This is a genomic window from Adhaeribacter aerolatus (assembly GCF_007991635.1).
GTDB classification, from domain to species: Bacteria; Bacteroidota; Bacteroidia; order Cytophagales; family Hymenobacteraceae; genus Adhaeribacter; species Adhaeribacter aerolatus.
Genome location: NZ_BJYS01000004.1, coordinates 1 through 115,343, shown reverse-complemented (window position 1 = coordinate 115,343; position 115,343 = coordinate 1). Strand labels below are relative to the sequence as shown.

Genomic DNA, 115,343 nt, shown 5'->3' with positions numbered 1-115,343 from the left:
AACCTGCTCTTTACGAACAGTTTTCTCAACATCAAGTAAAATTGCCTGCCTTTCATAAAAGAATTATATATAGAATGTTATCCAGCAGCGTATTTGCTAAGCTAGTAGAACGTGAAAGCTTAAAAAATTTATTATCAGAAAAGTTGCGGTATAAGTTTTATGATATAGTTATCACCTCCCAAATTATTTAGAATTATATTTTAGAGCTTCCTTTTAATTTATTGTTAAAATTTTATGTTAGACCTGTTAAAGAATAAAGCTAAGAAATAAGTTATAAATTAAGTAGAAGTAAAATAAAAGTTTGGAATAGCAGGTTCAAATTTTAAAATGTCTTTTTTGGTTTAGAACTTCATTTTCGGCCTTTGTATGAAAGTTGTAAAACTATTGTGCAGGATAAATAACATAAGTTTTGCTAGAATGTAATTAAACTCGATAATATTTTTACTCTAATAATTAAGTTTATTATTTATATGAATTGTTTATTAGATAATAGCTTCTTTCTAAGCCTATAATGGAAGTTTTTGTTATTAATCTTAAAAGGTCATCAAATCGAAGGCAAAGGATTCAAAGAATGATGAAAAAGTTAAAAATAAATTTTACTTTTTTCGAGGCCTTTGATGGTCATAGCTTTTCCGAGGATGAGTTAAAGAAGCATGTGAAACCTAATCATGGCTATTTAAGAGAATTTACCCCTGGCGAAGTAGGTTGCTTTTTAAGTCATTATAGTGTTTTAAAAAAAATCGTCGATAAGCAAATTCCTTATGCATTAGTACTAGAAGATGATGTTGAACTATCTCCCAGGTTTCCTACCTTACTGAACCAAGTTGAAACGGAAATTAAACAGGGGGATGTAATTTGTTTTTACGTTTCTGTGCCTGAGCCATGTAGGTTTTATAAAGAAGACCAAATTGACAAAGATTATTTTTATATTCGACCTTTCCAGGAAGAATTGGTAGTTGGTGCTGCGGCGTACTTAGTAACCAATGATGCAGCCCAAAAGCTAGTTCAAAATATTGTTCCTATGGATAATGTTATTGATGATTGGAGAGCATGGATACGCAAAAAATTTATAAAAGATTTTAAAATTGTTTTTCCTCATCCGGTTGATTTATCTGACGTATATTCCGATATAAATGAACCATTTGGAGATTTGAAACTTAGGTTAAAAAAAATCATTTTACATTATGAGGTGCCTTTTTTATCTACTTATATTTTGAATAGAAGAAAGCGCAAAAGATTTGAAGATAGATTTAACAAAATTATCATTAACGACGAAAAGCCTGATAAGCTTTTTTTATGATAACTAAAAATTAAAAACACTCACACCTATCCGTAAGCGAAGTAATATCTGTACTTAAACTAATGGTTTTCTAATCTAGATTCTACTTAGCAATTTTGATTAATTTGTATCCTTGACTAATTTGAGAAAATCTGTTGTTTATATTATTTCTGATATTGATAAGGCTTTAGCTTTTGAATGGGTTGCCACTTATTTAGATAAGCAGAAGTTTGATTTGTCTTTTATTTTAATTAGCCCTAAAGAAACTGTTTTAGAAAAATATATTCATGCATTAGGATTAAATGTTTATCGTGTAATTTCTAACGGAAAAAAAGATTGGCCAAAAGCTATCTTTCAGGTTTATGGGTTGTTAAGAAAAATTAATCCTGCCGTTATCCATTGTCATTTAATTCAAGCCAATATTATTGGATTAACAGCTGGTAAACTTGCCGGAGTAAAGAAAAGAATTTATACCCGGCACCATTCATCGTTTCATCATGTGTATTTCCCTAAAGGAGTATTATGGGATAAACTCTCTAATATCCTAGCTACGCATATTGTAGCTATTTCGGGTAATGTAAAAGATGTTTTAATAAATTGGGAGAAAGCAGATGAAAATAAAGTTACGGTAATCCCACATGGATTTTTATTAAATGGCTTTTTGGAAGTACCGGCTGAAGGAGTTATTAGTTTAAAAAAGAGACATAATTTAGAGGATACGGATATAGGTAAAGTAATAGGCGTAATATCAAGGTATACGGAGTTGAAAGGAATTCAATATATTATTCCTGCATTTAAAAACATTTTAAAATTGTATCCTGATAGCGTACTTGTACTAGCAAATGCTACCGGGGATTATAAAAGTGCTATACAGGAGTTGTTAAAAGAAATCCCTGAAAGAAATTACCGCGAAATCACTTTTGAGTCAGACATTATGGCACTCTATAAGCTTTTTGATGTTTTCGTACATGTGCCTATTGATTCCCATTCTGAAGCTTTTGGCCAGACTTACGTAGAAGCTTTAGCTGCTGGTATACCTTCTGTTTTTACCTTATCAGGCATTGCCAATGAATTTATTAAGGACCAGGAAAACGCCCTTGTAGTAGATTATCAGAATGCCGAGGCCATTTATATAGCCATTTTACAAATATTGGAAAATGAAGATTTGCGAAATAAACTTATTCAGAATGGAAGAAAAGAAGTTTTTAATCGGTTTGGTTTAGAAAGGTTTATACAATCGCTGGAAGAATTATATTTATAATATTTAGTAGGAATTTTAAATCTGATCGAATGGTTACCTTTGGCCTCTTTAATTTTTCAAATTAAAAAACGGGGTGGTATTAAGGCATAAAAGTTAATTTTATTTATTCAAAGCAGCGATAAGCAAATTCAAGACATTAAAGGTTGAGGCTAAAGCTTTTTGATGTTATTCTTTATCTTTGCATAAAATAATAAAGCTGCAACTTTGGTCTCCGTAATAATTCCCTGCTATAATGCCCAATATTTTATAGGTGAAACGATACAGTCGTTACTGAACCAATCTTACCAGGAATTTGAAATTATAGTTTTAAACGACGGGTCGAAAGACAATTCGGAAGCCGAAATATTGAATTTTTCAGATTCCCGGATTTCTTACCTTAAGAAGGATAATACCGGGGTATCTGATACCCGCAATAAAGGTTTAGTCTTGGCTAAAGGCGAGTATGTTTTGTTTCTGGACGCGGATGATGTGCTGGATAGATTTTTTTTAGAAAAGCGGGTGGAACAATTAAGAAGAAATCCGGAGGTTTTGTTTAGTTGTGGGAAAGTGGTGAAAATAAATGAAGCGGGGCAGCCTATGCCGGGCTTTTTTAGGGGCACTGCGGATGAAATTTACCGGGACATCCTTTTATACCACCCCGAAGTAATTACCTGTCCTTCTAATTATTTATTCCGGAAGAGTATTCTGGATAGATACCAGCTTACATTTGATAACTCCTTATCCAGTACGGCCGACCGTTTTTTTTTAATAGAACTGGCTGCTTACGGGAATGGGGCTTACGTGGCTGAGGGAGGAGAATTATATTACCGGGTAAGCCAATCGAGTATGTCGCATCGCATTACCATCCCTTTGGTGGATGATAATGAGGTTTTTTATAAAGCTTTGGTTCAAAAGAAGAAAAATATTCCGGAAGCGTTATTCCGGGAATTTGCTTTTAAGATAAACTATATTTTAGGCGCCGCTTATTTAAGTCTGAAAATTTACGATAAAGGATTGCGGTATTTCGTTAATTCATTTTTTTGTAATCCAAAAGATTTTACTAATAATTTGCTCCGGAAAGTAATCTGACATTATTTTTTACTGCTAAGTTTTGTTTTAAATACCTATGTGCGGAATTGCCGGGTTTGTAGATTTTACCCAAAGTTCGTCTCAGAACGATTTGGAAATAATTACTGATTGCATTGCCCACCGGGGGCCCAATGCCGCCGGTTATTTTTTTGACGGTACCATTGGGTTAGGTCACCGGCGGCTCAGCATCCTGGATTTATCGGCCGCGGCCAACCAACCCATGTACGCCGCGAATGAGCGCTACGTTATTATTTTTAATGGCGAGGTTTACAATTTCCAGGAGATAGCCCCGGAACTCGGGGTTCCATTAAAAACCACCTCCGATACCGAAGTGATTCTGGAAAGTTTTGTAAAGTGGGGACCGGATTTTGTGCACCGCTTGAATGGCATGTTTGCCTTTGCCATTTATGACAAGCAGGAACAGCAGTTTTTTCTTTACCGCGACCGGATGGGCATTAAGCCGGTTTATTATTATTACGATGGGCAACGTTTTGCTTTTTCGTCGGAGCTGAAAGTGTTGGTAAAATTACCGTTTTTAAGCGGAAAATTGACGCTGAACAAGGAAGCCATCAGCCAGTTTTTGTATTTAGGTTACATTCCGCGGCCCAACAGCATTTATACCGAAATTAAGAAAATGGATTCGGGGTCCTATATGGTGCTGGATAAGCAGGGCCTGCAAACCGTGTCGTATTGGCAACTGACGGACCAGGTACAAACCGAGATTCTACGGGATGAGCCCGAAGCTAAAAGACAACTGCGGGAACTGGTACTTAGCTCAGTTAAGTACCGCATGATTAGCGATGTGCCTTTTGGCACTTTTCTGAGCGGAGGCATCGATTCGAGTCTGGTAACGGCAGCAGCCCAGCACGTATCGGATAAGCCGGTAAAAACGTTTTCGATTGCGTTTGATAACCCCAAATACAATGAAGCTAAATTTGCGGCCGCCGTAGCCAAGCACCTGGGCACGAATCACCACGAATTTACGGTAACCGAAAAAGAAGCCCTGGCCTGGGTGGACCAGTTAACCGGCATTTACGATGAGCCCTTTGCTGATTCTTCGGCCATCCCGACTTTGCTCGTGTCGGAGCTGGCCCGGAAACACGTTACCATGACCTTATCGGGTGATGGGGGGGATGAATTATTTCTGGGCTACGGCATGTACGGCTGGGCCAACCGGTTGAGCAAGCCTTGGGTAAAAACTTTCCGCAAGCCCATAGCAGCAGTACTGCCCTTTTTGGGCGAACGCTACGAGCGGGCCGCCCAGGTATTCCGTTACCAAGATATTGCCCGCCGCAAAAGTCATATTTTTTCGCAGGAGCAATACCTGTTTAGTGAATCCGAAATAGATAACCTTTTAAGCCCCGGCTACCAGCAGCCACCGTTAATCCGGGAGAACTGGAATATACCCACCAGGGCTTTAACCCCCATGGAAGAGCAGGCCTTTTTTGATATGCAATATTATTTACAGGACGATTTGCTTGTGAAAGTTGACCGGGCCACCATGCGGCATTCGCTGGAAACCCGGGTGCCTTTGCTGGATTACCGGATAGTACAGTTTGCGCTGAACTTAAGCCCGGAATTAAAGGTGAAAAATGGGGTGGCCAAATATTTATTGAAGGAAGTCTTGTACGACTTTGTGCCGAAAGAAATATTTGACCGACCTAAGTGGGGTTTTTCGGTACCGCTGGGGGCCTGGTTGCAGGGGGATTTGAAATACCTGCTGGATGACTACCTGAATGAGCAGATTATAAATACCTACGGCATAGTGCGCTACCCGGAGGTAAAACGTTTAAAGGAAAGCTTTTTAGGCGGTAAAGGCTATTTGTACAACCGGGTGTGGTTGTTAATTGTGCTTCACAAGTGGTTACGGGAAAATATTTAAGGGTATTTGCTCTTATTAAACTTAATGAAAAATACGTTTGTCATTCAGGAGGAACCTTTGTAGCAGGTAGCCCAATAGGTTCCTCCTGAATGACAGGTTTGGGCTCAAGATACCAAAATTCCATCTTTCCCGAATTGTTGCGTAAAATCAGTTATTAAATTTAATACTTCTTATAATACGGTGGTTTTTAAAACTTTATTTTAAAAATAAGTTTGTTATTCCGGGAATCCAAGGATTCCTGGAGGAACCTATTTGGCCTATTCAAGGTAGGTTACTACTATGGTAAAGGGTAATTACTTTGTATATATCATTACCAATCCTAATAAAACGGTATTGTATACAGGTATGACGAATAATTTACAAATAAGGCTTCAACAACATTTGGATAACCGAGGCAATGTGAATTCTTTTGCTGGAAAGTACTTTTGTTATAAATTGGTTTATTATGAACGCTTTTCAGATGTAAAGATGGCTATTGACCGAGAAAAGGAAATTAAAGATATGAGCCGGGAGAAGAAAATGGAATTGATAAAAGCATTGAATCCTTACCTTGACTTCCTGGTAGCTGCCGGCCTTGGATAGGCTAAAAAGGTTCCTCCTGAATGACAGGTTTGGGCATCAAAAGCGTAGAAAAAATGTGTTTATGATTGCCATGTAAATAACCTGATAAAACTTACTACTTAAAACTTAATACTCATTACTCCTTCTGCATGGTTGAAAAATCAGTTTTATTTATTTCGTACGATGGCATGACCGACCCGCTGGGCCAATCGCAGGTACTGCCATACCTGGCCGGGTTGAGTAAATTAGGTTATCGCTTTACCTTGTTGTCGTGTGAAAAACCGGAGCGTTACGCGCAGCATAAAGCCATTATCGAAGAAATAACCCGGGAGCATAATATCCACTGGCAGCCAATCTCTTTTACTGCCAGACCGCCGGTTTTAGCTAAATACTACGACATTTACCGGCTAAAGCAGAAAGCCATTGCCCTGCACCGCCAAAAGAAATTTGCTTTAATTCACGCACGCAGTTACGTGAGTGCGGCTATTGGCATGGAACTGAAACAAAAGTTTGGTATTAAGTTTTTGTTTGATATGCGGGGCTTCTGGGTAGACGAGCGGGTAGACGGTGGTGCCTGGAATTTACAGAATCCGTTCTATCGGTACGCTTACCAGCAATACAAAAAGAAGGAGGCTAATTATATCGCCCAATCTGATGCCATTATTAGTTTAACGGAGGCCGGCAAACGCGAAATGCAAACCTGGCCCAGTTATGGGAAAGCGCCCATTCAGGTAATACCTTGCAGCGCTGATTTTAATTTGTTCGGGTTGGTTACCCCGGCGCAGAAAGCGTTATCACGGACTTCCTTAGGCATTAAATCCGATGCTTTGGTAATTAGTTACCTGGGCTCGGTAGGAGCGTGGTACCTCTTGGATGAAATGCTGGCCTTGTTTAAAGAGGTGAAAAAGGTTTATCCGCAGGCTGTTTTCCTGTTTATTACCCCGGAACCGGCCGAAGAAATTCTGGCACCGGCTCGTAAATTGGGCCTAAACCCGGCTGATTTTATCATTCGTTCTGCTACCCGCAAAGAAGTGCCGGTGTTTACGGCGTCCTCCGATATTAACCTGTTCTTTATCAAACAAAGCTATTCTAAAATTGCCAGCTCTCCGACAAAATTAGGCGAAATACTGGCCATGGGTTTACCGGTAGTTTGCAACTCCAGAGTAGGCGATGTGGCCGAAATTGTGGCTAACACCAACTCAGGGGTAGCGATAGATGATTTTAGCCCGGAAAGCTATAAGAAAGTAGTAGCCAAAATACCCGAATTATTAAAGAAAAACGGTGCTGCCATCCGTAGCCGGGCCATTGATTATTATACCCTGGATAATGCTATTCAGAAGTATGCGCAAGTATACAGCTATTTGCTTCCGGAACCCGGCAAAAAGGTTGATGCGTTTTTGAAAACGGTTGGTTAGGAATGAATATACTTTTTGTGGTACCCTACCCCCAGGACAAAGCGCCTTCTCAGCGGTTTCGCTTCGAACAATATTTGAGATTTCTGGAAGAGAAAAACTGGTCTTATAAATTCGCCTCCTTTCTGGACGAAAATACCTGGCAGATCTTATACAAACCCGGGCATACCCGCCAGAAAGTTTGGGGTATCTTAAAAGGATTTCTAAAACGGTTCTTCCTGCTGTTTTCGGTGCCGGCGTATGACTACGTGTTCATTCACCGGGAAGCGACGCCTATTGGTCCGCCTTGGTTTGAGTGGCTAGTGGCCAAAGTACTCCGGAAAAAAATTATTTACGATTTTGATGATGCCATCTGGATACCCAATACTTCGGAAAATAATAAAATAGTAGCGGGTATTAAATGGCACCACAAGGTAAGCGCTATTTGCCGGTGGGCTTACATAGTAAGCTGCGGCAATAATTATTTAAGAGATTACGCCCGGCAATTTAACCCCAATGCGGTGGTTAACCCTACTACCATTGATACGATAAATCTGCACAACCGGGTGAAAGACCAGCGTACGCCAGCAGTAATTATTGGCTGGACCGGCACCCATTCTACCATGAAGTACCTGGACCAGGTAGTACCCGTGCTGCAAAAATTAGAGGAGCGGTATGCTTTTGAGTTTTGGGTAATATCGAATCAGCAGCCGGACTTGCCGGTAAAATCGCTGGTTTATAAGCCCTGGCGGAAAGAGACGGAAATTAAGGATTTAGGGATGTTTAATGTGGGTTTGATGCCGCTGGAAGATGACCCCTGGGCCAAAGGTAAATGTGCTTTTAAGGCTTTACAATATATGGCATTGGGAATACCGGCCTTGGTTTCGCCGGTAGGCATGAACACCGAAGTAGTGGAATCAGGTGTAAACGGTTATATTTGTAATTCTTCTGATGAATGGTACGGGGCCCTGGAACATTTAATGCAGGACCCGGAAGCCCGAATCAGACTGGGCCGGGCAGCCCGGCAGAAAATAGAAAAAGATTACGCCGTAACCGCTAACCGCGATAATTTCTTAGGCCTTTTTGCGTGAGCCTGCATGATGTATAAACCCGCCATATAAAAGGGCATCAGTGGAATTTTATATCGGACCAGCGTACCAAAATTGCCACTATTGGTACCCACCCCAAAGGCCAGCACCAGGGAAAAAACAAAGCAGAAAATAAGAATGGGTTTAGAACCGATGAATTTAAGTGTTTTTATAAAGCCGGTTCGATAAAAGAAGCGCAAGGTTAAAAATATAAAAATACTTGCCTCTATCGCCGAAAGTAGCATCACCGGGTTCCTTACTTCCCAAATAAATGGCCGGTACAACGATACCACAATGGCTTGCGGGCCTACCGTCAGCATACTACTTAAACTCCCGTCAAAAATGCCAATATCGTACGCTGAACCAGTAGCCACCTGTTTGGTTAAATAAATGGCATTAATTTTAGAACGCTCTCCAATTTTGTCAATGTCGTACCGTGCATCTCCTTCGGTGAGCCGGGTAGCTCCCAGGTAAGCCATCGCTAAACCTGCTATTATAAAAAAAGGCTTAGCCAGCATCCGGATGCCCGGGTTTTTAATTTTTCTTTGATTTTCGAGGAATATCCAGAATAATGCCGGCGGTAGAAATGAAAGTAAGATGTAAACCTTAATGGAATATATCAGGTAAGCGGCTACTAGGATTATTACGGCCGATTTAAAAATATTTCGTTTTTCAATAAGTCCCTGGTAAAAGCCGTAAAACAACCAGCCTAAAAAGCCGATGGTAAGGGAGTCTTTCATTAAGCCGGAACCCCAGAAGAATACCGAGGGTAAAAAGAAAACTGCAATGGCAAACTCTTTGTACAGGGTAGGATAGAGTTTTAAAAAGGTACGATACATTTGCCACATACCGGTAAAACTTAAAAAAGCAAAAAATAAGCCTATAACAGTGTAGGTGTTAAAGCAAAGTAAAGAGAAAAAAGAGCCAAATTTGATAACAATAAACTCCGTGGGGGAGCGGTACCACTCCATCCGGACCGAATACTTGTAAATTTCATTATCAAACTGCCCGGAAGAGAGCATCAGCTTCAGCCACAGGTAAGGCGATTCCTGAAAGGCCGCAAACATGATTTTGATATGGTGAAAGTAATTAAAAGTATCGCCGCCGCCGTAATAAAATTGGTAAATTAAACCCAGCCCAATTGCCCCGATTAGTTTAACCGTTAAAGCCGGTATAAAATACTTCCGCGTAAATTTATTCGTCAATTTTGGGCGCAGCCAGTAAGCCAAACCATAAATGATTATTAAGTATACCGGGGTTAATAAAAGGTCTTTAAATTCCAAAGTTTATATGCTACGTAGTTTGTCAGTTTAAATCAGTTATAAGTAGTAAGTTTTAAGTACTAAGTCTATAAAATAATTATAATATCCCTATTTAGTAGTTCATGTGTTATCTACAGGCGTCCTGTTGAGCTACCATTTCTAGTTGTAAAAAAGGGATACGAGCTACAAGCTCGCACCAGCCATTGTATTTCCCTTTTTCCTATAAGATTAGCTCCAATGAAGGACTTTAGAATAATTTTGCTAAAGTGCTATTTTAATTGTATTCCTAAAACTTATAACGTACTACTTACCACTTTTAACTTGTTACACCTTCCGGTACTTCCTTAAATAAGTCTTCGCCTCTTTCTCTGCCCGTTTATCATCATCGGCCAGGTCTTTTACCATTTCGTAGTATTGTTTGGCTTGTTTAATGTTGTTCTCTTCGTGGCTCATGCGGGCCAGGTTGAGGTAAGCGTGGACGGCATAACCAGATTTGCTTTCGTCGGTTTGTTCGGCAAAGGCGATGGCTTGTTGGTAATATTCTTTGGCTTTGGGTATATTTTTCCGGTTTTGGTTGATGTATCCTAAAAAGTAGGCGGCATAGCGACCGCTGATTGATTCGTAGCCGGGCATTTTGCGGTTGAGCTTGTCCAGGATTTGCAGGGAAGTTCTTTCGGTTTCGGAAAGGTTGCCGATGACAAAAGAGAGCCGGGCGTAAAAACGCTGAAAGTAAGCGTTATCGGGGTACTTGGTGGCCAGGAAGCGGGAAATGGGGTAAGCGCCCATCTGGTTGTTTTCTTCATTCGCCAGTATTTTCATCAGGAAAAATTTGGCTTCGAGGCCGGTATAAAAACCGTTATCGGCCACTTCTTTTAATTGGGTGAGGCCCAGTTGTTTATTCCCATCCGGAAAGAAAAGCAACACGGGGCGCAGCAAAGGATAATTCTGGCCAATCCAGACGGCGTAGTAATTATACAAGGCTTCGCCAAACATAAATTCCGGGCTCAGGCCGTTGGCTTCTTTGGCTTTGTTCATGAAGTTGAGGGCGTGGCGGCTGTGTACGGTAGCTTTGCGCCAGTTTTTCCGTTCGGAATGCAGACGGGCAGCAAAGCCGTGGGCAGCGGCCAGGAAAAAGGCTGCTTCGTAATTATTCTTTTTCTTTACTAATAATCTTTCGCCATAGGTAATGGTGGTGTCCATGTAGGCAAAGAAAGCATTGTCGTACTGCTTCGTTAGAATATTCGTCGGCACTATTTTCCACCACTGGCTCAAACCCAATAAAAAATAAGGCATGGGATGATCGGGGTAGCGGCGGCGCAACGAACGGAACTGCCGCTCGGCCCGGGCGTACTTAAAATTATACAGGTTATCGACGGCCCCGGATAATTCATTTTTGATGCTTTCATCCAATAACAGCCAACCATCCGTGTCGATAACTTCCGGCGTAACATTTACCGAGTCGATGACCATGTGCCGGATAACCGAATCGATGGCCGCCTGTTGTTTGGGATCGGTGGTTTGGGCTTGGGAGAAAACGCCCAGGAAAAGCAAGGGAAAAAGGAATAAAAAAGTTTTTTTCATTTTATAGAATGCCGGGACAAAGTTACAACTTCTTCATTGTTAATTTTTAAGCCCAGGGTACTGGAAAAAGGAGATTCCAAGTTAATTTAAATATTAATATTTTATATATTCCGCTGCAGTATTTTATACCTGACTTTCACAAAGTTGTTGTTTTAATCTTTAAATCCACCTTCCTAACCATCCAAAGAGAGGCTTTTTGATAAATTTGCGAAAGTGACATTAAATATTTCTGAAAGATTAAAAATAGACTTCCTTTATTTTAAACGAGAATTTTAATTTTAAAAGTTCATTGGGCAGCGGCTCTTCCGAACTATTTTTTACAGCTTACCTTGCGTATGATGCCTTATCCCGGTAAAAAAACACTGGTTCTTTTATTTTTGCTCGCTTTTACCCTAAAATTTCTAACGGCCATTTTTCTGCGCTACCTGTTAAGTTGCGAATCGATTGGTTACCACCTGGATGAACTGGTAGTAAGGGGGCACGATTATATCTCGTATCATGCCGCCATGGAAAATTACATCCAGACCGGCAAGTATTATTTTTTTAATGGGAAAGAAAATGTGTATGCCAGCCGCCTGCCCCATTTTAGCTTGTTATACTTGTTTTTCCGGCAATTCTTAAATATCGCCCTGGCCGATTTTATGGTAATGGTGGTACAGCTTGGGCTGGAATGTGTGGCCATCCTGGTTTTGTCGTGGCTGGCCTTACGGCTTACCGGTAACTGGTTCGCTTTTTACCTGACTTTTGCCTTGTGTATCATCAGTTTACCCCTTACTTATTACAGCATCATTGTATTACCCGACAGTCTTTCAGTTAGCCTCTTAATTGTATTTGTTTTTAGCTTTCATAGTTATTTAAAACGCCCATCCGGTTGGCTATTGCTGTTATCCGGTCTTCTTTTAGGCTTGGTGGTGGTGTTAAAACCCTATTTTAGTTTATTGTACCTGGGCGTAGGCTTGTTTTTTCTGCGGGAAACCAGGCAGGTATTTTCGGGCCTGGGCTTGGTAAGGGTAGGCACCAAAACGGTTGTTTTCTCGTTGCCTTTGCTGGTAATGTTACTGCCGTGGGTTATTCGCAATTACCAGATTTACCAGCGGTTTATTCCTTTTCAGGTAGATATGGTGGCCGGCTATGATTACACAAAAGCCGATTTGGCCTGCCGGCAGTACCTGCAGACGTTTGGGGAGGATTTGCTTTACTGGGAGGTAGAGAGTGCGGGCTATTATTTTAGAAACTGCCGGGATAACTGCACCTACGAATTTCCGGATTATATATTTACCCCCAACAACACCAATGCCCGAATGGAGGCCGTACGAGCGGATTATCAAAAATTACAGCAAAATTTCGACACCGAACTGGACCAGCAGGTAGCGGCGGCATTTAATAGTTTAACTCTAAATTTCGCCCGGGAAAGGCCATTTCGTTTTTATATTGGGTCGCGTTTGGCTTCCCTGCAGAACTTTCTGTTGCAGGCGGCCCCTGGTTACCTGCCTATAAATAAAAATGCCGGTTGTTTCCGGCCTTACCACCTGGTTATATATTACGGGCAGGTAGTGCTGTATTGGAGTACCCTCCTGATTGGTTTTACCGGTTTATGGCTGCTCGGCAGAAAAGATGTGCATCATATAATCCTGATAGCGATACCTGTTTATCTTCTGCTTTTATTACCCCTTGCCCTGCAGTTTATTGAAGGCCGGTACTTCCTGCACAGTTATCCTTTTTTGTTAGTAGGGTTGGTTTATATAATAGAACGCATACGCCGGAGGTTTGTAGCTGTTAAAATTTAATAGGAATTTCGCAAAGTTATTAAAAAGTCCCTCTTTGGAGGGGGCTACCATTAGGACACATGTTGTGTAAAAAACTGGTTTTCAATTAGTTATAAAATATTGAAATATTTTGTAAAATGTTGATAATAAGCAGTTTATAAAACAAGTGTCCTAATGGTAGCTTTGGAGGGGGTAGGGGGAGGAAAGATTAAAACAACAACTTTGCAAAAGTCCTGTTTAACTTCGTTATCTCTGCACGGCTACTTTTATTTTGTTTATAACTAAATCCTGGTCGGCCCGGCAGAGTTCATAATAGAGCGGTAATCTTAACAAGGTTTCGGAATACTTATCTGAAAAAGGCAATGTTCGGCCATCATGGTACGGAGCATAAAACGGGCTTTGGTGCAGCGGCAAATAATGAAATACGGCCAGAATATCCGCAGCTTTCAGGGCGGCAATAATTTTATCTCGTTGGTCGGAGTTATGGCAAATCAGGTAAAAAATCTGGGCATTGTTCGTAGCAAAGTCTGGTATAACGGGCAGCCGGAAGTAGCCAGCCGCTTGTAAAGGGCTAAGGTGTTGGTAATAATATTCCCAAATTTCTTTTCGCCGGTTCTGAATATTATTTAATTCCTGGAGCTGAGCCCAGAGAAACGCCGCCGTAATTTCGGAAGGCAGAAAAGAGGAGCCTACATCAACCCAGCCGTATTTATCTACTTCGCCACGGAAATAAGCCGAGCGGTTAGTCCCTTTTTCCCAGATTATTTCAGCCCGTTGGATAAAGTTTTCGTCGTTAATGGCCAGTAAGCCGCCTTCGCCCGAAATAATATTTTTGGTTTCGTGGAAGCTGAAAGCTGCCAAATGACCGATGCTGCCGAGTGGTTTTCTAATTCTATCTGCTCCGGTATAATAACTGTCGATGGCTTGGGCGGCATCTTCTACTACAAACAAGTTATATTTTCGGGCTAGCGCCATTATTTTATCCATATCGCAGGCCACGCCGGCGTAATGCACCGGCACGATAACTTTGGTCCGGTCTGTAATCAGCACTTCTATTTTGTCGGCGTCCAGGTTCGGGTGTTGTGTTTGGCTGTCGGCGAAAACAATTTTAGCGCCCCGCAACACAAAAGCATTCGCCGTGGACACAAACGTATAGGAAGGCATAATTACTTCGTCGCCGGGGCCAATATTTAAAAGCAGGGCAGCCATTTCGAGGGCATCGGTACCGGAGGAAGTAAGCAAAGCTTTTTTGAAGCCGTACTTTTCTTCGAAAAAACGCTGGCATTTTTTGGTAAATTGGCCATCGCCCGAAATTTTACCGGAGGCAACAGCCTGTTGGATGTATTCGAGTTCCCGGCCTACCATATAAGGTTTGTTAAATGGAATCATGTGGGCTAAAGCCAGAGGTGATAAATAAATAATTGGTGGTGCAGGCTTAAACCAGCGCTTTGGTATAAGCTATTTGCCGGCTCGTTAATGCCTTGCGTTCCGACCCGGATGGCACCACAACCCAACGTCGATGCTCGATGGCAGGCCATTTGCAATAATTTTCTACCGTAGCCTTGCCGCTGAAACGCGGGTAATACCGCTAAAAGGCCAATAAATGCTCCGGAGTTATCTTTTCCCAAGGTAATCATGCCGGTAATGGCACCCGCCGAAGTGGTGCTTACCCAAACTTCGGCGGCCATTTCGCCGGTAACCGATTTATTTATCCAGGTGGTATATAGTTTTTCGTATTCCTGGTGCTTAAAATAAGGATCGCGGGCGAAACGGGAATATTTGCCGCTTTCCAACGCTAGTCGGATTAACTCCGGGCTTGCTTCGGGCTTGGTATAACGGACGGTACTTTCGGCCGGGAAATCATCAGCAGTATTGGTTGCCAAGTCTTTCCGGAAAGTTATTTTGTTATCCAGCACGCCAATTTTAAATGGATGGTTCGGCGCGTCAAAAATTGAGATTTTTGTTTCTGATTTCAGGTAAATTAATTTATAGCCGGCCGATTGGGCATTCTTCAGGGCCTTTAATAATTCCGGTTCACGGCCGGTATAATTTAGCTCTCCTACCGGGTAGCCAAAAAAACTGCTGTCCCAGGCCAATTTATTTACCTCAGGCTGGTTCATCGGTTTTCTCCGCAATTATATAAATGGGCCGGGCTTTTACGCCTTCAAAAGTTTTGCCCACGTACAGGCCAATCACTCCCAGGATGCTGATAATCAGGCCAGATAAAAACCAGATAGACACGATAAGGCTGGTATAACCCATTACTGAAATATAACCTAAGAAGTACCGGACCACTGTAAACAGGGCAAACACCAGCGAGAAAAATGAAATAAATAAACCGGCTTTTATAGTCAGGCGGATAGGTTTATCGGAATAGGCTAGGCTAATATCGAGGGCCAGGTTAAAGAGGCGCTTAAAATTATAATTGCTTGGTCCGTGCAACCGGCCGGCGTGCGCTACCGCCACAGTGGTAGCTTTAAATCCAACCCATTGCACCATACTCGGAAAATACCTAACGCTTTCGCGTAGGGAACTAATGGCTCTAATGACCTGGTAATGATAAAGACCAAAGTTAGCTATGGTGCCGTCTTGTTTAATACCGGTTAAATAGCTTAAAATTTTATAGAAAAATAAAGAAAATAGCTTTTTTAAAAACTGATCCTGTCGGTTTTGCCGCCGGGCCTGTACTACCTGGTAACCTTCCTGGGCTTTAGAAAAAAGCTTCGGAATTTCTTCGGGCTGGTCTTGTAAATCGCAGTCCATTACCACTACCCATTCGCCGCGGCAAGCATCCAGGCCGGCTGTAATGGCATAATGCTGCCCGAAATTGCGGCTGAGCTTAATGCCTTTTATTCGCCCGTCTAATCGGGATTCTTTTACAATTGCTTCCCAGGAGCAGTCGCGGCTGCCATCTTCTACGAGTATAATTTCGTAGTCGTCGGATATGGTGGGCAGTGCGGCTTTTAACCGATACACTAACTGGCTCACCATTTTTTCGGCCTGGTATACCGGACTTATCACGGAAAGAAAAGGTGTTTTACTCATTAATAAACAACCGATATTAAGCAATAAAATATTTCTACTTGGTTTAGGAACTCAATTCTGTCATTCAGGAGGAAACTTGTTAGCAGGTCACGAACAAGTTTCCTCCTGAATGACAGAATTGAGCTCAAGGCTGCTGAAATTAGATATCTTTAATTCTCTGCGTAACATAGAGAATAATAAAGTGCAAAATTAGTATTGCGACGCCGCTTTGGAGATAGATTCATTTATTCTTCGGAACAAATAAGAGCCAAAATTAAGAAATATATTACATAGCCTCTAACCAACTTCTAGCCCTTGGGGTATATACCCGAAGTTTAGGAAGTTTTGTTCAGGCTAAGTTATTATCAAACATGAAAAAGGATTTAAACAAAGGTACTTTACAACCTAGTAATTATCGTCTTTATTTACTTCCCTTATCTTTGGCTCTGATTTTCTTAATCAGGATGAATAATTATAAATGAAATTATGAAACTACTCGAAAAATTATGCCGGGTACATGCGCCTTCGGGCAACGAAACCGCAATGACGGCTTTTCTGCTAAACTATATCCGGGAGAACCAGCATACCTGGAAAGTTACGCCCGAGGTAATAACAGGCCGTGAATTTCAGGATTGCATTTTGCTCGTTTTCGGCCAGCCGCGTACCGTTATTTTTGCTCACCTGGATTCCATCGGGTTTATGGTACGCTACGGAAAGCAATTGATTAAAATTGGTGGACCAGATACCGAAACGGGCTACCAGTTAGTGGGGCGCGATGACCAAGGCGAGATTGAATGCACCCTGGAAGTATCGGAAGAAAACGGCCGACTGAGTTACGCCTACCACCGGGAGATTGAGCGGGGCACGGAGCTGGTTTTTAAGTGCGATTTCCGGGAAACAGAAGAAACGGTGCAATCTTGCTACCTAGATAACCGCTTGGGGGTGTGGAATGCTTTGCGGGTAGCGGAAACTTTAGAAAACGGTATCATTGCTTTTAGCTGCTGGGAGGAGCACGGCGGCGGCTCGGTGGCTTATCTGGCCAAATTTATTTACGAAAAATACGGCGTAAACCAGGCACTTATTTCCGACATTACCTGGGTTACCGACGGCGTATTTCCCGGACAGGGACCTGTCATTTCGTTGCGCGACAGCCTGATTCCGCGGCGTAGTTTTGTGATGAAGCTCATCGATATTGCCAAAAAAGCTGGTATTCCTTTTCAACTGGAAGTGGAAAGTGCAGGTGGCAGCGATGCCAAGGAATTACAGCACAGCAGCATTCCGTGGGATTGGTGTTTTGTAGGAGCACCCGAAGATAATGTGCATTCACCGGACGAAATCGTGCATAAAAAAGACATTGAAAATATGGTAGCCTTATACCGGGTGTTGATGAAAGAACTTTAAAAATTCTGTTCAAATATTGCAGATTAGGTTTTGCTGCTCGTTCAAACTTTAATAAAAGAGATTTATTTATGCGGGTTAAGGTATTTAAAAGCTTTTTTGCGGTTACCAGGGCTATTGTTTTTAAGATTTTAATTTGTATGTTACGCCCATTATAGGTTAAAAACGTCCACTATAAAATTTTAAATCCAAAATCATAAAAAGCTTTAAATGGAAAACATTATTTACGCAATTCCTGCTTTCGGAATCGTTGCTTTGCTGTACACCGCCGTGAAGTCTGCCTGGGTAACCAAGCAAGATGCCGGGAGTGAAAAAATGTCAACAATTGCCCGTTATATTGCCGAGGGCGCCATGGCTTTTCTCAAAGCCGAATATAAAGTACTTGCTTATTTTGCGGTTATCGCCTGTTTGTTTTTAGGGTACCTGGGTACTGTAGGCGAAAATTCCCATCCCCTTATTGTTGTTGCTTTTCTAATTGGCGCAATATTTTCAGCTCTGGCCGGTTTTATTGGCATGCGCATCGCTACCAAAGCCAACGTGCGCACGGCCCAAGCGGCCAAAACCAGCTTGTCTAAAGCCCTGGATGTTTCTTTTGGTGGTGGCTCCGTAATGGGTATGGGCGTAGCCGGTTTAGCGGTGTTGGGTTTAGGCAGCTTGTTTATCATTTTTAAAGCCATTTTTGTGGGCGATACCTACAATGCCGAGGATATGGAAATTGCCCTGGAGGTATTAACCGGGTTCTCGTTAGGCGCCGAAAGTATTGCCTTGTTTGCCCGGGTAGGCGGTGGTATTTACACCAAAGCAGCCGATGTAGGCGCCGACCTGGTTGGTAAAGTAGAAGCCGGTATCCCGGAAGATGACCCCCGCAACCCTGCCACCATTGCCGATAACGTAGGCGATAACGTAGGCGACGTGGCCGGTATGGGCGCCGACTTGTTTGGTTCTTACGTAGCTACCATTCTGGCTACCATGGTATTGGGCCGGGAGATTACAGCGCAGGATAATTTTGGCGGCATTTCACCAATATTATTGCCCATGGTAATTGCGGGTATGGGTATTATTTTCTCCATGATTGGTACTTTGTTTGTGCGGGTAAAAGAAGGCGGCGACGTGCAGGCGGCTTTAAACCTGGGCAACTGGTCGTCGGTAGTATTAACCGCTATTGCTTCTTATTTCCTGGTTAACTGGATGCTGCCCGAAACCTTGAGTTTACGTGGCTTCGACTTTACCCGCATGGGTGTTTTCTGGGCAATTATCATCGGGTTAATTGTAGGTACCCTCATGAGTATTATTACCGAATATTATACCGCTATGGGCCGGCGGCCGGTTAACAGCATTGTGCGCCAAAGCAGCACCGGTCACGCTACTACCGTAATTGGCGGGTTAGCCGTGGGTATGGAATCGACGGTGATGCCGATTATTGTGCTGGCTGCCGGTATCATATTTTCTTACGAAGTAGCTGGCTTGTACGGCGTGGCCATTGCGGCGGCCGGTATGATGGCAACCACAGCCATGCAATTAGCTATTGATGCCTTCGGGCCGATTGCCGACAACGCTGGTGGTATTGCCGAAATGAGCGAATTGCCCAAAGAAGTGCGCGAACGGACCGATATTCTGGATGCTGTAGGTAATACCACGGCTGCTACTGGTAAAGGTTTTGCCATTGCTTCAGCGGCGCTTACTTCCCTGGCTTTATTTGCGGCTTTTATGGGTACGGCTAATATTACGGTAATTGATATCAGCAATGCCCGGGTGTTGGCTGGGCTTTTTGTGGGTGGCATGATTCCGTTTATTTTCTCGGCATTGGCTATTTCGGCGGTAGGCCGGGCAGCTATGGCCATGGTAGAAGAAGTGCGCCGGCAGTTTCGCGAAATACCGGGTATTATGGAAGGTACCGGCAAGCCGGAATACGATAAATGCGTAGCTATCTCTACACGCGCCGCTATCCGCGAAATGATGCTGCCGGGCGCTATTGCCTTGATTGTACCAATTATTGTGGGTTATACCATGGGTCCGGAAGTACTAGGTGGCGTTTTAGCTGGCGTTACGGTTTCGGGTGTTTTGATGGCCATGTTCCAATCTAATGCCGGTGGTGCCTGGGACAATGCAAAAAAATCTTTTGAAAAAGGGGTGATGATTAACGGCAAAATGGAATATAAAGGCTCCGATGCGCACAAGGCTTCGGTAACCGGCGATACCGTGGGGGATCCATTTAAAGATACATCGGGCCCCTCTATGAATATTCTGATTAAATTAATGTCGATTGTGTCTTTGGTTATTGCGCCTCACATTGCGGTAACCGATACAGCCGGTACTACGCAGGCTCCAACCGCTCCGGTAAATACCATAAAGGTGGAACAAGTATCGGTGCAGCCAACCGCTTTAACGGCCACCACCGAAGTCGTTACCGTTCAGGCGGCACATTAATGAATCATCAATTCAAAAGAGAGCCCTTCCGGAACCGGAGGGGCTTTTCTTTTTTATCCTTTTTTCGGCCGCAATGGCGTGGGTTGTTTTTAATTGCAAGTTTTAAGGTATAACTTTCCGTCTTTAACGTACAGCTATGGCCCCCAAACGCATTACGCTCCACGACAAATCTTTCGCCATAAATATTCCGGAAAATAAAATTCTGGAGGCCATCCAGCAAGTGGCAACCCAGATTAACGCGGATTATAAAGATAAGAAGCCGCTTTTTCTGGCTATTCTGAATGGGGCTTTTATGTTCGCCTCCGATCTGATGAAGGAAACCACCATTGATTGCGAAATTTCTTTTCTGCGGGTATCATCTTACCAGGATATGCATAGTACCGGACAAGTAAGTGAAGTAATAGGTCTGAAAGAAGAAATAAAAGATCGGCATATTATTATTCTGGAAGATATTGTGGATACCGGCCATACGGTTTATGCCTTGCTGCAAAACCTGACCGCCCGCCAGCCGACTTCCATCGAAATTGCTGCTTTACTCCTGAAGCCCGATTGTGTGCAGCATCCGTTGCAGGTAAAATATATTGGTATGGCCATTCCGAACGATTTTGTAGTGGGTTACGGATTAGATTATAATGGCCTGGGTCGTAACCTGCGCGATATTTATAAAGTTGTGTAGCCCGATATATTTTCGAAAATTTTAAAACTTATGCCTAAGTGATAGTAAAATATATCGATAAGTCTTACTTTTACTGTTTATTTATTAAACTATATGCTAAATATTGTATTGTTCGGCCCTCCGGGAGCAGGTAAAGGCACCCAAAGCCAGAAATTAATAGATACTTACAACTTAATTCACTTGTCTACCGGCGATTTGTTACGGTCGCAGATTGCGGCTGGTACAGAACTAGGCTTACGGGCTAAAACCCTGATGGATCAGGGCTTGTTAGTACCCGACGAAGTGGTAATCGGGATGATTGACAGCAAATTAAAAGAAAATAAAGAAGCGGCTGGTTTCATTTTTGATGGCTTTCCGCGTACGGTACCCCAGGCCGAGGGGCTGGACCAGTTAATGACCGAAAATGATACCGCTATTACCTGCATGATTGCCCTGGAGGTAAGCGAAGAAGAACTCACCAAGCGGTTGCTGCTCCGCGGCCAGACTTCGGGCCGGCCCGATGACCAGGACGAAAGTTTGGTGCGGAAGCGGGTGCAGGAGTATAATACTAAAACAGCGCCGGTTGCCGGTTTTTACGCCCAGCAAGGCAAATACCACGCGGTTAACGGCATCGGCGAAATAGAAGAAATATTTAACCAGACGTGTGCCATTATCGATAGCTACCTTACGCAACCCAAAACTGTATAAGTTATAGCCAGCCAAGTTTTTAAGGCTGGTTTTTATTTTTAACCCAAAATAGGAAAAAGAGTAAAAGATAAACATTTTAGCTCTTTTCTATTTTTCAGCGCAAGATGGCTTCATCCAACTTTATTGATTACGTAAAAATTTGCTGCCGCTCCGGTCACGGCGGCCCCGGCTCTTCGCATTTACACCGCGACAAGAAAAACGCCAAGGGCGGTCCGGATGGCGGCGACGGCGGACGCGGCGGCCACATTATTCTCAAAGGCAACAAACAACTCTGGACCCTGCTGCACCTGCAATACCAGAAGCACGTGATTGCCAAACCCGGCGAATCGGGCGGGGCAAGCCATTCTACCGGGGCTGATGGCGATGATGTAGTGCTGGAAGTGCCGATTGGGACCATTGCCCGCCATGCCGAAACCGGCGAAAAAATGGCCGAAATAGTAGAAGACGGACAAATAGAAATATTAACCCCCGGCGGTCGCGGCGGCCTGGGCAATGCTCACTTTAAATCATCTACGAACCAAACGCCCCGTTATTCGCAACCCGGCGAGCCCGGCCAGGAAGAATGGGTAATTCTGGAATTAAAATTGCTGGCCGATGTCGGCTTGGTTGGTTTCCCGAATGCCGGTAAATCTACGTTGTTGTCGGTGGTGTCGGCGGCCAAACCCAAAATAGCCAATTATCCATTTACCACCTTGGTACCCAATCTGGGCGTGGTTCCTTACCGCGATTACAAATCGTTTGTAATGGCCGATATTCCGGGTATAATCGAGGGGGCTTCGGAGGGAAAGGGTTTAGGTATCCGGTTTCTGAAGCACATCGAGCGCAACTCTATCTTGTTGTTTATGATTTCGGTAGAAAGTCCGGATATTGCGGAGGAGTACCGGGTATTATTAAATGAACTGGAAACCTTTAATCCGGAACTACTGGATAAGCAACGTTTGTTAGCCATCACGAAAACGGACCTGATAGATGATGAACTGGAGAAAGAAATGCGCAAAACTTTACCCAAAGATTTGCCTACGGTTTTTATTTCCAGCATCACCCAAAAAAATATTGTCCAGCTAAAAGACTTAATCTGGCAAACTTTAAATGCAGAATAAATTTAATGTGCTAATTAGTTAATGTGCTGATGTGATAATTTGGTAATGTAATAATTCGACAATGTGCAAATTTGAGAGTTTTCTAATTTAGTTAATTTTCAAATCTTCGCATTTATAAATTACCACATTAAACCATTAGCACATCAGCACATTAAACCATTAACACATTAAAAAATGTCAGTTTGTCACGAAAAGAGGTTTGGCAAACAAATTGATTAGTAAGATTGGCAAGTATAACCGAGAATAAGATAAGCTATGTCAGCAGATAAAAATAATTTACCAGAAGAAGAACAGCAGGGAAATAACGCATCGTCAACCGAAACCTCAACCGTGGAAGAGCATAGTTTACCTGACCACGGCGAAGCGGCTACCGATCCGGTGGCGAAGCTGGAAGAGGAGTTGAGCGATATGAAAGATAAATACCTGCGCCTTTATTCCGAGTTTGATAATTATAAGCGCCGTACTTCTAAAGAGCGCCTCGATATGCTTAAAACCGCTAACCAGGAAATGGTAGTGGCTTTACTTCCCGTTATCGACGATTTTGACCGGGCTCGGCAATCTATGGAGCAAGCGCAGGATGTGGCCGCTGTAAAAGAGGGAGTAGATTTAATTTATAATAAATTATTTAGCATACTGCAGCAAAAAGGGCTGAAGCCGATGGAAGCCGTTGGGTCAGCGTTTGATGCGGATGTACACGAAGCTATTACCCAAATTCCGGCTCCCGACGAAAGCCAAAAGGGTAAAGTGATTGATGAAGTAGAAAAAGGATATTATTTGCACGACAAAGTTATCCGGTTTGCAAAAGTTGTAATTGGAGCGTAGGTCATGGCAAAAAGAGATTATTACGAGGTATTAGGGGTTGAGAAAGGTGCCGGCGCCGATGAAATTAAAAAAGCTTACCGGAAAATAGCCATCAAGTTTCACCCGGATAAAAACCCCGACGACCCGACGGCTGAAGATAAATTTAAAGAAGCGGCCGAGGCCTACGAAGTGCTGAGTGATCAGGACAAGCGTGCCCGTTACGACCGTTTTGGTCATCAGGGCGTAAACGGTGGCGGCTTTGGCGGCGGCGGCATGAACATGGAGGATATTTTCTCGCAGTTCGGCGATATTTTCGGTGGCGGCCAGGGCAGTCCGTTTGGCGATTTCTTTGGTGGTGGTGGCCGTTCCGGTGGCCGGCGGGTACGCAAAGGTTCTAACCTGCGCATTAAGCTGAAACTAAACCTGGAAGAAGTAGCCAACGGGGTAGAGAAAAAAATTAAGGTGAAGCGCTACGTGGCTTGTAATGTTTGTAGCGGCAACGGTTCTAAAAACGGAGCGGCGCTGCAAACCTGTACTACTTGCCAGGGCTCCGGCCAGGTTCGCAAAGTAGTAAATACCATGCTGGGCCAAATGGTTTCTACAAGTACTTGCCCTACCTGCGACGGCGAAGGCCAGAAAGTAAGCCAAAAATGTGAAGCTTGTCACGGCGAAGGTCGCGAACTGAAAGAAGAAGTAATTTCGATTAACGTGCCGGCCGGCGTAGCCGATGGCATGCAACTATCGATGAGTGGCAAAGGCAACGTACCCGAAAGAGGCGGTGTAGCCGGCGATTTGCTGATTCAGATAGAAGAGGAGCCGCATCCATTCTTAAAACGCGATGGCAACAACGTCGTTTTTGACCAATATATCAGCTTCGTGGATGCCGCTTTAGGGGCTAACATAGAAGTACCGACTATTGAGGGCAAGGTTAAAATTAAGATTGACCCGGGTACCCAGGGTGGTAAAATATTGCGCTTACGCGGTAAAGGTGTTAAAGATATTAACGGCTACGGCAAAGGCGACCAGTTGATTCATATCAACGTCTGGACGCCGAAGCACGTGAGCAACGAAGAACGGGCCATGCTGGAGAAACTTCGTACTTCCGATAATTTTACACCGCACCCGGGCAAGCACGAAAAAGGCTTCTTCGAGAAAATGAAAGAATATTTTGCTTAAGCTTCTTTAGTATTACAGAATTAAAGAAGTTAAGCAGAAAAAAAGAAAGCCACCGGTAATATTTACCGGTGGCTTTTGTTTTTCAGAATATTCCGAAGTCTAATAATTTCCTGTTTTAAAACCATTCGGGTTTATTCTTGCAGTTGCTAACTTATCCTGTAATTTTGATTCTTTTAACGAGATAAGCCTTGAGTATTCTTAAAGTAGTAGGTGTGTCGAAGCAATATGCTAACCACCAGGCCCTGCAGGACATTAGTTTCGAAATTCCCGCCCAAAGTATTTTTGGACTACTGGGTCCTAACGGTGCCGGTAAAACTTCGCTCATTCGCATTATTACCCAGATTACGGGTGCTGATACCGGCGAAATATTTTTTAAAGGAGAGCCCTTGCGGCCCGATCATATTAAAAATATGGGCTACTTACCCGAGGAACGCGGCCTGTATAAAAAAATGAAAGTGGGCGAGCAGCTATTATACCTTTCGCAACTAAAAGGGATAAACAAAGCCGAAGCCACCGCTAAAATAAAAAGCTGGGCAACTAAGTTTGATATTGGTTCCTGGATGAATAAAAACGTGGAGGACCTCTCGAAAGGGATGCAGCAGAAAGTGCAGTTTATTGCCACCGTGCTCCACCAACCCGAATTAATTATTTTGGATGAGCCTTTTTCGGGTTTCGATCCTATTAATGCCAATATTGTAAAAGACGAAATTCTGGAACTCCGCGAAAAAGGCAGCACCATTATTTTTTCGACACACCGCATGGAATCGGTGGAAGAACTTTGCGATAATATTGCTTTAATCAACCGGTCGCGGAAAGTGCTGGACGGCTCCGTAAAAAATATTAAAGATGTGTACAAAACGGCTACTTACCTGGTAGAAGGCAAAGGTCGTTTATTGATTTTATCACCAGATTTTGAAGTAGTGGAGCAATCGGAAAACCACGGTTTTTTCCGGGCCACTATCCGGTTAAAAAATAACACCAACCCCAACGACTTGCTGCGTTACTTAATTGCCCACGTAGAGGTGCACAGTTTCCGGGAAAAAATACCGAGCATCAACGATATTTTTATTCAGAAGGTAAATGAAACCTTGCAGCCGGAGGGAACACGGCTGGTTTAAGTAAGCCAAGGCGGTTGCGGTAAGAATGCTCCTTAATCTTAATTTGTAAAGTATTTTGCATGAAGAAATATCTCTTTGCTTTGGATTTAAAAGATGATCCGGCTCTGATTGCCGAATACGAATATTGGCATAAAAGCGAAAATGCCTGGCCCGAAAACCTGCAGCATATCCGGGAAAGTGGCATAACCAGCATGGAAATATTCCGGACAGGTAACCGTTTGTTTATGATTATGGAAACGGATGATGCGTTTTCGTTTGAGCGGAAAAGCGAGATGGATGCAGCAAATGCCAAGGTGCAGGAGTGGGAGAAATTTATGGACACCTTTCAGCAACCTTTACCCTGGGCCAAAGCTGGCGAGAAATGGGTATTGATGAACAAAATATTTACTTTATAGGATTCTGAAAGAAGTTGTTGCTTCCTGTTTCAGATTATATCAGAATTTGCAGCTATAACGCCATGGGTGGTGTTATCACCGCCCATTATTAAAGCTTTGACTTAAGACTGGGAAAACACACCACAAGAGCAGCGGCTTAGACCAATTTATATAATGTTAAACAGTTTCGAAAGCTAAACGCTCTTAAACCAAACCCGTTAGCCGGTTAAATTTTTTACCCAGAATCGCGTCGGCATCTGAAGCTAGCCAATTATCCAGAATAGTGGCGTAAACGCTCCGAAAATCCAGTTGATGCCGCAAATCGCCTTCGTCGAGGGTAGCTAGATCCGGGGCTTCGTTCAGGATGCCTGCTCTTTTTAAGCCGCCGCCCAGCAAAAACAAGTTATTGGCCGTACCATGGTCGGTGCCGTTGCTGGCATTTTGTTTTACCCGGCGACCAAACTCCGAAAATACCAGAATAAGTGTATTATTAAATTCGTTTTTACTTTTCAGGTCCTGCACAAAAGCGTATAAGCCTTCCGATAGCTCGCCCAGCAAGCGGCCTTGCTGCCCAACCTGGTTGGCGTGGGTATCAAAACCTGGCAGCGACACATAGAATACCCGGGTATCGGCACCGGAGCAAATTAACTCGGCGGCGGTTTTCAGATTCCGCGAAAAACGCGAATCCGGATAACTGGTTTTCGATTGGTATATTTTAGCTTTCTGGTACAGATAATCGGCCGAAGCAGTCGTTTCGATGACAGTTTTATACAGGTAGTCCAGCTCGCTGTTTGTACTGCCGGGCTGGGGTAAATGCTGGTAAAGCGGGTCCGAAGCGGTTTGGTATAATTTTTTGGCATTCTCCAGGGCCAATCCTTTTTTAGAGCGCCCTTTCATGGCCAGGCTCAGGGTATCATCTACCTCAATGCCGTTAAAAGAAGTAGCGCAGGCGGCACAATTAGAATCGAGGTAACGGCCTAGCCAACCCGTAGACAGGTATTCGGTGGCGTCGCTGCCCGTATGCCAGATATCCATCGACCGGAAATGGGACCTATCGGGGTTCGGATAACCTACGCTGTTGAATATTCCTACTTGCCCTTCGTCGAATAATTTTTTTAATCCTTCCATAACCGGATTAAAGGCCAAATCTTTTTCCAGCGATAATAACTTGGTAGAAGGCAAGGCTATGCCGGGCCGGGCGCGGTAATATATATCGTTTTGGTAAGGCACTACGGTATTCAGGCCGTCGTTGCCACCGCCCAGTTGTACCACCACCAGCCGTCGGCCATTGGCATCTGCTATTCGGGCCAATCTATCGGGGTGATTTATTGCCTGTAGAAAATTTGGTACAAAAAGTAAACTGGAGGCCAGGAGCGAGGATTTAATAAATTCGCGGCGGGATTTAGATTGCATCTTACTCAGGTTTATTACCTATTTATCTAACAAAGTTGGTATTCGGGTAAAGAGCTAAGCCGCAAGGCCAGCGCATTCAGGCGATTCTCGGGGGTAAATTCATCGGTGTCGTTTTGCAGCATGGTAGTTAACTGGGCGTTTAGCGGTACCTGCAACAGAAAAGCAGCTGTTTGGGCCACGATTGCCCGGGGCGGCACTTTGGCCAGTAATTCCCGGAAAGGCTGCAAATTCACATTAACCCGTAGGCGCCGGTTAAAAGTCCGTTCCTGCTGCGATAATTGCGGCAACATATCAATATCATCGTCTTTCAAAGAAATATTTAAGCTGGCGCCGGCAAAAATGGTTTGGGGCAATTTCATGCGAAACATCAACGAGGAAGAGTCTATCCAGTTGCGCCCGCCGGGCCAACCGCCAACATTGGGCGGATACAACAACACCTGGCCGAGTGCCCGCTGCACCACCAGTAAACCCGGCGCATCCTGGAACTGAATGGCAAAAGCCCGCTGCAAACCCGTAAGTAATTCTACCGGCGATTTAATGCGCGTTCCTATATTAGCCGGGGCGTAGAACCAATCGGTGCTAAATATTTTCTGCAGCAGGGCTTGTATATCGTAATCTGTAGCGTAAAACTGCTCTGATAGTTGTTGGATAACGGCGGCATCGGGGGTATCATTTACAAAAAAGCGATAAATTTTAGTTGTCAGGAATTTGGCGGTCTGGGGTTGGTCTAAAATTATCCGGAGAATATCTTCGCCCGTAAAATTGCCGATTTTACCCAGAAAGGTTTTAGTCCCGGCATCGTGTTGCCGTTCCCGGAAAACGAACATACCTTCGGCATCGTAGCCCCAACCCGTAAAAGCCCGGGCCGCATTTTTAATATCTTCTTCGGAATAATGGCCGCGGCCCAAAGTAAATAATTCCAGCAATTCGCGGGCAAAGTTTTCGTTGGGTTGCAGTTTCCGGTTTTGTTGGTTGTTCAGGAATTGCAGCATGGCCGGGTCTTTCGCAACGGCCATTAATAAATCGCTGAATTTACCTAAAGCATGCTGGCGCAGCAGGTTAACCTGGTTTAAAGCGAATTCGGGCCTTTGGGTACGACAGGCAAAATGACCATGCCAGAAAAAAGCCATTTTCTCGCGGAGCTGGGCCGGGCTGGTAGCCATGGTTTGGAGCCAGGTGGTATTAATTTTAGCCAGCTCCCGGCGGGCTTGCTGCATTTGCCGGCGCCGCTCCTCGGGGCTCAACTGCCCTTTGGGTAGGCGCGAAAAATCAGTTATTGTTAGGGGCAAAGGAGCGTAGCTGACTGATTGGCTAAATACGCCTTTTACGGCTTTGTTTAAATTGCCGGGAGCCTGCTGCATTTGTGCCGGACTAGGTCCGAAACCAGTTCGCCAGTATAAGTGCTGCAATTGTCTTTGGTAGGTATCGGCTTTCATAGTAGTGTGTCTCCTTTTGATAACCGAAAGCAGCTAAAGTTTAATGGCAGGTATAATAAATATTACGCATTAGCTATTTATTTAAAGTTGCTATGCCTGGTATTTATTACCTGGTTTAATGGAGAATATTTAATTAAAGCAATCCGCAATTCCGGCCAAACGTGTGCAAAAGGCCATTGGGTGATTGATTAGGACAATATATTATACCAAATCTCTTGCACGATCTTCCTAAACAGAACGATGGTTATACCGGTTGCAAAAACCTCACAGATCTTTAAGACCTGTGAGGTTTTTATCTATGGCAGCTAGTTTATGCGATTTGGTATAGTGCTGAAGTTATATCAGAAATGCACTCCGTAAATATTTTTGCGGTTAAAAATGAGTAGCGGCAGGGGAGACTGATTAAATTAATCACCAGCGGGACGGCGGCTATTGCAATTGGTGGATATCAATGTTTTGGCGATACTGATAAAAGGGTTTGTAATGCCTGAATTTTCTACAGCCAGTTGGTCGCAATAGCTTAACTGGAATCTTCAATCTAGTGCTACGGTAGTAGAAAGAACCAAACCCTGAATATTTTGGGTGAGCTGGCGCATCCGGTAGATACGTTCAACGGCGCTGTCGGTGCGTTGGTCGGGCGGACAGATGAAGTTGGCTTCGTAAGGAACTACGTGGTAACCTAAACGGTGAGCCAGGCCAAAAACGTAAGGCCGCCAACCCCAGCCAATATCTTCCTGCACCCGGTTCAGGTAGGGCGCTAGTTGGTGGTTCATTAGAAAAGGGCCGTAGGTGTAGTCTACCGCAGGGCCCATTATTTCGGCGCAGCACGCGTTGATCGTGGTTTCGGTGTTTTGCTGGAAGGTTGGGAAAGTGGCGAAGCCTGCCGCCGAACGGGAAGCTAGTACGACTCCGGTAGATTCAGCTAGTGGGGCGGCAGAGAGAAAGTTGGGTAAAAAGTCCCGGAAGAATAGCTGTTTATCCGGTTCAGTGTAAAGTATAAAAGATGCTTCGGTTGCAGCGGCAGCTAATACACTGGTGCGTGCCTGCGCCCAAACGCCTTTGCCCCTTGGGTTTAATATAGTAAAATGGGGGAAGCTACGCAGAAAATCCAGGAAGCTGCTCTGGGAACCGCCGTCGGTAATAAAAACCAGAATATTTAACCCGGCCAGTTGGGTTAAGGATGCCCGCAATAAATTTTCTTCCTGCGCATCGCGTGCCCAGGAAATAGTGGCAATGGCCAAGTTATTTCTATCCATGTTGAGGTAAATAGGCATGAAAAAGTAAGTCAATTTCGCGGCTGTTAGCCGGAACCCGAATGTCTTATTTTCTTTCTACGCCAGCCCGCTTGTCGTTAATAAATACCGGGTGAATCATGTTCTGGAAAGAATAAATCTCGTCCCATTTGGCTTGCGTGAGCAGTTGCCGCTCCTGTACCACTAGTTGGTGAATGGATTTGCCGGTGGCCAGGGCTTCTTTGGCAATAGAAGCCGTAGTTTCGTAGCCCAAAATGGGGTTGAGGGCGGTTACAATTCCAATGCTGCGCATAACCATATCGCGGCAGCCTTCCACGTTGGCTTTAATACCCTCCACACAACGGGTGCGCAGGGTAGTAACGGCATTGGTCAGGTAGTTGATAGAAGTAAATAAGCTGAAGGCAATAACCGGTTCCATTACGTTTAGCTGCAATTGGCCGGCTTCGGCGGCCATCGTTATTGTTACATCGGCCCCCATGACGTAAAAAGCCGTTTGGTTTACCACTTCCGGAATTACCGGGTTTACTTTACCCGGCATAATAGAAGAGCCGGGTTGCATGGGCGGCAAGAAAATTTCGTTAAAGCCGGCGCGGGGACCCGACGAGAGCAGGCGCAGATCGTTGCAGATTTTAGAAAGCTTGACGGCACTGCGTTTCAACGCCCCCGATACCTGCACAAAGATACCGGTATCCGAAGTAGCTTCTATTAAGTCACCGGCCAGCGTAAAGGACAAACCGGTCAGTTCGGCCAGATACTTGGTGCAAAGCTCGGGGTAACCTTCGGGGGCATTAATGCGGGTGCCAATGGCCGTGCCACCCATGTTGCACTCCAGCAGCATGGCCTGGGCTTGCTTCAGTTGCCGAAATTCATCGCCCAGCGTAGTGGCAAAACCCTGAAATTCCTGGCCCAGCGTCATGGGAACAGCATCCTGCAATTGGGTGCGGCCCATTTTTATAACTTCCTTAAATTCTAGGCCTTTTTTGGCGAAAGCATTCTGCAGGGCCGTCAAGGTTTCCAGGTAAAAATCCAGCTTCCGGTGCAAGGCCAGCATAATGGCCGTGGGGTATACGTCGTTTGTCGATTGCGAAAAATTAACGTGATTATTGGGGTGCAAAAATTCGTATTGGCCTTTTTGGTGCCCCAGGTATTCTAGGCCAATATTGGCAATTACTTCGTTTGCATTCATGTTAACCGAAGTGCCGGCGCCGCCCTGAATTAAATCGGTTAAAAACTGATCCCGGTATTCGCCGGCAATTAATTTATCGCAGGCAAAAATAATGGCTTCGGCCAGTTTGGGTTCCAACACGCCGCAGTCACGGTTGGCCAAAGCGGCCGCTTTTTTAACGTAGCCCAACGCTTTAATAAACAAGGGCTCGGTGGTGTTGGTAATGCCGGTAATATTAAAATTTTCTAAGGCCCGCATGGTTTGTACGCCATAATAAGCCGTATTGGGAATTTCTTTGGTACCCAGGAAATCGTGTTCTACTCTAAAGGAATTTTCCATCCGGAAGATATTTATATATTCTGTTTTTAGAATGAATCTGTAGACTAAAGTACCCGCTTTAACCAAACTTTGTTTTGGTATGAGTAAAAATTGTTACGGAACTACCAGGGAAACCACCGTTGGAGCGGCACTGAAAAGATTTATAATTTAGCGGTTCATCGAAAAAACCGTATCGATGTGATGCTGCTGCAAAAATGTTAAAAATTGCTGCTGCAGGGCTTTGCGGGTTTGTTCCTGTTCTTTCCGGTCGCTCAGCCGTACTTTGTACTTATCTTTTTCCCGGAAAAGCTGGAGGTGCTGTTTTTTTCCGAAGCGTGGCGTACTCACCGAATCGGCTTGTATGCGGGCAATGCGGCGCTTGTTGTTACCAAATAGTACACTCAGCACATTTACATCCATGTTTAATTTAGCCGGGCCGCCCATGGTATAAGTGCCACTCAGTTCAAAAGCCGTCAGGTTGCTGTTTAGTTTTAAGCCTGGCGTTATAAACTGATAATCCCGCATCAAAAAATTGGTGGTGGCATCTTCAAAATATAAGTGGCTGGTACGCTCTTTCCGCAGAAAACGGAGCGCATTCTGAATGGGCGCTACCTCTATTAGCTCCATGTTCCGGAAACTGGCTTTGGCATAGGCAATGGTTCCGGCAAAGCTCGGCGAAAACGTATTATTCAGTTGCGTGTAAACCATCAGGTTACAATCGGCCGTGCCTTTTATGCTCTGGCTGCTCAATACATCCAGCTTCATCGATTCGGCAAAGGCGAAAACCTGTTGCAGATTAATATTATTTACCTGGGAGCGCAGCCGCAACGGAAAACCACCTGCTCCACCGTCGAGACGCATTTCGCCGCGGGCGCTGATTTTTCCGCCGAAGGCTTCTAAGTTTAAATGGGCCAGCCGGGCCCGGTTTTTATTCAGGTTAGCTTCCAGAAACAAGTTGGTGCCTTTTAAATAAAGGTATTCCAGGTGCCGCGCGCGTACCTGCAGGTTTAACCAATATTTTTTCTCCCGGAGGGTATTCAGGTTTTCCTGGTTCCGTTTGGTTTGTGCTTCGGTGGCAGTTTCGCTTTTGGGCTGGTTTTGCTCGTTTAAGGACGCTAAATCCTGCATAAAAGCCTGCAAATTTAATTTATCATATTGCAGCTTTACACTCAGGTAAGGTAAGGTTATACCCCCTGTCACTAGGTTAAACCCACCGTTAGCCGAAGCCTGGCCCCCCCCCGTAGTGGTGAAGTGCATTTGGGTTAATTTTACTTTTTGGTTACGCTGATTTACCTGTACCGATAGGTCTTTGATTTTTTCGCCGCCGGGTAAACTTACGTTGCCTACCCGCAGATTTACCTGCGTTTGGGTATTTTCCCAGGGGTTTTCGCGGTACCGGCCCGAATATTTATTTAACCGCTGTTTTTGCACAAGGTGGTAAATGGGCGTTTCTGGTTTTTTACCGCCTGCAACCGGAACGGAAATATTTTGGGGTGAGCTAATGGCCGACGAAGGAGCAGTAAGTAAACTGGCCGGCCGGGCAGGTAAAACCGCGGCAGCGTTTGGGCTATTCTGGTAAGCCAGTAAACTACTGTTCAGCCAGTGGGTATCCAGGTGCTCGGCGTAAATATCGGCGCTGGCCTTAATAAAACCGGGCTCGTTAAACAGGTAAGAAAAGTAATTTTGAATGGAAGCCTGCATTTTAAAAGGCCGGCCGCCGAGCGTACCGCTTAAATTTTGCAGCCGCAGAATTTTGCCGGCAAACTCCAGGCGACTATTTACTGCGCGGCAGTTTACTTTTAAGCCCAGCGGCCTAAACCCGGCTCCCTGCATCTGCAACGTTCCGTTCCCGAGCCAGTCAGAACTGGTGTGTTGTATGGTGTCCGGAATATTGCCGCTGAAATTTAAGTTGCCCGAAACAACGCCTCCCGAAATATGGGTAAAAGGCAAATTTATAAAACCTGCCACATCGGTTAAAGCTATTTTTCCCTGCCCCTCTACTTTAAAGGTAGGTTTGGTAAAATCTGATACCTGTAGTTGTAATTTAATCTCTCCCTGGTCGGTGCGGGCCGATAAACCCGATATAGTAAACTCGCTGGTTTGCAGAGAATGACCTGGGCCGTTATTCATTTCGCCGGTTAGCTGCACCTCCCGGATATATTTTTTACTAGCCGGTAAATAAAATTCGCCGTTTTTTAAACGAAAGGCGATGCTGTTACCGGGGCGTTGCAGGGGGCCACTGTCGCCGTTTATCCGCAGTAAAAAGTGTAACTGGCTTTTGGTTTTAAATCTTTCCAGAAAGGGCTGCGTCTGCGGCGGTAATAATTGCCGGAATAAATAAACCAGCGGCTGGTAACCTGCTACGGTAAAATCTAGTTTGGCACCGGGCCCGGTTGCAAGTTTGGTATGCGTTCCTTTAATCGATATTTTATTGTTGTTTACCAGCGCGTAGGTATTATAAAAAGTGCCGGTTTTCTGCTTTAAAGCGTAAGTGTAATGCACATTGCCCGTAAAAGTCTGGTTCCGGAAAAGGCTTATCTTATTGTTTTTTATTTCCTTAATTCTTCCGTTTAAATCGCCAGCCAGGGTTAATTGCTGATTGCGTAAGCGGGCCGAAAGATTAGCTTGGGTTATATCTAAGGCAAAGGAGCTGTTCTTATACTGGTTCTGACTAATAATGCGGGCTTGCGAGATATTTACCCGGGGAATAACAAAGGGGAATTTGCTGCCGGTTGTATCGGCGTTTGCTGTTTGTTTAAACCGTAAACCAACTTTATGGCCGCTGCTATCGACGCGTTGGTAAAATAAAACCTCCTCAAGTTCTACCTGACTTATTTTAAGCCGGTTCAATCGCAACTGACCCAAGGGTACGGTTACGGCGGCCCGCTTCACCCAAAATACCTGCACCGGGGTAACGCTGCTGGTATCGAGGAGCGAAATATTTTGAAAAGAAAAAGTTACGTTTGGAAAATGCCGCCACACCGATATTCTGGTTTCGAAAGGCTGCAAAACCATGTCCGACTGCTGGGTAAACTGCTGTCGGAAATAAGCGGCGGCATGTTTCTGGTAAACCCGCGACATTACCTCCAGCCCGATCAGGCTTAAGCCTATCAGCACCAGTATGCCAATAAATATTCTTTTAAAAAATTTAGAAAGGTGCATCTGACAAAGAGTGCGGCTAATTAAGTAGCAGGCCGCTATTTAAACGCTCTTACCTGAATAACTAATATAATTAAATAAAGTTGGAAGCTTTTACCTTTTCTTTTTACAAAAGGTAAATTATAAATTATTCCTTCTTGCAGGAAGGTAAAGCCAAGCTGTAATTTAGAGGGTAATTCCGGAGGTGGGAAAAAAATAAAAATATTTTAGTTAAATACCAAAAGGGTGTAACCATCCGGAAGAATTGCCGTAAAAGATATATGTAAGCTAAGACAAAAGTTTTATAGACGATTGTTTAAGTAGACTAAGGAAAGCCAGACTTGAAACGCCTGGCTTTTTTTATGCGCGAGAAGTAAGGTTTTACAAAAAAAACATTATCGGCCACCCGGCGGGCAATGCTGTTTTAAATAATTTGTAAACAAGGTAGCTAAGTGTTTAGCGGTGCCTTCGCCTTCTGATATACTGTGCGTCCGGTTTGGATAGGGCATTACCTGAAACTGCTTGTTATATTTTATCAGCTCATTAACCAACAGTTCGGCATTGTTGTAGTGCACATTATCGTCGCCGGTGCCATGGATGTAGAGCAGGTTTCCGCGCAGGTTTTTGGCGTGCGTAATGGGCGAGCCTTTTACAAAATCTTCTAAATTTTCCTGGGGCAGACCCATGTAGCGTTCCTGGTAAATATTATCGTAAGTGAGCTGGTTACCCACGGCAGCTATGGAAATACCGGTTTTGTAGATTTGCGGATACTGGAAAAGGAGGTTGAGCGTAGCCGAGCCGCCGCCGCTCCAACCCCAAACGGCTACCCGCGACGAATCAGTATAAGGCAGTTTTAATATTTCGCGGGCCGCGAAGGCCTGGTCTTTAATATTAACTACGCCAATTTTGCGGTAAACACTTTTCCGCCAGGCGCGGCCTTTGGGTACGGGCGTACCTCGGTTATCAACCGATACATACAGGTAACCATCCTGGGCCATATTGCCCTGATACAAATGATTATTGCCGGTGCCGTAGCTGTCTTTCACGGTTTGGCCCCAGGGCTCGGTATACACATAAACCACCACCGGGTATTTTTTGGATTGGTCGAAATTTTCTGGTTTTACCATCCAGGCATCCATTTCTACGCCTTCGTTGGTTTTAACTTTAAAAAACTCCAGGTTGGGCTTGGCTTTACTTCCTTCGGTTATTGCTTGTGCCACGGCACTGGTTTTATCCAGTGGATTATGGTCTGGCAGCGATACCCATTCGCTAATGGGCCGGGTGTAGTAGTTCGAGAATTTATGTTGGGCAAATTGGGCATTGGGCGAAAATTCGTAATCGTGCGTGCCGGGTTGCGAAGCCGGTGAGACGCGCTCTAATTTGCCTTTGCCATCCAAACGGGTGCGGTACAGGTAGGCTTGCGTGGCATTTTCGGGAGAAGCGATAAAATAAAGGAGATTGCCCGGTTCATCTATTTTTATAATTTCCATAACATCGTAGTTGCCGCGGGTTACCAGCGTTTCCTTTTTGCCGTTGCGGCTTACGCGGTATAAGTGACGCCAGCCGTCTTTTTCGCTGGCCCACAAAAATTCGCGGCCGCTGTTCAGCCAGTCCCAGCCGCCATTGGCGTACTTCTGGTCCCAGGAAGGTAAAATATCTATCCAGGCGGCATCTTTTTCCTGATAAATCTGGTTAACACGGCCGCTGCTGGCCTGACCAATATATAAGCGGCTTTCGTTTTGCTTGCGGTTCAGTTGCTGTAAAATAATTTCGTCGGAATTGGCGGCCCACTCCAGGCGGGGGACATAATGTTGCCGGGGATCGCCGGGAATTTGCAGCCAATTAATTTTAGATGTAGTTACCTCTATTACGCCAATTTTATAAGGCGAAGGGGCTTCGCCGGCTACCGGGTACTCCACGGGTTGCACCACTGGGTAAATAGAATCGGTGTGATTAATCATCAGGTAATCTTTTACCTGCGTGGCATCAATTTGCCAGAAAGCTATTTTTTTGCTATCGGGGCTCCACCGGATACCATTGCGACAGAAAAATTCTTCTTCGTAAACCCAATCAAAGGTACCGTTAATCAGTTTGCGGGTGCCATCGGTGGTAAGTTGTTTAGTGGTTTGGTTGGTTAAGTCATCTACAAAAATATTATGCTGGCTCACGTAAGCCACCTGGTTGCCATCCGGCGAAAATTGCGCAAACATTAAGGAAGCGGATGGCTGTTTTGGGCCAACCTGTTGCAGGGTTTGGGAGGCCAGGTTATAAACCCAGTAATCGCCCCGGGTATCGAGCCGCCATACTTTTTGGGTATTGGTATAAATTAATATTTTTTGCTCATCTTTTGATAAAGAGAAGCTGCGGATACGAAGTGGTTGGGATTGGCCGGTCGGAATTAATTTTTCTTTGGCCAACAACAATTGTTTTTCCCGCGAGGGCAACGTAAATTTTACAATATTGCCGGCTTCCTGCTGGGCAAAAGCATTGCCGGCTTTTAACCAGTATAAAGTGCCACTGTTTTGGCCCCTCACCATAAAAGCCTGAAAGCATAGCTGAAGCAGGAGTACGCCAATCAGTAAAGGTTTTAATCTCATAGAGTAGATTAGGTTAAATGTTTTAGCTTTTTGGATAGTAACTGAGAAAGGTAGCAGGTTTTCTGGAAAATATAGAAACTGGTCTTTGGTTAATATGTTAATATTTGGAGTTAGGCTGAGGTTAAGCTGGAGAATAATTAAAAATTTCTGAAAATTATTTCGGCTATTAGTCGTAAACAAGGCCTGAACTAACTTGTGTACTCATGCGCGATATTTCGGAATACATATACGGCGAAGACTACGCCGAAAGAAACAAGGCTTTTGAAGAAGAAATGTCCCGGATAGAAGACCGCCACGCGGAATTTTTTAAAAGCCGGCAGCCGGTAAACGAAACGGAAGAACACGATAGGCTGCACCATCATTATGCATTGCGCACAGCCAGCGGCCAGGTTTCCTTTACTTTTAACCAGGGCTCTGATTTACCAGAAGATATTCGCCAGGAATGCAAAGAAGCTTTTCACCGCATCTGGAAGTACGAATAATATTAAACTAACCTCTATGACCCGGCTGTACCGAACCAGGAATGAGGTTAATAACTAAACTTTAGCTTAAAATTGTATCCGCGGGTTTAAACTGATCTGGTTTTTATTTATAAAGTAAGCTGTTTTACTCTTTCGGTAACTCTATAAAAAAGGTAGTGCCCTTGTTTTCTTCGCTCGTCAGCCAGATGCGGCCTTGGTGTAAATCCACAATATTTTTTACAATACTTAAGCCAAGTCCCACGGTTTCTTCGCCCCGCAGGCCGGGCCGCCGGGCTTTGGTAAATTTATCGAATACCAAAGGCTGCAAATCTGCGGGTATGCCAATACCGTCGTCCTGAACCGAAAGCAGCACGGATTTTTCTCTTTCGAGTAAAGTAACAGTAATGGTACCGCCTTCGTGAGTGAATTTTAAAGCATTGGCAATCAGGTTGTGTATTACTTGTATAAACATTACCTCATCGGCCACTAAAAAAATAGGATCGTGCGAAGAAACCAGTTTGATGTTTTTCCAGGCATTAAAATCGGCTTGCCGAAACATGGTTACAGAGTTCCGGGCTTTGTCGAGCAGGTTAAACCTGGTTTTCCGGAGGGAAACGCCCGCTGATTCCAGAAATTCATTGTTTAGTAATTCTTTAATAAGCGAAATACTTTTTTTGGTGGTTTCCTGAATGTAGCCCAGGGTTTGGCGGACCATTTCGGTATCGGTTTCTTCGCCTGCTAACGAAGCCGATAAGCCCTGAATTAAAGCCAAAGGCCCAGCCAGTTCGTGCGAAAAGCTGTGCAGAATGCTGTTTTTTCGTTCGCTGAATTTCAGAAGCGTATGTTGTTTTTCTTTTTTGTCGGTTACATCTTCGGCGAAGCCGGCTACACTCCAGCTCTTATTGGCGTTATAAATAGAATACGCCCGCACCGAAATCCATTTCTCCTGCTGGTCCGCTGTTAATATCCGGAATTCGCTTACTTGTTGCTCGCGGTTTATAATGCGGTGGTAACTGTTACGGACATATTCCTGGTCTTCCGGATGAATGGATTCGAGCAAACTGGCCGGATTAGTTATAATTTCCTGGCGGCTACGGCCCCAGATCTGATCAAAACTTGGGTTCAGGTAACGAATGCTTTGGGTTGGAATATCAATAATAAAAAAAACCTGATCAGTCTGTTCGGCAATTTGCTCCAGAATATGCAGGCTTTCCTGATTTTCACTAAGGTTCATAGGAACGGAATTAAAGCTATTTTTTACTTGCTTTATTAATTAAAGGTAGCAAAAAATTTAAAGAGAAATTTAAAAACTAACTAGTTTCGTAAGTACGTGGTCTTTCATAAACTGGTTTAGGCCTGATCTCCCCCTATCGTTTGCGCTACCGACATGGCCTTTAATCAAATTAGCCGGGAAGCATAATATTAAACCGGCCCTGGTTTTTTAATAGGAAAGATAAGGTTTGGTTAAAAATAAAATAACCGGCCGGCGTTTGTTAATCTGCTGAATATTTAAAATTATTATCTCTATTTTTGATTTTCTTTTGCCCCGGCAATTTTGCGCAAGTACGCTCTAACCCCGATAAATTTTGATTATAAATATGAAATCTGAAACGGCTGCCTTTCTTAAAAAGAACAAAAAGCGAATTTTAGAAGCCTGGGTGCAAAACCAGATGAGTGATAGTACCCTGCGGGATGATTTAATTTCGAATGAAGAATTAAGCAAGCAGTCGGATGATTTGCTGGATACTTTGCTGAAGGCTGTTGGCTCCGGCGAATTAAACCTGGAATCTGAAAGTTTTCAGGGCGTTACAGATATTCTGAGCGAACTTTCTATTACCCGCGCCCGCCAGGGATTTTCGCCCCGCGAAACCAGCATGTTTGTGATGAGCTTAAAAAAAGCTTTTTACAGTTTATTGGATGCTCAATATAAAGACGACCCGGCCACCTTGTACCAGGCTTCGGTGGAACTGAACAACCTGCTTGACCACATGAGCATTGTAACCATGGAAACCTTTATTCAGGGGCGGGAAGAAGTTATTCTGCGGCAAACCGATGAGATGAACGAAATCTCTACCCCGGTAATCCGGGTTTGGGAAGGTATCCTGGCCCTGCCTATTATTGGTACCCTCGATAGTGCCCGCACCCAGATTGTAATGGAAAACCTGTTACAGCAAATTGTGGAAACCGGCAGCCGCATTGCCATTTTAGATATTTCGGGTGTACCCACCGTCGATTCGCTGGTAGCGCAGCATTTAATTAAAACCGTAAGTGCCACCCGTTTAATGGGAGCCGAGTGTATCATTAGTGGTATTCGCGCCGAAATTGCCCAAACCATTGTGCACCTGGGTATTGATTTATCTAACATCAACACCAAAGCTTCGCTGGCCAGTGCGCTTAAATTGGCCTATAGCATGCTGGGCATTGAGGTAAGAAGAACCGAGCGTAAAACAATTTTTTAGGAAGCAGGGTTATTTAGTAAGTTATAGTAAATGGATAAAATTCCAATCCTTAAGATGGGCGAGTTTTTACTCGTAACCATTCAGGTAGATTTATACGACCGCCTGGCCCTGGCTCTGGAGAACGATTTGATTAACATGGTAAGCAAGACCGAGGCCCGTGGCGTGTTGATCGATATTTCGGCGGTAAGTATTGTAGATTCTTTTATGGGCCGCATTCTGGGCAATATTGCTTCTATGTCGAAAATAATGGATGCCGAAACCGTAGTAGTAGGCATGCAGCCGGCAGTAGCCATAACCCTGGTAGAATTGGGCTTAACCCTGACCGGTGTGTACACCGCGTTAGATGTAGAAAAAGGTATGGAGCTTCTTCGGAACAAAATTGGTTACCAGCCCAAAGAAGAGGAAGATCTGTATGATGACTTTATCTAAGGAAACCTTAGCCATACAGCGGGAACCGGATGTTATTTACTTTAGAAATAAAGCCAAAGAGTACGCCGTAAAAATAGGCATGAGCATGGTAGGCCAGACCAAGCTCATAACGGCTGCCAGCGAACTGGTCCGGAATATGCTGCGTTACGCCAACGGTGGCAATGCAATTCTGGAAATTGTAATCCGGAACAACGTGAAAGGTGTGCGCCTGACCTTTACCGACAAAGGCCCCGGCATAAAAGACGTGAAACAAGCCATGCAAGACGGTTTTTCCACCGGACGAAGTTTAGGCCTAGGCTTGCCCGGCGCTAAACGTTTATCCAACGAATTTGATATAAAATCGGAGGTAGGCAAAGGCACTACCGTAACCATTATTCGCTGGAAAAATGGACTTTAAAGCCCATACCCGGTTTTCGCTAACCGACCGCACTTTTCAGAATATAATTAAACGGGATATTACCAGGCTGGCCGAAAGTTATAAATTTAGCGAGGCAGAAGTTGGCCGCATAAATATTATTGTTTCCGAAATGGCCTCTAACCTGATAAAGCACAGCGCCGTGTCGGGGGAGTTTCTGGTTAAACCGTTTGGCCGCCTAAATTCCGGTTTCGAAATTATTTGCTTAGACCAGGGCCCCGGCATGAGCGAACCCTTGCGGATGCAGGAAGATGGGGTTTCTACCGCCGGTACCGCCGGCGAAGGATTGGGCGCCATTAAACGCCAGTCCGACGAATTTGACCTTTACTCGGCCAAAGGCGTAGGCACGGTTATTTTATCGCGGCTTTATAAAAAAGGGTATAAACCAAAACCAAGAGCTCCCAAAAAATTTGATGTAGGCGTAGTAATGGTGCCGAAGAACGGCGAAAAACACTGCGGCGACGGCTGGGCTATTTACGAAGCAGTTGATTACTGCCATTTGCTGGTAGCCGACGGTTTAGGCCACGGCGAACACGCCGAAGTGGCCAGCCAGGGAGCGGCAGAAGCATTTTTGCAAAACACCAACCTGGCGCCCGTTGAGCTAATCAGGAACTTGCACGGCGCTATAAAAAAAACACGGGGAGCCGTAGCTAATGTTACCAGTATCAACGTTAAAAATCAGGAACTAACTTATTGCGGCGTAGGGAATATTGCGGGCCGGGTTATTTCGGGCTATGAAAATACTAAAAGTATAATTTCTTACAACGGTATTTTGGGGCACAACATACCCAATACCCTCAATAACCATGTTATTCCCTGGGTAGGCAATAATTTATTGGTTTTACATTCCGATGGCCTGAAAAGTAAGTGGGATTTTAGCCGGTACAAAGATTTGCTGCGGCACGATACGAGTATTATTGCAGCCGTATTATACAAAGATTTCAACCGGGGCACCGACGACACCCTGGTGCTGGTAGCCAGAACCAGATGCTGATGAAAGAAGCGCAGGAATAATGGATAAAGATATTATCAGGATACAAATACAAAACGAACTGGATGTGGTGCTGGCTTATAAAAGGGCCATGCAGCTATCGGGTTTATGCGGCATGGCGACTGCCAACCAAACCAAATTTGCCACCGCCGTTTCCGAAATTTGCCGCAATGTGCTGGAACACGTAGGGCAGGGGCAAATTAAGTTTGGTTTGGTAGAAGATAAGGGCCGTTTATTTCTGGAAGGTTTTATCGCGGATCGGGGCCGGGGAATTCCGGATTTGCCGCATATATTTAACCGGGGAGCGCAGGAGGGGCAGCGCGGCTCGGGCCTGGTTAACTCCAAAAAGCTGGTAGATTCTTTTGAAATCCAGAGCGACAGCGAAAAAGGTACCCGCGTGCAATTGCGCAAACTCATCCCGGCTAATCACCCGCCAATAAATAATGCTATTATAAAAGGCTGGGTCGAATATTTCGATTCGGAAAAGGAATTTTCGCCTTACGCCGAAATCAAAAACCAGAACATGCAGTTAATTGAACTGCTGGAAGAAGTGCGCCTGAAAAATATCCAGACCGAAACCCAACTGGCCGAAATTACCCGCCTGAACGAAGAACTGCAGGTTTCTAACCAGGAGATTCGTAACCTCTTGCAAGAAAGAAGTATAGCCAACCAGGAACTTCTTAATATTAACAAAGAACTCGACCAGTTTGCCCACGTGGTTTCGCACGATTTAAAAGCGCCGCTGTATAATATTATTGCGCTCTCTTCAATTATTGAAGAATGCCTGGGGACGGGTAATCTGACCGAAGCCAAAACTTCTATTGGCATGTTAAACGGGCAGGCCAGCCACCTGGATAAATTAATAACCGATATTTTACTTTATTCTACCGCCGGCCGGCATAACTTACCCCGCAAAGAAATAAATGTAAACCAGTTAATCCGGGGGCTTTTGGCGGCTTACCCGGTTAGCCCTACTATCAAAGTATTTATTCAACCAGATTTGCCTACGCTTTTATCCGAAGAAATATATTTGCAGCAGGTTTTTGGTAATTTGCTCAGCAATGCTTTTAAATATACCAACCAGGAAAACGGCATTATTTCCATAGCGTACCGGCAGGAAAAAAAGTTTCTGGAGTTTGCCGTATCCGATAACGGCCCCGGCATTCCGCTCGCCGATCAGGAAAGAATATTCCGGATATTCGAAAACAGCAGCCTGCACCGCAACACCAGCAGCGGCATTGGGCTCTCTATTGTAGATAAAATAATAAAAGTAAAAGGAACAGCGGTTTGGGTAGAATCTAAAGGATCGGGGGGTGCCACTTTTAAATTTACCTGGCCCGTTAGCGAATTAGTAAATAAGGTAGCCGCCTGATTAATTTGTCCGGATTACCGGCTATTATCCCTCAAAATATTCCTGTAATATTTCCCGCACATCGGCATTGGTCAGGGCTTTGGAAATATGCTTCTTTACTTTTTTAAAGCTTTTCAGACGTTCCAAATCGTAGAAGCTGGCCGAGGAAGTCAGCATCATGATTATGATTGGTTTGTCGTTGCCCAGTTCCTGTCTTTCGTAAGCTTCCAAAAAGGTAAAGCCATCCATTACCGGCATTTTAATATCTAAAAATATTAAATCCGGATTAATTTCACGTCCCCCGGCGGCAGCATTTTGTAAATAAGTTAATGCTTCCTGGCCGTTAGTCATTATTTTAATTTCTTTGGCTACATTCAGGCTGGTAAGCAGGCGTTTATTTACGTAGTTCGTAGTTTCATCGTCGTCTACCAGTAAAATCAGGTCCAGGGTTGGCATAGGTTATTTAGGTTATAAATCCGGAATCAATATATAGATTTAAGTTGTATTTAGGTGAAATGAAAAATTATCTAACTTAATTCCCGATTCGTTAAAAATGTTAGAAAATAATTTTTTACCCAAGCTATTAGAAACACGCACAGAGAAAAAAGCAATATTTTTTACAGTTAACCAGGTAAACCGCTACCCGCAAATCTTAAATTAAAAACATAAAAATTGTTTAAAGGAATTGTTCTATATATTAAAAAATATTTATATTTAGGTGTTTATATCCTGCTCCTCAGAATTATATCACTTTAAATATTTATATATGGAAGAAAATTCTACCACAACACAATCTTATCCATTTGTATTCCACGGTAAGGGTACAGCCTATTTCGAAATTCAGTTAGCCAACTGGGTACTTACTTTTATTTCGCTGGGGTTTTATTATCCGTGGGCCAAAGCCAATTCGCTGCGGTACCTTTACAGTAAAACCGAATTTGCCGGCAGCCGCTTTACTTTTCATGGCACGGGTAAAGAAATGTTTCTGGGCTTTATTAAAGCCATTGGTATTTTTATTTTGCTTTACGGTGCGGTAATGGCCGGGGCGCTTTCCGGTTCCCAAACCTGGTTGTACGTAGGGTTAGGGGTTTTCTATGTAGGTTTTATGGCGCTTATACCCCTGGCCATACACGGGCGCATGCGGTACCGCATGTCGCGTACATCGTGGCGGGGTATTCATTTTGGTTACCGGGGCCAGTTAATGCGGCTATACGGACTGTTTATTTCTAACCTGCTGCTAACCATCATTACCTTTGGCATTTACGGCTCGTGGTATACGGTAAACCTGCGTAAAGAAATTATCGGTAATATCCGGATGGGCAATGTGCGGTTTTCTTATGAAGGTACCGGTACCGAATTATTTATAATTAACCTGAAGGGCCTGGTGCTTACGATACTAACGTTGGGCGGGTATTTATTTGCTTACACCCGCGATTTGCATAATTATTACCTGAACAATGTTTACCTGGAGCAAAATGGCCACTATTCCCGCCTGAGTTCATCGGTAACCGGGTGGGGTTATTTTAAGTTGGTTGCCATTAATTTATTTATTGTCGTATTTTCGTTGGGCATTGCAGCGCCTTTTGCCACTATCCGGACCATGCGGTTTGTGCTGCAAAATGCCGAACTGGTAGGCGAATTTGATGCCGATAACCTGCTGCAGACCGAGGATATTTACAAAGATGCCACCTACGAAGACGTATCCGACATGCTGGATATTAGTCTGGTTTAACTAAACTGAATGCCCGTTTACGAAGGAATATATTTTGATGGAAAATCGTCGCAGCCGCACCGGGCCCAGGTAAGCCTGGAACCCAGTGCGCTGCAGATTACCTATAAAACCCAGGACAACACCTTGCCGGTTACAGTTCATTGGCAAAGTCAGCGTATAGAGCAAGAGGCATACACCGAGGAAGGTAAAACAATCCTGCGGTACGGCAATTACCCGGCTCAATCTTTAGAAGTCTCTTACCCCGATTTTCTGCCCGCCCTGAAGAGCTATTATACCGCTGCCCCACCGGTAAGCCAAAGCGGACCCTTGCCAAAATCCGGAAGTGCCTACTGGGTTTGGCTCATAATTATATGCTTGCTGGCCTTGATTCCGGTTACTTACTTTTGGGTACTACCGGCGGTAGCCGATTTTGCAGCCCGCCAGATACCGCCCGCCTACGAGCATAAATTAGGCAAAACCCTAGCCACTCAAATAATTGCAGAAGACCAGGATAGCGCCCGAACGGCTAATTTGCGGGGCTTCGCAAGGCAGTTAAATTTGCCGGCACCTTACCCATTAACCTTTACGGTAATCCGTAATGCGGAACCTAACGCGTTTGCCATACCGGGCGGCAATATTGCGGTGCACGAAGGCATGTTTAACCTAATACAGAGCCCGGAAGAATTAGCTGCTTTGCTGGGGCATGAGTATGGGCATATAAAATTACGCCACTCACTACGTTCTCTGTTCCGGAGTTTGTCAGGGTATATTTTTATTTCCGTTATAATCGGCGATGTAAGTGCTATTACGGCGGTGTTAATCGAAAATGCCAATGCCCTGAAATCTTTGGAATATAGCCGCAATTTTGAGAACGAAGCCGATTTATTGGGCTTGCAGGTGATGGAGGCGCACCAGCTTAATCCCGAAGGCATGGTGCAGCTATTCCGGCATTTGCAGGAACATAGTAAAGCGCGGGGACAGGATCTGGAATTTATCAGCACACATCCGGCTTTATCTTCCCGCATCCGCAATATTCAGAACCGAATAAAACAAAAAAATAATTTTCAGCCGGCTTCTGATTCATTGCAATATTACTGGCAGCGGCTAAAAAATATGCCGGCCAAAAAATAAAAGCACTATCCGTTCCCCCGTTTATATCCGTAAAAAATATAAACGGAAGCGCAATACTTGTACCGGCTCGGTATTTCTACCTAAGCCCTCCCTGATTATATACCATTTTTATAAAACTACCGGCTCCGTTAGCATCGCTTTAGCATAAAACCTTTATTTTTATATTAAAGATAAATCAGACCGCGCTTTTTAAATAAAAGGTAGCTGATTTATTCCTGGTTTTTAAATAATTGCTATGGCAGGTCTTCCTATTACACAAGCTCCTCCCCCGGTTTTGCCGGTAAGCGCCGGAAGCGCCGTGGGTACGGGAGTTTTCGATAAAGATTTCCGGATTTATGGCTGTAACCATCAACTTCGGGCGCAGCTTAGCGATAGTGCCGGGTACCCATCCGGCCTATTTATAACCGAATTATTTACGCAGGTACAGGAGATAGATTTGTACCAAAAGGCGCATCAGTCAGATTATTTTGTTTTTCAATCGAATAATTTTATCCTGGAGTTTTCTTTTTTTTACGGCCAGGATCAGGAATTTTCCGGCGGAACGTTTACCATAACACCAATGAAATCCGGGGCAGCCGGCTTTCTGCCGGAAGAGGCGAATCCTATAATCCCGCAAACCGATTGGAACGGAGAAAACTCTTTACTTTCAGCAGAATTCGATCAGGTAGCGTATGATTCGACCCTTAACCAGTTAAAAAAAGAAGTTGAGCAGCAAAAACTGGTAAATGCGGCGTTGCAGGTGGCCAGCAATCAATTGGTAGAATACGAGAACCGGCTGAAGTTAGCCTTACAGGCGGGCCAGATTGGCATTTGGGAATGGGACATAAAGAAAAATAATATTTACTGGGACGAGTTTAGTCACGAAAAAGCGGAACGCAAGCCCGGTTCCTTTTTGGGCACTTACCAGGAAGTAGCAGCTTTAATTCATCCGGAAGATCTGGACCGGGTAAGCAAAGAAATAAAAAGAGCCATTCGGCAACACGCTAATCTGGTGGTTAATTTCCGGGTTTTACGCGAAGATGGTACCGTACAGTTTATCAATACGCGGGGTTTAACTTATTACGACGAGGCCGGACATCCCCTAAAAATGTCAGGAGTATCGATGGATTATACCGATCAGGCCAACGCCGATGCAAAACTAGCCGATACCCGGTTTTTGTTGCAGCAAGTAGCCGATGCTATTCCGGATACGCTTTACCTGCTAGATTTAAAAGAAAAGAGAACCATATATGCCAACCGCAATATTGCGAATACGCTGGGTTATACGCCCCAGGAATTAAACCAGATGGGTGTTTCGCTGATCGACCTGATTTTGCACGCAGAAGATCAGAAGAAAATTGCCGAGTGGGAAGAAAGGCTAATGCGGGCAAAAGATTACGAAGTAATAGCAACCGAATACCGGAACCAGCATAAAAACGGCGAGTGGCGCTGGATACATACCCGCGAACGTGTGTTTAAGCGCGATGCCGACGGTAAACCCTTGCAAATAATTGGCATAGCCGAGGATATTTCCGATAAAAAAGCAGCTATGCACGAACTCCGGTCTAAAACCAGGCTGCTAAATGGCATTCTGAGCCATTTGCCCATTGCAGTTTGGCGAATTGATGCGGAAGGATACATTAGGGAGGCAACAGGAGCGGGGCTGGAAGTATATAATAATGGACTTAAAGGTTTAAAAGGCGAAAATTATTTTAAATTATTCCCGGACTTAAGTAAGGAAATAAATCTTGTTCTATCCGGAAAGACCCGTTCGTTTTTAAGTCAAACGGAGAAAAACGGCGAGCAAAGATATAAGCAGAATTATTTTTACTACGATTTGGAAAGCCGGCAAGCGGTAGGTTTTTGCCTGGATATAACCGAGTTAAAACGTACCCAGGAGCAGCTAAAAGCCCAGGCCGATTTTACCCTTAACCTGATTGATAACAGCATCGATGGTATTTTTGCTTTCGACCAGCAAGGCCGGGTAAATGCCTGGAACCGGGTGATGGAAGAAAAATATCCGCTGCAAAGAGCGCAAATCGTTGGTAAATCTTTGGAAGAAGCAGCGGCCCTACTCGACTTGTTTGCGGAAGTAGAAACTTACCGGCAGGTATTAAAAGGTAAAGTTATCCGTTATCAGAATAGGCCTTCGAAGTTCTGGAATGGTTATTTAGATGCTATTGTGTTGCCCATGTTCGATGAAGAACAGCAGGTAACCGGTGGTATTGCTTTTCTGCACGATGTAACCGAACGCGTGAGATTAGAACAGGAGCGTACCCGGTTAAAGTTGCGACGCCAGAAGGAAATTCTGAATGCCATACTGGAAACCCAGGAAGAAGAACGCCGCCGCATTGCCGAATCGTTGCACAACGGAGTAGGGCAGATTTTATACGCTACTAAACTAAGCCTGGAGGTTTTACAAAGTCAGTTAGAGAAAAAAGACGGCGAAATAAAAAACCAGAGCAACCAAATATCCGCTTTGCTGGAAGAGGCCATTAAGGAAACCCGGGCGGTTTCTGTTGAATTGGTACCAGGTATTCTCCGCGATTTTGGTTTGCAGCGCGCCTTACTGGAGTTAAAACAAAAGCTGTCCCACACCAGGTTCGACCTGTATTTTTATTTAGAAGGATTAGAAAAGCCGTTAAAAAAAGAATACGAAACCGCCATTTACCGCATTATTCAGGAGTTGTTAAACAATGTTATTAAACATGCCGCCGCCACCGAAGTGCACCTGCATGTAACTAAATCGGGCCGTAAAGTAATGATTACAGTAGAAGATAACGGGCGCGGTTTTAACCAGAACGACCCGCAAAACCTGCTGAATGGTATTGGCCTGAGCAGTATCCGTAATCGGGTTAAATTGTTTAACGGTACTATGAATATTAACTCCCAACCCGGCAAAGGCACCATTGTGGAAATAGACCTAAAGCTGATTTAAAAATGTTAATGGTTTTGGCTTTTAAGTAAATAAAAAAGGAGGGCTTTTGTACCTCCTTTTTATTTGAGCTGTTCGCTTATTTTAGTTATGTTAAAGCAACATCGTATTGTTCTTCTTCCAGGTTATCTTTAATGGTTAAAATGGCATCTAAACCCAGGTAAGAGAATACCTTGCGCACCCCGGGCCGCAAACCATAAAAAATCAGGTTGATTGCTTTCTCTTTAAACGCGGGCAGGTTAGACAAAAAAACACCCAGGCCCGCCGAAGAAATATATTTTAAGTTGCGGCAATCTACCAGCACATTCTTTTTCTTGCTTTTAACGGCCTTCTTTAAAATATTATCTATTTCACCAGTATTATTCCCATCGAGGTTGCCCGATAATATTAGTACGTAAGCCTGCGCTTTTATTTCGTGGTATAACTCCATTACCTAATTGTTTAATTAATCTAACTCTTGTATTATTATGCCAGACAGATCTTTTAAAGATGGTTGTAAAGTGAGATAATGCTCTAACCCGAGTACTGAAAATACCGATTTAAGTTTCGGTTTCAGGCCGTATAAGGTCAGGCTGATTTTATACTTTCTCAGGTTTTGTAAATGCGAGATAAAAACGCCTACACCAGCCGAGGATAGGTATTGTACTTCGGAACAATCAATCCATAAATTTTTTAACGGTGACCCATATATTTTGTTTATTTCCGAATCAACTAAAATAGAGGTGGTCGCATCAATATCCCCCTTAATGGTAATTACAAAACTATCCGGGGTTTTCTGGTGGGTTACTTGCATGGTGTTGTAATTAAGGGCTCTATAAAGGGGTATAATTATTTCGGGTAATTAACTAGCGAGCGGTTTGTAGAATCGGTTAAACGATGAGGTAAATATCAACATATCAAAAGTTTATGAACTTTACAAGAGTTTAAATCATGATAGATTTATCGCTGCATGGTAGCCAGGGCTCTTGCCTCATGCAGGCTGGGTGCAATATATATTACCTTGGCCAGTCCGGAATCTTCAAAAGCCGCCAGTACGCTGCTGTTTACCTGGTAAAGCGCCAGCAACCGGTGCAAAGTCTCCAGCTGTCCGGCGTAAGAAAGTAATAACCGCTGGCCGGCGGCCGTTATATTGTGCAGGTCTTTTAAATCTATTAGTACGAGGCGTTTGTGGCTGCTGATACCCCTTTCCAGAACTTCCTTCAATTCTAGGCAGTCTCCATCCTCAAACCTCCCGGAAGGTTTAATGATAAAGCCTTGCAACTCTTCGAGAATTATTACCTTCATAAAAAAATTAAAAATGCCTTCCAACCGAAAAAGTAGCAAAACCGGGAAATAGTGAGTCGTGAATCTATTATTTCAAAGTTAACCTTTATATTTTTCCTTTGAAATGTATTATTTACTGGTTTTTTACGGCTTTTAATGTAATTCTTTGCGTATATATACCCGGCAACTACGTACTATCGCTTAATTTTTTGTAAGAAACCGGTAAGGAGTTGCCTTCTAATAATTTATCATCTATACTTAATTGTTTTTTTTAGATAACCTTAAATTGTTAGAGGCCGTTGTGTCAGAAGAATGCGGGTGCATACAGGAAGGTTGAGGAATTTTGGTATTTACACTTAATAGATATTTTATGGTGGAAACAATGCAGGAGAAAGAGCTGATAAAGGTAATATTGGTTGATGATCACACGATAATTCGGGATGGCATAAAAGCACTGCTCCGGGATAATGATGGTGTGCGGGTGGTAGGAGAAGCGAGTAATGGTAAAGAACTGGTAAACCTGCTGCCTACGCTGGAGGCAGATGTGATTCTGATGGATATAAACATGCCCGAAATGGATGGCTTCGAGGCAACCAATTACCTACGGGAAAAATTTCCGGACGTAAAAGTGCTGGTGCTTTCTATGCTGGACCATGAAAGCTACATTTCTAAAGTTTTTGAGGCAGGCGCCACCGGTTACTTACTCAAAAACACGGGCCGCGAAGAAATGGTGTGCGCTATAAAAATAGTAGCCAACGGCGGCCGGTACCTGTGCTCCGAAATTGGCCTTAACCTGCTGAACAAGTTAAAGACAACCGGTTTTAAACCGGCTGAAAATATGGAGGAAAAGCAAACCCGCGATTTATCGCAGCGGGAAATTGAGATTCTGAAATTAATAGCCGATGGTTTAACCAATGCCGAAATTGCCGATAAAATTTTTACGAGCAAACGCACTGTTGAAACACATCGGCAGAATATTATTGAAAAAACAAAAGCCAAGAATACGGCGGCACTCATTAAATACGCCATTGGTAAAGGTATTATAACCTAAGTACTACATTTAAGCACTTATTACAGCAAAAGGCTGTTGCGGATATAACTGATTGAGCTATATCTGCGACAGCCTTTAATATTTTTAGACAACCGCCGGTTAAAAAGGACCGCAGGAAGCCTAGCTTTAAAGAAAAATCTTTAAGCACCTTTAAACCTTTAGCTACTTTTATTGTCCATCTATAATTTAAGCAATGATTACTTGTTTTTAATTATAGGTGTTAAAAAGATAAATGTATTGTTTAAAAAGTATGATAATAAATCTTTATTAAACTTTAAATTTATCCCGAAATAAAGGCAAAGGTGGGGGCCTGAAACTTCCTAAACTGGCTGATTCGCGAAAAACAAATTTTCTACAGATTTGTCTTTTATTTTGGTGCTCTTTCCCCCAGATTCAAAAGATTATTACTACACTATAAAAGATGAAATTAAAATATATTATTTACCTCTTACTCGTAGTTGGCTTCGCGTATTTAGTAGTTAACCGGATTTCGGCTAATAAAAAAATAGCGGAATCCGGCGGTGGGCCAGGAGGCGGTCGTGGTGGGGCCGGCGGCGGAAAAGGCGGTGGTGCGCCAGCAATGCGGGTAAGTGGGGTGGTGCTGCAGCCGCAGGAATTTGCCAATACTTTAGCGGTAAACGGTTCCATCGAAGCCAACGAACAGGTACAAATAAGAAGTGAAGTTTCGGGTTTGGTTAGGAATATCTCTTTTAAGGAAGGCAGCAATGTTACAAAAGGGCAGGTACTGGTAAAAATAGACGATACCGAACTGCGGGCGCAACTATCGCAGGCCCAAACCCGCCAAAGCCTGGCAGCCGAAAACGCACGGCGCGCCGGCTTGTTGTTAGAAAAAGAAGCGATTAGCCGGGAAGAAAATGACGTAGCCCGGGCCGATTTGCAGTCGGCGCAGGCTCAAACCCAATTGGTACGGGCCCAATTAGCTAAAACTACTATTCGGGCGCCTTTTTCGGGCCGGATAGGACTAAGGGCAATATCGGAAGGCGCTTATATTTCGCCCGCAACGGTTATTGCCAATCTGGTAAGTACCGACCCGGTTAAGATTACCTTTTCGGTGCCTGAAAAATACGCGAGCCAGGTAAAATTAAATACCGAGTTAACGTTTATGGTAGCTGGTTCTAAAAAAGAATATCCGGCTAAGGTTTATGCCATTGAACCTGGCATTGAGACTACTACCCGTACGTTGCAACTACGCGCCAGAGCGGCTAACCCCAACGGAGAATTATTGCCCGGTTCTTTTGCAAACATTCAGTTGCCCTTAAATGTTATACCAGATGCTTTGTTAGTGCCGACCGAAGCCGTAATACCGGTACAAAACGGGAAAAAGGTGTTTGTTACCCAGAATGGGAAAGCCAAAGAAGCCTTAGTAGAAACGGCTACCCGCACCGAGCGCGATGTTTTAGTAACTTCTGGTTTGCGGGCGGGCGATACGGTACTGACTACCGGCGTGATGACGTTAAAAGATGGTGCCCCGGTTAAAGTAAAAGTAACGAATAAACAAAACGAGGGTTAAGCATATGAGTTTATCAACCACCAGTATCCGGCGGCCGGTTTTTACGATTGTAATTAACCTAATGCTGATTTTGTTCGGCGTTATCGGGTACACCTTCTTAGGTATCCGGGAATATCCGTCCATCGACCCGGCTATGGTTTCGGTGCGCACCAGTTATGCCGGCGCCAACTCCGATATTATAGAATCGCAGATAACCGAACCGCTGGAAAAAGCCATTAATGCCATAGATGGTATCCGGAATATTACCTCTACTAGCAACCAGGGTTCCAGTAACATAAATATTGAGTTTAACCTGGATAAAGATTTGGAAGAAGCGGCCAACGACGTGCGTGATAAAGTTTCGCAGGCCCAAAGAAGCTTACCCGAAGACCTGGATTCGCCCCCGGTAGTTTCCAAAGCCGATGCCGACTCGGACCCGATTATTGTAACCACTCTCCACAGCGATATCCGGAGCCAGTTAGAGTTAAGCGATTTCGCCGAGAACGTAGTTTCGCAGCGATTAGAAACTTTGCCGGGCGTCAGCAGCATCCGGATTTACGGCCAGAAAAGGTATGCCATGCGCCTGTGGCTCGACCCCGCCAAACTGGCCGCATATGGCCTGACTGTAGGCGACATTCGGGCGGCTCTGAACCGGGAAAACGTAGAGTTACCTTCGGGTAAAGTAACCGGTGCCGCTACCGAACTTAGTGTAAGAACCCTGGGTAATCTTACGAACGAAGAGCAGTTTAATAATTTAATTGTTAAAACCGAAGGCGAAAATATTATTCGTTTCAGCGATGTAGGTACGGCTACTTTGGGGCCGGAGAACCTGGAGACCCGCATGACAGAATCGGGTAAACCAATGGTGGGTTTAGCCATAACGCCACAACCCGGAACCAATTACCTGGAAATTGCCGAGGCTTTTTACAAAGAACTCGACCAAATCCGGAAAGACCTGCCCGAAGATTTGAAATTGGAAGTAGCCTCCGATAGTTCTCTTTTTATCAAGCAATCGGTTTTGGAAGTGGCTGAAACCATTGCCATTGCGCTGGTTCTGGTAATACTTATTATTTATTTATTCTTCCGCGATTGGAGTATTGCTTTCCGGCCATTAATAGATATTCCGGTGTCCTTAATAGCCACTTTCTTTATCATGTACCTGGCCGGCTTCTCCATAAACGTGCTTACGTTACTCGCCATCGTGCTGGCTACGGGTTTGGTGGTAGACGATGGTATTGTAGTTACCGAAAACATCTTTAAAAAGGTAGAAGAAGGGATGTCGCCGATAGAGGCAGCAGTAAAAGGGGCCAACGAAATATTTTATGCAGTAATTTCCATTTCTATTACCCTGGCTGCAGTGTTTTTGCCGGTAATTTTCCTGGAAGGTTTCGTAGGGCGGTTGTTCCGGGAGTTTGGGGTGGTAATTGGCGCCGCCGTACTTATTTCGGCTTTTGTGTCTTTAACGCTTACTCCCATGCTTAACGCTTACCTCATGAAAAGCGGTACGCACAAAAAGTCCCGGTTCTACGAAGTAACCGAGCCTTATTTCCAGAAGATGAACAGCGGCTACGCCGAGTCGCTGAAAAGCTTTATGAAACGGAAATGGTTAAGCTTTCCGATTCTGCTGGTTTGTATTGGTTTAATTGGTTTGTTTTACTCTATCCTGCAAAAAGAAACGGCCCCGTACGACGACCGCAGTGCCTTAAGGGTGCAGTCTACGGCTCCCGAGGGAGCCAGCTACGAATATATGTCGCGGTTTATGGATGAGTTAACCGAATTAATAAACGATTCAATCCCGGAAAAGAAAGTAAACCTGGTGATTACCTCTCCTGGCTTTGGTGGTTCCGGATCGGTGAACAGCGGTATGATGATTATGAGCCTGGTGCCGCCCGATGAGCGGGAACGCTCGCAGAAGGAAGTATCCGACCATATCACCAAACTTACCCGGCGCTATCCCGAAGCTCGTACGATGGTAAACCAGCAACCTACTATATCGGTTAACCGGCGCGGCGGCCAGCCCATCCAGTTTGTTATCCAGGCCCAGAATTTTCAGAAGCTGGAAGAAAAAGTGCCGGTGTTCCTGGAAGAAGCCATGCAGGATCCTACTTTTACGAACCCCGACGTTAACCTGAAATTTAATAAACCAGAGATTAATATTTCTATCGATCGCGAGAGGGCGCAAACTTTAGGCGTGTCGGTATTAGACGTAGCACAAACCCTGCAATTATCTTTGAGCGGGCAGCGCTTTGGTTATTTCCTGATGAACGGGCGGCAATACCAGGTAATTGGCCAGTTTGAAGAAGTAGACCGCAACGACCCCTTGGATTTATCATCGCTGTACGTGCGTAGCACCAGTGGCCAGCTTATTCAGTTAGATAACCTGGTAACCATCAGCGAGCGCAGCAGCCCGCCGCAGTTATACCACAACAACCGTTATATGGCAGCTACTATATCGGCTGGTTTGGCGCCGGGCAAAAGCATCGGCGACGGTATTGACGCCATGAACCGGATTGCTGATAAAGTACTCGACGATACCTTTACCACCGATTTAGCGGGCGAGTCGCGCGACTTCGTAGAGAGTGGTTCCAACACCATGTTTGCCTTTGGTCTGGCGCTCCTGCTCATTTACCTGATTCTGGCCGCCCAGTTCGAAAGTTTTGTGGACCCTTTAATTATTATTTTAACCGTACCGATGGCGGTGGCCGGAGCCATGCTCTCGTTGTGGTTATTTGGCCAAACCTGGAATATATTCAGCCAGATTGGTACCATTATGCTTATCGGGTTGGTTACTAAAAACGGTATCCTGATTGTGGAGTTTGCCAACCAGCTACGCGAAGAAGGGAGACCTAAAGCCGAGGCCATTGTGGAAGCGGCAGAAGCCCGGCTGCGTCCTATTCTGATGACCAGTTTAGCTATTGCCTTGGGTGCGTTGCCCATTGCCCTGGCCTTGGGAGCGGCCGCCCAGAGCAGAATTGGTATGGGGGTAGTTATTGTGGGTGGCACCATGTTCTCTCTTGTTCTGACGCTTTTTGTTATTCCGGCGGTATATGCCATGTGGTCAAGGAAGCGTACGCACCATCCGGAATTTGATAACCTGGAGGAACTGGAAAAGGAAAGCCCGAAGCACGTTACCCAGAAAGAATTACAAACCAGTTAAACCTGTTTTTATTTATGAAGCAAAAGTTTGCTTTCCTGTTCAGCCTGCTTTTATTAACCAGTGTTTTGGTTAATAAAAGTCAGGCCCAGGAGCTCTTAACCCTGGAAGATGCCGTTAAAATTGCCCTGGAAAATAATTATGATATCAAATTATCGAATAATGATCTCAGAATAGATAAGAACAATGTAAATCTGGCCAATGCCGGAATATTGCCGGCGGTAACCGGAAACTTAACGAATAACAACAGTATTCAGAACAGCCGGCAGGTTAGAGCCGATGGCGAAGTGCAGGAAAGAAATAATGCCCGGAGTTCTAACCTGAATTACGGAGTGGGACTAACCTGGACGGTATTTGACGGCTTTGGTATGTTTGCCCGCTATGATCGCTTACAGGAATTTCAAAAACTCGGCGAAGCTAATCTGCAGTTAACAGTTCTGGCCCGGGTAGCCGATGTGATTACGAATTACTTTGCCCTGGTGCAACAGCAGCAGCAGTTGGAAGCTAATTTAAAGGCAATTGATATTTCCCGGTTCCGGATTAAAACTGCCCAGAACCGTTTTGTTATAGGTAAAGCAGCGCGGCTGGAAGTGCTGAATGCCCAGGTAGATTTAAACACCGATACCACCAATTACCTGCGGCAACAGGATCTGTACCGCAATACCCAGATTGCCCTGAATGAACTGCTGGCGCGGGATGTAAATGCGCTGTTTAAAGTGGCCGATACAGTAATTATTGATAATAATCTGACCTTGGCCGAGATGTCGGAGCGGGCTTTGCAGCAAAACCCTGCGTTGCAGGCTGCCCTGGTAAGCCGTCGCATTGCCGAACTGGATCTAAAGCAGGTGCGGGCCAATCGCTTTCCCCGGATAGGCTTAAATACAGGTTACAATTTCAACCAGTCGCAGACAGCCCTGGGCTTTGCTACCCAAAATACCGGGCGCGGCTTTACCTACGGCGTTACTGCCTCGGTAAATATTTTTAATGGATTTTTACAACGCCGCAACGAACAGAACGCCGAAATAAATATCGATAATGCCCAGCTAAACCTGGGTAAAATAAATCAGAGTATAAAAGCGCAGTTAGCGGGCGCTTTCCAGACGTATAACACTAACTTGTCGTTGTTGAAAATGGAAACCCGCAACCAGCAAATTGCCCAGCAAAACCTGGATATTACCCTGGAGAAATTCCGGTTGGGTAGTATTGCGCCCATCGAACTCCGCGAAGCCCAGTTAAACCTGGTGGCGGCCCAGGTGCGCTTAAGCAACGCGATGTACCAGGCCAAGCTGGCCGAAATTTCCTTAAAAGAAATAGCCGGAAATATCAATTTATAAAATGAAATGAGGCCAGGTTTTCGCGGAGAAGCCTGGCCTTTTTATTTTACGGTTTGTACTTTCACGCAAATTATTTCGTCTATGCCAGCCGGAAAAGAAGATTACAGTTTTTTCGAGAATGTTTTTGAAGTGGTAAAACTCGTGCCGCCTGGCCGGGTAACTTCTTACGGGGCAATTGCAGCTTACCTGGGCAGCAAAGGTTCGGCCCGGATGGTGGGTTGGGCCCTGATAAGCTCGCACCAGCATAATATTAATGTGCCGGCTTACCGCGTGGTAAACCGTAATGGCTTATTAACGGGTAAGCAACATTTTGCCACCCCTACGGCCATGCAGGAGAGCCTGGAAAATGAAGGTATTCAAATCAAAGACGACCGGGTGGTAGATTTTGATAAGCTTTTCTGGGACCCGGCCAGGGAGCTTTTATAACTACTAAGCACGTAGAAAATTTTAAGTAATAAGTTTTAAGTATGTAAGATATTGGAATAAAGTATTTTGCCTTGGTTAGTATACCAAAGTAATTTTGTTTCCTTAATTATTAAATTTTATACTTTCTTCCTATTATAGCTTAAGCCAATGCTGGATTTCTATGGGAACCAATATTTACGAGGTGGTATTAATACGCTACAAATAACTCAGGAAGGGGTTATTCCGGTGCCGGGCTTTATACTTCGCGAACCATTTGCATAGCGGGTACAGCAGCAAAAGCACCAGCGCCCAGAAAACATAAACAGAACCCAGGCTATAACCAAACCCAGCCGGCAAAGAGCCAAAGTTTTGAGAAGTTTGAATATCGTGCCACGTGTAGCCTGAAGCTAAAGCTGTGAAATAGGCCAGCGCATGAATAAGATAAATATGCAGCACGTAAAAGAATAAAGGTACGCGCCCAATGGTTACCAGCACCACAGCGACCTTAAAACGAAAGTTCTCTGAAAGGGCGAGGAGCAACAAAGCCGGACCAAGCGTCATCAGTAAGAAATGGAACGAGGGCGGGTATTTGGTGGTGTTTAAAAAATCGTAAACAGATTTCCAGATAGCGGATTGGGACTCAAACTCCTGGTTATCGCCGTAAGCCTGGGTAAACCTTAACAATAAAAAAAGCGCCATACAACCAAGTCCCGCCATTATCAATATTCTCCGGCGTAGCCTTGCATCAAATCCAAACTGGTATAATTTGCCGGCATAAAAACCAAGTGCCATTAATCCTATCCAGGGCAAAACCGGGTACACCAGAAAAACCATAAAATCCGGGTCCGGATGTAACATACCGGGTACGTGCAGGGCCGACCACAAATAGTTGAGAGGTGCTGTCGTTACTTGAACAGAGTCGAGGAGATTATGACCGATTACCAGCAGTACGCCGAAGGTAAGAATAGCTGCCCGTGGCAAAAATACCAGGCCCGCTAACACCACCATGCTTACACCAATGGCCCAAATTACCTGCAAAACAAACATGCGGTAATAAATATCAAACGTCAAGCCAAAGGTGATTATGGTAATTTCAAGGAACATAAGCCAAAGGCCCCGCGATAATAAAAACAAAGAAAGCTCTTTGGTAGAACGGCTCTTTTCCCCGGCTTTATACGCTGAAATACCCGATATAAACACGAAGGTTGGGGCACAAAAGTGGGTTATCCAACGCGTAAAAAATAAGGCTGGGGTAGTAGTGTCCATATTCATCGGGTCCTGAATATGAGCATCTACATGAAAGAAGGCTCGCACATGATCCAGGACCATAATTACCATAACCAGCCCCCGCAAAAAATCAATAGAACTAATTCGGGTGGCGTTTTCCAGCCCAGTTACCGGGGCCGCCAGTGTTGATTTTTTAAGGCTTGCAGTAATCATATCAGTTTCTAATTAAGTCATTGGGTATAAAGGATTTAAGTTAAGATTATTGCCGGATTATTCTTAGTGTTTGATGAATATAAATATCAGGTATAAAGAAGCTTCTAGAAAAAGATGAGAGCCGGATAAATAAAATAATAAAAGGAAATCAGCATTCCGGAGTCTTTGAAATGAATAAACTAATCTCAATATTATTGTTAATTTGATAATATACTAGAAATATAAAGGTGATATTTATTGTAGGAGTTGATAGAATTAATGCAAATAATTGGTGGTGGTAATGTTTTAAAAGTAATAATGATGTTGTTTAATATTGATAAAGATTAATAATGAAAAATTATAATCTTCTATTATGTTTGTTGGAGGTGAATATGTTTTTAATACGGATTAAAATATATAGCGAATATCTTTAAACATACTCCTGAATAGTTTTTGACAAAATTGATTATTCGAAATAGTTATATTGTTTTATATTTTAAGGTGTTTATTATTTATGTAATGTTGTTAAAATAATATTTTCATGCATTTAGATAATCTCGAAAATAAACAAAAATAATATTTTAGCTAAACTATATTATAGCGGAAAAATTATAATATATTTATAGCTGAAAGATGCAGTGTGTTCCAAGTTCTAGCGAAAGTATATCTGTAAAATCATATTATTAGTTTTAAAGTTTTAGCCCAATTTGTATGAAAATACATCTACCTTATTACTTACCTGTTTTACTCTTGATTTCAGTTTTAGGCAGTCCTCTTTGGGCAACTGCCCAAACCAACCGTTACGTTGCGGTTGGCGGCACCGATGCCGGTAACTGCCCGGCCGGTAGTCCTTGTGCCACCATCGATTATGCTGTTCGGGTAGCTGACCCGGGCGATATTATTAGGTTGGCGGCCGGTACGTATCACCAGCAGGCTTCTATTAGCAAATCAATTACGTTGCAAGGAGCCGGTGCCGGTACCGACCCGGCGCTGCATACCATTATCACGGGCGCTAATCCAGCCCTTCCGGGTAGAGGCATAACCCTGGACGCTGGTATAACCCATATTACCATTAAAGATTTACGCGTACAGGATTTCGGTTCGGGTAGCGGTATTTACGGCAGCGGCAGTAATAATAATTTAAGCATCCAGCACGTGCAGGTTTATCATAACCTGGGTGGTTCCAGCGGCGAAGCCGGCATCCACCTGAATGGGCCTATTGCGAATGTAATGCTGCAGGGCATCGATGCCCAATACAATAGCACCCGTGGCATTGTTATCTGGAACGGCCGGAAAGAAAATATCTCTATCTCGGATTGCACCATCGGTAATAATAGCTTGTCGGGCCTGGAGTTGCAGGATGGAACCGCTTCGGGTGTAACCATTACGAACAACGTTATTCAAAATAATAAAGATTCGGGCTTGTCGCTGGTTGGCTTATCGGCGGGGGCCGGAGCTAATCTTATATCGGGTAATACCATCACCGATAATGGCCGGTTTGGTATTGAGGTAAAATTACCGGTCGGTACCGGCCTTGAAACCGGCGATGGCAGTATTGTGTTGGAGAACAACCGGGTAGCACGGACGGTGCCCATTGCGGCTACCGAATTGCGCGATTTAGCCGGCATTGCCGTATATCGCCGCAACTGGACAACCGCCAACGCCGATATACCCGAAGGCGTGGTAATAAAGCTTAATACCGTAGTTGGTTACCGGCAACCCAGCGCCAGCGATGGTTTTGGCATTGTGGTAGAAGGTAGTAACATGCAAGTGCTTAATAATACCATCCGGGATTGCGATGTAGCCGTTCAGTTGCAGGCCGGCCATTTGCCATACACGGCCTTAACATCTACCGACGGGGACCAAAGTAACCTGACCGATGAATATTTTGGCCGGGGTAATACGCCGGGTAGCAGCGGTGAAATTAAAAATAATATTTTTGAAACTAACAGCATTGATACCCGTTACGTTGGGGTGCCCGAGCCGCCTGCTTTTGACCGAACCTGGGTAGGTACGTTATCGGCGGAATGGGGAGAAGAAAATAACTGGCAGGAAGCCGCCGTTCCCAATGCCACTACCAGTGTGATAGTACCTGCCGGTACGCTTTACTCACCCGTTATTTCGGCGGACCAGGCGGTTGCCAGTATTCAGATTGCCGACGGCGCCACGCTGGAAGTGCAGGAGGGTAGCTTGCAGGTAAAAGGCGACCTGCAGAACAATGGTATTTTAAAACAAACCGGAGCCGGCGAGGTAACTTTTACCGGGATTCAGCGGCAGACTTTGGGTAGTACCAAAATATTGGAGGTCGAGAACCTGCAGGTAGGAGCGGCTGGTCTGGAGCTATCAGGTCCGGTAAATATTAAAAATAGATTAACGCTGAACGGTACATTATATACCAAGGGCTACCCGCTAACGCTTTTGGCCGATGCTACCGGTGAGACCCAGGTAACCAGTATAGCCGGCGGCAAAGTAGAAGGACCTGTAACCATGCAACGGTTAATTACGGGCAGCCCAGAAGAACATTCGGGTTACGAAATGCTGGCTTCACCGTTTACCGATGCCTCGCTGCTGCACCTGCTGCAACCCGAAGTGCCGGAAAACCAAATTTTAACGGAAGCTACTATTTTTGAAGAAAGCCGGGTTGCCGGAACCAGCGCTCCTTTTGAATCCGGTTGGGTGCCACTTGCCAGTTTTAACGAAGCGATAGTGCCGGGCAAAGCTATCCGGGCCAAAGTAGCCAAAAACAAAGTGCTGTCACTGACCGGTAACCTTCAAAATGGCGCGGTAGAAGTAAACGGATTAACCCGCGGTAGTGGCCCGCAAAGTGGCTGGCATTTGCTCGGTAACCCGTACGCATCTGCGCTGGATTGGCGTAAAGTAACCATACCTGTGGGGATGGGGCACGCACTGTATACCCTGAATAGCAACGGAAATTACGGAAGTTATGTAAACGGCTTAAGCACCGGATCACAAGCAAACCTGGTTTTGCCCATGCGCGGATTTTTTGTACGGGTACAGGAAGGTATGGTTAATCTGTCACTGAACCAGAATCAGTTGGTAAATCCTTCGGAAAGTAAAAATAAAATTGAATCGGAAAACCGGCCGCAGGTGCACTTGCAAATTACGGCCGGGAATAAAAAAGATGCGGCTATCATTTACTTTGAAGAAGGCGCCACGGCCCAGGCTGATAGTCGCTACGATGCCTATAAATTGCCGGCCAATAGCCCTGCTATACCCATGGTTTATTCAAAAACTGACAACGCAAATCTTTCAATCAACGGTTTAGGCAAATTGAAACCCGGCCAGGAAGTAGTAGTGCCGCTGGGCATAGCTGGAGCAGCGAACGGCAATTTTACTTTAGAGGCCAGTCAGCTTTTAAACTTTGAACCGAATCGCTTTATACTGTTGGAAGATCGTGAAACGGGCTTGTTGCAGGATTTGCGGCAGAACCCCGTTTACACATTTAATCTGGGCAGCCAAGGTGCGGACGAACGCTTCTTTATTCATTTTACCCAGAATAAAATATTAGCCCTGGCCGGCAGTGCGCAAGTTGCCGTTTACCCCAATCCTAGCAAAGGGTTTTTACAAATTTATTTAAGCAATTTAAACCAGGAGCAAAGCGCCGAAGCGTTTTTGTATAATAACCTTGGGCAGCGGGTTTATCAGCAAAACCTGGCGGTCCGGAACGGGCGCGTAGCCGAAAGCTTAAACCTGCAAAATTTAAATAAAGGCGTTTATGTGCTGCATTTGCGCACCCAGCAAGGTTCGGTGAAACGTAAAATTGTGCTGGAATAAACAGAAAACCAATCGGCGAATATTATTAAAAGTAAGAAAACCCGATAGTTTAAGATTGGTATTCAACAACAAAGCGCCCGGCGGATAAGTTATCGGCCGGGCGTTTAGTTTGAGATTTATTCCTTTCGTAATTAATGTTAAACCAAAGCTGCCCGGCGGGCCAGAATAGTATTTACAATCTGGTCGGCGTGTACGCGGGAGTTTTCGATAAACCACACGTGCGTATCCATACCGCCGCAAATAACCCCGGCCAGAAATACGCCCTTCAGGTTGGTTTCCATGGTTTCGGGGTTGTAAAAAGGATAGCGTTTAAAATCCGGACTTAAGTGTACGCCAATCTTTCGCAGAAAATCAAAATTTGGCTGATAACCCGTCATGGCCATTACATAATCGTTCTCTAAAGTAATAGCGCCCTCCGGTGTTAAAATATCTACTTCGGTTTCCCGGATGGCGGTTAATTTAGAATTGAAGTAGGCTTTAATAGAACCTTCGGCAATGCGGTTCTCCAGGTCGGGTTTAGTCCAGTATTTAACGCGACCCAGCTCCGCCTCCCGGATTACCATGGTTACTTCCGCGCCTTTGCGCCAGGTTTCCAAGGCCACGTCGGCCGAGGAGTTGTTAGCACCCACCACCAATACTTTCTGGCGGTAGTAATAATGCGGGTCGAAATAATAATGCCTTACTTTGGGCAATTCCTCGCCCGGAATATTGAGCAAATTCGGAATGTCGTAGAAGCCGACGGCAATAATAACGTGGTGCCCCCGGTAGGTTCCTTTGGTAGTTTGTACCCCGTACTGCTCACCCAAAGAAGTAATATTCGTGACTTCCTCAAACAAATTAATATTTAGCTTCTTTGCATCTGCCACCCGGCGGTAATATTCCAAAGCTTCGGAGCGGTTTGGTTTCGCGTGGATGGAAGGAAATGGTAAATTGCCAATTTCCAGGCGATCGGCCGTGGAAAAGAAAGTCATATTAAGCGGGTAATTATAAAGCGAATTAACCAGGCAGCCTTTTTCCAGAATTACGTGACTTAAGCCGGCATTCTGGGCGGCAATGCCGCAGGCCAAACCAATAGGACCTGCCCCAATAATTATGATATCTAAAGTTTCTGTCAAAGCAAATGGTAAATTTAAAATAAATGTGTACCGTAATTATTTACGAACGGGTTGCACAGGTATTAATTTATAAAAAACGAAGAAAACCGGTATTTTATATCCGATAGGCATTTAACCGGCGATTACCCATATAATTCGGTTCGGTTTATTCATCAGGTTTCTTATTATTCGAGAACTTTCATGGTGATGTATATTTCCTGGCTGGGCCAATCGTGGGTATCAACGGGCACCCGGGCAATTTTATCTACTACGTCCATGCCTTCCAGCACTTCGCCGAAAACAGTATATTTCATGTCTAAAGTAGGTACGCCGCCTTTGGCTAAATAAGCCTTTTTTTGCTCCGGGGTATAGTTAATGCCGTTCTTCTGGCTTACCTGCTGTAATTCGGCCTCCGATACCTTGGAGCCTTGCACCATGTAAAAATTATCCGGCGAGGAGGCCTTGGTTGGGTTAAATTCATCGTCGTAGCGGGCCATGGCCAGTGCCCCCCGAACGTGTACAAACTCGGGTTTCACTTCCGAGGGCACGCCATACTTACCTATGTCTCTTTTGGGTTCGCGGGAGTCGCCGCCCTGTACCATGTGCCCTTTAATTACCCGGTGGAAAACCGTACCGTTGTAATAACCCGCTTTGGCTAACCGAATAAAATTGGCCCGGTGCAGAGGCGTTTCTTTATACAATTTTAGTTTTATTTCGCCCATACTGGTGCTGAGCAGTACCACCGTTTCGGGGTTTTCTTTACCATATTTCAGAAGCACATCCCGCACGTTTTCGTTCGTAAGGGGGGGCAGCGGAACGGCCTTATCTGTCTGGTTACAACCAGTTAGCGAAAAAAATATCAGCAAAAAAAATAGTGGAATAAAAGAAGATTTTTCGCGCAGCATGAGCATCCGGTAAAGTTTAGGTCAAAGATAATAAATCAGCGTGTTTTCCGCTTATTCGAATATAATCTTATAAACATTTTAGCTATTTGTTGTATGTAAAAGATATAAATTCTATAAATATAGTTTTATTTATGATATAACTTAATTTATAAATAAGGGCTCTAGGGCAGTTTAAATTGTACTGCTGTGCTTGCAATCCTAAAAGTATTTAATAGTTTTGCGCCGGTTTAATTAACTCACTATTAAATATTTAGAATTTCTATTAACTAAAAAATGCAAAACAAAAACCTTATGAGTGCCACCCGGCTGGCCCTCTTCACCACCCTGGTGACAGCATCCTCGGGCTTATTTGTGGCCTGTTCCGATAAAGCTACCGAGACCGTAGTTCCCACTGAAAGCCTTACGGACACCAACAATGCTAAAACAGATGATGGCATTCCGAACCGGTATATCGTAGTTCTGAAAGAAGAAGATGCCACCTTGGGCTTAGCACCCGAAAGTTCTTATGAAGAACGGACCGGTAAAGTAAAGAATTACGGTCAGGCTTTACTGAAGCGGAAAAATATAGGTCCGGAAAAAATTAAAATGGCGTATGGTAAAGCCATCAAGGGTTTTGCCGGTGAGTTTACGCCCGCCGAAGCAGCCCTGTTGCGCAAAGATGAGCGGGTTGCGTATGTAGAGCAGGACCGTATTATTTCTTTGGGAAAGCCCATTAAAGAGCCAAGGAATCCTAAACCATCGCCGGAGCCTACGCCTGAACCAACACCCGAACCTACACCGGAGCCTACTCCTACGCCAGATCCAACTACCAGTACCCAAACCATTCCTTACGGCATTAGCCGGGTTGGTTACGGCGATGGAACCGGGAAAACTGCCTGGATTATCGATTCTGGTATTGATTTCGATCATCCGGATTTAAACGTAGATGCTACCCGGAGCCGGTCTTTTGTTTCGGGTTCTTATTCGGCAGATGATGCCAACGGACACGGAACCCACGTAGCCGGTACCATTGGGGCAAAGAATAATACTTACGGGGTAGTTGGAGTGGCCGCAAATGCTACTTTGGTAGCCGTGCGGGTACTGGATGCCGGGGGTAGTGGTACCTCATCGGGCGTTATTGCCGGTATTGATTACGTTGCTGCCAACGGTAAAGCCGGCGATGTAGCCAATATGAGCTTAGGTGGTGGAGCTATGCAAGCCATTGATGATGCCGTGTTAAGAGCTTCTAACCAGGGCATTTTGTTTGCCGTAGCGGCTGGTAATGCTGGTGATAATGCCAATTATTACTCACCGGCCCGGGTGAACGGCGCTAATATTTTTACCATATCGGCCATGGATAGCAATAACAACTGGGCCAGTTTTTCTAATTACGGAAATCCGCCGGTAGATTATTGCATGCCGGGTGTTTATATTAATTCTACCTGGTTAAATGGTTCTTATAATACTATTAGCGGAACGTCTATGGCTACGCCGCACATGGCCGGGGTGCTGCTCCTGAAAGGCAAAAGCTTCACCATTCTGGGCTATGTAAACGGCGATCCGGATGGCACCAAAGACCCGATTGCGCATTTATAATTATCTTTTATAATTTAAGGGAAAGGCTGCATTTAATAATGCAGCCTTTTTTATTTGTTTTTAGCCGCTTTAAATCAGAAATTTACCAAGCATATAACCCGTATGAATTTAATACTTTTCTAAATATGTGTTCCCCAATTTAGCCCTTTTTAAAAAGTGGTATTTTGAAACATCCCAGATCCCGTACTTATTTCCGCCGCAAAATAATTAACCCGTTGCTGGCTTTGCTTACTATGGGCATTACGCCGCAAAAACTGGCTATTACGGTAGCTCTGGGATTGGTAGTAGGTATTATGCCCTTGTTTGGGTTAGCTACGCTCCTTTGTACGCTGCTGGGTTTGTGGTTGCGGTTAAATATTCCGGCTTTGCTGCTGATTTGTTACCTGGCGGCCCCGCTGCATTTGCTGCTTTATCTGCCTTTTATCCGGGCTGGTATTTTTATATTCGGGGCCGATGAATTTCGAATGACTGTGGAGGAGTTGCTGACTGCGTTTCAGGAAGATTGGTTGCGGGCCTTAAAAAAAGTTTGGCTGGCTAATTTGCTGGGGGTTGCGGCCTGGCTTATCATGAGTATTCCAATTACCGGTTTGGTTTACGTTAGCATGCTCCCGGTTTTCCGGAAATATGTACGGGTTCCGGAAACCAACCCCGACCAAGAGGATATCTTGTAAAGTGTTCGCAACTGTTGCCGGATGCTTTCTCTAGTATTTCCTACATTGGAAAATCGGTACAAGTTTAGTTGCCTGAATCTGGTAAATTACTTTAAAGCTTTCTGCATTACATAATCGTTCATCCAATAAGGTCCAATCGGGATATCTTCTTCTTTTATTACTTTAAAGCCGGCATGTTCGTATTTCTGGCGGGCCTGGTTAAACCGGTTCACATTCAGAATTAAGTATTCGCCGCCTTGGTTTATAACTTCCTGCTCTACGTGTCGGATGAGCAAACTGCCGTAGCCTTTTCCCTGGTAACCAGGCTTCACGTATAATTTATTTAGTTTATAGGTATTAGTTTCGTGCGGGGAGTAGGAGGCAAACCCAGCGGGTACTTCGTTTTCATATAAAATAAAAAATTGCTGCCCTTCGTCTATTTGCTTTTCCAGCGCTTCGGTCCGGTAAATCTCCGCTTGCATATAATTAATTTGCTCCGGCGTTAAAATAGCCCGGTAAGATGGTTCCCAGGTATCCGCTATTATGTCCTGAATAGCCGGAATATCGTGCTTGGTTGCATTTTTTATGTTAAATAGATGCATATTCAAAAGTTTTATATGGCAGCCGGGGTAAGTTGCTCCACAATAATCCTGTCGCCTACTTTAAGCTGGCGGTAAAAAGTATCTGGTATAACATTTTGCCCAAACAAAATTTTGTTTTTACCCGGAACAGTGCGGTAAGTAGCCAAAGTACGCAAGGGCTCTGGACTTTTTTGCGCTGTATCCTGATTAATGGTAGTTACCACGCAACGGGCACAAGGCTTTACGCCCCGGAAAGAAAGCTCACCAATAGTAAAACGCTGCCAGGTATCTTCGGCAAAAGGCGGGCCGCCGGTAAAAACCAGACTGGGCCGGAACCGGTTCATCGGGACTGGCTGAGCCAGGTGGCTGTTTAAATCATGTAAAGAATTTTCCCCGATAAGCAATATGGGATAACCATCGGCAAAGCTTACAATATCACCGGGGGCAGCATAATCTAAATCGGCCTGGCGCTGCGTAGTATCAGGCATATATACTAAACGGCAAAACCGGCCTAAAGCAGCCGTAAACCATTCGTTCGCATTTGGGCTTACCTCTATGGCCTGGCAAGTATCATCCCAAACCTGTACGGTTAAAAGATTAGCTGTGGCAGGGGCAAACGGGATTACCAGCGGGGTAATATTTTTAATTTTGTGGCGTACTTCCAGGCCTTCGGGTAGCAGCGCAACCTGTAGCAAAGCCATTTCGGCGAAAGTTCGTTGGGTTAAAAACAGGCCGGCCTCGTCTACCAGCATCCAACGGCGGTCGTACTGCAAACCGCGGGGCTCTACCGTGGCCGCATTAACCGAAATACCTCCCAAAGATTTTATCGGGTAAATATTAATCTGGCTGAGCGTTAGCGTATCTTCCATTTTTTTATTCCACCAATTCGGGAGCGAAATAGTTGTTTTTTGGTATTAATCCAGGGGGTTAGGTTGCAGGTTATGGTTGAATTTAGAAATTTGGCGAGGTGCCAGTCACTAGCTTCTTGCTGGCAAGAAATTAGTGACTGGCACCTCGCCAGGTAATATTCTAATCAGTTGTTAGGGAATGCCGTATAAAAAACTAGCCTTTCTTGGGAATAAACGCCGTTTCCCAGCTAACTGCTGACGGTCACTTTTAAACTTTCTTGGGCGGCAGGGCAAAAGCAACGGCGTTGTGCTCGAAGTGGCCCTTGTGCGAGGCATCGCAAAACGGTTTGTTTTTCGACATGCCGCAACGGCATAAAGAAACAACGGTGCGGCCACCCAGGTCGTAAGGGTTACCGGTTTTATCTACAATTTCAAAATCGCCTTCTATTTTAAGCGAGCCATTATCGTTTACGGTGATGCGGGTTTTCATAATCTGTGTTTAATGAGTTTGCAAATTTAAACGCCGCTTTGGTAAATGTGTTATGCCGGCCGGTTTTAATTGTGCCGATTCAGAAATTAAGGCCTGCTACTTACTGTACAATTTCGAGCCAGCCTTTTTGGGTGGTGCAGTTGCCGGCACTTTGCACGAGGTAAAAATAGGTGCCGCGGGTTAAGCTCCGGCCATCCCAATTGTTTTGGTAATTATCGTTTTGGTATACCAAGGCACCCCACCGGTTAAATATTTGCAGTTTGGTATTCGCCGCCATATTCCGGATAACAAAATAATCGTTACGGCCATCCCGGTTGGGGGTAAATACGTTGGGTACTTCCAGGTTTGCTAAAGGGCTGGCTACCGCAACACTATCCGTAATCACGCAGTCGCCGTTGCTGATTTGCACGGAATAGGTGCCGGGCTCTGTTACCGCAATGGTTTGGGTAGTAGCGCCCGTCGACCATAAATAATTAAACCCGGCATTACCGGCATCGAGGGTAACCTGCTGGTTGCATAAATAAGTAATTTCTTTGGGTAAAATGTGCGTGGGCGGCGCCACAACGGTAATATTTATAAAAGTAGAATCCAGGGGTACACAACTAGCCGGATTACCAGCCAGCAGCTTAACCCGGTAATTGCCTGGTTTTTGGAAAGTGTGGGCCGGATTGGTTTCGGCCGAAGGAGAGCTGCCATCGCCAAAGTTCCAGGAATAGGTAACGCCGTGCTCGGTATTATTATTAAACCGAACCGTATAAGGCGCGCAGGAAACCGGCGGCGTGTCGGCTTTCGCTTTTACCTGGTTAACGGATACCGGCGTAAACTGAAATTTAGCTACGGCCCCGTCGGGTGAGTTAAAATATAAGCCATCGTACGCACCGGCCGTAACCGGCTGATCCCGGGCGTACGTGCATTCGATCTGGTAAAGGGTGCCATCGGGAGTAATTAAACTAGAATTAGCCAGGTGGGTGTGGGGCTGGTTTTCGGTGCCGCCCAGGTAGCTGCCGTAAACCAGCTTCTTGGCGTCAGTATCCAGGTGGCAAATGTACATGGTTTTGCGGGTTCGCTCCAGTGCATCCGCAGACAGCGGGGCACTGGTTAAACCATAACCGGCCAGGTAAAGATTACCGCATGCGTTTACCCGAAAGGCCGTAGGTACTTTTTCGACAAATGAATTATTGCCGCCCAGGTGAGTAGAATATGCGGTGCTGGTAAGGGTACTATTTATTTTATGAATAAAATAACCGCCGGTGCTGTTGGCCGTGCCATAGGTGCCGGAAGTAATTGGGTAAGAGCCGGTGGTAGCCCCGGCCACATAAACATTACCGTCCTTATCAAAATCTACGTATTTCGCCAGGTCGGTTTGCCGGGTACCAATATAAGTAGCTGCTTCTAATCGGTTACCATTGGACCCGATAATACCCACAAACCCATCCCGCTGTCCCAGCCGGTCTTCTGACAGTACGCCGCGGGTAGTGGGGAATTCGGCACTGTGGGTACTGCCGGCCACGTAAACCGTACCCGAGGCGCCAACTTTTAGGTCGTATATCAAATCTTCGGCCTCGCCGCCAATAAAAGTAGACCACAGCAACGACATTAACGTATTGTTTAATTTACAAACAATTCCATCAACCCCACCCTTTTTGGCATTCTGAAACCCGTTAACAATCCGAAAATCGGAAGATTGGGAGCAGCCGCCCACAAAAATATTGCCGGCTTCGTCGAGGGCCAGTTTAGCGGGGGTACTGCCAATAACGCCACCTTCTTCGGAACTGCCACCCAGCAACGTGCTGGCTACCAAAGTTGTGCCGTCTGCCGAAAACCGGGAGATAAAATAATCGCGAATGCCGCCTAAAGTCTTATCCAAAGCCGAGGCCGAGGTTGGAAAATCGAAAGAATTGGTATGGCCCAGAATAATTAACTCGTTTTGTTTATTTACCACCAGCGACAGCGGGTACTCGTCGCTGCCTGTGCCGCCCAGGTAAGTCGCATATATTAATGCCGTACCAGTAGGGTTTAGTTTAGAAATACCCGTATTGTTACCGCGCCTAATGGTTTGGTAAGCGCCCGGCGTAACGGGGTAAACCGGGCCCATGGTGCGGCTGGCAAAATAGGTATTACCCGCTGCATCGGCTGTAGCACAGTTAGCCGACAAGCCGCTGCCAGCCCCTGCATAGGTCATAAAAATTAACTCCGGATCAATAACCAAAGGCAGATTTGGGTTATACGCGCCGGTAATCTTAAAACCCACGGTATTATCCTTCAGGGTAAATTCGCAGACGACTTCTTTTTTGGTACCCGCAATCTCCTGGTAGGCAAACGGCTTTTCTTCTATTATTTCGTTTACCTGCGTCTGAATATATAACCGGCCGTTGCGTAATTCCAGCTTTTTAATGCCCTCGTATTGCATTTGGATGCGCGCCACCGATGCCTGCGGGGCTACCATATAATCGTACTTTAAACTTGCCCCGAAGTTGTAAAGGCGTAAATCAATAGCCGGAAACAAGGCTTCGTATTTTATTTCCTGATAAGCCGGAACCCCGGTGGCCCATTTACCCGGTTGCTGCCCGATAAAATAATTGCGGTAACCCGGTAACTGATTTACCGGCATAATTTGGGGCTGAGGATTGGCGTTAACAAAATTTATCCGAAAAGCATGCCCGTTGTATAGACCCGCTTTTTGGGCTGTTTCAGGGTTTGTTTCTTCCGTATTGAAATAAGCTGGTTCTAAAAAGTTATAGGTTAAGCGGTTGTGTTCCAGAAACAACCAGCCTTGCGGCAAACTGGCACTAAACAAAACCGCCTGGTTCCACTGGTTCTTATTCTGAATAAATTCAATGGCATTTCCGGGTACCGGCGCATGGGCAAAAGCGTGGTTAAGCAAAGTTAAATACAACAGGAAGCATAAGGCTGGCCGCATACCTTTGGTTCAGAAAAGGGTTCTGTTCAGGGGAATATTTAAAACAACCAAATATAAATTTTTTCTGCACTTTTTCTTTAAAGATGTTTAACAGAATAGGGATGACTAAGCCTTTGAATAAGAGGAGTGACCCTAATGGTTGAATTTTTTCTTCAGGGGTTGGAGTAATATGCTGTTGCGGGTAATCGGGTAGCACCGTCCCGTTGCGGTGAAGAAGAGTATTAGAAAAATAAACGCTAACCCATCACAAACCAGTGATAGATTCCTGCTAATGGGCGGCATTCTAGTTGTAAGCTTCTTTATTTATTAAATTGCCCGAAGTGCCACAGGATTCCGGAAGGATCGTGTAAAAAACATTCTTTGCCCCATAGTTCTTCCCGAATTGGCGTTAGTCTTACGGTGGGATATTTTGCCGGCAGGTTCAAAGCTTGCAGTTCCTGCCAGTAATAGTTTACATCTTCCACTTCCAGGAAAATCATGGTATTATTGATCCAATCCGCTGCGTAAAAGTTTTGTAAATAAAATCCTAAGCCTGCAGTTGCAAAAAGCGACATGTCCGGGCCCAGAATACTTTCCTGAAAACCTAAGTCCAGGTAAAAATTACGCGATAACCCAAAGTTTTTTGCACCAATAAAGGGTCGGATTGATTTAGCTTGATGCTTCATGGTTCTTTAGGTTTGGGCTGCTAATAATGGTTTGAGTAAAGCTAATCAATTACCGGTACAAATGTGTCGGCACAAATGCAATACATCTGTTGGAAATACAGCTGTGCCCAATATTGGTTAGTATAACAGCCTTTAAAGTACTATAGTTTTATATTCATTATTGGCTGAAGGTCTGCCTCTGTTTCTGGTAATACTTTTTCCTTTCCTGTTTTAACCCTTGATAAAATTGATTCCAGTACCGGCAGCATGTTGTTTAAATTATTTGTTTTGATCAGGAAATTCCAAACCGGCTCAAACTTCTTCCAGCCACCTGTATAGAAAAAGTGCTTCAGCTTATGCTTGTGTGAGGCGTGATTTAAGCTGGACTTAAAAATGTTGGACCAACTGTAAAATTCCTGATAAGCCCAGTCGTAACCGTTTTTAAGTTCTTCGGCGGTCAGGTTTGTAGTTCGATAAACCACATTTCTGGTATCGTACAAGTCCCAGTTCCTGGTTAAAATTCGCCCCTGCTGTTCCAGGTCTTTAAAAAGCTGCGTACCCGGGTAAGGCGTTAAAACGTGATAAGTAGAAGTGGTAATGGCGTTGTTTACGGCCCAGTCCACCGTTCTTTTAAATACATCGGCATCGTCGTCATCAAGGCCGAAAACAAAACTGCCGTTTATCATGATACCTAATGAATGCAGCCGGTTTACGGCTTTCTGATAATCTTTTTCCAGGTTCTGTTTTTTGTTGCTTTGTTTCAGGTTGGCCGGCGAGAAAGTTTCGAAGCCCACGAACAGACTTCTTAAGCCGGCCTCCGCCGCTTTTTCTATTAAGTTTCCTCTAAGAACAGCATCCACCGTGGCCGCACCCTGAAAGACGCGGTTCATCCCTCGCATGCCGGCAAAAAGCTCGCCGGCAAATTTTGTGTTACCGAGTAGGTGGTCATCCAGGAAATAAAGGTGACGGCCGGGCAGCCGATCTATTTCGGCTAAAGCATCATCTACCATTTGCGTGTAAAAACTGCGGCCACCTTCAAAAAAGGCGTCTTTATAACAAAAGTTGCAATGGTGCGGACAACCCCGGGTAACCACAATAGAATTCGGTACCAAATATTTATTGCGTTTAATAAGGTCCCTTCTGATGGGCGGTATTTTGTCTAAAGACCGGATACTGGAGCTATAAACTTTCTTCGGGTTTTTATTCCGGAAGTCCTGCAGGAACTCCGGAAAAGTTGCTTCGCCGGGACCCAGGAAAATGGTATCGGCGTGGAGTGCTGCCTCCTGGGGAAGCGAAGTAACGTGCAGTCCGCCCAGTAAAACATAAGCCCCCTGAGCTCGGTAATGGTCAGCAATTTTGTAAGCCCGGTAAGCATTGGTTATATATACCTGAATAATGACAAGATCGGGATTATCGTGCAGGTTTAACTTTTCAACGTGCTGGTCTTGTAAGTCAATTTCGTCGTCAGGGGCGAGGTAGGCGGCTAAAGTGGCCAGCCCGAGCGGGGGAAACAACGAATATTTAATGGGCCGCCAGAAGGGACTTTCGGCTTCGGTGAGGGCGGGTAATATTAGTTTTACTCTCATGAATGAAATTATTTGGAATTAGAAGCGGCTAACCAATGGCAGGTTCCGGTGTTTGCCTTCTGGTGTAAACCCGCCGCCCAGGCACCTGTTGCAGCATTAACTAAAAGTTGAAATGCAGGCCGGATTCAGTCCTTTTATGTACCTGGTGCGGGTTTACCTCCGGTTGTAGAAAAAGTAGATGCCAACTTTATTTAAAACCAAAAAGCAGCGGAAATAAAAATACGACCACCATTGTCCAGATAAAGTAAACCGGTAAGTACAGCACAATGGCCTTACCAACTTCGGTAATAGCCGCTTTCTTTGTTACGGTTTTATACAGCATAACCGTTACGATTAGCAGATGAACCAGCATTAAAACATTGCCGCCCAGCACCGCCACCCGGTTAGGGGTAATGCCCCACTCCGAAATCCGGAAGGAAATAGCGGAAAGCGCAATACCATTTACCACCACCGTAAAAACCGACAATAACAGCAATACCCAGATACCCGAAGCTGCCGTTGATTCTTTTGAACTTTCGGCTACGGAGAAGAATATCAAAGCCATTACCCCAATCAGAAGCACGTTAAATAGCAACAGAAATTCCCGGTCGTTATAAGGGTCTTTGCTGGAGAAAATAATGGCGCCCAGGTAAATTATCAGCATGACTAAAACCAGCGGACTGAATATTTTAGCAATTACCGGCGATACTTTGTTTACCAATTGCGGATTGGTTTGGGTAAGGAAAGTTGCCACAATAGGAACAGCGGGCAACCCAAAAGCGATTACGTACTCACCATAAAATTCTTCTATCTGCAGACCAATCAGGGAAAATAAGTTAATGGTGATGGCCGTCATGAGGCCGCCGGCTATTACCAGCAGCGCGGCCATTACTGCCAGGTCGCCGTTAAACCGCAGGAAGCTCAGACGTTTTTGGTAGTTACTGAGTTCATCGCCCGAGAACGACACGCCTAATATAGCCCAGAGCAGCAAAGGCAAATGGATGCAGGCCAATAGGAGGGTGTCGCTTTTGGGATTATCGGGCAGAAAATTAATGTATACCAGACAAACAACTACAATACCAGCCAAATAGGTTATTTTGTTTGCCGGTAGCTTGTTTTTCCAGGCGAAGTAAGCCGCTAAAAACGGAAACACCAGAAAGCCAATATTCCGGGGGTAAAAGAACTCTTCGCTGATGTTGAAAATAGCCGGCAGTTTAGAGAATAAACCTGCCACCAAAGAGGCAATCGCCACAAACAGTAATTCATTTCGGGAGCCCCAGGAAATATCATCCGATTCGTAGTTCAGACGCTCGTACCAGTAATCGGCCAGCAGGTTGCCTTTTAGCTCCGGATATAAATGGCTGAACTCCCGCTTAAAAGGCGCTTTGTCCCGCCGGTACAGCTTCTCCAGTCCGCCGGGGTTTTTTAGGTTAGAAATTATTTCGTCTCTCATGGGTGTATGGGTTAATGCTTTTTAGCCAGAATTTTAAATTTTAATTTTTAGCGCTTATTAGTCCCACATTGTGCCGTCTAAACCCAAAACAACACCCAGCCATAACCCAATGAGGTATACCACAATGCTCAGGAGAATAGCCAATGTTCGATTGAAACCGCGGGAACTTTGGTAGTTCATGAAAGCGTAAAATGCGCCACCGGTGGCACCGGCTAAAGGCGTAATAATTAAAGGCCTAATCATCCAGAACTTTCCCCATTCCGGGTGAGGTTTATCCAAGCCAAAAACAAAAAAAGAGATAACGAGTAACGCAATGCCGGCACCTACTAAAACGGGTTTGACGAATGTGGCTGGATGAATGGGCTGATTTTGTAATCTGTTTTGCTGTGTCATGATTATAAAGTTTAAGTTGGTGAATATTTGTTTATATTTAAAGTACTTTGAATTGCAAAGTTTAAAAGCAAAAAAATATTAGTTGTCTTTCCGGTTACTTAAAATAAGCTTCTCCAAAGCATCTAAATGGCTTTTAAAAGCTTCGCGGCCGGCTTCAGTGGCGTGGTAAGTCGTATTAGGTTTACGGCCCACAAACTGTTTTTCTACGCCCAGGTAAGCTGCCTCTTCCAGTGCCCGCAAATGGCTGGCCAGGTTGCCATCGGTCAGTTGGAGGGTTTCTTTCAGGGTGTTAAAATCCACTTTATCTTCCACCATCAGCACCGACATAATGCCCAATCGTGCCCTACTCTCGAAGGCTTTGTTTATATTATCTAAATAGTCTTTCACCGGTTTGCTAGCGTTCGTATTTAAAGTACACCAGCGCGCCGTATACAATGTGCAGCATGCCAAATCCTACGGTCCAAAGCGTTAGCCCGTAGCCCACAAAAATGCCGGCCAGCAAGCCCAGTATTATCTCAAAAAAGCCCAGATAGCGGATATCGCTCAAAGTATACTTGCTGGCGTTTAACAGAGTCAGACCATAAAAAACCAACATAGCAGGTGCTACCAGGTATAATAAGTTATGATAGATAAGTATAGCACAAAAAGCACCACCGGTAGCCAACGGTATTGCCAGATTCAAGAGCAACCGCTTCGATTGGCTGTCCCAGATTCGGTGGTTTTTTTTGCGGGCATTCCGGACCGTAAAGTATATAGCCATACAAAAGCCCAGAATAAGCACCCCGGCCGCTACTGCTAACAAGAAAAAGATGTTCTCGCGGGTTAAGGAGCGGTCTAAATCGTGGTAATAGTTAATATTCCGCTGGCTAAAGTACCACTTAACAACCGCCGCACCCAGTAGTGCCGACAAACCAGCCGATACGCCCGACAACCCACTTAATGAAATAAAGCGGGAGGAGCGATCCATGATGTTGCGGATCTCATGCAGGGTTTCTAGCTGGTCTTGCTGCTGGTTCATGTTAAAGTACTTTGTATTTCAAAGTTAAAAACAGTTTACGGAATAGCAAGCGTAACCGCTGAAATATTTTTGAAAATTGTTGCTTAAGAATTTTGTTTAGTAGCCCTTAGTAACGCAAGAACCCTGATATTAACCAGTTAAACGCGCACTTTTAATCTGCTGCTGGCTGAAAAGTGAGATTTTCAAATCAATTAATGAAAGTAGCAGAAGTATTAACTAACGCTATTATAGGTTTAAGCGGCTATCCTTATCTTAATTTAAAGAAAGATGATGAAATGGTTCTGCAGAAGCTTATGCACCGGGAAGTAGCGAGTATTATCTTACATCGTCCGAGAAATGTCCTTGGTGTTTGCCTTTTGAAAATTTTACGGTATTAAAATCAGAAGATTTTCCTTTCGGAATAGTTAAGCTTTGCCAGTTATCTGATTTTACCATTTTGCCGATATATACCAGCTGCCCGATATGATAAGCATAATGGGCGAGTTGCCGGTTAATGGCATCCATAACAGAATGCGACTGGTTTCGGATGTAAACTTCTGTATTGAAGTTGTCTTTATTTATCGAGTCCAGCGCTTCGAATAAGCAATTCCAACCTTCCTCCCATTTTACCTGTAATTCCTGCTTTGTTCTGATGACTGGTTCAAATTCCAGGTCTCTATTTCGCCACTCCTTTTCACCATCCGCCGTCAGGAAGTCTGTCCACCTGGATTTCATATTTCCCCAAAGGTGATTAACGATAATGGCCATTGAATTCGAATCTTCATTATACTGCCAGAATAAATTCTGGTCATCCAGCTGCGCTATGGTCCGCTCGCCAAGCGCTTTGTAATATTCGAATTGTTTCCGGATGCTTTGTAAATATGCTGCTTCCATTTGCTGTTATCTAAAATTTGCTATTAAATACGCTATGCTCGCTTGGCAAAGCTGCCGGACAACGGTGACGTGCGCCCCGTACCGCAGGGATATATTTTTATAAGAAATATACTCAGAATATCCGGTGGGTGCAAATGCTTTAATCTGCAAGTGGGTGAAGCTAATAAAAGGCCGGGTTGGTACGCTTACATGTGTTTTGATGTTTTTGTTGAGTGAAAAGAATATTACGATGACTCAGGCAACGGCCTTACTTAAAAGTTGCGTAAAGTTTTACATACGAACCACTTATTAAACGCTGTTACGGGCGGACCTCACCCTAAATCCCGCTCCTGAAAAAGGAGAGGGACTTTGATTACTCTTTCAGCTATTAAAATAATATTGTATTCAGTTTGTAAAGAAGGATTAAAAGAAAATGAAATAGCTTATCCTTATAATACCTGACAGTGCATTATTTCTACTTTTATTAATAGCGTTTCCCTTAATAAATGCGTTACCGGAGCTCCCCTTCGCCCAGAGGAGAAGGGGCTGGGGGATGAGGTGCTGCTAATTTGCTGGAAGCGGTAAAGCGATATTTCGGCAGTCTTGTAGATTACGATATTTAGTAGCAGGCTATAATAATATTTATTATATTCAGGATGTTTTAGGGATGATTTTCTGCCTTTAAGAAATAAGCTGTACTTCTGCGGAGGAACTATGAAAAAACTTTTACTCTTTATTTTATTTTTATTTTGGCTGTTGCCCGGGTGGGCCACGCATATTGTGGGTGGAGAGTTTGGGTTAAAATATGTATCGGGTGCTACTTACCAGGTTACTCTCAATATGTATTTCGATAAAATTAACGGTAATCCGGGCGCTATCGACCCAGTTATTACCGCCAGTATTTTCGAAAAAGGCACTAACCGGCGGATGGGTGACTTTAACATGTCCAACCCGAGCATCACTCCGGTCGCTTATACTTCCGTAGTTTGCACCAGTGGTTCGCTGAGCACCGATAAAGTGGTTTATACCCGCAATATTGAACTGCCGGCGGCTCTGTTTAACAGTCAGAATGGGTATTATCTGGTTTGGGAAAGGTGCTGCCGTAACGGTGTAATTAATAATATTTTAAACCCGGGCGCTGCCGGGCAAACTTTTTACCTGGAGTTTCCGGCAGTAAGCCGCAATGGGCAAGCCTTTATAAATTCATCGCCGGAGTTGTTTCAGCCGGTGAGCGATTACGCCTGTATTAATGAGTTGTTTTATTACGAGTTTGGCGGCAAAGATCCGGACGGCGACTCGCTGGTGTACGAAGTCATGACGCCGCTAAATGGCAACAGCAACCAACTCGACCCGGCCCCACTTGCTTTACCCGGACCTTATATACCCGTACTATGGACCGCCGGCCTGGGCACGAATAACCAGATTCCGGGTAACCCAACCTTAACCATAAACCAGCAAACCGGCCAGCTTCGGGTTTTGCCTACCCAACTGGGGCTGTTTGTTTTTGGCATCCGGTGCTCGGAATACCGGAATAAAGTTAAAATAGGGGAGGTGCGGCGCGATTACCAGATGCTGGTGCTCAATTGTCCCCGCAACGAGAAGCCGGGTATTAAGCTAAAAACCGGCGGCGCAACTACTTACTATAAGGAAGGCGATGTCATTACCATCGGTCCCAACGATAACCGCTGTTTCCAGTTATTTATGACTGATCCGGACGCAAACGAAGTATTGACCGTAGAGGCCCGGGGCGTAAACTTTAACTTAACCGAAAAAATATTGAGTATTTCGGGTGGGCTGGTAAACCGGAACGGCATACCCGATACGCTTACCTCTTCGGCTTGTTTTAAACCGTGTCTCGATTCGAAAGGCAAACCTTTTATGGTAGATTTTATTGTGGGCGATGATGGTTGCAGTTTGCCCAAGAAAGATACGGTGCGGGTATCGTTTGTTTTTGTGCCGGAGCCCGACGAACCGCCGGTAATTTCTACTTCCGCACCGGCTGCTCTGCTCAACGCCAAGGTAGGCGAATTAGTCTCTTTTGATGTACTGGGTACCGATGCCGATAAAGACGAAATTACCCTGAGCGTAAAAGCCCGCAATTTTGATTTAGCGTCCCAACCGATTAAGTTTACCCCCAAAACAGGTACCGGCAGCGTAACGAGTCCATTTAACTGGCAAATAGATTGCGGGGCACTGAGTCAGGCCTCTTATATCCTGGATTTTACGGCAACCACCACCAAGTGTGGTACGCCCGTTACCAGCACCACCTCCATCGAAGTAAACCTGGCATCGGAAGTACCGGTAACTTTTATTCCGGCCAATATTTTTACGCCGAACAACGATGGCTTAAACGATTACTTCCAGATGCCGACCCTGCCGCCGGATTTTTGCAAAAGTGTATTCTCCGATATTAAAATTTATAACCGCTGGGGCGGCCTGGTATACAAAAGCACCGACCGAACCTTTAAGTGGGATGGAAAAAGCGTAAGCGAGGGCGTTTACTATTATGTAATTACCTACACCGATAAAGAATTTAAAGGCACCGTTACCAAAGTGCGGTAAGCCTCAGCAGGTAACTTGTTGGCAACTGGCAAAATTTTTAGTCATAACAAGATAGGTAAGAGCGCAATTCGGGCCGCTATGGGTGGGCAGAATGCTAAAACCAGCCTGAATAAATGCTTTGCCAACGTTAAATCTTTTAGCAAAAAATTGAGCCGCGGATATGCGGAAAGTGTCTGATTTACAGGTGTGTTGTCATGCGATTATGGCCGCCAATTAGTTTTATAAAAGGCTTTAAATAGGGAAGGAGTATAAAATATTAAAAAAAAACAATATTTATTAAACAAAAAAAGATGGCAGTAGTAAAGTAAATAGTAAAGGTAAGCTAATCAAGGGATTGAATAAAATTTACAAATGCGATGCTTCATTTATTAAAGAAAGCCCAAACTGGGGTAAGAACCCGTGAAGATGTGTACACGGAATTTAAGACATTGGTAAATATGTCGCCGCTGGAACTGGAAAACTGGCTGGAAACCAAAACCTCCCGCACGCCCGGCCAGGACACCTGTGAATCGGAACTGGTAATTGATAAGAAAATTTCGCGGAAGCTGATTAAAATATTACTCAAGAAAAAAATAATGCTTACTAAGGGCGAGTATGAATGTATGGATACTATCGTAAACCACATCAATCAGCTTTACAACCATAAACCCACCAATGATATATTAGTATCGAACTGGCGCTACGCCCTCATGAACCTGGGTCACGATCCATTAAAAGTACTCGAAAACTGATTTATGTAGCGGCGTGAATAGCTAGTTTACTTTAAAAATTAACTGTTCAAAATGAGTTAATAATTACCGGAACGGAAAAGCTGCTTAACCAGAAAATTAAATAACCCCGAAGTCACTATTTAATAGTGGCTTTTTTATTCCTGAAACTCTTTTTCAATTCCGTTTAGAGTACCAGGTGGCCCTATTGATAGTGTTAACACCGCTAATGCTAAAACTTCTATCAGTCTAATCAAGAGTGTGTTGCATAACTTATGGCATCTTTCCAAATAATCGTATCCAATGAATGGCAATCTCTATTAAATGTGCTTAAATTTTCTTTCATAATTTCTGAAAATAAGAAGTACTGGGTTACTGGAAACTTAGTAAACAAAAAAGCTTTAAGTTCAATAGCTTTTTGGTTTTGTTATACTGGTCCTTAATTCAAAACTTTATGCTGGATTTTTACTCATTAAGTTAGTAGAGAAAGCTACTATTTGTGTTTGCGTTTTACACCAATTTATTTGCCTGAAAGGATTTCTAATGCTTCTGTAGTGGAAGTTACAAAGTTGATATGCCTGCTTTGGTTGCTTTCATGTATGAAGTGGTTTAAACTTCTGCTACTGTATTTAGAAAAATCTCCGACTATAGCCAAACGGACGCGATAAGTTGAAAATTTTTGAAGTATTTCTCCTGCCATTCCAGTTTTGAGGTCAAAGAAATCAGGCGAAATATTTTTTTCGTGAATTACAACCTTGTCAAAGCCTTGATAGTATAGGTTTCCTAACAAATTCAAACCGTCTTCATTTTGGTTTATTATAATGTCATTAGAGGTTACTTCGGCAATTTCTATGTTGTTAATAATATGCGGTTCAATTTTCATCTTGTATTCTCTGTTTTTTACATTGTGGTCCTTTTACGGGCAAGGGTTAATATTTAAAAAGCGCCCTTGCGATATTACGAGGGCGCTTTTCTGCTTTTCCTTCCTTTACAAAAAATCGTGGCTATTCTTGTTTCTGGGTTTCAATACCATCAACTTTCCGTTGCCTGGGCCGCTTTGCGGTTGATGTTATTTTTAGCTAAATCGTTCAGTTTGGTATCGGTGTTTTGCTCTTCCTGTAGCGTTTGGCGGAGCAGTTCGGCCACTACCTTAAAACCTAACCCATCGGCCAGGTGGGCGGCGGTTCCGTAACCCGAAATTTCGTAGTGCTCAATTTTTTGCGCCCCGCAGATTAAAGCCGCATCTAAAGCTTCTGGGGTAGCGTCTTTGTGCATTACTTTTTCGCCTTCGGCAATCAAACCTTTCATGCTGGGGTTCTCATCGCCTTCTACCTTAATATTCAGGAGTTCGGCGGCCTGCTTCAGGCGTTCCAGCTGTTGCTTCGTTTCGTCGAGGTGCTGCGTAAAAGCTGCTTTTAGTGAGCTGTCCTGCGCATTTTCTATCATGCGCGGCAAGGCTGCTACCAGCAATTCTTCGCCGGCGTATAATACCTGTATTTCATGGTATAGCAAATCATTCAAATCTTTTAATCCACTCATAGTTTTTATCGTTTTTAATCTGACGTAAAAATAAGCCTTATATGGTACGATAGGCGGTGCCCGGGGTTAGTAAAGAATTTATTATTTTTATTTGCCCGGTAGCCTGGTTAATAATCGGGTAGATAGTTGTAAACACAAGGGTAATTATTTATCTTTCTGATATACTATGAATTAACAGTTTACCCTGCGGCCGTTTTTTATTAAGGCTGACTGGTTGTGCCTGAAGATAAATATTAAATTATCGGGATAAGGTCTTTCTTCTGATTAACAAGTTTAGTTATGTCACCTAATACAAATTGTTTCTTAACAGGAAGATGCCTGAATGCCCTGAAAATTAGCTGTTTACTCTTTCTTTTGGTAATTACTTGCATGCCAAAGGCAATGGCACAGGAAGAGGAAAGAATTAGGGTAAAAGTGGGCGGTAATATTCAAAGTAACGACTTTGCTGCCGCGGCTTACCGCTATCCTGCTTTTAAAGAAAGTATTATACATTATACCACCGGCGGCCTGGCCCAGGGCAAACTCAATTATCATCAAATACTCGGCGAAATGCATTTTATTGACCCCAAAGGCGACACGCTGGCGCTGGATAATTTATACCTGGTAAAATTTGTGGCCATTGGCGAAACGAAGTTCTACTACGATCCGGAAAAAAAAGGTTTTGGCGAAGAAATCGCCGATTATAAATCGGTGAAGCTGTTGTTAAAGCAAAGATTTAAACCATCGGATAAGGAGAAGGGCGTTGCTTACGACCAATATTCGAATACTTCGGCCACGAGATCTTATGGTACCATTACGGTTAATGGCCAAATGCAGCGGCTAAGTCCTAACGAATATATGGTGTATGCCAAAATGGCTAATTATTTCATCACAGACCAGAACAATAAATTTTATCCGGCTAACAAAGCTTCTGTCCTGAAAATATTTAACAAGAACAAATCTGTAATAGAAAAATTTATAAAAGAAAACCAGATCGATTTTCAGAAAGAAGATGATTTAAAGAAGCTCCTCAGCTTTTGCACGCAGTTAGTCTGAAAATTGCCGGAAAGCAGCGGTTGAAGACAGGTAATTATTGCCGATTTTATCTACTTTAAATTATTTTATTCTTCCGCCAGATTTTTTAGAATGCCTAATAAATTTAATTGAACCATAAAAGTACTGGTTTCGGAACGGGAATAAAGGTAGGTGGCGTCGCCGTTCTGATCTACCAGCACATCTCCTTTTTTTACATAAGTGGCTAAAGGGCTTTCTAAATAAATCAGCCTGATATCAGCGTAAAAGCTTTTCCGGTTATTAACTGCAACCGAAAAGCCGGCCGCCAGTCCGTAATTAAATACGGTGCTGGTATGCCTGCTCACCACAATGGGGTCTTCATCGCGCAGGGAGGTAAATAAATCTTCTTTTATTTTGGTACGTGAGTTAAAAACCGTAATGCCAGCCAGGCCATCCAAATAAGGAGTAACCGTGCTTAAACGCCGGGGCTTAAGCCGTACCAGCGCGTGCAGCGGCACCTGGCTGTGGGTGGTTTTAAGTGTGTAACTACTACTACCCGTACCAACCGGCTGCTTTTCTATGCCAAAAGGCAAATAACTTACCTCGGCCCCCAATTCAATAGGCGCCGTACCGGCTACCGGCCTAACCGTGAACCCAAAAGTACCGCCTTTGGCGTGCCCGGTGGCGTACGTTTCCCGGAAACCAGCGGTTGGTAGCGTATAGCCTAACCCGATAAAAACCGAGCCAATGGGCGGACCCGGCGCAGGCCTTTGGGCCATTACCAGGCGGCAAAGTCCTAGAAACAGGAACAGGTAGGTTAGGGTAAATTTCATATTGTAAAATTAATTATTCTGCGGGGTAAGTCCTTTTTAAAAGTTCTTAATAGTTTTGAATAAAAATTAACCCAACCTGCCGGCCTGCGTTTTATTGGTAGTATTCTTGCTTTAGGGTTAAGAAATAAAGATAAACCACCTATATTTATATTTTGTCCCTCTCCGGAGGATAGTTAATTATTTATGATAAAATCAACTTATATTTTAGCCTTTGGCTTGCTGTTTAACCCATTTATAAAGCCGGAGGCAGCATTGGCCCGCACCACTTTTACCGGCGGTAAAACAACCCCGGCCGATACGCTGGCCAAAGCGCCGGCCAATTGGTTTAACCTGGATCCCCAGGAAAACCAGGTAATGGGGGTAAGTACCGAAAAAGCTTACGAATATTTAAAAAACCGTCCGTCTAAAACGGTAGTGGTGGCAGTAATTGATAGTGGTATTGATATTGCGCACGAAGATTTAAAAGATAAAATCTGGCGGAACGAAAAAGAAATACCCGGCAATGGTCAGGACGACGATAAAAACGGCTACGTAGACGATATTCACGGCTGGAATTTTATTGGGGGCAAAGATGGCCGCAACGTAGAACACGACACCCAGGAACTTACCCGCCTGTACGTGCAGCTGCGCGATAAATTTGAAGGTCCGGGCGGCGCTAAATTGCAGAAGAAGCGCAAGGAAAAAGAGAATTTTGCCTTGTACCAGAAAATCAAAGCCGATTACGAAAAAGAGCTGAAAGAAACCCAGGACCAATATTCGCAGTTTCAGCAGTTGCAGGGCGCTTACGAAAATGCCACCGCCATTCTGAAAAACCAGCTAAACAAAGAAGACTTTACGCTGGAGGATCTGCAGCAGTTAAAATCTACGAACCAGCAGGTAAACCAGGCCAAAGCCATTATGCTGTTTATGGCCGAAAATAATTTCACGAAAGAAACCTTTACCGAAGGCGAGGATTACTTTATGAATAAATTGAAGTATAACCTGAACCTTAACTATAACCCGCGCGATATTGTAGGCGACGACTACAGCAATGTAAAAGAAAAGCATTACGGCAACAACGATGTAACCGGCGCTTTTGCCGAGCACGGTACCCATGTGGCTGGTATAATCGGCGCCAACCGCACGAATAATTTAGGTATAAAAGGCATTGCGGATAATGTACGGATTATGGTGGTTCGAGCCGTGCCTAACGGCGACGAGCGCGACAAAGATGTGGCTAATGCCATTTATTATGCCGTTGATAATGGCGCGCAGGTAATTAATATGAGCTTCGGGAAGGAATATTCGCCGCAAAAAGAAGCCGTTGATGCGGCTGTTAAATATGCTGCTGATAAAGGCGTGGTGCTGGTGCATGCGGCCGGTAACGATGGCAAAAATATTGACCAGGAAAAGAATTACCCGAGCAAAGTATTAGCCAACGGCAAAGCAGTGAACAACTGGATAGAAGTAGGGGCTTCTTCGTTTAGCGGCAGCGGTAAGCTGGTAGGTAACTTCTCTAACTATGGTAAAAAAAGTGTCGATGTTTTTGCGCCGGGGGTAGATATTAATTCTACTATTCCAAAACAAGGCTACAAGGAAAATAGCGGCACGAGTATGGCTGCCCCGGTTACCAGTGGAGTGAGTGCGTTGCTTTTGTCTTACTTCCCTAACTTAAAAGCGGAGCAGGTGCACGATATTATTCTGCAATCGGCTTACAAAGTACAGGACCTGAAAGTAAATAAACCCGGGGCCGAAGGCGGTAAAGCGGAGCAGGTAACATTAGGCGAACTATCGGTAACCGGTGGCGTGGTTAATGCTTACGAAGCAGTAAAATTAGCTGAGAGCCTCAGCAATAAGTAATAAACTTTGGGTTTTTACTTCTGTTAAAAATGAGAAAGGTTACCCAACGCGGGTAGCCTTTCTCATTTTTAATTAAAGGCTGCTGTTAGGCGAGGACCTCACCCTAAATCCCTCTCCTGAAAAAGGAGAGGGACTTTGATTACTATTGCAATCATTATAAGAATGTTGTCTGATGTTTCTTTATAGAGTTTATAAGGTGAATGAATAGCAACTGATGGTAATTGGATGGCAGTAATAAATGTGAAAGTAGTTTTAAAGGAATTTACTACATCCGCTATAGGATAATATGATAAACTACATCACAATATTTCTCCTGTTTATAAAAGCGTTTCACTTGAAATAAGCGTTACCAGAGCTCCCTTTTGCCCGAGGCGGAAGGAGTTGGGGATGAGGTGCCTTCCTTTTTGCCATTATTACTATGCTGCGTAACATCAGTTAATAACTACGTGCCCGGTTTTAATAGCGTACAATACCAATCCGATTCTGCTTTTTACCTGGAGTTTATCAAATAAAGCTTCGCGGTAGCCATCAATGGTGCGGGGCGCCAGGCACATAATATCAGCAATTTCTTTATAAGTTAGTTCTGTACAGGCCAGTTTCAGAAACTCACTTTCGCGTTCGTTTAGCTTAATTAAATCAGCGGCTTTCTTGTTGTTTTCCGGGTCACGGCTGAGCGAGTTCAACAGCGTGCCACTTACCAGTTCGGAATAGTAAAATCCTTTTTTTATGAGCGCCTGCAAGGCCGTTTTGAGTTCCTGCGGATCCGCATCTTTTAAAATATGCCCTTTGGCGCCGGCGCGCAACATTTTAATAATTGCCTCCTCGTGGTCATACATCGATAAGGTTAAAACCAAAACTTTCGGGTAGTTTTGTCTCAGCCAGGCCGCCGTTTCGTAGCCGTCCATTTCGGGCATATTTATATCCAGTAGCACTATGTCCGGAGCAGTTTCGGTTTGAAACTTCTGGATGAGTTCCCGGCCATTATTAGCCTCCCAGATTACATGGTAACCCGAAAAATTATTTACTAACTCCACCATTCCCTTGCGAAATAATTTGTGGTCGTCGACTAAAGCTACTTTAATTTTTTCGGCTGGTTCCATAAGACCTTTATCGTTTAATGGGCAGGGAGAGCTGCGTTAAAGTTCCTTTGCCTAATTGGCTTTGAATAGATAAATCGGCGCCCAGCAGGCGGGCACGGTGGTACATATTGCCCAGGCCGGTACCTTTTTCTTTTACATCCGGATTTTGCAGGGCCGCTAAATCAAAACCAGTACCATCATCCTGTATGCGCAGCTCTAATCCTTCGGGCAGGTATTTTAGTTCTACCCAGATACAGCCGGCTTTGGCGTGTTTAATAATATTCTGCAACGCTTCCTGCACCATGCGGTAAAGAATTAATTGCTTTTGCGGGTCAAACGGTTCTTCGGTCCCTTCCACATGCAAGCTGGTTTTAAAAACGCCGGTTTTTCCAATCATATCCAGCTCTAATTGTAAAGCTTCCGAAAGCTTCTTTTGGCTGATATGGTCGGTATTTAAAGATTTGGACAAATTACGCAAATCCTGAATAGCTTTGCCCACCAGTTCTTTGGTGGTATTTATTTTAGGAGCCGCCGGATTATCGTCGGCCAGCAGAATGGTATTTAAGTTAAGTTTTGCGAGCGAAAGTACCTGCCCGATATTATCGTGAATTTCCTGCGAAAGGGTATGTAGTGTTTGTTCCTGCATTTCGAGCTGCGCCTTTAAAATCTCCTGCTCAAATGCATTTTTTATTTCTTCTTTTTCTTTTAAATGCTTGTTGTACTGGCTCCGGTGAATAAAAATAAATACTACCACAAAAGACGAAACTAACAGCATTAATAAGGTACTGCCAATTACGATGACTATATCATCTGCGAGCGCCTGCATAGCATTCCTTTAAAAAAATAGCCGCACATAACCAGAAACAGTACATTATGTATTGGCCATAAATACCTGATGCCGCTATCATATTTGCTGTTGCTTTGCATTAAATAATTAAAAGTAATAAAAATAAAAAAGCTGCTCGCATAATAAGTTAGCAGGCCTGTAACATACCAGAAATCAACCGATTTAACAATATTTTTGGTGGGGTTTAATAAATTTTGCAAGTAATACAGGAAAGCGTAAACGACCACAATAAAGGCCGCCAGCCCATACATGTTGCTATTAAACTGGTCGATGATGTTTTCGAACTGGAGGGCATTAAAGATGAGCACCATCAGGAAGAGCGCCAAAACCCCGGTAACTACTTTTTTAGTGTCTTTAAACTGGAGAATGCTGGCAAAGTAAGCCGATAAGATTAAAAAAGATAAAACACAGTTAATATTATACACCACCAGGTTAGAACCATTGTAACCGAGGTAAATTATTTTGGAAATGGTGTTTAACAGCGTTTGAACGGCTAAATACCAGAAGATGTAGTCCTGCCGGAAAGTTACCGGTGCGCTGGCCAATGCAAACAGGAGTAACAGGAAAGGCGGAACTACATCTAAATATTTCGAAATTTCAAGTAGCATTATTTAAAATCCAGCAACGGAGGATACAATACTTAACAACCAGGAGGGTTGGGGCAACCACCTAGCTGGGTGGAGGGGGCTGGTGCTACCTTGGCGGTAAAGGCTTCTTTAACGCTTATGTTCTGGAGCGTACTACCGGGCTCAAACCGGATGGCCCGGGCCTGAATGCCATCCTGCGGCCGCTCTAAATTAATGGTAATGGCTATCCGGTTCTGGTCCGGACCAGATTCTGCAATAAGTTTCCGGAGTGCTTCTTTGTCGAATAAATATTCTTGCATAGCTAATCTGTTTGAAGGTGAGGAATTATTTAGGTTGAAAAAAAATGAATATAAAGGAAATTAAGGTAAACCCCGGCTTTACAACCGGAACTCGCAAAAGCCGAAATGCTTTTTACTAAAATAATGGATTTTAGCTTTTTGTAAATAAGAAACTAGTAACCCGATAAAACAACGGGAAAAACCCGGTATTTACCGGGGTTTAACACCGCTTTAATTCCGGTATAAACCCATTGCTATTATTTATATAAATAATGCAAATTTGTACCATCCTTAACGCACAATAGTAAATCAGTTGCTTAAAAGGGTAGTGGAGTTGTATAGGCATCCATTTAGTTAGCGTGCCACGTGCGCTGCCAGCAGCAGAATTAGCTTACTCTATTTCCTGACTAACTTTTATCAACCTGAACGATGAAAACTACAAACCTTTCCAAAACTGCATCCCCAGCTGCCGATACTTTTCAGAATTTATTTTCTGTTTGGCAAACCCAACCCTTTGTGCCCGATACTAATCTGGTAAACTATGAAGACCTGGGGCATTCTAACCAGGCATTAAGTATGATTCTGGGGCATGGCCCGTGTATTACCTGGGTTCTGGATATTCGTACCCAGCAGTTCGTTTTTATAAGCGATAATACCCAACAACTAATTGGGTACGAATCTGGCTTATTTAGAAAGGATGGCTATGTAGTGTTAGGTAAGTTAATGCAGCCGGAAGATAGAAAGATATTGGCCGACCAGACCCTTAAACTCTGGAAAAATATGCTTTTGTTACCGGTCGGAAAACGACAGGGTTACTGTTTTAGCCGGAAATACCGCATCCGGAAACCTGACGGAAGCTTTGTTTGCCTGTTCGAACAAAACAAAGTTTTACAAATAGATTCTAATGGTAATATTACGCATGTGTTAGGTACTTGTACCGACATAAGCGAACTGGTAAAACTACAAAACTTTGAAGCTACGGTGCAGGTAGTGGCAGACGCCGGTGTTGCCCGGCCGGTACCGCAAGAAGAACAGGAAACTGCTAAAACCAAGTTAAGCGAGCGCGAAAAAGAAATTGTGCGGTTAGTTGCCGAAGGTTTAAGCAGTAAATTAATTGCCGATCAGTTGTTTATCAGTTTTCATACGGTAAATACCCACCGCAAAAATATTATCTGTAAAACGCACAGTAAAAATACCGGCGGCTTGGTTCAATACGCCATTAGTAACCGCATTATTTAAATAGCATTACCGTTTAGGTGGGGCAGGGCGTAAGGTGGTGCGCGCCTGCTCCCCGGCGGCTTTTTCTTTTACCCGTAGTAACAAAAGTTTCCCCGGAGTTTCTTTTTACGCTTATTGCTTATAAAGTCTGCCTGGGTTGGGTGGCGGCATGGTTAAATAAAAAATATTTAACTTTGCGGCTTATAATTTTTGCAGCCCAACTTTAGTATGAATTTTTCTCCCCAAGCTTTAATATTTGATTTAAACGGTACCATGATAGACGATATGCACTTTCATGCCAAAGCCTGGTACCAGATTTTGAACGACGATTTGAATGCCGCCCTTACCTGGGACGAAGTGAAAGTACAAATGTACGGTAAGAACGGCGAAGTGCTGGACCGGATTTTTGGCAAAGGACGGTTTTCCGAAGCAGAAGTGCTGGAACTTTCGGTAGAAAAAGAGCGGCGCTACCAGAAAGAATATTTTCCGCACCTGAAACTGCTGCCTGGTTTAGCTGATTTTCTGGACAATGCCCGGCAGGCCGGTATAAAAATGGCGATTGGCTCCGCGGCTATTCCGTTTAATATAGATTTTGTTCTGGATAACCTGAATATCCGGCCTTATTTTCAGGCCATTGTGAGCGCCGATGATGTAACCGACAGCAAGCCCGATCCGGAAACTTTTCTGAAGGCAGCCGAACTGCTTGGGCTAGCGCCATCGGCTTGCGTGGTTTTTGAAGATGCACCCAAAGGGGTAGAAGCAGCCCAAAATGCCGGTATGGCCTGCGTGGTTTTAACCACCGCCCACGAAAAAGAAGATTTTGGTAAATACACCAATATTCTGCGGTTTGTGAAAGATTATACCGATTCGTTTCTTCAGGAAATATTGCCGGTTCGGGTATAGATACTGAAAGAAACAAGAAAGGACATACCGGGTATGTTCTTTCTTTGTTTGGTAAAGCCTGCTACATATAAATCACCCGAAAATATTGCCGGTAAAATTGACTTTAATCTTTGCCTGAAAGTTGCGGATGGTTTTGAATATTTCGATGATGGTTACCTGCTCAATTTTGGTGAGGCTGGTAATGTTCATAAAGTTTTCAGGCTCCCGGTTATCGTTAATTATTAAACTCGCTTGTTTCTTCAACCGGATGCTCATCAGGTAATAATACGACTGAATTAGTTCGAGGTATTCGGTTTCGGAAAAAATGCCTTGGGCTTTCAGGGCATCCAGGCGCTCGCCAGTGTTGGTTAAAAATATGCGGTTTTTTAGCGCGTAAACCCGTACCAAATCTACAATGGGCGTCATGGCTTTTTTTATATCAAAAACTTCCTGCGAGCCTACGGTAAAAGTTTTAATATTTTTAAAGAAGGTAAGCGGCGGCTCGTATTGCAAGGCATTATTGGCCATGTGGAAAAACAGCTTTTCGTGCGGCTTCTGTAATTCCTCGTTCAGAAATTCCTGCAACTGGTTTATAATGGTGCTATCGCCGTAGAGGTAGCGGCAATCGAAAAAGGTAGAAAACTTAATTACCGTTTCGGGTAAGCTTTCCTCCATCCAACTAATGTAATTGCGCTTCCAATGCGATAAGGAATGCGTCCATTTAGGATTTTTAGCCATATAGCCCCCCGAACAAAAACTAAAGCCAATATAATTCAGCCGCTCCGAAACCGTATCGGCAAACCTCAGAAAATATTCCCGCACCAGTTCACGCTGTTCGTTGGCTTTGTCTTCGTAAATAATGGCGTTGTCCTGATCGGTTTTCAGAGTTTGTTCCTTGCGGCCTTCGCTGCCCAGCACCATAAATACAAATTTGGCCGGCGGCGTACCCATCTCTTCAATTACATCTTCTATCACCTTCAGGGCAATACTATCGGCAACGGTGGTAATTACCTGGTTTACAATTTCGGCCTTTACGCCCCGGCCCAGCAGTTGCGTAACTATTTCGGGCACTTTCTTCCATTTGCTTCTTAGCTCGTCGTCGCTCAGGGCCAGTTTCACCGATTGTATAAAGACAAAAGGCGATTGTGATTGTTCGCTTAATAATTTATTCCGACTGACGACGCCCCGGTATTCTCCATTTTCTTCTACCAGTAAATACTGGGTTTTGGTGCTGAACATCAGTAGTATGGCTTCATACACAAATGCATGGCAGGTAATAGAAACAATCGGGTTATCCATGATGCTCTCTACTGGCTGGCGTGCATCTACTTGTTGGGCCACTACATTGTTCCGGAGGGTAATATCGGTTATATAACCAATAATTTTTTGCTGGACATCCGTTACAAACAAACAGCTTATCCGGTGTTCGCCCATCAGGCGGGCCGCTTCGTAAATAGGCGTACTGCCGGCGCAGGAAAAAATATCGCGGTACCCCACGCTTTCCACTTTGCGGGAGTAAAGCTGGTCGGTGGCAATGTAGTTTTCTTCAAAAAAGGTGGGGTGCTTTACAAAATGGGCGAAATCATCGTCGAGCATGCGCCGGCCAAATTCCTTGGTAAAATAATGAAAGAATTCTTCGTAAGCCTGGCAAAGTCCCCGGAAATCGCGACGAGGCAGAAAATATACCCGGGTGCCTTTTTTGGCAATAACCGTGCGTAAGGACCTTTTCCGGTTAAGAAGCACCGATACACCTCCGTATAATTGCCCCGGATGCAGGTCTTCTAATATTCTTTTATTCTGCTCGCTGTCGTAAAAGAAGGTTTCGTAAGAGCCTTCCACCAGAATATCAACCCCTTTTAGTTTGGTAACCTGCTGGTGATAAATAACACTTTCTTTCTGGTGGGTTACTTCCTGCAGCAGGTCCGCCACACCCTCCAAAACATCGTCGGGCAGTAAGTTAAAAGGCGCAACTTTTTTCAGAAACGAGACTTTATCGGTCATGACCAAAGCGAGAACAAATAAGTTAAAAATGAAATCAGGAATGCCAGAGCGCCGCACCCCCAGCCCGAAATAGCGTTGCCCGGTTGGGTTTGGGCTTGCTGTTGCCGGGTAATTTTTTCTTCTGAAATATCGCCTAGTTTTAACATTTCGAAAAAACAGGCGGCGGTTGCGGTAGCATCGGTAAGCGCCTCGTGCTGATTTTTTAAATCTTTTTGAAAAAGAATATAATATAAACGGTCGAGGCGCAGGTATTTGGATTTGGGATTAGAAACGTATTTGGACGTAGCCAACATGGTGCAAAATTTAGGCAATTCCTGCAAAGGATTTTCTAACCCGAGACGGTAAAAATCGGCCCCTATCATATGAAAATCGAGTTGCAAAAAATGCGCTACCACCAAGGGTTGGTATTGTATAAGGTCGGCCTGCAGGCGCATTAAAACTGTTTGCCGGCTTTTGCCGTGTTGCTGCAGAAACGCTTTTGAAATACCATGAATTTGGTAAGCTGCCGGTGAAATCTCGAAATCATCTGCCTTAATATAATGGTTTTCTCTTTTTATTTCCTGCCCGTTTTTGTTACAGATTACCCAGGCAATCTGCACGGAGTACGGCCAGTTATCCTGATCGGCGTAAGACACCTCCCATTTTTTAGGCAGGCCGGAAGTTTCCGTATCAATAAACAGCAGGTAATCTCTCACAAATAATTCCAGCGTAGGGCATGAAAAAGATTTTTCTCCATCGTACGGGAGTATAAAAAAAGCGGGCCTGAGTAGCCCGCTTTTTTTATATCTTCTAAGTTGTTTACCAGAACCTTACGTACAAGGCAGTAATAATTAGCATGGTAATTACAATTAAAGCCATGGTAGAGTTAGAAACCCGGAACATGGTTTTGTCCAGAGCGAAGGCCTTCGGATTTACTCTAGGACCAGCTAAACTTAAAGCAATCATCACGATCATGGTAAACATAAACGCCAGACCCATGCAAATCAGGAATGGTATTTCGTAACCACCTTTACCGTTGGGGTAAGCGGTATACAGGAAGGTTTCGTTGCCAAACCAGGCTGGCGCAAAGTTGTTAAATACCACCGATAAAATAAAGCCGGTTAACAGACCCGCAATGGCCGCGGTACCGGTGGTCCGTTTCCAGAACATACCCAGCAAGAACATGGCAAAAACCCCCGGAGAGATAAAGCCGGTATATTTCTGAATAAAGGTAAAACCACCTTCGCCACCAATACCCAGTAAATCGTCCCAGGTCAGGAAAATAGAAAACAGCATAGAAGCCATAATGGTAAGCTTACCAATCCAGATAAGTTTCTTTTCGTTGGCGTCTTTGTTTATGTATTTGTGGTAAATATCGAGGGTGAAAATGGTGGAAATACTGTTGGCTTTACCGGCCAGGGAAGCCACAATGGCAGCGGTAAGGGCGGCTAAAGACAAGCCTTTCATACCGGTAGGCAAGAAGCCCAGAATAGCCGAGTAAGCGTTATCAGCGTTAAAATTCCCACCCGGCGCCATTTCCTGTTGTAATTCGCCGTTTTTATAAAGTACATAAGCTGCAATACCGGGCAGCATTACAATAACCGGCATCATTAATTTAATTAAACCGGCAAATAAAATACCAGTACGGGCGGTATGTAAGTTAGCGCCTAATGCCCGTTGGGTAATGTATTGGTTACAACCCCAGTAGTTCAGGTTTACAATCCACATACCGGCAAAATACATTGCAATACCGGGCAGCATCAGGTATTTGTTAATATCGGCCTGCGAGGATTCAGGAGTTGGTTTATCCATAATCATACGGAAATGATCCGGCGCGTCTTTTATGAGCATGTTAAAGCCGGCAATCACATCGCTTCCTAAGCCAAATTTTTCGCTTACCAGGGTTAAGGCTGTGTAGGTTGTTGCCAAACCACCCAAGATCAGTACGGTTACCTGAATAACATCGGTATAACCAATTACGCTCATACCACCCAGGGTAATAATAATGGCGAAAACAGCCAGTAGAATAATAATCAGGTGGAAGTTGGTGCCACCGGATAAGTTGCTGATAGCCAGCGCACCTAAATAGAGAATGGAGGTAAGGTTAACAAATACGTACAAAAACAGCCAGAAAATAGCCATAATTAAGGCTACCGTGCCGTTATAACGCGTTTGCAGAAACTGCGGCATGGTAAATATTTTGTTCTTCAGGTAAACCGGAATAAACCATACCGCTACTATAATCAGGGCAATGGCCGCAATCCATTCGTAGGCCGCTACAGCAATACCCACCACAAACCCGTTACCACTCATACCAATAAACTGCTCGGCCGAAATGTTGGAAGCAATCAGGGAAGCGCCAATGGCCCACCAGGTAAGGGAACCCTCGGCCAGGAAATAATCTTTACTGTCGGCGTTTACGTTGCGATCGCGGCGATATACCCATATACCGTAACCTGCTACGATAATAAAGTAAACGACGAAAATTACATAATCAATGGTGGCGAATTTGCTCATGCCAGGAAATTACATTAAGGTGGATGGTTATAATTTTTTGGAGGTGTAATTTAGTTTAAAAATTAATAGGCCTCCAAAAAAATCAGAGGCCTATCAAAATAAAATATTAAAATCTTTTGTTTATCTGGTAATAAACTTCGCTCCAGCGCAGTTCGTTGCGGAACTGGTTTAGCTTGGTATCTTTGTCAATCAGCACACATTCAATACCAGCCATTTCGGCAAAATCCTGTAAATGTTCGGAAGTTAAATTCTGGCTGTAGCAGGTGTGGTGCGCTCCCCCGGCCAATATCCAGGCAGCAGCGCCGGTTTTCATATCGGGTAATGGTTTCCAGAGTACGCGGGCTACCGGCAGTTTTGGTAAATCGTGCTGCGGTTCTACGGCTTCTACTTCGTTTACCAATAACCGGAAACGGTTGCCCATATCTACTACCGAGGCATTCAGGGCCGGACCGCCAGCCACATTAAATACCAAACGCACCGGATCGGCTTTGCCGCCAATACCCAGCGGGTGTACTTCGCACGAAGGCTTGCCGTTCGCAATAGATTCGTCAACTTCCAGCATGTGCGAGCCCAGCACCATGGCATTATTCGGCTCAAAATGATAAGTATAATCTTCCATAAAAGCATTACCGCCTGGTAAGCCGCTACCCATTACTTTCATGGCGCGTACCAAAGCGGCCGTTTTCCAGTCGCCTTCGCCGGCAAAACCGTAGCCTTTGCCCATCATGCGCTGCGAAGCAATGCCCGGTAGTTGGGCCATGCCGTGTAAATCTTCAAACGTATCGGAGAAGCCTTTGTAATTGCCGTCTTTCAGGAAAGCATGCAAACCTAATTCAATTTTAGCGGCTTCTCTTAACGATGAATATTGCGCGCCGCCTTTGCGTAAAGCTTCTACTACAGCGTAGCCTTCTTCGTATTCCTGGGTAAGTTGGTCTACTTCGCTATCACTGATCTGGTTAATAACTTTTACCAGGTCGCCGATGCCGTAGGTGTTTACCGAGAAACCCAATTGCATTTCGGCTTCTACTTTATCGCCTTCGGTTACAGCCACGTAGCGCATGTTATCGCCAAAGCGTACAAATTTAGCGCCTTGCCAGTCGTACCAACCGGCAGCAGCCCGGCTGAAGGTATTAATCTGGTCCAGTACTTCGGTATCTTGCCAGTGGCCTACCACTACTTTGCGGTTAATGCGCATCCGCGAAACCATAAAACCAAATTCCCGGTCGCCGTGGGCGCTTTGGTTCAGGTTCATAAAGTCCATATCAATAGAACTCCACGGAATATCGCGGTTAAATTGGGTATGCAGGTGCAGTAATGGTTTCTGCAATACTTTTAAGCCGCCAATCCACATTTTAGCCGGCGAAAAAGTATGCATCCAGGCAATCAGGCCAATACAGTTCTGCGCCACATTGGCTTCCTGGCAAATCCGGAATATTTCTTCCGGCGATTTAACGGTAGGTTTAAAAACCACCCGTACTGGTATTTGCGGTGCCTCATCGAAAGATTTGGCTATTTGCTGCGAATGCTTGGCAACCTGCTTCAGGGTGTCTTCGCCGTATAAATCCTGGCTGCCGGTTATAAACCAGACTTCAAATTGTTTTAAGTCAATCATATTTAAATGTTATAGGTCGGTTAACGTTTAGGTTAGTGTTAGTAATTAATGCGCAAACCGGAAAAGGTAAAATCCGGTGCAACAGTTTTGCTTTAACTTAAATTAGATAGCGTTTTATAAGGTAGCCTCTGTTAAGAATTATTGCCCGTAGTAAGAATTTGGTCCGTGCTTCCGCTCAAAGTGCTTGCGGATAAGCGAATCCTGCAAACGCGGAACCTGTGGCCGAATTTGTTCGGTAAGGTAAGCCATGCGGGCAATTTCTTCTACTACCGCACTGTTGTAAACGGCTTTGGCCGCGTTTTTACCCCAGGTAAAAGGCGCATGGTTACCTACTAAAACCATCTCTACTTCTTCGTAGCTCATACCTTTATGCGCCAGGTAATCCATTATCTGAAAACCAGTCTGGTATTCGTAATTACCCTGAATCATTTCGTCGCTCATGGGCGGGGCACAGGGAATATCTACCGTGTTGTGGTCGGCGTGGGTAGTACCGTAAATCGGAATATCGCGCTGGGCCTGGGCCCAGGCAGTGGCGTAGGTAGAATGGGTATGCACAATGCCGCCAATTTTTTCCCAGTGTTTATATAATACAGCGTGGGTTAAGGTATCGGAGGAGGGGCGGAGGGAACCTTCTACGGTTTTCCCTTCAAAATCAACGATTACCATTTTTTCCGGCGAGAGGTCTTCGTAAGGCACGCCGCTGGGTTTAATGGCGAAAACACTTAAGCTCCGGTCCGCGGCGCTAACGTTGCCAAAAGTAAATAATACCAGTCCCAATTTGGGCAATTGCATGTTGGCTTCGTAAGCCTCCTGCTGAATATGCGCGTATTTACTCATTTTTATTTAGTGTCGTTGGTAGAAGTTGTTTCTAGGGCTTCTTCTTTCTTTTTTTCGGCTTCGGTGTGCGGCTCCTGGGCTTTGGTGCCGGTTTCGGGCAAATCCGAAATAAGCGGCGATTTGGAGTTGGTTATATGATCTTCTAAGAAGTCGCCGAGTTCGGAATATTTCTGGTAGCGTTTGGCGTAAATTTTGGCCCGTTCGGCATCCGGAAAATATTCAGCATCAAAACCCTGACCCATTGCCGCCATGGCATCTTCTACTTTGGCGTAAATACCCGCGGCTGTCGCCGCAAACATAGCTGCCCCAATGGCGCAAGTCTGTTCTGATTTATGAATTCGGATCGGCATATTCATCACGTCGGCCATCATTTGCATGATAAACGGCGATTTTTTGGCTACACCACCCAATCCAATTAATCCTTTTACTGGTACGCCCTGCTCGTTAAAACGGTCCACAATTTTTTTAGCGCCAAAACAGGTAGCTTCTACCAAGGCCCGGAAAACCCTAGGCGCATCACTGCCTAAACCTAAACCCGAAATGGCGCCTTTTAAAAGCTGATTCGCATCGGGCGTCCGGCGGCCGTTAAACCAATCTATCGCGTATTCATTATTTTCGGATAAAGGTATCTGGTCGGCTTGTTTGCTCAATTCCGGAATTATTCTCGCCGATATCTCATCCAGCAATGACTTAGCGGTTTGGGCATCTATCACTTGCGATTGCGCTAAGAACTGCTGCAAAGGCCACATTAATATTTTTTTAAACCAGGCGTAGGTGTCGCCAAAAGCGGACTGTCCGGCTTCCATGCCCATCATACCCGGAATAACCGAGCCCGGAACCTGGCCGCAAATACCATTCACCAGTTTATCTTCCACTTCGTCGATGGGTGCTACCAGCATGTCGCAGGTAGAGGTGCCCATAACTTTGCTCAGGTGGTACGGCTCTATTTGTCCGCCTACGGCACCCATGTGCGCATCAAAAGCACCTACACCTACTATTACGTCCGTCGATAAACCTAAACGCTCCGCCCATTCAGGACTTAAGTTGCCGGCTGGCTGGTCAGACGTATAGGTATCTGTAAATAAACGGTTGGTGAAACCTTTAAGCACGGGATCAAGACTGGCGAAAAAATCTTCGGGTGGTAAACCGCCAAATTCAACGGCCCACAAAGATTTATGACCCGCTGAGCAAACACCCCGCTTCATTTGGTGCACATCGGTACCGCCGGTAAGCAAAAACGGAATCCAGTCGCAGTGCTCTACCCAGGAGTAAATGGCTTCCCGTACTTGTTTATCGGCCCGCAGGGTTCGCAGTAACTTAGCCCAGAACCACTCCGAGGAGTAGATACCACCGACGTATTGTAAATAATTAGTATCGAATTTTTTGGCGTGCTCATTTATTTCGGCCGCTTCGTTTACGCCCGTATGGTCTTTCCAGAGCACAAACATGGCGTGGGGATTTTCTTCGAAGCCCGGCAATAAAGCTAAAGGCGTACCAGTTTTATCTACCGCTACCGGCGTGGAACCAGTAGTATCTACGGCAATGCCTTTTACCGTCTGGGCAATATTGCCGCCAGCCTTTTGCAAACATTGTTTAATGGTATATTCCAGACCTTCTATATAATCCAGCGGGTGCTGCCGGAACTGGTTTTCGGCCGGTACACAATAAGCGCCGGCTTCCCAGCGCGGATAATTAAAAACCGCCGAAGCCACTTCTTCGCCGTTCCGGGCATTAACCAGTACCGAACGTACGGAGTCGCTGCCGTAATCGACTCCTATTACAAAAGTATCTTTTTCCATAGCTAAGTTAAAATGTCAAATTAACGCTTATTATTTATAGAAAAAAAATATTCTTAATTTCTTTTAACGCTACAATTTAAAATTTTGATTATTTAGTCTGAACAAAGTACTGCATTGGGTTGTTGAGCAGTGTTCGTTTTGGAAAAAGCCTTGCCTTACGGTGATTCCAGCTTCTGTTGGGTATAATCTGGTAATATTCCGCTGGCTTAAAAAGGTTGAATTGTCAGGAGAAGTTGGCGGAGCCAGTTTAGATATTCGCCTTCACTAATTCAGTAACCGACAGGTAGCCCCGGCCATCTTTGCGCACTACCTGCCAGCCCAGTTTTCTTAAGTAACGGCGGATAAAAATATTAAGCACGCCGTGCGCTACAAGTACCGTTTTCTTTTCTTCATGGGCGTATTGCTGCAGCTTCTCGGCGCATTGGCGGGCACGCACCCGGGCTTCCTGGTAGGTCTCGATGCCCTGGCTGTTCAGGCCCAGCAGCCACAATGCCCGGGCGCCGGCCAGCCATACTTTAATGGGGAACCGGAGTAGGGGCAGCGATAATATTTTGCGTTCACACTCATTAAATATTTTATCTTCTACCAGCTCCACCTCGGGGCCGAAAATAGCTATCGCCGTTTGTTTGGCGCGCGGCAACAAACTGCAATGTACCCGTTTTACTTCGGCAAAAGGCAGGCCCTGGGGTTTGTTGATAATAGCTTCTATGCCGGCGGCATCGTATTCCGAAATAAATTGCGTAGCCTGGGAAGCATTGTACAAGTCCTGCTGACCCACCTTGGGTTTGTGGTGCCGGACCAGGAAAATGTGCAGTTTTGCTTCCGCAGTGCTCATGCCGTCTGGTTTAGTTTAAGCTATTTTTAGAACAGGAAACCGGCTCTTAACAAAGGCATCCGGCTTTCTTTAGAAATAGCATATTCCGCGGAAAGAACCAGCATATTTACCGGCGAAATCCAGATGCCGCCGCCGTAGCCTCTGTGCCACTTTTTGGAATCTTCGTTTTTCTCCCAAACGCGGCCAACATCGTGGAAGCCCAGAATACCCAATGAACCCGGAAATAAGTAGGTCTGAAAATTAAAAAGTTTCAGGCGGGCCTCGGTGTTGTTATAAAAGCTGCTGCGGCCGGCAAAGCGGTTCTGGCGGTAACCACGCAAATTAGAAAGGCCGTCGAGCCGGTTAGCCTGGAAAAACTCGTAATCGCCGTAGTTTTTAGCCGCTCCTACCCGGTTAGCAATGGTGAGTCGTACAGGCACCCGGAAAGTACGGTAAAAACTAAACTCTCCCGAAAGCCGGTTAAAATCGGCAGCATCACCGCCCAGCCCCTTGTATAAGCCGGGCCCTAAGGCTAAATAAACCCCCTTGGTGGGCTGGCTGGCTTTATCGCGGGTGTCTAGTTGGTACCGGAACTCCAGTCCTCCGTAGGTTTTGGCCTCGAACAACGAATAATCGCGGTCCTGCTTCCAGGCAAAATCAGTAATAAAACGTTCGGGCGTTAGATTCAGGTTAACCCGCTGGTACGAGGGGCCAAAGAGTAGCATTTGGCTCTTACCGATTTTGCGGCCAATCAGGGCATTAAAATAATATTGCCGCGAGGTATAACGATAAAATTTAATTTCTTCTTTATCCTCGTCGTACTGCGTTTCGTTGCCTAAGCCAAAGAAGGTAGTGTTAAAATTAGGAGCCCGGATATCCAGGTTGAGTTGTAAATCGAATTTTTTAATGACATCGGTAAAAAAGCCTGCATAATTAAATTTATAAGAATTCGTGCGCAAAGCATATTTCCCAATAAAACGATGAGAGGCGGCAAACGGTTCTTTTTTAAAGCCCTGCTTTTTTATTAAAACACCCGCGCCTAATTGTATGCCGTTGTCGCGGTTAAACTCAATAGCACCCAGCGGACCCAGGTAGTCGTACACGAAAGCTTTGCGGTCGTATTTGTTTACCTCTGATTTTTTCGAAGTCAGGTTTTTTGATTCAGGTCCCAGTTTTAGCTCGTTTTCGGTGCGGGTGTCATACACGTAGGTTTTCTTCCAAAGGCCGCCTACTTGGGAGTTGTCGGTTATTTTGTCTTTATCATCACCACCGATAATCCGTACTTTTATGCCCTTATTTACTTCTCCGGTAACCCGGAACTCGTCTTCGCCGGCCAGGCCGTAGAGCCGTATTTCGTCGGTTTCATACGTTTTAAATTGCCGTTTATAAAGCTCCTGCTCCAGCTCGCCGTCTTTGTTTATTTTTCGCACCGTTACGAGGGTATTTTCATCGTCCTGCCGCTCTATCAAAAATAATTCGTTTTTGTCGCTGCCTACTACATCCACCGCTTTGGCCAAAAATTGGTAATATTCGGCGGCATCGCGGGGTAACGCGTCGCGCCGGGCTTTCAGGTCCGAAATAATACGGGACCCTGACAAGCGAAACACCGGTTCGGGCAGTTGCTTAATGGCCTGTTCAATATCCGCATCACTGATAGTACTTTTCAGATCGTTGGCTACCTCCAGCCAATCAGCCAGGATGGGTTCGGTCAGAAAGGTGCGATCGAAGTAGCGGGCATTAAAGTTAAAACTGGCTATGTCGCGGATATCATCGTCGAAACCCTGGATTTTAGGCATTAACCATTTGCGGCTGGCAATATTGGGTATTACGCCTTGGTTTATAAAAAACGCCATGTCGCGGTCGCGCGGAATGGGCCGGAAAATATCGCCTTTCTCTTTTTGCTTTTCAAAACTGGCCCAGCGCCACTGGTCGTCGTGCCGGTCCCAATCGCCTATTAAAAAATCGAATAAACGGGCCCGTATAACCGATTTCTGATCTACTTCGTTGTCGTTGTCTTCCTGTAACTTTTCAAGTACTTTATCCGTGCCTTTCACATTTTTGGAGTTGCCAAAGTGCGGCGCATCCGATTGGTCTTCGTCGGGCCTTTCTTCAAATAAACCAACCGTTTTGGCAAAGCCTTCACGGTATTTACCTAAGCGCGGGTCGTCGGGTATGTAAAAATACTGCGGATTGGTGTGGTATATTTTGGCCGCATCGGCTAAGCTGGACAAGGTTAGCGGCCCGTAAGGGTGCGAGGCCGAGATCTGGTCTTTTACCACATCGGCCGCAATGGTTTTGCGCAACGGCCGGGGCAAGGCCGCGGCCGGGTATTTTTCTACGGAGCGCAGCACGTATTCGCGCCCGGTAGAGTCGGCCAAACGCAAGGAGCGCGTCTGAAAACCGCCGCCCTGCTGTACCACCTTCAGACCACCTTTCATTTTACCTATATCAAAATAAGGCAGTTTTACCGGGGTGCCCCATTCGTCGCGGTAGTTTTTGCCCATCAGCCACTCCCGGAATGGGCCGGCTTCGTAATCGGTGCTGGCGCTTACAAGGGCGGTGCTATCCGAGAAATCAATATCCAGGCCTTTTAAAGAGGCATTAATCATGGCCTGGGTAGGTTTGCGCATCAATAAGGTGCGGTAAGCTACTTGGCCGGACGAGTTATTTTCGGTACCACCCGTTACCAATTCGAGCCAGGCTTCACCGTTTTTATAAAAGTTTATCTTAGCCAAACCAGCAGTATTAGCCGAGAATAAAACCTTTTCGCCTTTAGGCGGTTCCACCTGCCCGGCCTGATTACCAACCGAAACGTAATGAATGCTATCGGAAAAGCTGTGCCGCAGGGCGCTGCCATTATTTTCGATGTAAATTAAACCCGGGTGCTGTTTAAAGAACTGAGCAAAGTTCCGGCGCAGGTATTTATATTCCATGGCCTTTATATCTGCCGGAATATTAGCAGCCACTACTACTTGTTTTTCGTCGTAGCTGCGCAAGATATCATCGAGTAAGGCAATTACCTGCGAAGGCCGGGTAGCCGGACAAGTGCTAAACTCATCGGTTATTTCGTGGCCGGGCAACAGCCGCTTCGTATCTAATATAATAAGTAATATATCCGGATTTACATGAACTTCGAAAGGGCCGGGGCAACCACCTTCGGGTACAAATATTTTGTCGTTTTCGAGGAAAGTGGCAATAAATTTTTCCTGACGGCGGTAAGCTTCATCATCTCTTTCGGTCTTGCGACCCTGGGCACCCGGTATAATCATGGCCGTTCCTTCGTATTTGGTTAAGGGGGCCAATTGTTCTTTTAGCTCTTTTTCATCGGCGGCCCGGTTTGCGGTATTTTCTTTGGGCAAAACCTGGGGATAAAGCGGATTGCCAATAAAGATGGCGCTGCTGTTTTTGCCGGCGGCCGGCAGAAGCTGGCTAAGAATAGGCGTGATTGTTTTCTTAGCATTGGCTTCGCCGGTGTTGCCGGTTACCAAAACCGAATAAGTAAGTTCGCTACCGGGGGCAGCTGGTAAATTTTGCGTTTGGCTTAAAGCGGGTATAGAAATAAATACAAATACAAATAATTGTACATATTTGTGCAGGTGCAAGTACATTTTTTTTAGCGTTTCTGAATTTAGGTTACGTGTAATGGAATTCCAAAGAAACCGGTCTCGTGTTTCTTTTAACAGGAGGTAATATTACCCGACTACACGTACGTTTAAACGCTACTGAACGTTTGCCTTGGTGCTTTCTAAGGCAAAGGTCTGGTTTTCGCAGGGTACTACCTTAAACAGGAGTTGCCGCCGTTGGTCTAACCACACCAATTCTTCGCCCTTAACCTTAGCACAGTTGGTGTTTAATATTTTTTCCCACTGTTTTAATTTTTCGTTCGGATAAATGCTTACGGTTTTTTCGCATTTTTCGTCCCGGAAGTAGCAAATCAGAAACAATGATCCGGCTTCGGCCTGGTTACTCCAAATACTCATTTCCGGCAAGTCAACAATCAGGGAAGAAGATTGTTTGATAGAGCTGATGTATTTCTTTTTTTTGCCAATCAGCTCCTGGGCAAATAAGGTAATGGGTAAACAAATTAAGAGGAGGGTAATGATTTTTTTCATAAGCCTAAATGGTAAATAATCTATAATGTAATTTTCTGTTAAAATTATTTTAACAAAAATAAGTACAGATAAATATATTTCCTAAGCAATATTTAAAGCTTATTTATAAATAAAATTATAAAATTCAGCTACAGCAAGTATGTTGTGTAATTTGAAGTATAGTAATAAAGGAGGGTGGCGTTTCAGATAGGTAAAAATATTTTTTAATGAGAAGCGTGAAAGGCAGCAACATATTTTGATAAGGTTTAACTACTGCGTATTTAAGGGGAAAAGCGCGTACTGTACTGCCAATATAATTGTCTGGTAAAGCTATAAGCCGCCATATTAATGCCGGACAAACAGCAAATCATCAGCCAGATGTTTTTGATTATGCTTCATTAACAGCTTCGCCCAGTTGTTAATCTAAAATGAATAGCCGCTTGGTTTCGGAATAACACCTTAGAATTGGTAAACCCGGCGGAATCTTGCAAAATCCGCCGGGTTATGAAATTTAGCACCAAGGTTTTATTTATCCAATCCAGGATAAACCAACGGAACTACGGGTATATGGTCTTGGCCTGAGACTAATTAATATTAATATTTGAGAAGCAGGTATTCCTTTGTCCGGTGTAAAAGATATCTCCAGGAAAGTCATAACCATCATCTGAAGCCAGTAGCTCTATTTTCCGGTTGGTACCAGGTCCGGATAAAATTTGTAAAAGCGTAAATTTTAACCTATAACTAATCTTTGAATACGATTCTTAATTTTACGGATAAGGTTTTTTATTTTACCTGCTTCGGCAGGCGATGGCTGCAGGCTCTGCAGGTATCTTAAATAATCCAGACACCTTCCTATATCAAGGGTATCTAACGAGTCGGGCGCCGGCAAATTTAGGGTTGAATCAGTTTGGGTTTTCATGGCGTTTTAGGTTGGGTCGTACAATAAAAATAATCAAAATAAATTTTACAAGCAACTGAAAGATATTAAGTTATAATATTAAATCCCAAATGCTTCCTTCACCCGGTTGTCAACTAAAACGGTGTGTAAAATTGTAACTGTTGCGATTTAGATAATTTTAGCAAGATGAAACCGCTTTCGGTTTCATTAACTGCACAAACCTCTTTTCGAGTTTATCAATATTAACTTTGTTTTCGGCCGATTGCAGGGCGGCTACTTCTAAGGTTTGTAAATAGCGCATAAAAGCAATGCATTCGCGGATATTAAACTGTTCTAAATTGTCTACTTTAGATAAAATGTAAGGTTGTGGTTCCTTTTCTTGTAACATCACTAAAATATTATAAAAGATGTTTAAATGTTAATAATTGTTTTGATTAAACCTATAACACCAATTTGCAGATAAGATTCAAAAGTTCTTATAAAATTGCTGATTTTTAAGTATTTATACCTTTTTTTAAGTAAAAGCCGAATTCCAGACTTGCTTACACCGCTCGCCAATTGAATAAACAGGCATTATATCTAAATATCAGCTACGTTTAACCGGGTCTCACGTTTTATCTTCAGGCTGTTTTTGAAGGCGTAACTCTTAATAAAATGGGAGGCTGATTAATGCGGGCGGTTTATATTTATTGCGGCCGCAAGACAAATCTTAAAAGAATATTAGAACATGTTTAAAATTTATCCTTTGGGCTGCAAAGGCTTGCTATTGGAACCTGAATCTGCCTATTTTTCGGGCCGTAGCGCTGCTATGCCCCTCAAAATAAGTCTCGTCAGAACCCAATAGCAATCCTTTTCGCTCTCAAAAACAAAATTTAAACAAGCTCTTAACAGCTAACCTGGCTGATTATGGTGTAGTTTTTGCGCTTTACATTTTTTAACAAAAAATTTAAAGGCAAGCAACCAAAGTCCGGTTATAATACTCTTGTAAGTAGAAAGAAGGCTATAACCATTGGTTTCAAAATATATAAGTGATGAAAAATACTTACTGCAAACGTTTCTTTCTGTTTTTCCTGGCTGGAGTGCTTTCCTTGGCAGCCTGTACCCAAAAAGAAGACGCCGTAATGCCGCAGGAAAATTGCGACACATTGGCGGTTGTACAGTATGTGCCGAGTTGCGGCTTACAGTTACAACTGGAGAATAGCCAGGTAGTAGTGCCCCTGAATGCCTCCTACACAACCGGGCCTGCCAATGAGCTGGTTTTTAAAATTAAAGATTTTCCGGTAAGAGTGGGCCAGCGAATCATTGTAGGCTATCTGAAATCGGACGTAGAACTAGGCGCAACGCCTTGTAACGTAGCAGGCTATGGAAATAACAATTTAGTAGAGATTACCTGCATCGCCGGTATTGAGCAGGGTACTTAGCTTAACCCCAAATTATTGCTGCCGGTTGGTTTTACACAAAACAAGGCAGGCTTAAACCGGCGTAATTAGCAGCTTAAAAAAAATTATTGGCGTATGGCAAAGGCTTTACTTATCTGCCTGGTTTTATCTTTTTCCAGCAGCTTTTGCGGCGCTCAATCATTACCGGGTACACGCCAGGCTTACTCCCAAACCCGCATTGTTAATGTAAAGCAGCCCTTAATAATGATAGGTGCTTTAGAAACAGATTACCATTCTTTAATTATCGACCGGAGCAATCTGGAAATTATAAAAACCTATGAAGACTCTCTGGAATTGGTACCTTTTGGCGAAAAAGGCAAAGACGGGATTATTCTGGCCCGGCTAAAAACCAATACGCCGCTTCTAAGACTAGATGAAGTACTGGATTATTATAAGGTTCCTGCTTCGGATCTCCGGTTAAAAGTGCTGGTAGATAAAAGGGGGGTAAATCCGGATTTGTTTCTAGCCGATGTGAAAAGAATAAAAAGCATCCAGAAAACAAAACAGGACCTGACCAGTGTAATGCGGTATAGCTTTAACCCCGATGAAGAATACTTGAATATCGAAACTGTAAAGGAGTAATGTACCCGCTTCATTACAGGTAAAGCCTAGCTCTTTTTCGAATGCCTGCGTTAACGGTTTGGAAGTAAGTCGCCATATTATTATACTGTAACAACACTTTTTTAATCTATTAAGCCCGAACAGCCTTTAAAATGTGTTGCGGAAGCTCTGGGAATATACCATTTAGCAGGGGAGCAGCGTTTACAGGAACAGAAACGTTGGATTCTGGTAAAATACCATTTCTTATAAATTTGGCAATAAGTTTGCTATAATAGTTAAAGCAGATTAAAGCCTATAAGTTTCTGAATTTAGCTGCTTGGTTTGCTTTTAATAAGAGAGAATAAAACAGGGAAAAAGATAAAAGAGAAAGTTATGCGAAATATTATAAAACAAGGCCTGGCCTGGTTGGTGGTGTTAGTATCGTTTACGCAGGCTCCTGCTGTAACTGGTGCCGCCCTGGCTACAACAGCATTTAATAAGGTATCTGAGGCCGCTTATGTGGCGCCGGGACCCCGCGATATTATAAAAGAAATTATTGATGTAGTAGGGCTGAAACCGCGCTTTGAAGTGCGCGAAGCAGAAGTAGATAACGCGGCGGCCGTTATTTACAATGGCCAGCGCTATATATTATACAACCGCCAGTTTGTGGACGCCGTGAACAATGCCGTTAAAACCGACTGGGCAGCCGTGAGTATTCTGGCCCATGAAATCGGCCACCACCTGAACGGGCATACATTGTCGAGAAGCGGGAGCAACCCGCAGGACGAACTGGAAGCCGATGAATTTTCGGGGTTTGTATTACGCAAGATGGGCGCCGGTTTAGCCGATGCCCAAGCCGCTATGCGCCTGCTATCCGACGAAAGAGGTTCTGCTACGCACCCCGGCCGCAGTGCCCGCCTGGCCTCCATCAGCAAAGGCTGGCAAAGTGCCAACGAGCAGATTATTGCCAGCGCTAAATCAAATGGCGCGGTAGCCCGGCCGGTTACGCGTCCGCAGGTAAGGCCGGAAGAACCCGTAGTAGCTTCGGCCCCAACCCGTACCCCGGTTCGCCGGACCAGCGCCCAACGGGTGGTTTTAACCCAGAACGATATTTTGCGAAAAGTAACCTTTAGAGCTGTACCCGGTGAAAAATTTTACCTCACCAAAAACCTGGCCCTGATTCATGTGGACGATAATGGCCGGGTAGAGGTAATTGGCAAAATGGCCGACACCAACAGCCGCAGTTATCCTTTTGTGTTACAAAGCTCTTATTTCGATACTATTTTTGTGGGTAATAACGGTGTGCTGGTAACCGAAGACGGCGACCGGGTAGGTTATTTATCTTAAAATTTAGAAATATTCCGAAAAAGAAGTAATCATGTATAATAGTGCTGAAGCCCTGAGCAATCAGGGCTTTTTTTATGCCTGGGCAACTTATACCAATTAGTACTCCAACAATTTAAAAATTAGAAATTATGAATTAGAAATTATCATCAATTTGAACAATAATGTTTTATTTAACGAATGAGTTTTCTGAAAATAAATTGGTGAAGCATTAGTGTAAAAGACTTTTCATAGCTGATAATATAAATCATTCCCTCCCCACCAGTGATTCCTCCGGAACGACCGGCTGGAAAACCTTTTGCTGGGCTGTTATGGAACGCAATATTTACTTTTTGGTATTATGGGTATTATTTTGGTTGCATGTAACTTTGCCAGTTAACAATCAGCACTTTCTCTTCCGGCAATAACAGGTAGCCATACTCGTAACAAAAGTTATAAATATTACCCTGCCGGGTCTGGTACTGGTGGGTATAATATCTAAAATCAAAGCCTTGTATTTTTAGGTATTCCTGCCGGATAGTGGTTTTACCCATCGGGCTTAACGTTTTCAGAATGCTGCGGTTTTTACGCAACGTGCGGTTAATGTCGAGCATCAGCCGTTCCCCGGTATCAGCTTTTTTCTTTACATTATGCACTTGGGCCCGGCATTGGTCCGAGCAATATTTTTTATCGCTGCGCCCGATAACGGGTTGACCACAAACCGGTCTCTGGCTAGGCCTGCGTTGCGGCCGGGGAACCTGAGAACTATCCGCAAGATAAAATATTATTGATTAGAAAGGGCATTCCGGCACGAAATTGCAGCAATGAGGCTTAGCCAGTGTTGGGTGAAGGTGCTATTTCTTTAAAGCAAGAATCTCAAAACAGCCAAAATTAGGGTCTTGGTTAAATTCTTCGATTTCATCCGCGTGTTCAAGTAGTATTTTAGCGATTTCGTCTGTTTTCAAATTTCCTGTTCTAATCCAAATTATCTTAGGAGGAAAACCGAAAAGAGAATTCAAATCATTAAAATCTGAATCTTGAGTTACAATTATGTAGTCGTTCTTTTTTGCGAATTCCCAAATCGCTCTATCTGAACTGTCGATAAGCTTTTGGCTTTTAATAGATGTTGAACCGATATATTCGTCGGGTAAGATTTTAAGTATTCGGTGTGAAATATTTTGGTCAAACAACAATTTCATACAGCAATTTGATAGATTTTATTTTCCCTATCTGCTGCATAACTCAGAGCTGCAAAAATATCTTCTTGTGTTAGTTCATCAAAATCCGCAATGATGTCAGGAATTGACATTCCTGAAGCCAACCAGCTCAGAATATCATTGACACTGATTCTCATACCTCGAATCGTCGGTTTTCCACCCCGCTTTCCAGGTTCAATGGTTATTATTTGTTTATAGTCAATCATGTTGATATTTTTTCTAAATGTACAAAAAAGAAGCGATGATATTTTACTCTCCGATTTTTCTGCACTTTCACCCAACTGGCAGGTAGCCGGAAGATTTTGCATGGTTAAAGGTTAGCCGTGTTTATAAGCGGATAGTTACGGATATATACGCTTATAAAAACACAAAAGGCTGAAAGCAGTTATATCTTCGGGTTCCAACGCTTTTTATAATGCACCCATCGGTATTACCTGTACTGTACCTGAACCGCCTGGAGCACCAGGGCAAAACGTAAATAAAGTTCTGGCATAAACCGCATCCGGTTATCAGCCAAAAACTAAAAACAGCTACTTGGGTTAAATACAGCAAGACGTACAAGTGCTACGTAATGCACCATTCGCCGCAAGCCATAGCGCAGATTCAAAGTCATTTTGCCGGAATAACACAGATAAATACCCGTTACCTGTACCACCAAAGCCGCCTGCCGGCCGGTAAAACCGTGCTTACCAGCGGCCAGGCCCCAGTGTTAACGGCTTTACCAAAGCCTGCGGGAAAGCCGCCCTTAAAACTGGTGCCCCTACAGCACGAAGGGCAAACGTACCTGCGGCTGCAATACCCGCCCGAAAGCAACCTGTATCCCCAACTGAAAGAACTAAAACAGGTGAAGTGGAGCCGTACTTACCGCTGCTTTCTCACCTGGGCGCAGGCCGATAAACTGCATCTGTTAGTAGATGAATTGCTGCCGCTGGTGCACCTGGCCTTGTCCCAGCAAATACAGGTGAAAGATTTAAGTTTATTGAAAAAGCTCTGGGAGCAGTTATACCTGGAAGACCAGCACTTTTTGCCTTGCCCCCTGGTTTACCTGGAGAAAATGCAGCTTTTGAACTACAGCCGCCGTACGATGCGCACCTACCATGCGCTGCTGCTGCGGTTTCTGAATACCTATACGGCACAGGGTTTAGACGTAATCAATACCTTTACCCCGGAGCAGGTGAACCAGTATCACATGGCCCTGCAGGCCAAAGGGCAATCGTATACCTATATAAACCAGTCCATCAATGCCATTAAGTTCTATTACGGTAAACTGCTGGGCCGCCGGGATATGGGATTGGCCGAGGTAAACCGGCCGGCACAAGAAAAGAAATTACCTAAAGTATTAAGTAAGGAAGAAGTGGCCGCTATCCTGAAAGCGCCGGATAACCTCAAGCACCGGTGTTTATTGCTCCTGTTGTATTCGGGCGGCTTACGCATTGGCGAAGTGGTTAACCTGCGGTTAACCGATGTACAATCTAAGCGACGTCTGTTGCTGATTCGGGGCGGTAAGGGCTACAAAGACCGCACCACGCTGTTATCGCCCCGGCTGCTGGAAGAACTGCGGCTATACTACCAGAAATACAAGCCCAAAGATTGGTTATTTGAGGGCCAGGACGGCGGGGCTTATTCCGTGGAGAGTATCCGTAATGTGTTTCGGGCCGCGCTGCAAAAAGCCGGTATCAGGCAAGCCGCTACGCCGCATACGCTACGGCATTCTTTTGCCACGCATTTGCTGGAGCAGGGAACAGATTTGCGGTATATCCAGGCGCTGCTGGGTCATAATTCCAGCAAAACTACCGAAATCTACACCCATATCACCCAGCATGGCTTAGATAAAATAATCAGCCCGCTGGATGGTCTTAATATTTAAATTTTTTAATATATTGTGCAGGAATTAAAACCGATCGAAAGAAGAATTACCTAAAATTCTGCAACCGTAACTGGCTAAGCGAATATGAAAAGGGTAAAAAAAGGTAAGATAAAGAAAGCCAATAAATTACAGAAATATAACCGCCTGCTCTCAAAGGCGATATAAACGTAATAATGGTGTTTACATAATAGTTAGTAGCAACCCGGAGACGACCGAAATCCTGAAGCATAAAATCTATTCACATGATAAATAATTCGTCAAAAGGTAACTTACTAAATAATCATTCTTTAGGAGTTTTAAGTCGTGCGCTCGAAACTAGTTTTTGGACAAATAGAAAATTGAATCTTCCGACAAGTTTTCAATTGGAATTTGATTGGACAGATTTATACTTCGAGCCAGTAAATAGTTTTGAAGCACCTAATACAGCAATTTCAATAGACTTTATTAATCCTAAATCCATTAGTTTACTTTCAACAAAAGAACACGAGGAGAAAGAAGATTTAGTCGAGTTTCTGTTAAAAAGAGAAAATTTCAGTTTAGATTGTAGAGAAAAGTACTTCACGTTTACAGATAATGGATTAAAGAAGAGAATAATTGCTGAAATGAAGTCGGTTATTACTGTCCACGGTTATTCGCCAAATGAAAATATCTTTTTAGTGGAAAATTGCTCATTGGTTTTTATTGCTGAAGATTACGGGCTTGCAATATCTGCGGAATCGATAAAACTTTTTGCTTGTTCAGTTGAGGTAGAACTTAATAAAATACCTGAGATATATGACAAGTGGGTTAATTATTGGGCAACATATTGTAAATTAGTTGATACCAAGAATCCTTTGCCAAAAGATGAAAGCTTCGAAAGAAGGTATTTTTATGGAACTTAAATCAGAAGGGCAGCTACTAACATCAGGTTTAAATTATGCCCAGGCGACGTGAATCTCGTTCCTTTTTGTGCTTTTTAACTACTTTAGTGCTGGGCGACAGTGAAGTGCTTTTAAGCGGGCACAATTCAAACCCTTAACCGTTAGGTGTCAAATAGAATTATAGAAAATGTTTTAATGGAATTTATAGGCAGTGTTTTACAGGTTATCATAGGAGTTGTTGTTGTCTATTACATCATCAGGCGTTTTACTGGAAGCAAAGACCAGATATTTAATAAAAAGTTCTTCAAATACTTTATAGCCTTGCTTGTTGCAGCCATCGTATTTGAACTTGCTATTGATTGGATGATGGCCAAGCCAGAAGTAGTAACTCAAACTGTTGAGCAACTGCAAGCAGACCCTGAAATAAGAAGAACCATCGGAAAGAGCACAGGCTTTGGTTACAATCAGAATGAAATCAGTAAGATTGAAAAATACCCTGCAACTGTACAATTCTCACTGTATGGAAGCAAAGCAGACGTGGAGTTATCAGTTCTGATTGACTCATCAGCAAATGTTTTCGAAGTGAAAGAGTACAAAGTGGAAAAGTTGACTGAGAAATAAATTCGTCACCTAACAAGACATATACTAAACCCTTGCTTCGCTGCGGGCTCAGCATATACAAGCCGTTACAAGCAAGCATAAAACCATACGACAACGACTAAAATGACCTCAAGTAAGACGTCTAGACGAAGTAAACTCGCAGGACTTTTCATCATGATTTTTCTTTTCTCAGGAATGTTTTTGGGGATTTACGGTTTTGACAAAATTGAAAACTACTACTTCCCATATATCTATAGTTTTATTTGGATTTTTCTCGGACTAGTAAGTGGCTATCTGCTTTCTAAATCAATTCAGCCGTATCTTCATTTTAATAAAAAGCAATTAAAGAATTACTGGTTTGTAGCGATGTGTCTAATGTTCGGTATGTGCGGACTTTTGCTAACTGTAGGCAGCCTAATAAATTGGACTGCTTCTAAAAAAGAAATTTGTGACGGCTTTTTGGTAATCGACAAACAAAAAATTGAGTACAGGTATAGAAGCCAGCCAGGTGCTAATCTTCTTTTTGTAAATATGCATGGGGTTACAGAGCGACTTAGGTGCAAAAATAGCTTTTGGTCAAGTACAAGCGTAGGAGACAAAATAAGTCTTTGTGTTTATGACAGTCCATTAGGATTTGACTTCATTGAAATTTCTGAAGAATAAATGCCAGCTTGTAACATGGGTTTTGCAAAAATGGCGGGTGATGTTATTCTCCAACTTTTTCTACATTTAACTAAGTTTGTGCTAGATGACAATGAAGTGCTTTCTATCCGCCATCTTCGCAAAGCCCTAAACGTTGGCACACATTGTAAAAGAAGATGAAAAAAATAATCTTTCTGGTTTTTGTTACTGGCCTTACCTTGTTTCTTCTTTTTAGGAAAGACTTAAATAGGAGACTACAGGCTAGGACTGCTGAAAAAAGAATTAATGAATACTTACTGAGAAAATACCAAAATGGAGATATAATTTTTCATGCCTCCAAATCAAGCCAAAGTAAAGCAGTTCAATTTGCGACAAATTCCCAGTATAGCCATATGGGTATAATCTATGAGAAAAATGAGGAATTGTATGTTTATGAAGCAGTGCAACCAGTAAAATTGACAAAGTTTGAAAACTGGATAAAGAGAGGAAAAGATTCACATTTTGTTGTAAAGAGACTAAAGGAAAGCAATAGGGTTCTGAATACGGAAAATCTTATAAGGCTTAAAAAAGCCGGAGAAAAATATAAAGACAAAGACTATGATTTATATTTTGGGTGGTCAGATGATAAAATTTATTGTTCTGAGTTAGTCTGGAAAATGTATAAGGAGGCATTAAATATTGAATTGGGCAGTCTACAAAAATTAAAGGAATTTAACCTGAACAATAAATTTGTGAAAAAGAAAATGGAAGAAAGGTATGGGAATAAAATTCCTTTAAATGAAAAAGTTATTTCCCCTTCTGCAATTTTTGAATCAAATAAATTGGAAACGGTTATTTAAAATAAAAAACAACGTGTGCCAACCCAATGTATACTAAACCCTGGCTTCGCTTCAGGCTTAGCATACACGCGGACGTTAGCAGT

General features: G+C 44.2%; 99 protein-coding genes (1 of these 99 running past the window's edge). 49 read left to right on the top strand and 50 right to left on the bottom strand.

What is annotated here, in order from left to right; all coding sequences use genetic code 11:
• From AAE02nite_RS04415 to AAE02nite_RS04380, 8 genes are all read left to right on the top strand, one after another.
• Positions 1-191, top strand: partial view of a glycosyltransferase family 2 protein gene (locus AAE02nite_RS04415; protein ID WP_146895294.1) — the final stretch only. The gene continues 703 nt to the left of window position 1, outside the view; 191 of the gene's 894 nt are visible here — the last part of the coding sequence; the start codon falls outside the window, past its left edge; its stop codon occupies positions 189-191.
• 320 nt (positions 192-511) lie between these two features.
• Positions 512-1,300, top strand: coding sequence for a glycosyltransferase family 25 protein (locus AAE02nite_RS04410; protein ID WP_146895292.1), 789 nt, complete (start codon positions 512-514; stop codon positions 1,298-1,300).
• Between the two features lie 121 nt (positions 1,301-1,421).
• Positions 1,422-2,540 carry a glycosyltransferase family 4 protein gene (locus AAE02nite_RS04405; protein WP_146895290.1) on the top strand — a complete coding sequence of 373 codons (1,119 nt, stop codon included), beginning with the start codon at positions 1,422-1,424 and terminating at the stop codon, positions 2,538-2,540.
• A gap of 204 nt (positions 2,541-2,744) precedes the next feature.
• Complete coding sequence (locus AAE02nite_RS04400) at positions 2,745-3,608, top strand: glycosyltransferase family 2 protein (protein ID WP_146895288.1); 864 nt, start codon at positions 2,745-2,747, stop codon at positions 3,606-3,608.
• Between the two features lie 37 nt (positions 3,609-3,645).
• Positions 3,646-5,490, top strand: a complete 1,845-nt coding sequence (gene asnB, locus AAE02nite_RS04395; protein ID WP_146895286.1) for an asparagine synthase (glutamine-hydrolyzing) — start codon at positions 3,646-3,648, stop codon at positions 5,488-5,490.
• Between the two features lie 279 nt (positions 5,491-5,769).
• Complete coding sequence (locus tag AAE02nite_RS04390) at positions 5,770-6,072, top strand: GIY-YIG nuclease family protein (protein WP_146895284.1); 303 nt, start codon at positions 5,770-5,772, stop codon at positions 6,070-6,072.
• Positions 6,073-6,200: 128 nt separating this feature from the next.
• Positions 6,201-7,466 (top strand): glycosyltransferase, encoded by a 1,266-nt coding sequence (locus AAE02nite_RS04385; protein ID WP_146895282.1) that lies wholly within the window; start codon positions 6,201-6,203, stop codon positions 7,464-7,466.
• 2 nt (positions 7,467-7,468) lie between these two features.
• Positions 7,469-8,533, top strand: a complete 1,065-nt coding sequence (locus tag AAE02nite_RS04380) for a glycosyltransferase family 4 protein (protein ID WP_146895280.1) — start codon at positions 7,469-7,471, stop codon at positions 8,531-8,533.
• On the opposite strand, the gene AAE02nite_RS04375 is transcribed toward AAE02nite_RS04380, so the two are convergent.
• Together AAE02nite_RS04375 and AAE02nite_RS04370 are read right to left on the bottom strand one after the other, a co-directional pair.
• Positions 8,485-9,813 carry a hypothetical protein gene (locus AAE02nite_RS04375; RefSeq protein ID WP_146895278.1) on the bottom strand — a complete coding sequence of 443 codons (1,329 nt, stop codon included), beginning with the start codon at positions 9,811-9,813 and terminating at the stop codon, positions 8,485-8,487. The two genes, AAE02nite_RS04380 and AAE02nite_RS04375, sit on opposite strands and share 49 nt — an antisense overlap.
• Before the next feature lie 303 nt (positions 9,814-10,116).
• Positions 10,117-11,373, bottom strand: coding sequence for a tetratricopeptide repeat protein (locus AAE02nite_RS04370; RefSeq protein WP_146895276.1), 1,257 nt, complete (start codon positions 11,371-11,373; stop codon positions 10,117-10,119).
• A gap of 335 nt (positions 11,374-11,708) precedes the next feature.
• Between AAE02nite_RS04370 and AAE02nite_RS04365 the strand changes: the two genes are divergently transcribed.
• On the top strand, positions 11,709-13,160 hold the full coding sequence (locus AAE02nite_RS04365; protein WP_146895274.1) for a hypothetical protein: 1,452 nt from the start codon (positions 11,709-11,711) through the stop codon (positions 13,158-13,160).
• A gap of 225 nt (positions 13,161-13,385) precedes the next feature.
• Here AAE02nite_RS04365 and rffA read toward each other — a convergent pair whose 3' ends face one another.
• Genes rffA through AAE02nite_RS04350 form a run of 3 tightly spaced genes read right to left on the bottom strand, consistent with a single transcriptional unit; the run spans position 13,386 to position 16,184 of the window.
• Complete coding sequence (gene rffA, locus AAE02nite_RS04360) at positions 13,386-14,528, bottom strand: dTDP-4-amino-4,6-dideoxygalactose transaminase (RefSeq protein WP_146895272.1); 1,143 nt, start codon at positions 14,526-14,528, stop codon at positions 13,386-13,388.
• A 5-nt stretch (positions 14,529-14,533) separates the two neighbouring features.
• Complete coding sequence (locus tag AAE02nite_RS04355) at positions 14,534-15,259, bottom strand: GNAT family N-acetyltransferase (RefSeq protein WP_146895270.1); 726 nt, start codon at positions 15,257-15,259, stop codon at positions 14,534-14,536.
• Complete coding sequence (locus AAE02nite_RS04350) at positions 15,246-16,184, bottom strand: glycosyltransferase family 2 protein (RefSeq protein WP_146895267.1); 939 nt, start codon at positions 16,182-16,184, stop codon at positions 15,246-15,248. Before AAE02nite_RS04350 ends, AAE02nite_RS04355 begins: the two co-directional genes overlap by 14 nt.
• A 465-nt stretch (positions 16,185-16,649) precedes the next feature.
• Here AAE02nite_RS04350 and AAE02nite_RS04345 point away from each other — a divergent pair, with 465 nt between their 5' ends.
• The 9 genes from AAE02nite_RS04345 (at position 16,650) to AAE02nite_RS04305 (ending at position 25,941) form a co-directional block, all read left to right on the top strand.
• Entirely contained in the window at positions 16,650-17,564 is a 915-nt protein-coding gene (locus AAE02nite_RS04345; protein ID WP_146895265.1) for a M20/M25/M40 family metallo-hydrolase, read from the top strand.
• Between the two features lie 207 nt (positions 17,565-17,771).
• Positions 17,772-19,988 (top strand): sodium-translocating pyrophosphatase, encoded by a 2,217-nt coding sequence (locus tag AAE02nite_RS04340; protein WP_146895262.1) that lies wholly within the window; start codon positions 17,772-17,774, stop codon positions 19,986-19,988.
• 136 nt (positions 19,989-20,124) lie between these two features.
• Positions 20,125-20,664 carry a hypoxanthine phosphoribosyltransferase gene (gene hpt / locus AAE02nite_RS04335; protein ID WP_146895260.1) on the top strand — a complete coding sequence of 180 codons (540 nt, stop codon included), beginning with the start codon at positions 20,125-20,127 and terminating at the stop codon, positions 20,662-20,664.
• Positions 20,665-20,757: 93 nt separating this feature from the next.
• Positions 20,758-21,351: an adenylate kinase gene (locus tag AAE02nite_RS04330; protein WP_146895258.1), complete on the top strand. Its 594-nt coding sequence runs from the start codon at positions 20,758-20,760 to the stop codon at positions 21,349-21,351.
• A 104-nt stretch (positions 21,352-21,455) separates the two neighbouring features.
• Positions 21,456-22,451 (top strand): GTPase ObgE, encoded by a 996-nt coding sequence (gene obgE, locus AAE02nite_RS04325; protein WP_146895255.1) that lies wholly within the window; start codon positions 21,456-21,458, stop codon positions 22,449-22,451.
• Between the two features lie 255 nt (positions 22,452-22,706).
• On the top strand, positions 22,707-23,273 hold the full coding sequence (gene grpE / locus AAE02nite_RS04320) for a nucleotide exchange factor GrpE (protein WP_146895252.1): 567 nt from the start codon (positions 22,707-22,709) through the stop codon (positions 23,271-23,273).
• A 3-nt stretch (positions 23,274-23,276) separates the two neighbouring features.
• Complete coding sequence (gene dnaJ, locus AAE02nite_RS04315) at positions 23,277-24,428, top strand: molecular chaperone DnaJ (RefSeq protein ID WP_146895250.1); 1,152 nt, start codon at positions 23,277-23,279, stop codon at positions 24,426-24,428.
• Positions 24,429-24,616: 188 nt separating this feature from the next.
• The gene (locus AAE02nite_RS04310) at positions 24,617-25,546 is read left to right on the top strand and encodes an ABC transporter ATP-binding protein (protein WP_146895248.1); all 930 of its coding nucleotides are present in this window, start codon (positions 24,617-24,619) and stop codon (positions 25,544-25,546) included.
• Between the two features lie 59 nt (positions 25,547-25,605).
• Positions 25,606-25,941 carry an L-rhamnose mutarotase gene (locus AAE02nite_RS04305; protein ID WP_146895246.1) on the top strand — a complete coding sequence of 112 codons (336 nt, stop codon included), beginning with the start codon at positions 25,606-25,608 and terminating at the stop codon, positions 25,939-25,941.
• Between the two features lie 183 nt (positions 25,942-26,124).
• Here AAE02nite_RS04305 and AAE02nite_RS04300 read toward each other — a convergent pair whose 3' ends face one another.
• The 6 genes from AAE02nite_RS04300 to AAE02nite_RS04275 all read right to left on the bottom strand — a co-directional run bounded on the left by AAE02nite_RS04300 (position 26,125) and on the right by AAE02nite_RS04275 (position 37,240).
• Complete coding sequence (locus tag AAE02nite_RS04300) at positions 26,125-27,333, bottom strand: DUF1501 domain-containing protein (RefSeq protein WP_146895244.1); 1,209 nt, start codon at positions 27,331-27,333, stop codon at positions 26,125-26,127.
• A gap of 26 nt (positions 27,334-27,359) precedes the next feature.
• The gene (locus AAE02nite_RS04295; RefSeq protein ID WP_146895242.1) at positions 27,360-28,769 is read right to left on the bottom strand and encodes a DUF1800 domain-containing protein; all 1,410 of its coding nucleotides are present in this window, start codon (positions 28,767-28,769) and stop codon (positions 27,360-27,362) included.
• A 533-nt stretch (positions 28,770-29,302) separates the two neighbouring features.
• Positions 29,303-30,025, bottom strand: a complete 723-nt coding sequence (locus AAE02nite_RS04290; RefSeq protein ID WP_146895240.1) for a hypothetical protein — start codon at positions 30,023-30,025, stop codon at positions 29,303-29,305.
• Between the two features lie 64 nt (positions 30,026-30,089).
• Positions 30,090-31,526, bottom strand: coding sequence for an aspartate ammonia-lyase (gene aspA / locus AAE02nite_RS04285; protein WP_146895238.1), 1,437 nt, complete (start codon positions 31,524-31,526; stop codon positions 30,090-30,092).
• 147 nt (positions 31,527-31,673) lie between these two features.
• Positions 31,674-34,667 carry an AsmA family protein gene (locus tag AAE02nite_RS04280; protein ID WP_146895236.1) on the bottom strand — a complete coding sequence of 998 codons (2,994 nt, stop codon included), beginning with the start codon at positions 34,665-34,667 and terminating at the stop codon, positions 31,674-31,676.
• Positions 34,668-35,038: 371 nt separating this feature from the next.
• On the bottom strand, positions 35,039-37,240 hold the full coding sequence (locus AAE02nite_RS04275) for a S9 family peptidase (RefSeq protein WP_146895234.1): 2,202 nt from the start codon (positions 37,238-37,240) through the stop codon (positions 35,039-35,041).
• 203 nt (positions 37,241-37,443) lie between these two features.
• Here AAE02nite_RS04275 and AAE02nite_RS04270 point away from each other — a divergent pair, with 203 nt between their 5' ends.
• Positions 37,444-37,722 (top strand): hypothetical protein, encoded by a 279-nt coding sequence (locus AAE02nite_RS04270; protein ID WP_146895231.1) that lies wholly within the window; start codon positions 37,444-37,446, stop codon positions 37,720-37,722.
• A 124-nt stretch (positions 37,723-37,846) separates the two neighbouring features.
• On the opposite strand, the gene AAE02nite_RS04265 is transcribed toward AAE02nite_RS04270, so the two are convergent.
• Positions 37,847-38,935 carry a PAS domain-containing sensor histidine kinase gene (locus AAE02nite_RS04265; RefSeq protein WP_146895228.1) on the bottom strand — a complete coding sequence of 363 codons (1,089 nt, stop codon included), beginning with the start codon at positions 38,933-38,935 and terminating at the stop codon, positions 37,847-37,849.
• A gap of 364 nt (positions 38,936-39,299) precedes the next feature.
• On the opposite strand from AAE02nite_RS04265, the gene AAE02nite_RS04260 reads away from it, so the two are divergent.
• Genes AAE02nite_RS04260 through AAE02nite_RS04240 form a run of 5 tightly spaced genes read left to right on the top strand, consistent with a single transcriptional unit; the run spans position 39,300 to position 43,367 of the window.
• Positions 39,300-40,160, top strand: coding sequence for an STAS domain-containing protein (locus tag AAE02nite_RS04260; RefSeq protein ID WP_146895226.1), 861 nt, complete (start codon positions 39,300-39,302; stop codon positions 40,158-40,160).
• 30 nt (positions 40,161-40,190) lie between these two features.
• Entirely contained in the window at positions 40,191-40,589 is a 399-nt protein-coding gene (locus tag AAE02nite_RS04255; protein ID WP_146895223.1) for an STAS domain-containing protein, read from the top strand.
• Positions 40,573-40,986, top strand: coding sequence for an anti-sigma regulatory factor (locus tag AAE02nite_RS04250; protein WP_146895221.1), 414 nt, complete (start codon positions 40,573-40,575; stop codon positions 40,984-40,986). Before AAE02nite_RS04255 ends, AAE02nite_RS04250 begins: the two co-directional genes overlap by 17 nt.
• Positions 40,976-41,998 (top strand): ATP-binding protein, encoded by a 1,023-nt coding sequence (locus AAE02nite_RS04245; protein ID WP_146895218.1) that lies wholly within the window; start codon positions 40,976-40,978, stop codon positions 41,996-41,998. Before AAE02nite_RS04250 ends, AAE02nite_RS04245 begins: the two co-directional genes overlap by 11 nt.
• 19 nt (positions 41,999-42,017) lie before the next feature.
• On the top strand, positions 42,018-43,367 hold the full coding sequence (locus tag AAE02nite_RS04240; protein WP_146895216.1) for a sensor histidine kinase: 1,350 nt from the start codon (positions 42,018-42,020) through the stop codon (positions 43,365-43,367).
• Positions 43,368-43,391: 24 nt separating this feature from the next.
• On the opposite strand, the gene AAE02nite_RS04235 is transcribed toward AAE02nite_RS04240, so the two are convergent.
• Complete coding sequence (locus AAE02nite_RS04235) at positions 43,392-43,802, bottom strand: response regulator (protein ID WP_146895214.1); 411 nt, start codon at positions 43,800-43,802, stop codon at positions 43,392-43,394.
• Between the two features lie 310 nt (positions 43,803-44,112).
• On the opposite strand from AAE02nite_RS04235, the gene AAE02nite_RS04230 reads away from it, so the two are divergent.
• The 3 genes from AAE02nite_RS04230 to AAE02nite_RS04220 all read left to right on the top strand — a co-directional run bounded on the left by AAE02nite_RS04230 (position 44,113) and on the right by AAE02nite_RS04220 (position 49,105).
• Entirely contained in the window at positions 44,113-45,078 is a 966-nt protein-coding gene (locus tag AAE02nite_RS04230) for a YjgN family protein (protein WP_146895213.1), read from the top strand.
• A gap of 9 nt (positions 45,079-45,087) precedes the next feature.
• Positions 45,088-46,188: a M48 family metallopeptidase gene (locus AAE02nite_RS04225; RefSeq protein ID WP_146895212.1), complete on the top strand. Its 1,101-nt coding sequence runs from the start codon at positions 45,088-45,090 to the stop codon at positions 46,186-46,188.
• 235 nt (positions 46,189-46,423) lie between these two features.
• Positions 46,424-49,105 carry a PAS domain-containing sensor histidine kinase gene (locus tag AAE02nite_RS04220; RefSeq protein WP_146895211.1) on the top strand — a complete coding sequence of 894 codons (2,682 nt, stop codon included), beginning with the start codon at positions 46,424-46,426 and terminating at the stop codon, positions 49,103-49,105.
• Positions 49,106-49,190: 85 nt separating this feature from the next.
• Here the strand turns inward: AAE02nite_RS04220 and AAE02nite_RS04215 are convergent, their stop codons facing one another.
• From AAE02nite_RS04215 to AAE02nite_RS04205, 3 genes are all read right to left on the bottom strand, one after another.
• Positions 49,191-49,532 (bottom strand): STAS domain-containing protein, encoded by a 342-nt coding sequence (locus AAE02nite_RS04215; RefSeq protein WP_146895210.1) that lies wholly within the window; start codon positions 49,530-49,532, stop codon positions 49,191-49,193.
• Positions 49,533-49,547: 15 nt separating this feature from the next.
• Positions 49,548-49,895: an STAS domain-containing protein gene (locus AAE02nite_RS04210; RefSeq protein WP_146895209.1), complete on the bottom strand. Its 348-nt coding sequence runs from the start codon at positions 49,893-49,895 to the stop codon at positions 49,548-49,550.
• Positions 49,896-50,041: 146 nt separating this feature from the next.
• The gene (locus tag AAE02nite_RS04205; protein ID WP_146895208.1) at positions 50,042-50,386 is read right to left on the bottom strand and encodes an STAS domain-containing protein; all 345 of its coding nucleotides are present in this window, start codon (positions 50,384-50,386) and stop codon (positions 50,042-50,044) included.
• Between the two features lie 349 nt (positions 50,387-50,735).
• Between AAE02nite_RS04205 and AAE02nite_RS04200 the strand changes: the two genes are divergently transcribed.
• The 5 genes from AAE02nite_RS04200 (at position 50,736) to AAE02nite_RS04180 (ending at position 57,840) form a co-directional block, all read left to right on the top strand.
• Complete coding sequence (locus AAE02nite_RS04200) at positions 50,736-51,416, top strand: response regulator transcription factor (RefSeq protein WP_246150783.1); 681 nt, start codon at positions 50,736-50,738, stop codon at positions 51,414-51,416.
• Between the two features lie 421 nt (positions 51,417-51,837).
• Positions 51,838-52,947 carry an efflux RND transporter periplasmic adaptor subunit gene (locus AAE02nite_RS04195; protein ID WP_146895207.1) on the top strand — a complete coding sequence of 370 codons (1,110 nt, stop codon included), beginning with the start codon at positions 51,838-51,840 and terminating at the stop codon, positions 52,945-52,947.
• Between the two features lie 4 nt (positions 52,948-52,951).
• The gene (locus AAE02nite_RS04190) at positions 52,952-56,083 is read left to right on the top strand and encodes an efflux RND transporter permease subunit (protein ID WP_146895206.1); all 3,132 of its coding nucleotides are present in this window, start codon (positions 52,952-52,954) and stop codon (positions 56,081-56,083) included.
• 14 nt (positions 56,084-56,097) lie between these two features.
• Positions 56,098-57,414 (top strand): TolC family protein, encoded by a 1,317-nt coding sequence (locus AAE02nite_RS04185; RefSeq protein WP_146895205.1) that lies wholly within the window; start codon positions 56,098-56,100, stop codon positions 57,412-57,414.
• 81 nt (positions 57,415-57,495) lie between these two features.
• On the top strand, positions 57,496-57,840 hold the full coding sequence (locus AAE02nite_RS04180) for an MGMT family protein (protein WP_146895459.1): 345 nt from the start codon (positions 57,496-57,498) through the stop codon (positions 57,838-57,840).
• A 195-nt stretch (positions 57,841-58,035) separates the two neighbouring features.
• On the opposite strand, the gene AAE02nite_RS04175 is transcribed toward AAE02nite_RS04180, so the two are convergent.
• Positions 58,036-59,259, bottom strand: a complete 1,224-nt coding sequence (locus AAE02nite_RS04175; protein ID WP_146895204.1) for an acetyltransferase domain-containing protein — start codon at positions 59,257-59,259, stop codon at positions 58,036-58,038.
• A 690-nt stretch (positions 59,260-59,949) separates the two neighbouring features.
• Here AAE02nite_RS04175 and AAE02nite_RS04170 point away from each other — a divergent pair.
• Entirely contained in the window at positions 59,950-63,033 is a 3,084-nt protein-coding gene (locus tag AAE02nite_RS04170; protein ID WP_146895203.1) for a DUF8693 domain-containing protein, read from the top strand.
• 137 nt (positions 63,034-63,170) lie between these two features.
• Here AAE02nite_RS04170 and AAE02nite_RS04165 read toward each other — a convergent pair whose 3' ends face one another.
• Both AAE02nite_RS04165 and AAE02nite_RS04160 read right to left on the bottom strand, forming a co-directional pair.
• Positions 63,171-64,148 (bottom strand): YpdA family putative bacillithiol disulfide reductase, encoded by a 978-nt coding sequence (locus AAE02nite_RS04165; protein ID WP_146895202.1) that lies wholly within the window; start codon positions 64,146-64,148, stop codon positions 63,171-63,173.
• Between the two features lie 164 nt (positions 64,149-64,312).
• Positions 64,313-65,032: a peptidylprolyl isomerase gene (locus AAE02nite_RS04160; RefSeq protein WP_146895201.1), complete on the bottom strand. Its 720-nt coding sequence runs from the start codon at positions 65,030-65,032 to the stop codon at positions 64,313-64,315.
• Positions 65,033-65,323: 291 nt separating this feature from the next.
• On the opposite strand from AAE02nite_RS04160, the gene AAE02nite_RS04155 reads away from it, so the two are divergent.
• A complete protein-coding gene (locus AAE02nite_RS04155) occupies positions 65,324-66,607 on the top strand; it encodes a S8 family peptidase (protein ID WP_146895200.1) in 1,284 nt (427 codons plus the stop codon).
• A gap of 164 nt (positions 66,608-66,771) precedes the next feature.
• Complete coding sequence (locus AAE02nite_RS04150) at positions 66,772-67,278, top strand: DUF2062 domain-containing protein (RefSeq protein WP_146895199.1); 507 nt, start codon at positions 66,772-66,774, stop codon at positions 67,276-67,278.
• Between the two features lie 86 nt (positions 67,279-67,364).
• Here the strand turns inward: AAE02nite_RS04150 and AAE02nite_RS04145 are convergent, their stop codons facing one another.
• The 11 genes from AAE02nite_RS04145 to AAE02nite_RS04095 all read right to left on the bottom strand — a co-directional run bounded on the left by AAE02nite_RS04145 (position 67,365) and on the right by AAE02nite_RS04095 (position 78,042).
• Positions 67,365-67,859 carry a GNAT family N-acetyltransferase gene (locus tag AAE02nite_RS04145; protein ID WP_146895198.1) on the bottom strand — a complete coding sequence of 165 codons (495 nt, stop codon included), beginning with the start codon at positions 67,857-67,859 and terminating at the stop codon, positions 67,365-67,367.
• Between the two features lie 11 nt (positions 67,860-67,870).
• Entirely contained in the window at positions 67,871-68,707 is an 837-nt protein-coding gene (locus AAE02nite_RS04140) for an MOSC domain-containing protein (protein WP_146895197.1), read from the bottom strand.
• A gap of 247 nt (positions 68,708-68,954) precedes the next feature.
• Positions 68,955-69,179: a CDGSH iron-sulfur domain-containing protein gene (locus AAE02nite_RS04135; protein ID WP_146895196.1), complete on the bottom strand. Its 225-nt coding sequence runs from the start codon at positions 69,177-69,179 to the stop codon at positions 68,955-68,957.
• A 97-nt stretch (positions 69,180-69,276) separates the two neighbouring features.
• Positions 69,277-72,096, bottom strand: coding sequence for a DUF7948 domain-containing protein (locus AAE02nite_RS04130; RefSeq protein WP_146895195.1), 2,820 nt, complete (start codon positions 72,094-72,096; stop codon positions 69,277-69,279).
• 299 nt (positions 72,097-72,395) lie between these two features.
• Complete coding sequence (locus AAE02nite_RS04125; RefSeq protein ID WP_146895194.1) at positions 72,396-72,761, bottom strand: VOC family protein; 366 nt, start codon at positions 72,759-72,761, stop codon at positions 72,396-72,398.
• A gap of 140 nt (positions 72,762-72,901) precedes the next feature.
• Positions 72,902-74,326, bottom strand: coding sequence for a B12-binding domain-containing radical SAM protein (locus tag AAE02nite_RS04120; protein ID WP_146895193.1), 1,425 nt, complete (start codon positions 74,324-74,326; stop codon positions 72,902-72,904).
• A 187-nt stretch (positions 74,327-74,513) separates the two neighbouring features.
• Positions 74,514-75,758 (bottom strand): DUF4153 domain-containing protein, encoded by a 1,245-nt coding sequence (locus AAE02nite_RS04115; protein WP_146895192.1) that lies wholly within the window; start codon positions 75,756-75,758, stop codon positions 74,514-74,516.
• 57 nt (positions 75,759-75,815) lie between these two features.
• Positions 75,816-76,151: a potassium transporter KefB gene (locus AAE02nite_RS04110; protein WP_146895191.1), complete on the bottom strand. Its 336-nt coding sequence runs from the start codon at positions 76,149-76,151 to the stop codon at positions 75,816-75,818.
• Between the two features lie 78 nt (positions 76,152-76,229).
• The gene (locus tag AAE02nite_RS04105) at positions 76,230-76,538 is read right to left on the bottom strand and encodes a winged helix-turn-helix domain-containing protein (protein ID WP_146895190.1); all 309 of its coding nucleotides are present in this window, start codon (positions 76,536-76,538) and stop codon (positions 76,230-76,232) included.
• A gap of 7 nt (positions 76,539-76,545) precedes the next feature.
• The gene (locus tag AAE02nite_RS04100; protein WP_146895189.1) at positions 76,546-77,169 is read right to left on the bottom strand and encodes a hypothetical protein; all 624 of its coding nucleotides are present in this window, start codon (positions 77,167-77,169) and stop codon (positions 76,546-76,548) included.
• Positions 77,170-77,484: 315 nt separating this feature from the next.
• The gene (locus tag AAE02nite_RS04095; protein WP_146895188.1) at positions 77,485-78,042 is read right to left on the bottom strand and encodes a DUF1572 family protein; all 558 of its coding nucleotides are present in this window, start codon (positions 78,040-78,042) and stop codon (positions 77,485-77,487) included.
• A 693-nt stretch (positions 78,043-78,735) separates the two neighbouring features.
• Here AAE02nite_RS04095 and AAE02nite_RS04090 point away from each other — a divergent pair.
• Both AAE02nite_RS04090 and AAE02nite_RS04085 read left to right on the top strand, forming a co-directional pair.
• Positions 78,736-80,583, top strand: a complete 1,848-nt coding sequence (locus AAE02nite_RS04090; RefSeq protein WP_146895187.1) for a T9SS type B sorting domain-containing protein — start codon at positions 78,736-78,738, stop codon at positions 80,581-80,583.
• A 356-nt stretch (positions 80,584-80,939) separates the two neighbouring features.
• On the top strand, positions 80,940-81,314 hold the full coding sequence (locus tag AAE02nite_RS04085; protein ID WP_146895186.1) for a DUF3140 domain-containing protein: 375 nt from the start codon (positions 80,940-80,942) through the stop codon (positions 81,312-81,314).
• Positions 81,315-81,810: 496 nt separating this feature from the next.
• Here the strand turns inward: AAE02nite_RS04085 and AAE02nite_RS04080 are convergent, their stop codons facing one another.
• Both AAE02nite_RS04080 and AAE02nite_RS04075 read right to left on the bottom strand, forming a co-directional pair.
• Positions 81,811-82,173 carry a DUF4180 domain-containing protein gene (locus AAE02nite_RS04080; protein WP_146895185.1) on the bottom strand — a complete coding sequence of 121 codons (363 nt, stop codon included), beginning with the start codon at positions 82,171-82,173 and terminating at the stop codon, positions 81,811-81,813.
• Positions 82,174-82,322: 149 nt separating this feature from the next.
• Positions 82,323-82,829 (bottom strand): YciE/YciF ferroxidase family protein, encoded by a 507-nt coding sequence (locus tag AAE02nite_RS04075; protein WP_146895184.1) that lies wholly within the window; start codon positions 82,827-82,829, stop codon positions 82,323-82,325.
• Between the two features lie 381 nt (positions 82,830-83,210).
• Between AAE02nite_RS04075 and AAE02nite_RS04070 the strand changes: the two genes are divergently transcribed.
• Positions 83,211-83,864: a hypothetical protein gene (locus tag AAE02nite_RS04070; protein ID WP_170252515.1), complete on the top strand. Its 654-nt coding sequence runs from the start codon at positions 83,211-83,213 to the stop codon at positions 83,862-83,864.
• Positions 83,865-83,929: 65 nt separating this feature from the next.
• Here the strand turns inward: AAE02nite_RS04070 and AAE02nite_RS04065 are convergent, their stop codons facing one another.
• Positions 83,930-84,655 (bottom strand): hypothetical protein, encoded by a 726-nt coding sequence (locus AAE02nite_RS04065; protein WP_146895182.1) that lies wholly within the window; start codon positions 84,653-84,655, stop codon positions 83,930-83,932.
• 183 nt (positions 84,656-84,838) lie between these two features.
• Here AAE02nite_RS04065 and AAE02nite_RS04060 point away from each other — a divergent pair, with 183 nt between their 5' ends.
• Positions 84,839-86,494, top strand: coding sequence for a S8 family peptidase (locus tag AAE02nite_RS04060; protein ID WP_146895181.1), 1,656 nt, complete (start codon positions 84,839-84,841; stop codon positions 86,492-86,494).
• 431 nt (positions 86,495-86,925) lie between these two features.
• Here the strand turns inward: AAE02nite_RS04060 and AAE02nite_RS04055 are convergent, their stop codons facing one another.
• From AAE02nite_RS04055 to AAE02nite_RS04040, 4 genes are read right to left on the bottom strand one after another with little or no spacing between them, the layout of a single operon-like run.
• Positions 86,926-87,594: a response regulator transcription factor gene (locus tag AAE02nite_RS04055; protein ID WP_146895180.1), complete on the bottom strand. Its 669-nt coding sequence runs from the start codon at positions 87,592-87,594 to the stop codon at positions 86,926-86,928.
• A gap of 7 nt (positions 87,595-87,601) precedes the next feature.
• A complete protein-coding gene (locus AAE02nite_RS04050) occupies positions 87,602-88,399 on the bottom strand; it encodes a sensor histidine kinase (protein ID WP_146895179.1) in 798 nt (265 codons plus the stop codon).
• Positions 88,375-89,028 (bottom strand): hypothetical protein, encoded by a 654-nt coding sequence (locus AAE02nite_RS04045; RefSeq protein WP_146895178.1) that lies wholly within the window; start codon positions 89,026-89,028, stop codon positions 88,375-88,377. Before AAE02nite_RS04045 ends, AAE02nite_RS04050 begins: the two co-directional genes overlap by 25 nt.
• Before the next feature lie 32 nt (positions 89,029-89,060).
• The gene (locus AAE02nite_RS04040; RefSeq protein WP_146895177.1) at positions 89,061-89,306 is read right to left on the bottom strand and encodes a hypothetical protein; all 246 of its coding nucleotides are present in this window, start codon (positions 89,304-89,306) and stop codon (positions 89,061-89,063) included.
• Between the two features lie 408 nt (positions 89,307-89,714).
• On the opposite strand from AAE02nite_RS04040, the gene AAE02nite_RS04035 reads away from it, so the two are divergent.
• A complete protein-coding gene (locus AAE02nite_RS04035) occupies positions 89,715-90,524 on the top strand; it encodes a LuxR C-terminal-related transcriptional regulator (RefSeq protein ID WP_146895176.1) in 810 nt (269 codons plus the stop codon).
• Positions 90,525-90,731: 207 nt separating this feature from the next.
• On the top strand, positions 90,732-91,406 hold the full coding sequence (locus AAE02nite_RS04030) for an HAD family hydrolase (protein WP_146895175.1): 675 nt from the start codon (positions 90,732-90,734) through the stop codon (positions 91,404-91,406).
• Positions 91,407-91,478: 72 nt separating this feature from the next.
• Here the strand turns inward: AAE02nite_RS04030 and AAE02nite_RS04025 are convergent, their stop codons facing one another.
• The 10 genes from AAE02nite_RS04025 to AAE02nite_RS03980 all read right to left on the bottom strand — a co-directional run bounded on the left by AAE02nite_RS04025 (position 91,479) and on the right by AAE02nite_RS03980 (position 106,321).
• Positions 91,479-93,386, bottom strand: a complete 1,908-nt coding sequence (locus tag AAE02nite_RS04025; protein ID WP_146895174.1) for a DUF294 nucleotidyltransferase-like domain-containing protein — start codon at positions 93,384-93,386, stop codon at positions 91,479-91,481.
• Positions 93,383-94,081 carry a 3'-5' exonuclease gene (locus AAE02nite_RS04020; RefSeq protein ID WP_170252514.1) on the bottom strand — a complete coding sequence of 233 codons (699 nt, stop codon included), beginning with the start codon at positions 94,079-94,081 and terminating at the stop codon, positions 93,383-93,385. The genes AAE02nite_RS04025 and AAE02nite_RS04020 overlap by 4 nt, the downstream gene beginning before the upstream one ends.
• A 103-nt stretch (positions 94,082-94,184) precedes the next feature.
• Positions 94,185-95,882, bottom strand: a complete 1,698-nt coding sequence (locus tag AAE02nite_RS04015) for a sodium:solute symporter family transporter (protein WP_146895172.1) — start codon at positions 95,880-95,882, stop codon at positions 94,185-94,187.
• A 106-nt stretch (positions 95,883-95,988) separates the two neighbouring features.
• Positions 95,989-97,494 carry an L-arabinose isomerase gene (gene araA / locus AAE02nite_RS04010; RefSeq protein WP_146895171.1) on the bottom strand — a complete coding sequence of 502 codons (1,506 nt, stop codon included), beginning with the start codon at positions 97,492-97,494 and terminating at the stop codon, positions 95,989-95,991.
• 138 nt (positions 97,495-97,632) lie between these two features.
• The gene (locus AAE02nite_RS04005) at positions 97,633-98,331 is read right to left on the bottom strand and encodes an L-ribulose-5-phosphate 4-epimerase (protein ID WP_146895170.1); all 699 of its coding nucleotides are present in this window, start codon (positions 98,329-98,331) and stop codon (positions 97,633-97,635) included.
• 2 nt (positions 98,332-98,333) lie between these two features.
• A complete protein-coding gene (locus AAE02nite_RS04000) occupies positions 98,334-100,130 on the bottom strand; it encodes a ribulokinase (RefSeq protein WP_146895169.1) in 1,797 nt (598 codons plus the stop codon).
• A gap of 247 nt (positions 100,131-100,377) precedes the next feature.
• Positions 100,378-100,965 carry a histidine phosphatase family protein gene (locus AAE02nite_RS03995; RefSeq protein WP_146895168.1) on the bottom strand — a complete coding sequence of 196 codons (588 nt, stop codon included), beginning with the start codon at positions 100,963-100,965 and terminating at the stop codon, positions 100,378-100,380.
• 26 nt (positions 100,966-100,991) lie between these two features.
• Positions 100,992-104,552: a BamA/TamA family outer membrane protein gene (locus tag AAE02nite_RS03990; protein ID WP_146895167.1), complete on the bottom strand. Its 3,561-nt coding sequence runs from the start codon at positions 104,550-104,552 to the stop codon at positions 100,992-100,994.
• Positions 104,553-104,663: 111 nt separating this feature from the next.
• The gene (locus tag AAE02nite_RS03985) at positions 104,664-105,056 is read right to left on the bottom strand and encodes a hypothetical protein (RefSeq protein ID WP_146895166.1); all 393 of its coding nucleotides are present in this window, start codon (positions 105,054-105,056) and stop codon (positions 104,664-104,666) included.
• A 1,055-nt stretch (positions 105,057-106,111) separates the two neighbouring features.
• Entirely contained in the window at positions 106,112-106,321 is a 210-nt protein-coding gene (locus tag AAE02nite_RS03980) for a hypothetical protein (RefSeq protein WP_146895165.1), read from the bottom strand.
• Positions 106,322-106,964: 643 nt separating this feature from the next.
• On the opposite strand from AAE02nite_RS03980, the gene AAE02nite_RS03975 reads away from it, so the two are divergent.
• The 3 genes from AAE02nite_RS03975 to AAE02nite_RS03965 all read left to right on the top strand — a co-directional run bounded on the left by AAE02nite_RS03975 (position 106,965) and on the right by AAE02nite_RS03965 (position 109,259).
• Positions 106,965-107,354 carry a hypothetical protein gene (locus AAE02nite_RS03975; RefSeq protein WP_146895164.1) on the top strand — a complete coding sequence of 130 codons (390 nt, stop codon included), beginning with the start codon at positions 106,965-106,967 and terminating at the stop codon, positions 107,352-107,354.
• A 93-nt stretch (positions 107,355-107,447) separates the two neighbouring features.
• Positions 107,448-107,954: a hypothetical protein gene (locus AAE02nite_RS03970; protein WP_146895163.1), complete on the top strand. Its 507-nt coding sequence runs from the start codon at positions 107,448-107,450 to the stop codon at positions 107,952-107,954.
• A 351-nt stretch (positions 107,955-108,305) separates the two neighbouring features.
• The gene (locus AAE02nite_RS03965; RefSeq protein WP_146895162.1) at positions 108,306-109,259 is read left to right on the top strand and encodes a M48 family metalloprotease; all 954 of its coding nucleotides are present in this window, start codon (positions 108,306-108,308) and stop codon (positions 109,257-109,259) included.
• A 344-nt stretch (positions 109,260-109,603) separates the two neighbouring features.
• Here AAE02nite_RS03965 and AAE02nite_RS03960 read toward each other — a convergent pair whose 3' ends face one another.
• The 3 genes from AAE02nite_RS03960 to AAE02nite_RS03950 form a co-directional block, all read right to left on the bottom strand.
• Complete coding sequence (locus tag AAE02nite_RS03960) at positions 109,604-109,891, bottom strand: hypothetical protein (RefSeq protein WP_218033438.1); 288 nt, start codon at positions 109,889-109,891, stop codon at positions 109,604-109,606.
• A 198-nt stretch (positions 109,892-110,089) separates the two neighbouring features.
• Positions 110,090-110,434 carry a DUF5615 family PIN-like protein gene (locus AAE02nite_RS03955; RefSeq protein ID WP_146895160.1) on the bottom strand — a complete coding sequence of 115 codons (345 nt, stop codon included), beginning with the start codon at positions 110,432-110,434 and terminating at the stop codon, positions 110,090-110,092.
• The gene (locus tag AAE02nite_RS03950; protein WP_307725522.1) at positions 110,431-110,760 is read right to left on the bottom strand and encodes a DUF433 domain-containing protein; all 330 of its coding nucleotides are present in this window, start codon (positions 110,758-110,760) and stop codon (positions 110,431-110,433) included. Before AAE02nite_RS03950 ends, AAE02nite_RS03955 begins: the two co-directional genes overlap by 4 nt.
• A gap of 263 nt (positions 110,761-111,023) precedes the next feature.
• Between AAE02nite_RS03950 and AAE02nite_RS03945 the strand changes: the two genes are divergently transcribed.
• From AAE02nite_RS03945 to AAE02nite_RS03925, 5 genes are all read left to right on the top strand, one after another.
• Positions 111,024-112,319, top strand: a complete 1,296-nt coding sequence (locus AAE02nite_RS03945; protein WP_246150781.1) for a tyrosine-type recombinase/integrase — start codon at positions 111,024-111,026, stop codon at positions 112,317-112,319.
• 242 nt (positions 112,320-112,561) lie between these two features.
• The gene (locus tag AAE02nite_RS03940; protein ID WP_146895159.1) at positions 112,562-113,200 is read left to right on the top strand and encodes a hypothetical protein; all 639 of its coding nucleotides are present in this window, start codon (positions 112,562-112,564) and stop codon (positions 113,198-113,200) included.
• A gap of 144 nt (positions 113,201-113,344) precedes the next feature.
• Complete coding sequence (locus AAE02nite_RS03935; RefSeq protein ID WP_146895158.1) at positions 113,345-113,800, top strand: hypothetical protein; 456 nt, start codon at positions 113,345-113,347, stop codon at positions 113,798-113,800.
• A 153-nt stretch (positions 113,801-113,953) separates the two neighbouring features.
• Complete coding sequence (locus tag AAE02nite_RS03930) at positions 113,954-114,442, top strand: hypothetical protein (RefSeq protein ID WP_146895157.1); 489 nt, start codon at positions 113,954-113,956, stop codon at positions 114,440-114,442.
• A 155-nt stretch (positions 114,443-114,597) separates the two neighbouring features.
• Complete coding sequence (locus tag AAE02nite_RS03925) at positions 114,598-115,260, top strand: YiiX family permuted papain-like enzyme (RefSeq protein ID WP_146895156.1); 663 nt, start codon at positions 114,598-114,600, stop codon at positions 115,258-115,260.
• Positions 115,261-115,343 lie beyond the last annotated feature (83 nt).

Excerpts from the sequence above, each read along its gene's own strand:
- AAE02nite_RS04380 (WP_146895280.1), top strand. The coding sequence starts at position 7,469 with ATGAATATACTTTTTGTGGTACCCTACCCCCAGGACAAAGCGCCTTCT.
- AAE02nite_RS04160 (WP_146895201.1), bottom strand. The coding sequence starts at position 65,032 with ATGCTGCGCGAAAAATCTTCTTTTATTCCACTATTTTTTTTGCTGATA.
- AAE02nite_RS04260 (WP_146895226.1), top strand. The coding sequence starts at position 39,300 with ATGAAATCTGAAACGGCTGCCTTTCTTAAAAAGAACAAAAAGCGAATT.
- AAE02nite_RS04275 (WP_146895234.1), bottom strand. The coding sequence starts at position 37,240 with ATGAGATTAAAACCTTTACTGATTGGCGTACTCCTGCTTCAGCTATGC.
- AAE02nite_RS03975 (WP_146895164.1), top strand. The coding sequence starts at position 106,965 with ATGAAAAATACTTACTGCAAACGTTTCTTTCTGTTTTTCCTGGCTGGA.
- AAE02nite_RS04050 (WP_146895179.1), bottom strand. The coding sequence starts at position 88,399 with ATGCAGGCGCTCGCAGATGATATAGTCATCGTAATTGGCAGTACCTTA.
- grpE (WP_146895252.1), top strand. The coding sequence starts at position 22,707 with ATGTCAGCAGATAAAAATAATTTACCAGAAGAAGAACAGCAGGGAAAT.
- AAE02nite_RS03945 (WP_246150781.1), top strand. The coding sequence starts at position 111,024 with ATGCACCATTCGCCGCAAGCCATAGCGCAGATTCAAAGTCATTTTGCC.
- AAE02nite_RS03940 (WP_146895159.1), top strand. The coding sequence starts at position 112,562 with ATGATAAATAATTCGTCAAAAGGTAACTTACTAAATAATCATTCTTTA.
- AAE02nite_RS04035 (WP_146895176.1), top strand. The coding sequence starts at position 89,715 with ATGAAAACTACAAACCTTTCCAAAACTGCATCCCCAGCTGCCGATACT.
- AAE02nite_RS03925 (WP_146895156.1), top strand. The coding sequence starts at position 114,598 with ATGAAAAAAATAATCTTTCTGGTTTTTGTTACTGGCCTTACCTTGTTT.
- AAE02nite_RS03950 (WP_307725522.1), bottom strand. The coding sequence starts at position 110,760 with ATGCAAAATCTTCCGGCTACCTGCCAGTTGGGTGAAAGTGCAGAAAAA.
- AAE02nite_RS04255 (WP_146895223.1), top strand. The coding sequence starts at position 40,191 with ATGGATAAAATTCCAATCCTTAAGATGGGCGAGTTTTTACTCGTAACC.
- AAE02nite_RS04075 (WP_146895184.1), bottom strand. The coding sequence starts at position 82,829 with ATGAGTGGATTAAAAGATTTGAATGATTTGCTATACCATGAAATACAG.
- rffA (WP_146895272.1), bottom strand. The coding sequence starts at position 14,528 with ATGATTCCATTTAACAAACCTTATATGGTAGGCCGGGAACTCGAATAC.
- asnB (WP_146895286.1), top strand. The coding sequence starts at position 3,646 with ATGTGCGGAATTGCCGGGTTTGTAGATTTTACCCAAAGTTCGTCTCAG.
- AAE02nite_RS03990 (WP_146895167.1), bottom strand. The coding sequence starts at position 104,552 with ATGTACTTGCACCTGCACAAATATGTACAATTATTTGTATTTGTATTT.
- AAE02nite_RS04060 (WP_146895181.1), top strand. The coding sequence starts at position 84,839 with ATGATAAAATCAACTTATATTTTAGCCTTTGGCTTGCTGTTTAACCCA.
- AAE02nite_RS04080 (WP_146895185.1), bottom strand. The coding sequence starts at position 82,173 with ATGAAAATTGAACCGCATATTATTAACAACATAGAAATTGCCGAAGTA.
- AAE02nite_RS04055 (WP_146895180.1), bottom strand. The coding sequence starts at position 87,594 with ATGGAACCAGCCGAAAAAATTAAAGTAGCTTTAGTCGACGACCACAAA.
- AAE02nite_RS04225 (WP_146895212.1), top strand. The coding sequence starts at position 45,088 with ATGCCCGTTTACGAAGGAATATATTTTGATGGAAAATCGTCGCAGCCG.
- AAE02nite_RS04200 (WP_246150783.1), top strand. The coding sequence starts at position 50,736 with ATGGTGGAAACAATGCAGGAGAAAGAGCTGATAAAGGTAATATTGGTT.
- AAE02nite_RS04270 (WP_146895231.1), top strand. The coding sequence starts at position 37,444 with ATGCGCGATATTTCGGAATACATATACGGCGAAGACTACGCCGAAAGA.
- dnaJ (WP_146895250.1), top strand. The coding sequence starts at position 23,277 with ATGGCAAAAAGAGATTATTACGAGGTATTAGGGGTTGAGAAAGGTGCC.
- AAE02nite_RS04175 (WP_146895204.1), bottom strand. The coding sequence starts at position 59,259 with ATGATTACTGCAAGCCTTAAAAAATCAACACTGGCGGCCCCGGTAACT.
- AAE02nite_RS04250 (WP_146895221.1), top strand. The coding sequence starts at position 40,573 with ATGATGACTTTATCTAAGGAAACCTTAGCCATACAGCGGGAACCGGAT.
- AAE02nite_RS04300 (WP_146895244.1), bottom strand. The coding sequence starts at position 27,333 with ATGCAATCTAAATCCCGCCGCGAATTTATTAAATCCTCGCTCCTGGCC.
- AAE02nite_RS04370 (WP_146895276.1), bottom strand. The coding sequence starts at position 11,373 with ATGAAAAAAACTTTTTTATTCCTTTTTCCCTTGCTTTTCCTGGGCGTT.
- araA (WP_146895171.1), bottom strand. The coding sequence starts at position 97,494 with ATGATTGACTTAAAACAATTTGAAGTCTGGTTTATAACCGGCAGCCAG.
- AAE02nite_RS04185 (WP_146895205.1), top strand. The coding sequence starts at position 56,098 with ATGAAGCAAAAGTTTGCTTTCCTGTTCAGCCTGCTTTTATTAACCAGT.
- AAE02nite_RS04030 (WP_146895175.1), top strand. The coding sequence starts at position 90,732 with ATGAATTTTTCTCCCCAAGCTTTAATATTTGATTTAAACGGTACCATG.
- AAE02nite_RS04045 (WP_146895178.1), bottom strand. The coding sequence starts at position 89,028 with ATGCTACTTGAAATTTCGAAATATTTAGATGTAGTTCCGCCTTTCCTG.
- AAE02nite_RS04110 (WP_146895191.1), bottom strand. The coding sequence starts at position 76,151 with ATGACACAGCAAAACAGATTACAAAATCAGCCCATTCATCCAGCCACA.
- AAE02nite_RS04095 (WP_146895188.1), bottom strand. The coding sequence starts at position 78,042 with ATGGAAGCAGCATATTTACAAAGCATCCGGAAACAATTCGAATATTAC.
- AAE02nite_RS04350 (WP_146895267.1), bottom strand. The coding sequence starts at position 16,184 with ATGAGTAAAACACCTTTTCTTTCCGTGATAAGTCCGGTATACCAGGCC.
- AAE02nite_RS04015 (WP_146895172.1), bottom strand. The coding sequence starts at position 95,882 with ATGAGCAAATTCGCCACCATTGATTATGTAATTTTCGTCGTTTACTTT.
- AAE02nite_RS04085 (WP_146895186.1), top strand. The coding sequence starts at position 80,940 with ATGCTTCATTTATTAAAGAAAGCCCAAACTGGGGTAAGAACCCGTGAA.
- AAE02nite_RS04265 (WP_146895228.1), bottom strand. The coding sequence starts at position 38,935 with ATGAACCTTAGTGAAAATCAGGAAAGCCTGCATATTCTGGAGCAAATT.
- AAE02nite_RS04290 (WP_146895240.1), bottom strand. The coding sequence starts at position 30,025 with ATGGATAGAAATAACTTGGCCATTGCCACTATTTCCTGGGCACGCGAT.
- obgE (WP_146895255.1), top strand. The coding sequence starts at position 21,456 with ATGGCTTCATCCAACTTTATTGATTACGTAAAAATTTGCTGCCGCTCC.
- AAE02nite_RS04140 (WP_146895197.1), bottom strand. The coding sequence starts at position 68,707 with ATGGAAGATACGCTAACGCTCAGCCAGATTAATATTTACCCGATAAAA.
- AAE02nite_RS04130 (WP_146895195.1), bottom strand. The coding sequence starts at position 72,096 with ATGCGGCCAGCCTTATGCTTCCTGTTGTATTTAACTTTGCTTAACCAC.
- AAE02nite_RS03970 (WP_146895163.1), top strand. The coding sequence starts at position 107,448 with ATGGCAAAGGCTTTACTTATCTGCCTGGTTTTATCTTTTTCCAGCAGC.
- AAE02nite_RS04100 (WP_146895189.1), bottom strand. The coding sequence starts at position 77,169 with ATGAACCAGCAGCAAGACCAGCTAGAAACCCTGCATGAGATCCGCAAC.
- AAE02nite_RS04195 (WP_146895207.1), top strand. The coding sequence starts at position 51,838 with ATGAAATTAAAATATATTATTTACCTCTTACTCGTAGTTGGCTTCGCG.
- AAE02nite_RS04065 (WP_146895182.1), bottom strand. The coding sequence starts at position 84,655 with ATGAAATTTACCCTAACCTACCTGTTCCTGTTTCTAGGACTTTGCCGC.
- AAE02nite_RS03995 (WP_146895168.1), bottom strand. The coding sequence starts at position 100,965 with ATGAGCACTGCGGAAGCAAAACTGCACATTTTCCTGGTCCGGCACCAC.
- AAE02nite_RS04205 (WP_146895208.1), bottom strand. The coding sequence starts at position 50,386 with ATGAAGGTAATAATTCTCGAAGAGTTGCAAGGCTTTATCATTAAACCT.
- AAE02nite_RS04220 (WP_146895211.1), top strand. The coding sequence starts at position 46,424 with ATGGCAGGTCTTCCTATTACACAAGCTCCTCCCCCGGTTTTGCCGGTA.
- AAE02nite_RS04145 (WP_146895198.1), bottom strand. The coding sequence starts at position 67,859 with ATGCATCTATTTAACATAAAAAATGCAACCAAGCACGATATTCCGGCT.
- AAE02nite_RS04305 (WP_146895246.1), top strand. The coding sequence starts at position 25,606 with ATGAAGAAATATCTCTTTGCTTTGGATTTAAAAGATGATCCGGCTCTG.
- AAE02nite_RS04070 (WP_170252515.1), top strand. The coding sequence starts at position 83,211 with ATGGCACAGGAAGAGGAAAGAATTAGGGTAAAAGTGGGCGGTAATATT.
- AAE02nite_RS04410 (WP_146895292.1), top strand. The coding sequence starts at position 512 with ATGGAAGTTTTTGTTATTAATCTTAAAAGGTCATCAAATCGAAGGCAA.
- AAE02nite_RS04385 (WP_146895282.1), top strand. The coding sequence starts at position 6,201 with ATGGTTGAAAAATCAGTTTTATTTATTTCGTACGATGGCATGACCGAC.
- AAE02nite_RS04090 (WP_146895187.1), top strand. The coding sequence starts at position 78,736 with ATGAAAAAACTTTTACTCTTTATTTTATTTTTATTTTGGCTGTTGCCC.
- AAE02nite_RS04390 (WP_146895284.1), top strand. The coding sequence starts at position 5,770 with ATGGTAAAGGGTAATTACTTTGTATATATCATTACCAATCCTAATAAA.
- AAE02nite_RS04230 (WP_146895213.1), top strand. The coding sequence starts at position 44,113 with ATGGAAGAAAATTCTACCACAACACAATCTTATCCATTTGTATTCCAC.
- AAE02nite_RS04125 (WP_146895194.1), bottom strand. The coding sequence starts at position 72,761 with ATGAAGCATCAAGCTAAATCAATCCGACCCTTTATTGGTGCAAAAAAC.
- AAE02nite_RS04180 (WP_146895459.1), top strand. The coding sequence starts at position 57,496 with ATGCCAGCCGGAAAAGAAGATTACAGTTTTTTCGAGAATGTTTTTGAA.
- AAE02nite_RS04340 (WP_146895262.1), top strand. The coding sequence starts at position 17,772 with ATGGAAAACATTATTTACGCAATTCCTGCTTTCGGAATCGTTGCTTTG.
- AAE02nite_RS04240 (WP_146895216.1), top strand. The coding sequence starts at position 42,018 with ATGGATAAAGATATTATCAGGATACAAATACAAAACGAACTGGATGTG.
- AAE02nite_RS04280 (WP_146895236.1), bottom strand. The coding sequence starts at position 34,667 with ATGCACCTTTCTAAATTTTTTAAAAGAATATTTATTGGCATACTGGTG.
- AAE02nite_RS04210 (WP_146895209.1), bottom strand. The coding sequence starts at position 49,895 with ATGCAAGTAACCCACCAGAAAACCCCGGATAGTTTTGTAATTACCATT.
- AAE02nite_RS04330 (WP_146895258.1), top strand. The coding sequence starts at position 20,758 with ATGCTAAATATTGTATTGTTCGGCCCTCCGGGAGCAGGTAAAGGCACC.
- AAE02nite_RS04245 (WP_146895218.1), top strand. The coding sequence starts at position 40,976 with ATGGACTTTAAAGCCCATACCCGGTTTTCGCTAACCGACCGCACTTTT.
- AAE02nite_RS04000 (WP_146895169.1), bottom strand. The coding sequence starts at position 100,130 with ATGGAAAAAGATACTTTTGTAATAGGAGTCGATTACGGCAGCGACTCC.
- AAE02nite_RS03955 (WP_146895160.1), bottom strand. The coding sequence starts at position 110,434 with ATGAAATTGTTGTTTGACCAAAATATTTCACACCGAATACTTAAAATC.
- AAE02nite_RS04005 (WP_146895170.1), bottom strand. The coding sequence starts at position 98,331 with ATGAGTAAATACGCGCATATTCAGCAGGAGGCTTACGAAGCCAACATG.
- AAE02nite_RS04115 (WP_146895192.1), bottom strand. The coding sequence starts at position 75,758 with ATGAGAGACGAAATAATTTCTAACCTAAAAAACCCCGGCGGACTGGAG.
- hpt (WP_146895260.1), top strand. The coding sequence starts at position 20,125 with ATGGCCCCCAAACGCATTACGCTCCACGACAAATCTTTCGCCATAAAT.
- AAE02nite_RS04215 (WP_146895210.1), bottom strand. The coding sequence starts at position 49,532 with ATGGAGTTATACCACGAAATAAAAGCGCAGGCTTACGTACTAATATTA.
- AAE02nite_RS03980 (WP_146895165.1), bottom strand. The coding sequence starts at position 106,321 with ATGTTACAAGAAAAGGAACCACAACCTTACATTTTATCTAAAGTAGAC.
- AAE02nite_RS03985 (WP_146895166.1), bottom strand. The coding sequence starts at position 105,056 with ATGAAAAAAATCATTACCCTCCTCTTAATTTGTTTACCCATTACCTTA.
- AAE02nite_RS04355 (WP_146895270.1), bottom strand. The coding sequence starts at position 15,259 with ATGAACCAGCCTGAGGTAAATAAATTGGCCTGGGACAGCAGTTTTTTT.
- AAE02nite_RS03930 (WP_146895157.1), top strand. The coding sequence starts at position 113,954 with ATGATTTTTCTTTTCTCAGGAATGTTTTTGGGGATTTACGGTTTTGAC.
- AAE02nite_RS03965 (WP_146895162.1), top strand. The coding sequence starts at position 108,306 with ATGCGAAATATTATAAAACAAGGCCTGGCCTGGTTGGTGGTGTTAGTA.
- AAE02nite_RS04040 (WP_146895177.1), bottom strand. The coding sequence starts at position 89,306 with ATGCAAGAATATTTATTCGACAAAGAAGCACTCCGGAAACTTATTGCA.
- AAE02nite_RS04025 (WP_146895174.1), bottom strand. The coding sequence starts at position 93,386 with ATGACCGATAAAGTCTCGTTTCTGAAAAAAGTTGCGCCTTTTAACTTA.
- AAE02nite_RS04190 (WP_146895206.1), top strand. The coding sequence starts at position 52,952 with ATGAGTTTATCAACCACCAGTATCCGGCGGCCGGTTTTTACGATTGTA.
- AAE02nite_RS04120 (WP_146895193.1), bottom strand. The coding sequence starts at position 74,326 with ATGAGAGTAAAACTAATATTACCCGCCCTCACCGAAGCCGAAAGTCCC.
- AAE02nite_RS04235 (WP_146895214.1), bottom strand. The coding sequence starts at position 43,802 with ATGCCAACCCTGGACCTGATTTTACTGGTAGACGACGATGAAACTACG.
- aspA (WP_146895238.1), bottom strand. The coding sequence starts at position 31,526 with ATGGAAAATTCCTTTAGAGTAGAACACGATTTCCTGGGTACCAAAGAA.
- AAE02nite_RS04345 (WP_146895265.1), top strand. The coding sequence starts at position 16,650 with ATGAAACTACTCGAAAAATTATGCCGGGTACATGCGCCTTCGGGCAAC.
- AAE02nite_RS04170 (WP_146895203.1), top strand. The coding sequence starts at position 59,950 with ATGAAAATACATCTACCTTATTACTTACCTGTTTTACTCTTGATTTCA.
- AAE02nite_RS04155 (WP_146895200.1), top strand. The coding sequence starts at position 65,324 with ATGAGTGCCACCCGGCTGGCCCTCTTCACCACCCTGGTGACAGCATCC.
- AAE02nite_RS04365 (WP_146895274.1), top strand. The coding sequence starts at position 11,709 with ATGATGCCTTATCCCGGTAAAAAAACACTGGTTCTTTTATTTTTGCTC.
- AAE02nite_RS04295 (WP_146895242.1), bottom strand. The coding sequence starts at position 28,769 with ATGAAAGCCGATACCTACCAAAGACAATTGCAGCACTTATACTGGCGA.